Origin of the sequence: Aerococcus urinaeequi (assembly GCF_001543205.1) — a bacterium.
Lineage (GTDB): Bacteria > Bacillota > Bacilli > Lactobacillales > Aerococcaceae > Aerococcus > Aerococcus urinaeequi.
Genome location: NZ_CP014162.1, coordinates 1,730,138 through 1,845,480 on the forward strand (window position 1 = coordinate 1,730,138; position 115,343 = coordinate 1,845,480).

Annotated in this window: 92 protein-coding genes, 1 tRNA gene, 1 pseudogene and 1 other annotated feature (2 of these 95 running past the window's edge); of the genes and pseudogenes, 71 read left to right on the forward strand and 23 right to left on the reverse strand. The window is 39.4% G+C overall.

The window, feature by feature from the left end; translation table 11 throughout:
* From recD2 to AWM74_RS08115, 13 genes are all read left to right on the forward strand, one after another.
* On the forward strand, positions 1–728 hold the final stretch of the coding sequence (gene recD2, locus AWM74_RS08055; protein ID WP_026465882.1) for an SF1B family DNA helicase RecD2. It extends 1,831 nt beyond the left edge of the window; only the last 728 of its 2,559 coding nucleotides appear in the window; the start codon falls outside the window, past its left edge; the stop codon is at positions 726–728.
* A 301-nt stretch (positions 729–1,029) separates the two neighbouring features.
* Entirely contained in the window at positions 1,030–3,672 is a 2,643-nt protein-coding gene (gene alaS / locus AWM74_RS08060) for an alanine--tRNA ligase (RefSeq protein WP_026465883.1), read from the forward strand.
* Between the two features lie 64 nt (positions 3,673–3,736).
* Positions 3,737–4,000, forward strand: a complete 264-nt coding sequence (locus AWM74_RS08065; RefSeq protein WP_003140964.1) for an IreB family regulatory phosphoprotein — start codon at positions 3,737–3,739, stop codon at positions 3,998–4,000.
* Entirely contained in the window at positions 4,000–4,419 is a 420-nt protein-coding gene (gene ruvX, locus AWM74_RS08070) for a Holliday junction resolvase RuvX (protein ID WP_003140966.1), read from the forward strand. Before AWM74_RS08065 ends, ruvX begins: the two co-directional genes overlap by 1 nt.
* A 188-nt stretch (positions 4,420–4,607) precedes the next feature.
* Positions 4,608–4,907 (forward strand): DUF1292 domain-containing protein, encoded by a 300-nt coding sequence (locus AWM74_RS08075; RefSeq protein WP_016897544.1) that lies wholly within the window; start codon positions 4,608–4,610, stop codon positions 4,905–4,907.
* Positions 4,908–5,088: 181 nt separating this feature from the next.
* Positions 5,089–5,568: an RrF2 family transcriptional regulator gene (locus AWM74_RS08080; protein WP_026465884.1), complete on the forward strand. Its 480-nt coding sequence runs from the start codon at positions 5,089–5,091 to the stop codon at positions 5,566–5,568.
* Between the two features lie 60 nt (positions 5,569–5,628).
* The gene (locus AWM74_RS08085; RefSeq protein ID WP_236702863.1) at positions 5,629–8,202 is read left to right on the forward strand and encodes a YhgE/Pip domain-containing protein; all 2,574 of its coding nucleotides are present in this window, start codon (positions 5,629–5,631) and stop codon (positions 8,200–8,202) included.
* 225 nt (positions 8,203–8,427) lie between these two features.
* A complete protein-coding gene (gene mltG, locus AWM74_RS08090; RefSeq protein WP_026465886.1) occupies positions 8,428–9,549 on the forward strand; it encodes an endolytic transglycosylase MltG in 1,122 nt (373 codons plus the stop codon).
* Between the two features lie 128 nt (positions 9,550–9,677).
* Positions 9,678–10,313, forward strand: a complete 636-nt coding sequence (udk, locus tag AWM74_RS08095; protein WP_003140972.1) for a uridine kinase — start codon at positions 9,678–9,680, stop codon at positions 10,311–10,313.
* 118 nt (positions 10,314–10,431) lie between these two features.
* Complete coding sequence (gene greA / locus AWM74_RS08100) at positions 10,432–10,911, forward strand: transcription elongation factor GreA (RefSeq protein WP_003140974.1); 480 nt, start codon at positions 10,432–10,434, stop codon at positions 10,909–10,911.
* 183 nt (positions 10,912–11,094) lie between these two features.
* Positions 11,095–11,853 carry a cell wall-active antibiotics response protein LiaF gene (gene liaF / locus AWM74_RS08105; protein WP_026465887.1) on the forward strand — a complete coding sequence of 253 codons (759 nt, stop codon included), beginning with the start codon at positions 11,095–11,097 and terminating at the stop codon, positions 11,851–11,853.
* A complete protein-coding gene (locus AWM74_RS08110) occupies positions 11,850–12,911 on the forward strand; it encodes a sensor histidine kinase (RefSeq protein ID WP_051218218.1) in 1,062 nt (353 codons plus the stop codon). Before liaF ends, AWM74_RS08110 begins: the two co-directional genes overlap by 4 nt.
* Positions 12,904–13,536 (forward strand): response regulator, encoded by a 633-nt coding sequence (locus tag AWM74_RS08115; RefSeq protein WP_026465889.1) that lies wholly within the window; start codon positions 12,904–12,906, stop codon positions 13,534–13,536. Before AWM74_RS08110 ends, AWM74_RS08115 begins: the two co-directional genes overlap by 8 nt.
* An 88-nt stretch (positions 13,537–13,624) precedes the next feature.
* On the opposite strand, the gene rnjA is transcribed toward AWM74_RS08115, so the two are convergent.
* On the reverse strand, positions 13,625–15,298 hold the full coding sequence (rnjA, locus tag AWM74_RS08120) for a ribonuclease J1 (protein WP_026465890.1): 1,674 nt from the start codon (positions 15,296–15,298) through the stop codon (positions 13,625–13,627).
* Positions 15,298–15,516: a DNA-directed RNA polymerase subunit epsilon gene (locus AWM74_RS08125; RefSeq protein WP_003142522.1), complete on the reverse strand. Its 219-nt coding sequence runs from the start codon at positions 15,514–15,516 to the stop codon at positions 15,298–15,300. Before AWM74_RS08125 ends, rnjA begins: the two co-directional genes overlap by 1 nt.
* Positions 15,517–15,692: 176 nt before the next feature.
* On the opposite strand from AWM74_RS08125, the gene AWM74_RS08130 reads away from it, so the two are divergent.
* Complete coding sequence (locus AWM74_RS08130; protein ID WP_026465891.1) at positions 15,693–16,676, forward strand: aromatic acid exporter family protein; 984 nt, start codon at positions 15,693–15,695, stop codon at positions 16,674–16,676.
* 80 nt (positions 16,677–16,756) lie between these two features.
* Here the strand turns inward: AWM74_RS08130 and trhA are convergent, their stop codons facing one another.
* Positions 16,757–17,428 (reverse strand): PAQR family membrane homeostasis protein TrhA, encoded by a 672-nt coding sequence (gene trhA, locus AWM74_RS08135; protein ID WP_051218219.1) that lies wholly within the window; start codon positions 17,426–17,428, stop codon positions 16,757–16,759.
* Positions 17,429–17,577: 149 nt separating this feature from the next.
* Here trhA and AWM74_RS08140 point away from each other — a divergent pair, with 149 nt between their 5' ends.
* The 3 genes from AWM74_RS08140 (at position 17,578) to AWM74_RS08150 (ending at position 20,456) form a co-directional block, all read left to right on the forward strand.
* Positions 17,578–18,864 (forward strand): GTPase, encoded by a 1,287-nt coding sequence (locus tag AWM74_RS08140; protein WP_026465893.1) that lies wholly within the window; start codon positions 17,578–17,580, stop codon positions 18,862–18,864.
* A 117-nt stretch (positions 18,865–18,981) separates the two neighbouring features.
* Positions 18,982–19,557 (forward strand): DUF1836 domain-containing protein, encoded by a 576-nt coding sequence (locus tag AWM74_RS08145; RefSeq protein ID WP_026465894.1) that lies wholly within the window; start codon positions 18,982–18,984, stop codon positions 19,555–19,557.
* Between the two features lie 23 nt (positions 19,558–19,580).
* Positions 19,581–20,456, forward strand: coding sequence for a DegV family protein (locus tag AWM74_RS08150; RefSeq protein WP_026465895.1), 876 nt, complete (start codon positions 19,581–19,583; stop codon positions 20,454–20,456).
* Positions 20,457–20,585: 129 nt separating this feature from the next.
* On the opposite strand, the gene AWM74_RS08155 is transcribed toward AWM74_RS08150, so the two are convergent.
* The 3 genes from AWM74_RS08155 to AWM74_RS08165 all read right to left on the reverse strand — a co-directional run bounded on the left by AWM74_RS08155 (position 20,586) and on the right by AWM74_RS08165 (position 23,003).
* Positions 20,586–22,178: an ABC1 kinase family protein gene (locus AWM74_RS08155; protein WP_026465896.1), complete on the reverse strand. Its 1,593-nt coding sequence runs from the start codon at positions 22,176–22,178 to the stop codon at positions 20,586–20,588.
* A 106-nt stretch (positions 22,179–22,284) separates the two neighbouring features.
* The gene (locus AWM74_RS08160) at positions 22,285–22,608 is read right to left on the reverse strand and encodes a hypothetical protein (RefSeq protein ID WP_026465897.1); all 324 of its coding nucleotides are present in this window, start codon (positions 22,606–22,608) and stop codon (positions 22,285–22,287) included.
* Positions 22,609–22,706: 98 nt separating this feature from the next.
* Positions 22,707–23,003, reverse strand: a complete 297-nt coding sequence (locus tag AWM74_RS08165) for a HesB/YadR/YfhF family protein (RefSeq protein WP_026465898.1) — start codon at positions 23,001–23,003, stop codon at positions 22,707–22,709.
* A 197-nt stretch (positions 23,004–23,200) separates the two neighbouring features.
* Between AWM74_RS08165 and AWM74_RS08170 the strand changes: the two genes are divergently transcribed.
* From AWM74_RS08170 to AWM74_RS08190, 5 genes are all read left to right on the forward strand, one after another.
* The gene (locus tag AWM74_RS08170) at positions 23,201–23,866 is read left to right on the forward strand and encodes an ABC transporter ATP-binding protein (protein WP_034258152.1); all 666 of its coding nucleotides are present in this window, start codon (positions 23,201–23,203) and stop codon (positions 23,864–23,866) included.
* Positions 23,859–24,629, forward strand: a complete 771-nt coding sequence (locus tag AWM74_RS08175) for an ABC transporter permease (protein ID WP_026465900.1) — start codon at positions 23,859–23,861, stop codon at positions 24,627–24,629. The genes AWM74_RS08170 and AWM74_RS08175 overlap by 8 nt, the downstream gene beginning before the upstream one ends.
* Before the next feature lie 136 nt (positions 24,630–24,765).
* Positions 24,766–25,527 carry an acyl-[acyl-carrier-protein] thioesterase gene (locus tag AWM74_RS08180; protein ID WP_026465901.1) on the forward strand — a complete coding sequence of 254 codons (762 nt, stop codon included), beginning with the start codon at positions 24,766–24,768 and terminating at the stop codon, positions 25,525–25,527.
* A 20-nt stretch (positions 25,528–25,547) separates the two neighbouring features.
* Positions 25,548–26,483 carry a type I pantothenate kinase gene (coaA, locus tag AWM74_RS08185; protein ID WP_026465902.1) on the forward strand — a complete coding sequence of 312 codons (936 nt, stop codon included), beginning with the start codon at positions 25,548–25,550 and terminating at the stop codon, positions 26,481–26,483.
* Positions 26,484–26,497: 14 nt separating this feature from the next.
* Positions 26,498–27,652, forward strand: a complete 1,155-nt coding sequence (locus tag AWM74_RS08190) for an AI-2E family transporter (RefSeq protein ID WP_026465903.1) — start codon at positions 26,498–26,500, stop codon at positions 27,650–27,652.
* Positions 27,653–27,862: 210 nt separating this feature from the next.
* Here AWM74_RS08190 and AWM74_RS08195 read toward each other — a convergent pair whose 3' ends face one another.
* From AWM74_RS08195 to AWM74_RS08220, 6 genes and pseudogenes are all read right to left on the reverse strand, one after another.
* The gene (locus tag AWM74_RS08195; protein ID WP_081665646.1) at positions 27,863–29,692 is read right to left on the reverse strand and encodes an ABC transporter ATP-binding protein; all 1,830 of its coding nucleotides are present in this window, start codon (positions 29,690–29,692) and stop codon (positions 27,863–27,865) included.
* Positions 29,685–31,424, reverse strand: coding sequence for an ABC transporter ATP-binding protein (locus AWM74_RS08200; RefSeq protein WP_026465905.1), 1,740 nt, complete (start codon positions 31,422–31,424; stop codon positions 29,685–29,687). Before AWM74_RS08200 ends, AWM74_RS08195 begins: the two co-directional genes overlap by 8 nt.
* Positions 31,425–31,554: 130 nt before the next feature.
* The gene (locus AWM74_RS08205; RefSeq protein WP_016897522.1) at positions 31,555–33,186 is read right to left on the reverse strand and encodes an ABC-F family ATP-binding cassette domain-containing protein; all 1,632 of its coding nucleotides are present in this window, start codon (positions 33,184–33,186) and stop codon (positions 31,555–31,557) included.
* A gap of 137 nt (positions 33,187–33,323) precedes the next feature.
* Positions 33,324–35,480 (reverse strand): annotated as a pseudogene (locus AWM74_RS08210) (RNA degradosome polyphosphate kinase); the annotation flags it as partial.
* A 42-nt stretch (positions 35,481–35,522) separates the two neighbouring features.
* Positions 35,523–37,076 (reverse strand): Ppx/GppA family phosphatase, encoded by a 1,554-nt coding sequence (locus AWM74_RS08215; protein WP_026465907.1) that lies wholly within the window; start codon positions 37,074–37,076, stop codon positions 35,523–35,525.
* 389 nt (positions 37,077–37,465) lie between these two features.
* Positions 37,466–38,344 (reverse strand): Cof-type HAD-IIB family hydrolase, encoded by an 879-nt coding sequence (locus tag AWM74_RS08220; RefSeq protein ID WP_026465908.1) that lies wholly within the window; start codon positions 38,342–38,344, stop codon positions 37,466–37,468.
* Between the two features lie 190 nt (positions 38,345–38,534).
* Here AWM74_RS08220 and AWM74_RS08225 point away from each other — a divergent pair, with 190 nt between their 5' ends.
* Entirely contained in the window at positions 38,535–39,215 is a 681-nt protein-coding gene (locus tag AWM74_RS08225) for a uracil-DNA glycosylase (protein WP_026465909.1), read from the forward strand.
* A 4-nt stretch (positions 39,216–39,219) separates the two neighbouring features.
* Here the strand turns inward: AWM74_RS08225 and AWM74_RS08230 are convergent, their stop codons facing one another.
* Positions 39,220–39,681, reverse strand: a complete 462-nt coding sequence (locus tag AWM74_RS08230; RefSeq protein WP_034258154.1) for a CopY/TcrY family copper transport repressor — start codon at positions 39,679–39,681, stop codon at positions 39,220–39,222.
* A gap of 435 nt (positions 39,682–40,116) precedes the next feature.
* On the opposite strand from AWM74_RS08230, the gene nrdI reads away from it, so the two are divergent.
* Genes nrdI through nrdF form a run of 3 tightly spaced genes read left to right on the forward strand, consistent with a single transcriptional unit; the run spans position 40,117 to position 43,656 of the window.
* Complete coding sequence (nrdI, locus tag AWM74_RS08235) at positions 40,117–40,488, forward strand: class Ib ribonucleoside-diphosphate reductase assembly flavoprotein NrdI (RefSeq protein WP_003142546.1); 372 nt, start codon at positions 40,117–40,119, stop codon at positions 40,486–40,488.
* Complete coding sequence (gene nrdE, locus AWM74_RS08240; RefSeq protein WP_051218223.1) at positions 40,469–42,652, forward strand: class 1b ribonucleoside-diphosphate reductase subunit alpha; 2,184 nt, start codon at positions 40,469–40,471, stop codon at positions 42,650–42,652. Before nrdI ends, nrdE begins: the two co-directional genes overlap by 20 nt.
* Positions 42,653–42,684: 32 nt before the next feature.
* Complete coding sequence (gene nrdF / locus AWM74_RS08245) at positions 42,685–43,656, forward strand: class 1b ribonucleoside-diphosphate reductase subunit beta (RefSeq protein ID WP_003142549.1); 972 nt, start codon at positions 42,685–42,687, stop codon at positions 43,654–43,656.
* A gap of 78 nt (positions 43,657–43,734) precedes the next feature.
* Here nrdF and AWM74_RS08250 read toward each other — a convergent pair whose 3' ends face one another.
* From AWM74_RS08250 to recU, 3 genes are all read right to left on the reverse strand, one after another.
* Positions 43,735–44,682, reverse strand: a complete 948-nt coding sequence (locus AWM74_RS08250) for an alpha/beta fold hydrolase (protein ID WP_026465912.1) — start codon at positions 44,680–44,682, stop codon at positions 43,735–43,737.
* A 161-nt stretch (positions 44,683–44,843) separates the two neighbouring features.
* On the reverse strand, positions 44,844–47,300 hold the full coding sequence (locus AWM74_RS08255; protein ID WP_051218226.1) for a transglycosylase domain-containing protein: 2,457 nt from the start codon (positions 47,298–47,300) through the stop codon (positions 44,844–44,846).
* Between the two features lie 24 nt (positions 47,301–47,324).
* On the reverse strand, positions 47,325–47,939 hold the full coding sequence (gene recU, locus AWM74_RS08260; RefSeq protein WP_026465913.1) for a Holliday junction resolvase RecU: 615 nt from the start codon (positions 47,937–47,939) through the stop codon (positions 47,325–47,327).
* 259 nt (positions 47,940–48,198) lie between these two features.
* On the opposite strand from recU, the gene tig reads away from it, so the two are divergent.
* Entirely contained in the window at positions 48,199–49,479 is a 1,281-nt protein-coding gene (tig, locus tag AWM74_RS08265; RefSeq protein ID WP_026465914.1) for a trigger factor, read from the forward strand.
* Positions 49,480–49,581: 102 nt separating this feature from the next.
* Here the strand turns inward: tig and AWM74_RS08270 are convergent, their stop codons facing one another.
* Positions 49,582–50,520 carry a nucleoside hydrolase gene (locus tag AWM74_RS08270; RefSeq protein WP_026465915.1) on the reverse strand — a complete coding sequence of 313 codons (939 nt, stop codon included), beginning with the start codon at positions 50,518–50,520 and terminating at the stop codon, positions 49,582–49,584.
* 138 nt (positions 50,521–50,658) lie between these two features.
* Positions 50,659–51,858 carry a NupC/NupG family nucleoside CNT transporter gene (locus tag AWM74_RS08275; RefSeq protein WP_026465916.1) on the reverse strand — a complete coding sequence of 400 codons (1,200 nt, stop codon included), beginning with the start codon at positions 51,856–51,858 and terminating at the stop codon, positions 50,659–50,661.
* A gap of 242 nt (positions 51,859–52,100) precedes the next feature.
* Here AWM74_RS08275 and clpX point away from each other — a divergent pair, with 242 nt between their 5' ends.
* The 4 genes from clpX (at position 52,101) to rpoD (ending at position 57,170) form a co-directional block, all read left to right on the forward strand.
* Positions 52,101–53,357, forward strand: a complete 1,257-nt coding sequence (gene clpX / locus AWM74_RS08280; RefSeq protein WP_026465917.1) for an ATP-dependent Clp protease ATP-binding subunit ClpX — start codon at positions 52,101–52,103, stop codon at positions 53,355–53,357.
* Positions 53,358–53,442: 85 nt separating this feature from the next.
* Positions 53,443–54,048: a ribosome biogenesis GTP-binding protein YihA/YsxC gene (gene yihA, locus AWM74_RS08285; RefSeq protein ID WP_026465918.1), complete on the forward strand. Its 606-nt coding sequence runs from the start codon at positions 53,443–53,445 to the stop codon at positions 54,046–54,048.
* Positions 54,049–54,148: 100 nt separating this feature from the next.
* The gene (gene dnaG, locus AWM74_RS08290) at positions 54,149–56,044 is read left to right on the forward strand and encodes a DNA primase (RefSeq protein WP_034258157.1); all 1,896 of its coding nucleotides are present in this window, start codon (positions 54,149–54,151) and stop codon (positions 56,042–56,044) included.
* Between the two features lie 37 nt (positions 56,045–56,081).
* Complete coding sequence (rpoD, locus tag AWM74_RS08295) at positions 56,082–57,170, forward strand: RNA polymerase sigma factor RpoD (protein WP_026465920.1); 1,089 nt, start codon at positions 56,082–56,084, stop codon at positions 57,168–57,170.
* A 256-nt stretch (positions 57,171–57,426) separates the two neighbouring features.
* Here rpoD and AWM74_RS08300 read toward each other — a convergent pair whose 3' ends face one another.
* Positions 57,427–57,609 carry a hypothetical protein gene (locus AWM74_RS08300; protein WP_026465921.1) on the reverse strand — a complete coding sequence of 61 codons (183 nt, stop codon included), beginning with the start codon at positions 57,607–57,609 and terminating at the stop codon, positions 57,427–57,429.
* 601 nt (positions 57,610–58,210) lie between these two features.
* On the opposite strand from AWM74_RS08300, the gene carB reads away from it, so the two are divergent.
* From carB to AWM74_RS08345, 8 genes are all read left to right on the forward strand, one after another.
* Complete coding sequence (carB, locus tag AWM74_RS08310; RefSeq protein WP_026465923.1) at positions 58,211–61,390, forward strand: carbamoyl-phosphate synthase large subunit; 3,180 nt, start codon at positions 58,211–58,213, stop codon at positions 61,388–61,390.
* Positions 61,391–61,496: 106 nt separating this feature from the next.
* Positions 61,497–61,718, forward strand: a binding site (T-box leader).
* A 317-nt stretch (positions 61,719–62,035) separates the two neighbouring features.
* Positions 62,036–62,899 (forward strand): acetylglutamate kinase, encoded by an 864-nt coding sequence (gene argB, locus AWM74_RS08315; RefSeq protein WP_051218227.1) that lies wholly within the window; start codon positions 62,036–62,038, stop codon positions 62,897–62,899.
* Between the two features lie 15 nt (positions 62,900–62,914).
* Positions 62,915–63,940 carry an ornithine carbamoyltransferase gene (argF, locus tag AWM74_RS08320; protein WP_026465925.1) on the forward strand — a complete coding sequence of 342 codons (1,026 nt, stop codon included), beginning with the start codon at positions 62,915–62,917 and terminating at the stop codon, positions 63,938–63,940.
* Positions 63,941–64,981, forward strand: coding sequence for an N-acetyl-gamma-glutamyl-phosphate reductase (gene argC / locus AWM74_RS08325; RefSeq protein WP_026465926.1), 1,041 nt, complete (start codon positions 63,941–63,943; stop codon positions 64,979–64,981).
* A gap of 25 nt (positions 64,982–65,006) precedes the next feature.
* Entirely contained in the window at positions 65,007–66,278 is a 1,272-nt protein-coding gene (argJ, locus tag AWM74_RS08330; protein ID WP_051218229.1) for a bifunctional glutamate N-acetyltransferase/amino-acid acetyltransferase ArgJ, read from the forward strand.
* A gap of 9 nt (positions 66,279–66,287) precedes the next feature.
* Complete coding sequence (locus AWM74_RS08335; protein ID WP_026465928.1) at positions 66,288–67,487, forward strand: acetylornithine transaminase; 1,200 nt, start codon at positions 66,288–66,290, stop codon at positions 67,485–67,487.
* Positions 67,488–67,662: 175 nt separating this feature from the next.
* Entirely contained in the window at positions 67,663–68,235 is a 573-nt protein-coding gene (locus tag AWM74_RS08340; RefSeq protein WP_026465929.1) for an ATP-binding cassette domain-containing protein, read from the forward strand.
* Positions 68,236–68,336: 101 nt separating this feature from the next.
* Positions 68,337–69,437, forward strand: a complete 1,101-nt coding sequence (locus AWM74_RS08345; protein ID WP_034258159.1) for an FUSC family protein — start codon at positions 68,337–68,339, stop codon at positions 69,435–69,437.
* Between the two features lie 296 nt (positions 69,438–69,733).
* Here AWM74_RS08345 and AWM74_RS08350 read toward each other — a convergent pair whose 3' ends face one another.
* Together AWM74_RS08350 and AWM74_RS08355 are read right to left on the reverse strand one after the other, a co-directional pair.
* Entirely contained in the window at positions 69,734–70,498 is a 765-nt protein-coding gene (locus tag AWM74_RS08350) for a sugar phosphate isomerase/epimerase family protein (protein ID WP_026465930.1), read from the reverse strand.
* A gap of 42 nt (positions 70,499–70,540) precedes the next feature.
* Positions 70,541–71,092: a DUF924 family protein gene (locus AWM74_RS08355; RefSeq protein ID WP_026465931.1), complete on the reverse strand. Its 552-nt coding sequence runs from the start codon at positions 71,090–71,092 to the stop codon at positions 70,541–70,543.
* 446 nt (positions 71,093–71,538) lie between these two features.
* On the opposite strand from AWM74_RS08355, the gene AWM74_RS08360 reads away from it, so the two are divergent.
* The 19 genes from AWM74_RS08360 to frr all read left to right on the forward strand — a co-directional run bounded on the left by AWM74_RS08360 (position 71,539) and on the right by frr (position 97,062).
* Positions 71,539–72,243, forward strand: coding sequence for a tRNA (adenine(22)-N(1))-methyltransferase (locus tag AWM74_RS08360; RefSeq protein ID WP_026465932.1), 705 nt, complete (start codon positions 71,539–71,541; stop codon positions 72,241–72,243).
* A 12-nt stretch (positions 72,244–72,255) separates the two neighbouring features.
* Entirely contained in the window at positions 72,256–73,071 is an 816-nt protein-coding gene (locus tag AWM74_RS08365) for a Nif3-like dinuclear metal center hexameric protein (protein ID WP_026465933.1), read from the forward strand.
* Between the two features lie 13 nt (positions 73,072–73,084).
* Complete coding sequence (pepT, locus tag AWM74_RS08370; RefSeq protein ID WP_026465934.1) at positions 73,085–74,341, forward strand: peptidase T; 1,257 nt, start codon at positions 73,085–73,087, stop codon at positions 74,339–74,341.
* 130 nt (positions 74,342–74,471) lie between these two features.
* Positions 74,472–78,200 (forward strand): PD-(D/E)XK nuclease family protein, encoded by a 3,729-nt coding sequence (locus AWM74_RS08375; RefSeq protein WP_026465935.1) that lies wholly within the window; start codon positions 74,472–74,474, stop codon positions 78,198–78,200.
* Positions 78,190–82,053 carry a helicase-exonuclease AddAB subunit AddA gene (addA, locus tag AWM74_RS08380; RefSeq protein ID WP_026465936.1) on the forward strand — a complete coding sequence of 1,288 codons (3,864 nt, stop codon included), beginning with the start codon at positions 78,190–78,192 and terminating at the stop codon, positions 82,051–82,053. Before AWM74_RS08375 ends, addA begins: the two co-directional genes overlap by 11 nt.
* Positions 82,054–82,111: 58 nt before the next feature.
* Positions 82,112–82,182 (forward strand) — tRNA-Gly (locus tag AWM74_RS08385).
* Between the two features lie 190 nt (positions 82,183–82,372).
* Positions 82,373–83,035, forward strand: a complete 663-nt coding sequence (locus AWM74_RS08390) for a ribonuclease H1 domain-containing protein (RefSeq protein ID WP_026465937.1) — start codon at positions 82,373–82,375, stop codon at positions 83,033–83,035.
* A 58-nt stretch (positions 83,036–83,093) separates the two neighbouring features.
* Positions 83,094–83,567: a signal peptidase II gene (gene lspA / locus AWM74_RS08395; RefSeq protein ID WP_026465938.1), complete on the forward strand. Its 474-nt coding sequence runs from the start codon at positions 83,094–83,096 to the stop codon at positions 83,565–83,567.
* A gap of 11 nt (positions 83,568–83,578) precedes the next feature.
* A complete protein-coding gene (locus tag AWM74_RS08400; protein WP_026465939.1) occupies positions 83,579–84,532 on the forward strand; it encodes an RluA family pseudouridine synthase in 954 nt (317 codons plus the stop codon).
* A 78-nt stretch (positions 84,533–84,610) separates the two neighbouring features.
* On the forward strand, positions 84,611–84,841 hold the full coding sequence (locus AWM74_RS08405; protein ID WP_003141045.1) for a YneF family protein: 231 nt from the start codon (positions 84,611–84,613) through the stop codon (positions 84,839–84,841).
* 174 nt (positions 84,842–85,015) lie between these two features.
* Complete coding sequence (locus AWM74_RS08410) at positions 85,016–86,785, forward strand: ABC transporter ATP-binding protein (protein ID WP_026465940.1); 1,770 nt, start codon at positions 85,016–85,018, stop codon at positions 86,783–86,785.
* On the forward strand, positions 86,772–88,583 hold the full coding sequence (locus AWM74_RS08415) for an ABC transporter ATP-binding protein (RefSeq protein WP_026465941.1): 1,812 nt from the start codon (positions 86,772–86,774) through the stop codon (positions 88,581–88,583). Before AWM74_RS08410 ends, AWM74_RS08415 begins: the two co-directional genes overlap by 14 nt.
* Positions 88,573–89,247 (forward strand): lysophospholipid acyltransferase family protein, encoded by a 675-nt coding sequence (locus AWM74_RS08420; protein WP_034258161.1) that lies wholly within the window; start codon positions 88,573–88,575, stop codon positions 89,245–89,247. Before AWM74_RS08415 ends, AWM74_RS08420 begins: the two co-directional genes overlap by 11 nt.
* Positions 89,248–89,305: 58 nt before the next feature.
* A complete protein-coding gene (locus AWM74_RS08425; RefSeq protein ID WP_026465943.1) occupies positions 89,306–89,797 on the forward strand; it encodes an AI-2E family transporter in 492 nt (163 codons plus the stop codon).
* Between the two features lie 662 nt (positions 89,798–90,459).
* On the forward strand, positions 90,460–93,660 hold the full coding sequence (locus AWM74_RS08430; protein ID WP_026465944.1) for an SNF2-related protein: 3,201 nt from the start codon (positions 90,460–90,462) through the stop codon (positions 93,658–93,660).
* 198 nt (positions 93,661–93,858) lie between these two features.
* Entirely contained in the window at positions 93,859–94,617 is a 759-nt protein-coding gene (gene rpsB / locus AWM74_RS08435; protein WP_026465945.1) for a 30S ribosomal protein S2, read from the forward strand.
* 153 nt (positions 94,618–94,770) lie between these two features.
* Positions 94,771–95,649, forward strand: a complete 879-nt coding sequence (gene tsf, locus AWM74_RS08440) for a translation elongation factor Ts (RefSeq protein ID WP_026465946.1) — start codon at positions 94,771–94,773, stop codon at positions 95,647–95,649.
* Between the two features lie 119 nt (positions 95,650–95,768).
* Positions 95,769–96,488, forward strand: coding sequence for a UMP kinase (pyrH, locus tag AWM74_RS08445; protein ID WP_016897476.1), 720 nt, complete (start codon positions 95,769–95,771; stop codon positions 96,486–96,488).
* A gap of 13 nt (positions 96,489–96,501) precedes the next feature.
* Positions 96,502–97,062 (forward strand): ribosome recycling factor, encoded by a 561-nt coding sequence (frr, locus tag AWM74_RS08450; RefSeq protein ID WP_026465947.1) that lies wholly within the window; start codon positions 96,502–96,504, stop codon positions 97,060–97,062.
* A gap of 137 nt (positions 97,063–97,199) precedes the next feature.
* On the opposite strand, the gene AWM74_RS08455 is transcribed toward frr, so the two are convergent.
* Together AWM74_RS08455 and AWM74_RS08460 are read right to left on the reverse strand one after the other, a co-directional pair.
* The gene (locus AWM74_RS08455; protein ID WP_081665648.1) at positions 97,200–98,555 is read right to left on the reverse strand and encodes a sensor histidine kinase; all 1,356 of its coding nucleotides are present in this window, start codon (positions 98,553–98,555) and stop codon (positions 97,200–97,202) included.
* Between the two features lie 3 nt (positions 98,556–98,558).
* Complete coding sequence (locus AWM74_RS08460; RefSeq protein ID WP_026465948.1) at positions 98,559–99,248, reverse strand: response regulator transcription factor; 690 nt, start codon at positions 99,246–99,248, stop codon at positions 98,559–98,561.
* A gap of 205 nt (positions 99,249–99,453) precedes the next feature.
* Here AWM74_RS08460 and AWM74_RS08465 point away from each other — a divergent pair, with 205 nt between their 5' ends.
* From AWM74_RS08465 to AWM74_RS08525, 13 genes are all read left to right on the forward strand, one after another.
* The gene (locus AWM74_RS08465) at positions 99,454–100,194 is read left to right on the forward strand and encodes a polyphosphate polymerase domain-containing protein (RefSeq protein WP_026465949.1); all 741 of its coding nucleotides are present in this window, start codon (positions 99,454–99,456) and stop codon (positions 100,192–100,194) included.
* Entirely contained in the window at positions 100,184–100,861 is a 678-nt protein-coding gene (locus AWM74_RS08470; RefSeq protein ID WP_026465950.1) for a DUF4956 domain-containing protein, read from the forward strand. Before AWM74_RS08465 ends, AWM74_RS08470 begins: the two co-directional genes overlap by 11 nt.
* A 74-nt stretch (positions 100,862–100,935) precedes the next feature.
* Positions 100,936–102,837: a carbohydrate-binding domain-containing protein gene (locus AWM74_RS08475; protein WP_236702832.1), complete on the forward strand. Its 1,902-nt coding sequence runs from the start codon at positions 100,936–100,938 to the stop codon at positions 102,835–102,837.
* A gap of 309 nt (positions 102,838–103,146) precedes the next feature.
* Entirely contained in the window at positions 103,147–103,893 is a 747-nt protein-coding gene (locus tag AWM74_RS08480) for an isoprenyl transferase (protein ID WP_026465952.1), read from the forward strand.
* Between the two features lie 14 nt (positions 103,894–103,907).
* Positions 103,908–104,705, forward strand: coding sequence for a phosphatidate cytidylyltransferase (locus tag AWM74_RS08485; RefSeq protein WP_026465953.1), 798 nt, complete (start codon positions 103,908–103,910; stop codon positions 104,703–104,705).
* 47 nt (positions 104,706–104,752) lie between these two features.
* On the forward strand, positions 104,753–106,018 hold the full coding sequence (rseP, locus tag AWM74_RS08490) for an RIP metalloprotease RseP (protein ID WP_034258163.1): 1,266 nt from the start codon (positions 104,753–104,755) through the stop codon (positions 106,016–106,018).
* Positions 106,019–106,108: 90 nt separating this feature from the next.
* Positions 106,109–110,428, forward strand: coding sequence for a PolC-type DNA polymerase III (locus AWM74_RS08495; RefSeq protein WP_026465955.1), 4,320 nt, complete (start codon positions 106,109–106,111; stop codon positions 110,426–110,428).
* Positions 110,429–110,649: 221 nt separating this feature from the next.
* Positions 110,650–112,134 carry a DUF1538 domain-containing protein gene (locus AWM74_RS08500; RefSeq protein ID WP_026465956.1) on the forward strand — a complete coding sequence of 495 codons (1,485 nt, stop codon included), beginning with the start codon at positions 110,650–110,652 and terminating at the stop codon, positions 112,132–112,134.
* The gene (locus tag AWM74_RS08505) at positions 112,134–112,787 is read left to right on the forward strand and encodes a P-II family nitrogen regulator (protein ID WP_026465957.1); all 654 of its coding nucleotides are present in this window, start codon (positions 112,134–112,136) and stop codon (positions 112,785–112,787) included. Before AWM74_RS08500 ends, AWM74_RS08505 begins: the two co-directional genes overlap by 1 nt.
* Before the next feature lie 143 nt (positions 112,788–112,930).
* Positions 112,931–113,407, forward strand: a complete 477-nt coding sequence (rimP, locus tag AWM74_RS08510; protein ID WP_026465958.1) for a ribosome maturation factor RimP — start codon at positions 112,931–112,933, stop codon at positions 113,405–113,407.
* 30 nt (positions 113,408–113,437) lie between these two features.
* Positions 113,438–114,781, forward strand: coding sequence for a transcription termination factor NusA (gene nusA, locus AWM74_RS08515; RefSeq protein ID WP_026465959.1), 1,344 nt, complete (start codon positions 113,438–113,440; stop codon positions 114,779–114,781).
* An 18-nt stretch (positions 114,782–114,799) separates the two neighbouring features.
* Entirely contained in the window at positions 114,800–115,099 is a 300-nt protein-coding gene (gene rnpM, locus AWM74_RS08520; RefSeq protein ID WP_026465960.1) for an RNase P modulator RnpM, read from the forward strand.
* Positions 115,089–115,343 carry the 5' portion of a L7Ae/L30e/S12e/Gadd45 family ribosomal protein gene (locus tag AWM74_RS08525; protein WP_016897462.1) on the forward strand. It continues 33 nt past the right edge of the window, so the window shows 255 of its 288 coding nt (coding positions 1–255); its start codon is at positions 115,089–115,091; its stop codon lies beyond the right edge, outside the window. Before rnpM ends, AWM74_RS08525 begins: the two co-directional genes overlap by 11 nt.

Here is a 115,343-nt window from a genome sequence, read left to right on the forward strand (position 1 = left end):
TAGTCTATTTTGAACAAACCTTTAGGGTTGGGGATAAGGTCTTGCAGCTGAAAAACCAAGCCGAGAAGAACGTTTTCAATGGAGACTTAGGTGAGATAGTAGCAATCTTTTTTGCCAAGGAGACGACCAACAAGGTGGACCAGATTGTGGTCCAATTCGACGAGGTTGAAGTGACTTATGAACGTAATGACTTCAATGAAATTACCTTAGCTTACTGTACGTCAATTCATAAGTCGCAGGGGTCGGAATTTCCAATTGTGATAGTGCCTTTAGTTCCGCAACACCACCGGATGCTGAAGCGAAATTTATTATATACGGGGATCACGCGGGCCAAGCAGTCCTTGATTATGTGCGGTGAACCCCAGGCCTTTCAAACGGCCATTCAAAATGTGGATGCTAGTCGGCAAACCCAACTAAAGGACTTTCTGATGGAAGCTGTGGATGTTGATGAACGGATGGCAACGGCTGTTGCAGCAGAAATAGAAGAAAAAGATGCGACAACATCAAAAAATCAAGCTGAAAGTCGGGCAGAAACGACATCAGATGATGATTTAACGGAAAATTCCAGTCCAGAAACTGGGGACGCCACTGAAGAGCATGTAGATGAGAAAGTGGCAACTAACAGTGATTCAGCAGTTGAAGATTTTTATCTGACAGCTGATATAGTCCTGAGTCATTCAATTGACCCTATGATAGGGATGGATGGATTGAAGCCGGAAGATTTTTAATTAGTTTACTTGCTTGAAAACTTGACAAATTAGCCATTCTGTCAGTATAATTTGGAATGTGAAAAGACTATAAAGTCTACAAGTGGGAAGAACCATATTTTATGAACCTTAGCGAGGATGAACAGGTGCAAGCATCCAATCATAAAATGCTCTCTTTCTAAACATTTAGTCGAAAGGCTACGCGCTAGCGTTATCCAGCAACTAGAGAGGTAATGTAAACATAGCATTGCAAATGAGGTGGTACCGCGCAAAGTCGTCCTCAATTTGCAAAGCTATGTTTTTTATTTTGAGGAGGACAACTATGAAACAATTAACATCAGCAGAAATTCGCCAAATGTGGCTAGATTTTTGGCAATCTAAAGGCCATAGTGTGGAGCCAAGTGCTTCATTAGTGCCAGTTCAAGATCCGTCATTATTATGGATTAACTCAGGGGTTGCAACCTTGAAGAAATACTTTGATGGCTCTGTTGTACCTGAAAACCCACGTATCACCAACTCACAAAAATCAATTCGTACCAACGATATTGAAAATGTTGGTGTGACAGCGCGTCACCATACCTTATTTGAAATGTTAGGGAACTTCTCTATCGGGGACTACTTCAAAGTTGAAGTGATTCCTTGGGCTTGGGAATTCTTAACTGACGAGAAATGGTTGGGATTAGATCCTGAGAAACTATATATGACTTACTACCCAGAGGATACTGAAACAGTTGAATTATGGCGTAAGGCGACTGGTTTATCTGATGACCATTATGTGCCAGTGGAAGATAACTTCTGGGATTTAGGTGCTGGTCCATGTGGTCCGGACACAGAAATTTTCTATGACCGCGGGGTTAAATACCAAGATTTAGAAGATTCTGACCCAGAAATGTACCCAGGCGGGGAAAATGAGCGTTACTTGGAAATCTGGAATATCGTGTTTTCTCAGTTTAACCATATGCCAAACGGCGAATATGTGCCTTTAAAACATAAGAATATTGATACGGGTATGGGGCTAGAGCGTATGACTTCTGTCATCCAAGATGCGCCAACCAACTTTGAAACAGACCTATTCTTACCGATTATTAAAGAAATCGAAACGTTAGGGACAACTGTAAAATACGGTGAAAAACCTGAAACTGATGTTTCTTATAAGGTAATTGCTGACCACGTTCGTGCAGTAACTTTTGCCATTAGTGACCGTGCTTTACCTTCAAATGAAGGCCGTGGCTATATCTTACGTCGTTTAATCCGTCGTGCGATCATGCATGCACGACGTTTAGGTATCAAAGATAACTTCTTAACGAAATTGGTACCTGTTGTTGCGGACATTATGGCTGACTTCTATCCAGAAGTGAAAGCAGACCAAGACTTTATCCAGGATGTAATTAAAACAGAAGAAGATCGTTTTAACGAAACCATCAATGAAGGGGAAGCGATTATTCAAGAAGTGATTGCAACGCTTGAAGCGGAACATAATAAAGTGATGTCTGGTGCGCAAGCCTTTAAATTATATGATACTTACGGCTTCCCATTAGAATTAACGCAAGAATACTTAGAAGAAGTGGGTATTGATGTTGATTTATCTGGCTTTGAAGAAGCGATGAAAGCACAAAGAGAACGTGCGCGTGCTGCGCGTAAGGATTCAACAGGTATGGCTGTGCAGTCTGAAGTGTTGAGTGAAATTGACGTGACATCAACTTATGTTGGTTACGACCAATTAGTCGTAGAAACGCGCGTGAATACCATTGTGTCAGGAGACGCATTAGTGTCGTCAGCAGAAGATGGGGACGAGGTATACTTAGTTGCTGAGCAGACACCATTTTACGCTGAAATGGGTGGTCAAATTGCGGATACAGGTGACGTCCTAGATGAAGATGGCCAATTAATTGGACATGTGGTAAATGTTGTTCGTGCACCAAATGGTCAACACTTACATGAAGTGAAATTAGAAGTAGCTATAGTATTGGACCAAACTGTACAATTAGCGGTTGACCGCCGTCGTCACCACTCAATCGAGAAAAACCATACGGCAACCCATTTATTACATCAAGCATTGAAAGATGTTTTAGGGGACCATGCTAACCAAGCAGGGTCATTGGTAACTGCTGAACACTTACGTTTCGACTTCTCGCACTTTGGGCAAGTAACAGATGAAGAATTGGCTGAAATGGAAGCGAAAGTAAATGAAGCTATCGCGGAAGCTTTCCCAGTTGTGACAACAGTAACGTCTATTGATGAAGCTAGAGCTGCTGGCGCACAAGCCTTGTTTGGTGAAAAATATGGTAGCGAAGTGCGTATGGTAGATATTAACCACTGGTCAATTGAACTTTGTGGGGGTACACACGTTGGTAATACTGCTGAAATCGGTCTATTCAAGATCACTTCAGAATCTGGTATCGGTGCTGGTGTTCGTCGTATTGAAGCTGTAACTTCATTAGCTGCTATCCAAGAATACAAGGTGCAAGAAAACATCCTGAAACAAATTGCTTCAAACTTAAAAGTAAGCAAATTCTTAAATGTTGTGGCACGTTTACAACAATTTAGAGAAGAACATAAGGAAACTTTACAGCAATTAAGTGCTTTACGTGATAAAATGAATGCGCAAGCAGCAGGTCAAATCTTTGATCATGTAGAAACTGCTGGTGCTTATACTGTAATCGCTGAACACGTACCAAATCGTTCGATGGATGATTTACGTAAGATTGCGGACGAGTGGAAACAAAAAGGCTCTTCTGATATCCTTGTGCTAGCAACTTCAGTGGATGATAAAGCGAATTTATTAATCGCTGTTGGGCAAGATGCTGTTAAAGCGGGTGTTAAAGCAGGCGACCTAATCAAACAAGTCGCACCCAAAATTGGTGGTGGCGGTGGTGGTCGTCCAGATATGGCCCAAGCCGGCGGTAAAAACCCAGCTGGAATTGAAGAAGCACTTGCCTATGCGAAAGAAATTATTGGCAAATAATGACGATTTCTTGTTAAAATACGGATAATTAGGTAAACTATAGATAATATTTGGAGGTGTTCTGATGAGTAATAAAGATGAAACAGTCCTATTCAATTTCGGAGAAAACAACGAAAAGGATGTCAAAGAGACATTAGAAATCGTATATGATTCTCTTAAAGAAAAAGGTTACAACCCAGTAAATCAAATCGTTGGTTATTTATTATCTGGTGATCCAGCTTATATTCCACGTCATAACGAAGCGCGTAATATTATCCGTTATCATGACCGCGATGAAATTCTTGAAGAATTAATCGTGAATTACATGAAACAATCTGGTCGCGAGTAATGCGATACATGGGATTAGATGTTGGGTCTAAAACAGTCGGCGTGGCTGTTTCTGATCCATTTGGATGGACTGCCCAAGGGGTAGAAATCATTCCAATCGATGAAGAATTAGAAGAATTCGGTTTGGACCGACTTGGCGAGTTGATTGCTGAGTATAAGGTAGAAGCGTTAGTTCTCGGTTTACCCAAGAATATGAACAATTCTATCGGCCCACGCGCTGAAGCATCACAAAAATACGGACAACTTGTGATAGACCGGTTTGATTTACCAGTCTTTTATCAGGATGAGCGTTTAACAACTGTTCAAGCAGAACGGATGTTAATTGCCAACGATGTCAGTCGTAAGAAGCGTAAGAAAGTGATCGATAAATTGGCCGCAGTATTGATTCTGCAGAATTATTTAGATGCCCACCCATCATAGTAGGTGTGCGGAAAGTCGTTTAGAATTAACGCGCTGGACCAAAAGACGAACAATTACTGTTAAGTAATTGGAGCATCTTGGGAAGCGTCCGATAATTCTGACTTTTCAAGCCCAATATGATGGTTATTGAGAGATATTGATTGAGTACGTTATAGGCTCAACACACGAGAGAAAAAGGAGATTTTCAAATGACTGAACATCATGAACATGACCACGAAGGTCACGAGCACATTACAATTGTTGACGAGGAAGGTAACGAGCAATTATTCGAAATTCTATTTACATTCGATTCAGAAGATTTCGGTAAATCATATGTTATCGTCTACCCAGCAGGCGTATCTGACGAAGAGGGCGTAGAATTACAAGCTTTCTCTTACGTTGAAAGTGAAGACGGCTTTGAAGGTCAATTAAATCCTATTGAGACTGAAGAAGAATGGGATATGGTAGAAGAAGTATTAGCGACTTTTATCGAAGACGAAGATTTATAATCTGTCGCTTTAAGTAAATGTCAATAAAAGAGAAAAAGCATCCAATTGATTTTGGGTGCTTTTTTCATGGAAAAAACTAAATAAATAATTGATGAGAAGAGTGGAAAATACTTGTAAATGAAATCATCAAGAGATAGAATGTATCCATAGATAAATTTTATCCACGAATGGAGGGTATTCAATGAAGATGAAAAGTGGGGTTGAACAAGCCCTTTGTATAATGATTATGCTGGCAACCCAGGCCGATCACCGTCCCATAAAAAGCACAATTTTCAGTCGGCGTCTTGAGGTGTCTGATTCATACCTGAAAAAAATCATGCGTTCTTTGGTGGTTTCAGGTTTGGTGCATTCTATAGCTGGTAAGGATGGCGGTTTTGTATTAAAGAAATCACCTAAAGATATGACGATGTTACATATTTATGAAGCGATTGAGGGCAAAGAAAGTTTTGTTCGACCAACAAATCTAGCAGAAAAAGTATTTTTACATGCTGATAAAATTAAGAATAAAAAACGCGAAGTATTAGATGTATTTTCTGATGCTGAGCAATTATTTAAACAACGATTACAAAAATATACACTTGAATCATTATTAATGGCAGGCACTAATGAAGTGAATGTTGTAGATTGGGAATCAATTGTTACTTCTAACGAAAAAGAATAAGAATGGACGTGTGCTACTTTGATTAAGCAAGAATGGCAATCAATATTTACAAAGAAAAAAATGATCATTATTTTACTAGGGATAGCTTTTATTCCTTCGTTATACACAGTAATTTTTTTGAGTTCTATGTGGGATCCATATGGAAAACTTGCGAATTTACCAGTAGCCGTTGTGAATGAAGACAAGGCAGTTCAATATAATGATGAAAACTTAGCAATAGGGGATAATTTAGTGGGTGAGTTGGAAAATTCAGATGAAATGGATTTTGAATTTGTGTCAAAATCAGATGCTGAGGCTGGATTAAAAGATGGTGATTACTATATGGTCATCACCATTCCCGAAAATTTCTCAGAAAACGCCACGAGTTTACTTGAAGATGAACCCAAACAAATGACCTTAAATTATGAAACCAGCGCGGGACATTCTTATATTGCCTCCAAGCTAACCTCTTCTGCAGCTAATACGATTAAGGATTCGGTATCTAGCGAAGTGACTAAAATATACGCGGAAACAATTTTTGCACAATTACAAACTGTGGCAGATAAAATGCAAGATGCTGCGGATGGTGGTAGTCAAATTAAAGACGGTGTAGAAGAAGCTGCAGATGGAAATGCTACAATAACAGAAAATTTAAACACTTTAGCATCATCAAGTCTAATTTTTGCTGATGGGGCAGATAGCTTAGATGTTGGTTTAAACACATATATTGATGGTGTCAGTCAAGTAAACGAAGGTGCTACGGCTTTAAACGAAGGTACCAGTCAATTAACAGATAGTATGCCTGCCTTGACATCGGGCGTAAGTCAATTGACTAGCGGTGCAGGCGATTTAGCTGATGGTAGTGCTACTCTAAGTGCTGGGTTAACTACTTTGTCTGATAATACAGTGACATTAGCAGATGGCGCTAATAGTTTGAACGATGGCATGGTGCAATTAGCTGAAGGGAGTCAGGCTTTAACAGATGGCTTATCACAATTAAATGCGAGTCTAACAAGCGAAGACCAGGCTGCGAAAATAACAGCTTTACAAACCGGATTAGATCAAATGAAATCAGGTTTAGATAATTTAGATAGTAGTTTACAGAATTCAAGTTTAGCTGGAGACTTATCAGATGTTACTGCCCAATTAGAGACATTATCGACTGCAATGGCAGATGTGCAAACACAATTGACCAGTATTGTAGCAGTTAGCGACCCAACTAGTAATACAGAAGCTGTTTTAACAGCAATTGAAGCAAGCGGGGCTGCATTAACGCCTGAACAAGAGGCTGCAGTTAGTACGGCTGTTGCAAACCAATTTACGACAGTGGCCACTACTCAAGCGGGCTCAGTTCAAACGATTTCTACTGATTTATCGTCTCTATCTAGTTTGCAAGACGTTGATGTCACGGCAATTGGTAGCCAGATTGCTAATTTACAAGCAAGTGTTCATCAATTAACTGAAGGGTATGATGCTTTATATGATGGTACCAATACCTTAATTGATGGCGTTAACCAAGTGGCATCTAGTAGCGATACCTTATTAGCGGGCGCACAGACACTGGATGCTGGAATAGATCAAGCACAAAGTGGTGCTACTGCATTAGCTTCAGGTATGAGTCAACTGAATGACGGTACCCAAGAATTGAATGCGGGTGGTTTATCACTAACAGATGGTTCTAATCAATTGAGTGAAGGTCTAAATACATTGAATAGCCAAACAGGCACTTTGGCTGATGGCGCCATTCAATTGCAAGCAGGTACACAAGCCTTGGCTGATGGTACTGGCCAACTAGTTGCTAATAGTGGTCAATTAACTGATGGTACTAGCCAACTTGCAGATGGTGCAGGGCAAATTGCAGATGGGGCAGATCAATTGGCGAATGGTTCACAAACATTAGGTGACGGCCTAGGCACAATCGCTGATGGTACATCTGAATTAAGTACACAGTTAGCGAATGGTAGTCAAACGCTGAACGAAGTTGATGCAACTGACAATACGTATGACATGATGGCAGAACCAGTCGACACTAATCAAACTGAAACCGCACCAATTCCAAATAATGGTACAGGGATGGCGCCATATATGATGTCTGTTGCTTTATTCATCGGTGCAATTACCTTAAATCTAATGTTCGATAGTTATACACCTAAAGGTCGCCCTAAAAATGGCATCAGCTGGTGGGCAAGTAAATTCTCTGTGTTGGCAGTGGTTGGTATTTTACAATCCTTGATTATGGTATTTCTATTACATACAGTGAATGGTTTAGAAACATTTTCTATGAGTAAAACATTACTCGTAACGATAATAACGGCCTTAACTTCAATTTCGATTGTCATGTTATTTAATTTATTGTTTGATAAAATTGGCTCTTTCATAATGTTAATTTTCTTGATTTTACAACTGTCAGGTTCAGGTGGTACCTATCCAATTCAATTGTCAAATCCATTCTTTGAAGCGATCCATCCCTACCTACCAATTACTTATTCTGTAGATGCCTACAGACAATTATTCGGTATAGGTGGTAGCATACGCACTGATGTATTTGTTTTAACGTCAATTCTGATTGTGTTCACGCTTTTAATCATTCTCTTCTACACTATAAAGTACAAGAAATTGAAAGCAAATGACTTTAAGACGCAAGCAGCAGTGTAGTGCAATTTTGTTAAAAACACGGTTAGGGGAATGTTACCTTACCGTGTTTTTTGATGTGGATTCAATTGCAGTCGGATTTCGCATCCTGTCTGACCGCCCGCGCTCACATCCTGTGCAATATTACAGTTTTTTTACGTTTGTTTGTATTTATCTAACATTTATATTGAAAAATGGCCCTTTCATGTATAATGGGAGTAATGATTTTACTAGAAGAGGAGTCGCTATATGTCTAAGAAAGCACGCGAAGATTTTTACAAAAAGCAAAAAGATCTTGATCGTAAAGCAGAATCTACTGCTTCGAAAATAGCTAAATGGTTTTTAGTGGTTGCAGCAGCACTTATTGTGGTTGTTGGTTTATCCCTAACGTTTATGATTTTTACAGGAGGTATCGGTAGCTCGGACGAAACAGTCGAGGTTACCATACCAGAAGGGTCGACAACAGCCGATATTGCAAGCATCTTGGATGATGAAGGCATTATCTTTAACGATTTCCTTTTTACAACTTATTTAAGATTCTTTGGGAATGACGCGATTGAAGCGGGTACTTACACCTTACACAAGAATATAGGCTATACAGATGCTAATAACGAGCTACAACAAGGGGCTACAGCTCAAGTTGACTCAGTGGCTATTCCTGAAGGTTCATCGCTAGAGGCTATTTCGCAAATTATTGCAGACGCACTTGGCATTGAACAAGAAGATGCGTTAGCACAAATGACGGATGACGGTTTATTCGATGAATTATTGGCGACATACCCAGAATTATTGACTAACGTATCTGAAAATGACGACGTGCGCTACAAGTTGGAAGGCTACTTATACCCAGCAACTTATGAGTTGTCATCAACTGTAACGGTTGCAGACATCGTGACTATGATGGTTGGGGAAATGGAAAATGTTCGTCAAACCCACACTGCTGAAATTGAAGCGTCTGGTTTCACCTTCCATGAATTCTTAACCTTAGCTTCATTGGTTGAAGCAGAGGCATCTTCACTAGAAGACCGTGAATTGATCGCTGGTGTATTCATGAACCGTTTAGAAATCGATATGCCAATTCAATCAGATATTTCAGTTTTATATGCGAACAATACGCATTCAGCTTATGTAACTAACGAGGATGCAGCAGTTGATTCACCGTATAACTTGTACATCAATACTGGTTTTGGACCGGGACCATTTAACAACCCTGGTATCGAAGCTATCGAAGCTTCTATGAATCCAACAGAATCTGACTACCTATTCTTTGTGGCCGATTTAACAACCGGTGAAGTATATTATTCAGAAACATACGAAGAGCATGATGCTTTAGTTGAACAATATGTATCTGAAGAGAATGCCGACCTATAATCAGACGGGTCAAATACGATTAAAAAAATAAAAATAGCTTGAATTTACTTGCAATTGAGAACATTTTTCTCTATATTTAATAGCAGTGAATTCGAGCTTATTTTTAATATCAGGAAGGTGTGTTTTGAATGCGTAAGCCAATCATCATTGGTGTAACAGGGGGTACTGGTTCTGGTAAGACTACTGTAACCCGTAAAATTATTGAAGAATTTGGAGATGTAAGTTTAGCTTATATTCCACAAGATGCTTATTATAAAGATCAAAGTCATTTAACAATGGATGAACGTGTGTTAACTAACTACGACCACCCATTTGCATTTGACAATGACTTACTTAGCGAGCATATTAGACAATTATTGGATGGACAAGCTGTCCAAATGCCGGTTTATGATTTCACTCAACACAATCGTGCAGAAGAAACGATTCGTGTAGAACCAAAAGAAGTTATTATTATTGAAGGTATCTTAATCTTCTCTGATAAAGAGCTTCGTGATTTGATGGATATTAAAGTCTTTGTAGATACAGATGACGACATTCGTATCATCCGTCGTATTAAACGTGATATGGCTGAACGTGGCCGTTCTTTAGATTCAATTATCGACATGTACACATCGATTGTTAAACCGATGCATGAGCAATTTATTGAACCTACAAAAAAATTCGCGGATATTATCATCCCTGAAGGTGGATCAAATAATGTTGCAATCGATTTGATGACGACAAAAATCCGTTCAATCATTCCAAATGATTTAAAAATTGATTAATTAAAATTTTATTAGAAGATATCAGATAAAGTGTATTGCAAAAATTCTAGTTCCATGATATTGTGGGTCTATTCACTTTTGATAAGTTGAAATTACTATTGTTGTTAGGAGTAAAAGTATGGCAGAAGAAGTATACCCAATGACCCAAGAAGGTCTTGAGAAAATTCAACAAGATTTAGACGAGTTAAAAATTGTAAAACGCAAAGAAATTGTAGAACGAATCAAAATCGCACGTTCATACGGAGATTTATCAGAAAACTCTGAATATGAAGCGGCTAAGGATGAACAAGCTTTCGTTGAAGGGCAAATTCAAAAATTAGAAAAAATGGTTCGTTACGCTAAAATTATCGATCCAAATGAAATCGATGAAGGTATCGTTTCATTAGGTCGTAAAGTAACTTTTATTGAGTTACCAGATGGCGACGAAGAAGTTTACTCAATTGTTGGTCGTGCAGAAGCAGATCCATTAGATGGTAAAATTTCTAATGAATCACCGATTGCACAAGCATTAATTGGTAAAGGTGTGAATGATGAAGTAACGATCGAAACACCAGGCGGCGACATGGTTGTTAAAATCACAAGCGTTGACGCAATCTAATTCAAGCAAATTTCAAGACATATTCCTACCATTCGCGTGGTTGGGGTATGTCTTTTTTGCTATAAATGAAAAACTTTAAGGCTTAGGACCAATGTAAAAGGGATTCAGTTCTCATAAAATGGTCATATATAGTAAAATGTAGAAGTGGTATGATTAGAGTATAAAAATAGGATGGAGGGCAATATGAGAAATCTATGGATGATTTTAGCTTGTTTTGCCGGATTGATTGTTTTTACAGGTTTATTGGTTAGACCAGAAAATTTGATTTCCATTGTTGTCGGTTGCGGACTTTTAGCCGTATCTAACCGGGTAAAAATAAAAATGAATACAAAGAAACAGCAGCAAAGTTGGCTGAACTTGATACTAGTTGCCATTGGTTGTTTTCTAATTTTTATTGGGATTGTGACCTTGCCTTATGTTTCAAGTATTTTATTGGCGCTAATGATTGTTGGTTTGGTTTATTATGCGATTGTGAAAGATAAATCTGATAACGTAAAACATGACCTAACCTTGCGACAAACAAAAATTGTGGATGCAGAAGATGGTGTTTTTAAGGATCAAGAAAAGGAAGCCTTCTTAGAATTTGACCATTTATTTAATAATGGTCCTTACAAGGAAGAAGTATATGCCTGGGAAGATGTGGAGATGTACCATCTCTATGCCAATACCTTTATTGATTTCGGGTCAACGATTGTGCCTATAGGGACCAATGTGGTCGTGATTAATCAATTGGTTGGGCAAACTAAACTTGTGGTGCCTGAAGGGGTGGGTCTTGAACTACACGCCAATTGTTTTCGGACGGAAGTTAATTGGAACGGGGAAAAAGTGGCCCTAAACAATGAGCGTAAAACCTTTGAAAGTGCGTCTTATCAGCAAAGTAACCGGAAAATTTACCTACAAATTTCTCAAGGTTGGGGAACAGTTGAGGTGGTCTTCTTATGAGAGGACGTCGGTTTTTAACAATATTTATCGTTTTATGGTTGTCACTTTTGACGGTATCTCTTGGAACCTATATCTTTTTGATTTTGGCACCTAATACCATGAATGTCGACGGGTCATATCTTGAATTTGCCCGTTTAGTCCTACCATTTATGTATTTATTGGTCATTGATATAGTCATCTCATTGATTGCAACCTTAATCCTGTATTTCTTTTTATACAAGGACGAAAATAAATTAACGGCTAAGCTAACTGCCTTGGCTGCCAGAAAATATGATTCACCCATTTTTCAAGAGACAGAAATGGGCGTTTATGCTGGCCAGCAAATAGGTGAGAAAATTGAACGGTTGCGGGCCATGTTACAGAACATGGAAATGGCCTTGCAGGCAAAAACGGTGGCGGATGAAGCGAACTCAGAGATGAACAGAAACCAACTAGTCAAAGAGGAACGACAACGGATTGCGCGTGAATTGCATGATTCAGTCAGCCAGCAATTGTTTGCCATGACCATGATTTTGTCAGCTATCCAAGAGCAGGCGGACAATATGGACCCTGTCAACCGGCAATTGATCGATAAGGTGGCGGATATGGTGGACCAGGCTCAAGCTGAAATGCGGTCCTTATTACTCCATCTACGGCCAATTTCCTTGACCAATCAAAGTTTGGCAGAGGGAATTGAACAGCTCTTTAGGGAGTTAGAAACGAAGGTTAAGATTAATTTTGAAGCCACTGTGACGGACGTTCAATTGCTGCCCGAAGTGGAGAACCACCTATTCCGAATTGTGCAGGAATTATTATCCAATTCCCTGCGACATGCTAAGGCACAAATTATCGAATGCCATCTGTATGAGAAAGACCGAAATATTTATCTGCGATTTTCAGATGATGGCGTGGGCTTTGATACCGACAAGGAATTACTGCAGAACGGTGGGTACGGATTGAAAAATATCCAAGAGCGCGTGGCCCAGCTAGGTGGTTCGACCAACATTATTTCATTTGAAAACCAGGGCACATTGATCCAAATCGTAATACCAAGAAAAATGGAGGGCATATATGATTAAAGTATTGTTAGTAGATGACCATGAAATGGTCAGATTAGGCGTTTCTACCTACCTATCTACCCAATCAGACCTAGAGATAGTAGGGGAAGCTAAGGACGGATTAGAGGGTAAGAAAATGGCCTTATCACTGCAACCAGATATCATTTTAATGGATTTAGTCATGGATAATATGGACGGGATCCAAGCAACACAAGAAATCTTAGCTGAATGGCCAAAAGCCAATATTTTAATTGTCACTTCTTTTATCGATGATGAAAAGGTATATCCTGCCATGCAAGCTGGGGCTAAAGGCTACATTTTAAAAACATCTTCTGCAAGCGAAATTGCGTCAGCGATTCGCCGGACCTATGCGGGGGAATCAGTCATTGCACCAACAGTCAATGAAAAGCTGATTGCCCATGAAGTAGAAGCTAACCGACATCACCTACATGATGATTTAACTACTCGTGAACGGGAAGTCTTGCAGTTGATTGCTGCTGGTAAATCCAACCAGGAAATTGCCGATGACTTATTTATCACCTTAAAAACGGTAAAAACCCATGTATCGAATATATTATCTAAATTAGGGGTTGAAGACCGGACACAAGCAACGATTTATGCCTTCCAAAATCAATTAGTTAATTAGTCGTTTTATTGCAAAAGGAAAAACCTGCGATGCAAGCTAGTTCAGCTTTACATCGCAGGTTTATTTTGTTTATTAGTAATCGGTATGATTAGACAGGCATGACGACTGCCATAATCATTGGATTACGTTTTGTACGTTTATGCAAGAATGGTTGTAGGGCATTTTGCATAGCGTCACGTAAGATTTTTTCGTTTACTTTCTTACCTGAATTTAGATGACCGATAACAGTGGTACGGATTACTTTTTGTGCATCTTGGATTAAACCAACAGATTCACGCATGTAAATGAAACCACGAGAAACGATATCAGGACCAGCGAGTAATTCATTCTTAGTAAAGTCAACAGAAACAACTGCTAGGACTAAACCATCTTCAGAAAGGTTATGACGGTCACGTAAGACAATATTGCCGATATCCCCGATACCCTTACCATCTACGTAGACCGCTTCACCTGGGAAGCTACCTGCGCGACGCGCTGAGTCTTGCGTTAAGGCTAAGACTTCACCGTTTTGCATGATAAAGATGTTTTCGTGTGGAATACCAACTAATTCAGCTTGTTCAGCCTGAATAGATAGCATACGGTATTCACCGTGGACTGGCATAAAGTACTTCGGTTTCATTAATGACAGCATTAGTTTTTGCTCTTGCTGACCACCGTGCCCTGAAGTATGGACATTGTTGACCTTACCGTGGATAACTTCCGCACCTGCAGCAAGTAATTGGTTAATTACATGGTTTACAGATAGGGTGTTACCTGGAATTGGACTAGATGAGAAGATCACAGTATCATCAGGTTGGATTGAGATTTGACGGTGGGTACCGTTTGCAATCCGAGATAGGGCAGCCATTGGCTCACCTTGAGAACCTGTACACATGATTAAGATTTCGTTTGCTGGGTATTGGTTGATTTCGTTACTTTGGATGAAGGCATCTTCACCCACGTTGAAATAGCCGAGTTCGATAGCGTTTCGAATGGCTGCTTCCATAGATCGACCAAAGACAGCTATTTTTCTACCTTGGGCTACAGCCACATCGATGGCTTGTGATAAACGAGAAATATTTGAAGCGAAAGATGCGAAGATAATTCGACCTTCAATATTTGACATGATATCCGCTAATGATTCACCAACGACACGTTCTGATTGGGTAAAACCTGGAATCTCGGCGTTTGTTGAGTCACCAAGTAACAATAGAACGCCTTCTTCACCGATTTTTGCCATTTTATGGATATCAGCAGGTTTACCTACTGGGGTAAAGTCGAACTTGTAGTCACCGGTAAATACCACATTTCCTGGTGGGGTCTTTACAACAATCCCCATTGCGTCAGGAATAGAGTGGGTAGTACGGTAGAAAGAAACGGATGTCTTTCTAAACTTGATGACAGAATCTTCATCAATAATATGTAATTCTGCATCACGTAATAATCCGTGTTCTTCTAATTTATTCTTGATTAGAGCCATGGCCAATTTGCCAGCATAAATCGGAATGTTAATTTGTTTCAGTAAGAAAGGAATCCCCCCAATATGGTCTTCGTGACCGTGGGTGATGAATAAACCTTTCACTTTTTGTTCGTTTTGAATTAGGTATTGGTAGTTAGCGATAACGTAATCAATACCTAACAAATCGTCTTCTGGGAATTTAACCCCAGCGTCTAATAATAAAATTTCGTCTTGAAATTGGACTCCATAAGAGTTTTTACCGATTTCGTCTAATCCCCCGAAAGCGAAAACGCCAACTTCATTATTTTTTATATCAACTTTCATTAATTAGAAAGCTCCACAACTTTAAAGTCTGGATTTTGTTGTTCGTATTCTAAATGCGCACCTTCAAGTGGTTGTATAAACTCGACTAGATAGGGGGTTTCATTCTCTAGGTGGGCACGAACCTCACGTTTAGTTTCAGCTTGGACATACATAGTGTGTGTTGATTCACGACGTGGTACTTCAGTCAATGAATCTTGATAAGTTACTTTAAAAATCATTTTTTGCTCCTTTTATAAATTTATTAAAAATGTGATCTTACTCGCTAACACTATTCTACCATATTTCATTATCTTTGCGCACATTTTTAGAAATTTGTTGATTTGGTATGTTTTCATAAATTGGTTTTCAGATTATATGCTAAAATATCTTTGAATGAAGTTAAAGGAGCGATCAAATGCGAGTAGCGATTAAGAGTGCAAAATATGCAGTGGCCACATTTATTGCCATATTTTTGGCTCAGTGGTTAGGTCTAGATTATGCGGTATCAGCAGGGGTTATTGCCATCCTATCCCTAGCAGAAACCAGTAAGAAAACTGTGCAATACATCGGCAACTTGACCCTCACCATGATTTTGAGTTTGTTAATTGCCACCATATTATTCAATCTTTATGGTTATGAAATTTGGGTATTTTCACTTTATCTATTAATTACCTACCCTGTTTCTGTCTACCTGAAGAGCGATAACGCCATTGCCCCCTGTGCGGTATTTATTTCCCATTTGTTGCTTGAACAAGCGTCAGATTTTAATTGGTGGGTCAACGAAATGCTTCTACTTGTGATTGGTGTTGGGATTGCAGTAATTGTCAATTTGTATCAGACATCTGCCAGTGGCGAGATGGACAAGTTGAAAGGGGAAATTGAAGGGGAAATGCAGATCATTTTAAACCATTTAGCTGACAAAATGGATACCCCTGACCACCCGGGTCACCTCTTATATGAACATATCGACCAGGCTTACGAGTTGGCGAAACATGGAGAATTCCTGGCATTGAAGGAGGCTGAAAATAATATCACGGGTGATGTGCAAAATTACTATCTAAATTATTTTTCAATGCGGTCTTCCCAATTGATTATTCTCTATGATATCAACAATTCTTTGGATAATATTTATGAATCAACAAATCAGACTTATGACTTGAGTGGCTTTTTCCGTCACGTTAGTCAACAATTATCGGAATCAAATACAGCAGCTAAACTTCGTAATGAATTAAATCAATTAAAAACACGGTTTAGACAGCAACCCTTACCGCAAACTCGAAATGAATTTGAAACCCGGTCTATGCTCTTTGATATCTTATTAGACTGCGAGAAATTCTTGAATCTGAAATACGAGTTTTATAAATCTGGGCAGCGTTTAAAATATCTCCAAAGCAAATAAAAGATACCAAGCAAAGGCGAGTAGCAGGACTACTAAACTATGCTTGGTATCTTATTTTTCATATTAAAAGCATTTCATTCCTATACATATAATAAGACGGCGAAGTACATCGCGATTGAACCACCGAGTACAAATAAGTGCCAAATGACATGCCAGAATTTCAAGTTATCATGGGCGTAGAAGATAGTGCCGACTGTATAAGTTACCCCGCCGGCGATTAGCCAAGCGATACCACCAGAACCGATGGCTGTGGCCATTTGCGGGATAGCAATAACCCCGAACCAGCCCATCAAAATATATAAAAGGGTAGAAAATTTCTTCATCTTATTTAGGAAGAGGATTTTACCGATAATTCCAAATAGGGCGATGGCCCATTGTGCAATGAAGATAAACCAGCCAAAGACACCACCGATAGCGACTAGGGCAAAGGGTGTGTATGATCCAGCAATTAAAATAAAAATCGATGAATGGTCGATAATTTTTAGGATACCCGCAGCTTTGGTAAATGAAAAGCTGTGGTATAAGGTTGAAGCCAAGTATAGGGCACACATAGAGATGCCGTACACCACGTATGAAAAAATTTCGATACTATTTTGGTTTTCAACACCTTTAAGGATTAGGAAAACGGTGGCAACAATTGAAAGGACAAACCCAATGCCATGTGTCACTGAATTCAGGACCTCATTCGTGATATAATAAGCTTTCGTATAAGGTAATTTGATTTTTTCTTGACTACGTGAATTAGCAGACATTATTTTCCTCCTTTAGTAAGATGCGTTTTTTACACATGTAGTATAGCATATTCTATTAGGTAATTATGGGAATTCGATGCAATTAATACTAATTTAAATTTTATCTGATAAAATATATGTAAGCAGAAAAACAGTTGAGGTGAGCGGAAATGGCGAGAAATATGGATTGGTCTCTTGCTGAAGAATTAACCAAGAAAACGCAAGAAGAAATTGAAAAAATAGAAAAAGTACATATTCTAGTAGTAGGTAAAACGGGTGTTGGGAAATCGACTTTAATCAACAATATTTTCCGGGAGAGATTAGCGGAAACAGGGATTGGGCAACCCATCACCAAACATTTGCATAAAATCGAAAAAGAAGGCGTGCCAATGGTCCTTTATGATACAAGAGGGTTGGAGCTGGATGCAGAAACCCAAAACCAAGTGACGAGTGAAATCGACCAAACGCTAGAAGGCATAGCCAAAATGCAACAACATATGCACGTGGCATATTATTGTATCAATGCATCTTCATCGCGGATTGAAGATATGGAGATTCGTTTGATTGAATATTTAGCTACTAAGATGCCGGTTATCTTAGTACTGACTCAATCTATCGGGGATCAAGCCTTGAAATTTGAACAATACCTAGTCAATCAAAATCTATCCGTCCAAGCAATTATTCGGTTAATGGCCCAGGATTATAAGATTACTGACGAATTTACCATTCCTGCCTTCGGTCTAAAAGAGCTTGTTGAAAGAACAATTGGCTTATTGCCACATCAGGTCCACACAGCTTTTAACAATGCCCAACAGATTGATATTGAACGGAAGAGCCGAGCAGCGCGACGTTGGGCGCGTAGATATACTGTCACTACCTTTGGTGTTGGATTCACCCCCATCCCTTTTTCCGATGCAACCGTCCTAGTGCCCATGCAAATAGGTATGATGGCCCATATTACAGCTATATTTGGCATTTCCATGGACCGAGCGACTGCCTTAGGCATCTTAGGGGCTATTGGTGGAACAGGATCAGCAACCTATTTAGGACGACTAATCGTTTCGAACGTGGTGAAATTTATCCCAGGTATCGGGTCTGTGGCAGGTGGGATGATTTCAGGAACAACTGCCTCAATCATTACCACAGCCCTAGCCATGTCCTACATCGAAGTCCTGACTTTTATCGCCACAGCAGAAGCTAAAGGTGAAGAGGTCAGTCCACGAACAGTCCGTAAATTGATGAAAGATTTATACGGACAAAGACTGAAACGCGGGCAAAATGACCCCGATTTCCAAGCTGCTATGGCGGATATCGAAGCGAAAAAGGGTCAAGATGCTGAGGGGACCAAAGAAAAGGACACTAGCCAAGGCGTTTCTCTAGATGATGAAGTAGAAGAAGGTGGTCAAAAGACGCGGATTAACTGGCCAAAATGGTCATTTAGAAACCGAAAACGCTAGTGGTTTTCCTGTATTTTTCGAATTCAAAATAAAACATCTCGTTTTAAAAACTATTGTTCATAGTGATGATAACTTTGTGGTATAATATAATCATAATGAAATAGTGGGTGAGTATAAGTGGAAAAACAATTAGAATTTGAAAACTGGGTCAAAAGTTTAGACGACGTCAACATGCCAAGATGGGAAGATATTACAGATATTCCTTTATACATGGACCAACTGATTGCAGTTGTAACCCAGTATTTAGAACCATTCCAAATTTTTTCTTCAGATAAGAAACCTGTGACATCTTCAATGGTCAATAACTATGTTAAACTAGGATTAATTCCAAAGCCCATCAAGAGACATTACAATAAACGTCATATCGCGTATTTAATCGTCATTACCTTATTTAAAGAAGTAATTTCAATTCAAGACATCCGTCGTGTATTGATCTTTCTAGCGCAGTCACAAGGCAATTCAAACGCCTACAATCAATTCTGTGCCTTATTAGAAATTACCATCAAACGAAAAGGGCATGTATATTTAAATGTAGCCGTGGATGACGAAATTGAAACAGACTATTCAAATCCAGAGGATTTTGATAAGTATATTATCTATTTGGCTTGCGAAACAATCACTAATTTATTGTTTGCGAAAAAATTTATTTCCTTTGTAGATCAAGATACCACAGAGATAGAAACAGAAGCATAACCCTTATAGTAGGAGGTAGTCAATTGGAAAAAATAGGTTTTATTGTGGACTCTGGTTCAGATGTTCCAAAAGAGTTTGTCGACAAATTTGAAATCGAAGTATTACCTTTAAATGTAGCCTTTAAAGATGGCGATTACTTGGATGGGGTAACCATTCAACCACAAGAAGTATTTGAGCGTATGACATCGGAAATCCCGAAAACATCCCTACCAAGTGGTGAATTGATTTCTCAAGCCTTTGAAAACTTAATAGAAAAAGGCTGTACGCATATTATCGCCATTACCATTTCATCAAATCTTTCTGGTACTAACAACTCAGTTCGTTTAATTGCGGAAGAATTTCCTCAAGTGGAGTTTTTCCTTTTAGATACGAAAAACATTGGTATCGGTTCAGGACTATTCATGATCGCTGCAACAAAATACTTCGAAATGAAGAATGACTTTAAAATGATTACCAAGAAATTACAGGATTCAGTTGAAAAAGGTCATGTATTTTTCCATATCCCTAACTTAAAATATCTAATTGCTGGTGGACGAATTGGCCGGGTGACGGGTGCAGTAGGTACCTTGTTAAATATTCAACCAATTATCACTTGTGATGAAGAGGGAATTTATACAACAATCGCTAAAATCCGCGCCTCAAAAACCAATAATGAAGCCAAAACCATTAAGAAGATGGTTGATTTAGTGAAGGGCGTTGTTCCTGAAAGCCAAGAATTTTTATTGGCTTCTTGTGGCGGTAATCCGGCTGCTAGAGTGACATCAGCCAAGCTTTTGGAAGGACTTAAAGACGCTTTACCGGAATTTGAAGAAGCCTACGATGTCCAACTGGGATCAGCTTTAGCGGTACATACGGGACCTGAATTAACAGGTTGTGCGATCTTACCTTTGTATAAATAAAATATGAGGAGTGCCTATTTTATAAAATAAGCCAAGCTAAATAAAGAAACAGGCGGTGTTCCGGATGAAATCTCATCTGGCATACCGCCTGTTTTTGTGGCTATTTCAATCGTGGCAAATTCAGGGTCGCTATTTCCTTCGGGCCCGCAGCATGGATATTAGTAGGATTAACCCGATAAGCGCTGTGATGACGAAAAAGAAAATACCCAGCAATTCTGCATAATAGGTTTGTGCTGAGGTAATGATCAAAGTGGAGGCCAAGATAAGGGCGGATAGAATTACTCCAAAAATAATGCGGTTAATCATTGAGTTAATGTCCCGTATCCGGTCATCCACATTTTCAAAGGTTAGTCGTACATTCAAACGACCGTTATTGATGTTGTCCACTAAATTTTCTATCTTAGTTGGCATCCTTCTAGTGGTATTCAAGGTCCTAAAGGCTTCTCGTGCAACAGCATTCGGGTCCAAGAATTTCTCCCAGGGAATGGTGCCGCTAGACAAGAAGAAAGATTGAAAGATCGCCATAAAATCTAGATGTGGGTCTAAACTTTGGGCAACGCCTTGAACCATGGCAATGGTTTTCTCCAGTAAAATATATTCAGATGGGAAAATCAGCCCGTGTTTATGACCAAATTTTAGTAGGTCCTGGAAGATATCGTCAATTTCCAAGGCTTCCATCCCGGTGGTTAGGTAGCGGTTAAACAAGGTTTCAATGTCCCGGTATAAAACGACCTTGTCGACAGTTTTATTCTGTTTACAGATTTGCAGCAAGACATTGACTAAACCATCGATATCTTTACTGACTAAGGAAGTCAATATTTGAACCAGTAGCTGTTTTTGGCCGGGGGAAATTTTCCCCATTGCCCCAAAGTCAATAAAGACAATTTTCCCATCTTTAATCAGGATATTGCCGGCATGGGGGTCAGCGTGATAAAAGCCATCGTCAAATACCTGGTATAAATAGGACAAGACGAATTTGCTTGCTAAATCATTGAGGTCATAACCTTCTTCTTTTAAGGCAAAATGGCGTCCGATTGAAATACCATCAATATATTCTTGAATCAACACTTGTCTGGTCGACAGACTTAAATAAGGAATCGGGTTCAAAATGGTTGTCCGCTGTCTGTGATTTTCTGCAAACAGCAACATATTATGTGCTTCATTGAGGAAATCAATTTCTTCTAAAATCTGAATCTTAATGTCTTTTAAAATTTCTACCGGGTTGATAATGACATCAATAAAAATCGATGGGATGGCTTCAACAACCCGAATAAAAATATTTAAATCGCGAATCAATTGGTCTTCAATTTCAGGTCGCTGGACCTTTACTATTACCTGCTCACCAGATTTCATCTGGGCCCGGTGGACTTGGGCAATTGAAGCTGAAGCCATAGGTTTCTTGGTGATGGTGGCAAAATCATCCTCAATATGCCGGCCAACAGACTCAAAATACTCTTGTTGAATAATGTCATAGGGGATGGGCAGGGTATCTTCTTGCAACTTCTCTAATTCCACTAAATATTCTGTCGACAAGAGGTCACTTCTAGTCGATAAAATTTGCCCAATCTTAATAAAACTAGGGCCTAATTCTTCAAAAGCTTGTTTTAGGGCTCTAGGTCGATCGTCTTCTTCATTCTTTTTCAGTCGATATCGTATTTCACCAAATCCGTAACGTCCTAATATGGAGACGATTTCACGGAAACGACTACTATCTCTTTGCATGTTATCACCGTCAATTCAAAGCAATTCCTATTAAAAAACTGTATATGGCAGATGAGGCTGGGACAAAAATGCCTCAGCCTCAACTTATCGTTATATGATCTAAAAATTATTGAATGACGTCTTCTATGGCATCTTCATCCGCAGATTCGGTGTTCGTACCTTTTAATGATTGGACTTCTTGAGTTAAGTTTTCGACTTGTGTTTGTAGTGCTAAGATGCGTTCAGATAAAGTTTGGTCTAAAGGATCTGAAGCGTTTGAACCTTTTGCATGGCCCTTAGCTACCCGTTGAATATCTTCACTTAATGATTTTCCTTCAGCTACAGAAATTTGTCCTTTTTCAATGAGACTTTTTAACACTTCATCGGCTTTCTCATAAGTTAGTCGTGTACCACCTACTGCTGCTAGAAATAAATTTTTAATCGGATTCATGTAGAAACACTCCTTTTTCTGCTTTAGGGTCATGTGCTTAGATATGATAGGTGTATGAATATTTGTCATTTACCACTTATATAGTATAAGAAAATCGTTTATTGTTCAATAAAACGGTAAATAAAATTTTCTTCTTCGGGAGAAAAGTCGACTTCAAAGTCGTAGCCATTGAAGAACCAGTCATCATTTTCCGTAATATAGTATTGGATACCGTCAATTTTTTCATCAATTAAGAGGGCACCTTCTGGCGATTCTACGGATAAGCCAACTGAAAATCCTTCATGGACAGCTGTTTTACCGTAAACGCGGCTATGAAATCCGACTTGGCTTCCCGAGGACAATCCCATGTTATTTTTGAAGTATGCTTGTGCTGCTGGTGTTATCGTTAGTTTCATCTAAAGTCGCCTCCATTAAACTTGAAATCTGATATTGTCATTATAACGTATTGTTTCTTGAAAGCAATTTTTTGGTGTTTCTGAAGGAGGTACCAGCATTTTCTTTAAACGATTAAAAGATTAACCGTGGAATCGTAGCACACTACTTATGAAACTATGATAGAATGTTCATGCAAGCCAAAGGGAGGATTATCAACATGCAAGCTATCGTAAAATTTGATCAAGTGACCTTTCAACCAGGCGACACAGCCCTCTTAAAAGACATTTCTTTTTCTATATATGCAAATGAAATGATCCGTGTCGAAGGACCGTCTGGAAGCGGAAAAAGTACCTTGCTGCGTTTAATTGCAGCCCTTATTCCGAGAAATTCAGGTCAAATTAACTACTTAGACCAACCACTAGAAGAAGTAGCTTATCAAACATACCGGCAAAATATTTCATATGTGGCCCAAAATCCACTATTATTCGGCGAAACCATCCGTGATAATTTTGAATTGGTTTATGAAGCCCACGATAAAGACTTTGATGAAAATCTTGTATTGTCTTATATGAAGGCTTTCGGTTTAAGCCATATTGCACTCGACAAATCGATTCATAAAATTTCTGGCGGGGAAAAACAGCGGATTGGTTTAATCAGACACCTGCTTTTTCCACCTAAAGTCCTCTTATTAGATGAAATTACTTCATCATTAGATGAGGACAATCGTGAATTGGTATGGCAGATTTTACTGGACTATAAAGAAAAACACGGAGTCACCATCCTATGGATTAGCCATATTCAAGATGGGTCTCTCCAACCAAACCGGGTCTTCCATATTGCCAACCAAGAAATGATAATTGAGGAGCGTGGTCTAAATGACTAATGCATTAACAACAACCCCAACAACTTTAGCTTTTTCATTTATTCTAGTGATTATCGCGGTCTTGATTTCTTATAAAGAGAAATTGGGGCTTGAAAAGGATATTTTATGGTCAATGCTTCGAATGGTCGTTCAATTGGTCATCATCGGTTACGTGCTAACATACATTTTCCAGATCGATTCAATTATCGTAACGGCCATCATTATGATTTTTATGATTGTAAACGCGGCTTATAATGCAGCAAAACGAGCCAATAAGATTCCCAATGCCTTCAAAATTTCTTTAATTTCTATTATTGGTGGGGTAGTGACGTCAATCCTCGTTTTAGTGGCTTCAGGCTCTATTCAATTCGTACCAGCGCAAATCATCCCAATCACAGGGATGTTAGTGGGAAATGCCATGTCAGTTATCGGATTAGCTTTCAGAAATTTGAATAACGAATTCGCCAAATCACAACAAGAAGTCAATGAACAGTTGGCCCTAGGTGCGTCTATTAAATTAGCTTCTACAGGTATTGTCAGAGAAGCGATTAGAGGGGCACTGCAACCTACTATTGATACAGCGAGAACTGTCGGTTTGGTCTTGTTGCCAGGTATGATGACTGGGATGATGCTAGCAGGTGCGGTACCCTTGAGTGCAATTATGTATCAGATTTTGATTTATTTTATGATGATTGCGACTTCTGCAATCACATCCATGATCGCCGTATACTTAGCTTATAAGCATTTCTACAGTAGTTATGGGCAATTACAAATCCCTTCATAAGCGTGTGGGTCAAGGAAGCCTGGTGAAGGCTTTTTTGCTATCTAAAAGTGTCAAATATCCGTATAATGAGTGATATGTTATTAAGAAGATAGTCCATTGAATGATCAACATTCGACACTATCAAGGAGGTAAAAGAATGGGTTTATTATATCAAGAATCAGTCAAAGTGCGTCACTACCATTGTAATGCATTAGGGGAGATGACACTTCCTGCTATCTTGGATATCATGTTGATTGCATCCAATAATCAAGAAGCGACGATTCCAGAAGCGAAAGAAGGTTTCCGCCAAGAGGGTTGGGCTTGGATCATCACACAAAATCAAATAGACATCAATCGTTTACCACGTTACAACGAGGATATCATTGCAGAAACCGAGGCAACAACTTACAACAAGTTTTTCAGCAAGCGTCATTACGCCTTGAAAACAAGTGACGGTCTAGTTTTGGCCCAAGCAGAGACAACATTCGCCTTAATCGACTTGAATCAACGGTCAATCGTCCGAATTCCAGAAATCGTTGCTGAATGGTATCAAGTTGAAAAAGAAGAAAGACCGAGTCGCCGTAAACGATTAAGTAAAGAAGTAGCACATGAATCAAAAGTTGACCGCTTTGAAGTAAAGTTCTTAGATATCGATCTCAATAACCACGTAAATAACACTATCTACTTAAGGTGGATTACCAATTCACTAGGCATGGAATGGTTTGAAAAATATACACCAACCACCTTCACCATTGCCTATGAAAAGGAAATGTACTTGCATCAAGAAGGTGCCGTGCATTCTGACTTATCGACATTATCTAAAGACCTGAAATCGGATGGTACTTTCAACACGCAGCATGTCATCGATAGTGAAGATAACGCCCACTGTTTAGCAGAAATCACATGGCAGGTAAAATAACCGGCTAGTTTGGAGTAAGTATGCAAGTAAATAGAGACTATTATATTATTGAACGAATGGAATGGAATCAATACTTAAAAGACTTAAAGGAAGAATTTGAGATCAAGCTGACCAATGAACAATTGGACCGGCTAACATCTTTAAATGATTCCCTATCTTTGAAAGATGCAAACGAAGTATACAAACCTTTAACCCAGTTGATTGCCATTTACCGTGAAAACTATAAGAACCTTGAAAGAAAGAGGGCCAATTTCTTCGGCATCACTGGAGAAATACCGCCCTTTATTATTGGCATTGCCGGTGGGGTAGCAGTTGGTAAAAGTACAACAGCTCGATTGCTGAAACTCTTTTTAGCGCAAGCCTATCCTGATTTAAACGTCGAATTAGTGACTACAGACGGGTTCTTATACCCAAATGCAGTACTTGAAGAAAAAGGGTTAATGGACCGGAAAGGGTTCCCAGAATCTTATAATATGGAGGCCTTGGAAACTTTCTTAACAGATGTGAAAAGCAATAAAAGAGAAATCTATTATCCAAAGTATTCCCACTCCGTTTATGATATTGTAGAGGACGAGGAGAATGTATTGCGTAACCCTCAAATTCTAATAGTTGAAGGGATTAATGTCCTACAAACATCAGAGAATAATACGGTTTATATGAGTGACTTCTGGGATCTGTCCGTCTACGTCGATGCAGATGAAAAGCAAATCGAGGAATGGTTCTACCAACGATTCAACCTCTTAGTTGACCATGCCGTTGACCACCCGGATGACTTCTACTATCAATTTACCCAAGTGCCCCATGAAAAGGCCATGGAGAGAGCAGAGCATACTTGGAATAATATCAACCTGATTAACTTGCAGGAGTATATCTTACCAACACGCAATAGAGCCAATATTGTCATACATAAAGAAAAAGACCACTATATCAATGAGTTGTGGATCAAGAAATATTAGAAAGAAGGCGGATAGTGAAGAAGAAGTTTACTTGGCGAAGAATCGTCAGTTTGTTATTTGTAGTGATTGTCGGTTATTGGGCAATCAATAATTTCGGGTCAATCAAAGGGATATTTGATTCAATTATTGCTGTCACATTACCATTCATACTAGGTGCAGCTTTGGCCTTTATCCTGAATTTACCTTTGAAATTTTTTGAAAGGCATATGACTAAGCTAGTTGGGAAATATTACACTTGGTACAGGATCGTGGGGATTTTATTTGGTTACCTGATCGTCGCTGGGGTGATTGCCTTTATTATCTTCCTAGTAGTACCGGATTTACAGGAAACATTAGGATCATTTATTAGCCAAGTACCATCGGAAATCAATTTGCTCTATAACAAAATTAATCAGTATATTGTAGATAATCCGCAAATACTAGAAACTGTTAACCAATTGGATGTGGACACCAATCAATTGAGAGACCAATTATTCTCAATCGTTCAATCTTTTACATCAGGTATTTTGGATACCACATTTAGTCTTGTTGGTAACCTTGTGAACGGCGTCTTTAATGCATTTGTAGCCATTATCTTTGGTACGTCAATCCTATTTAAAAAGGAAACCTTAACCAGACAATTTAAAAAGATTATTTACGGCACTATGCCTAAGCACTGGGCCAACTTTACCGTCAACTTAGGCGCTGAAGCCAATCAAACCTTTGGCCATTATGTGTCTGGACAGGTAACTGAAGCCTTTATTTTACTGGTATTAGTCTTTACCGGAATGACCATTTTCAACTTCCCGTTCACCTTATCGATCTCGGTCCTAACTGGTGCAATGGCTTTGGTCCCTATCTACGGGGCCATCATGGGTGGGGTTGTCGGCTTCTTCCTAATCGCTGTTGTTGATGTTGTCCAAGCTATTTGGTTTATCATTTTCATTATTGTTGTCCAGCAAGTTGAAGGGAATATCATATACCCACGAGTTGTCGGTGGGTCAGTCGGTCTACCAGGCATTTGGGTTTTATTCTCAGTAACCGTTTCAGGTGCCTTCTTCGGCCTAGCCGGAATGTTACTATCAGTGCCGATTTTTGCCCTATGCTACAAACTGGCATCCGCAACCATCAATTACAATTTAGACCAAGACAATATCAAAGTAACCACAGAAACCAATAATCTTAAATAAAATCTATTGACTAGTAATTCTTGCAAAAGGGCGGTAACAGCACTGTTATCGCCCTTTTTTACTACCTGTAAGTAATTCTTTTCCCAAATTCGTCTTAGAAAGGTCATATCAAAATGGTTTTCTTGTACACAAAAAATAGTGCTGGTGGAAATGATTGTGCATTTTCCACCAACACTATTTTCTTTTGCACGATTGTATGCGTATCGTTTATTAAGAATATCCCATTGAAACGTCCATTGGTGTTTCTTCTGAGAATTGACTATTGTATAAATCAGCGTAGAAGCCGTCTGCTGCCATTAATTCATCATGGGTACCATGTTCAGTGATATTCCCTTGTTGCATAACTAGAATCAAGTCAGCGTCACGAATCGTTGATAAACGGTGGGCAATTACGAAGCTCGTTCTGCCTTCCATAATCTTATTCATAGCTTCTTGAATCAATTTTTCAAGACGGGTATCTACTGATGATGTCGCTTCATCCAAGATTAAGATATCTGGATCCGCAATCACGGCACGAGCGATAGTCATCAATTGTTTTTGTCCTAATGAAATATTGTTAGCTTCTTCATTGATTGCCATTTCATAACCGCCAGGTAGGGTGTTGATGAAATGGTCAACGTTGGCAACTTCTGCTGCTTCTTGGACTTCATAGTCATTAGCATCTAACTTACCGAAACGAATATTTTCTAAGACAGTATCAGTGTATAACCAAGCATCTTGTAATACCATACCAAAGTGCTTGCGTAATTCCCCGCGTGTCATTGATTTAGTAGGTACACCATCAATTTTAATCGCACCAGCATCCACGTCATAGAAACGCATCAACAAGTTGATTAAAGTCGTTTTACCTGCACCAGTTGGTCCTACAATGGCCACTGTTTGACCAGGCTCAACTTTGAATGAGATATCTTGCATCAAGGGTTTCTCTGGGTCATAACCGAAGCGAACGTGGTCGAATTCAACAGCACCAGTAACTTTCGCTGGTAGGTGGCCGGTAACTTCTTCTTGGATCTCATTTTCCTCGTCTAAGAAGTCGAAGACACGGTGGGCTGCAGCTAGGGCTGATTGTAAGACACCAGATAGTTGGGTCAACATTTGAATCGGTTGGGTAATTTGCATCACGTATTGGACCAAGGCTTGTAGATTACCAACTGTCAACTTCCCAGCAAGGGTATATAAACCACCGGCAATCGCAGTGGCCACGTAACCCAAGTTACTAACCGTATTCAGTAACGGCATCATTAGAGACGATAGGAAGCTGGCTCTAAAACCGTAATCCCGCAATTGTTGGTTTCGGCGTTCGAATTCTGCCACCGATTCCTCTTGACGACTGTATACCTTGATTTCAGTGAAACCTGACAACTGCTCTTGCGTATAACCAAATAAGTTCCCCAAGGCATTCGCTTGATTTTGGAAGGCTGATTGCGATTGGTTAATAATCAGCTTAGCAAAAAGGAATGACAATGGAATTGTGGTCACAATAATTAAGGCGAGGTGCCATTGGATAATGAACATGGAAATAACCGCAAAGGAAATCCCAAGAATCGCATTCACAAACTGAATAAAGGACTGTTGCAAAGCATTAGTAATTGAATCAATATCATTGGTCATTCGGGATAAGACATCACCCGTTGGATGGCTGTCAAAATAAGAAACAGGCATGTTGTTGGCTTTCTTAGCCACATCGTTACGAAGGTCGTAAATAGCATTTTGTACCACGTTTGTTAGCCAATACTGACCTAAGTATTGACCCGACCAGAAGAAGCAACCACGGATAAAGTAAAGTAGGGCAATATAACCAACGTAATCATAGTTGATACCTGCACCAGGTACTTGGTTCATCAAATCCACTACATTACTGGTTAATTCAGTGATAGCTAAACCAAGTACGATAGGTTCTAAAACACCGGCAATATTCATCCAAACAGTGGCAAACATGGCCAAGAAGAATTGGCCTTTATAGGGTTTGATATACCGCCATAGGTTACCTAAGATTTCCTTAGTTGGAATTTCTCGTTTTTCAATTTCTGTATTAGCCACGATTTAATTCCTCCTCACTTAATTGAGATGATGCAATTTCATAGTAAAGTTCAGACGTTTTAAGCAATTCTTTATGAGTACCGCGCGCTGCCACTTCACCCTCATCTAGGACGATGATTTGATCAGCATGGATAATGGAACTTACACGTTGGGCAACGATGATAGTTGTTGCATTCTGTGTTTCGTCTTTTAAGGCTTGGCGCACTGCAGCATCAGTCTTGTAGTCTAGTGCTGAAAACGAGTCATCAAAGATGTAAATTTCTCGGTCCGCGATAATGGAACGGGCAATAGACAAACGTTGTTTTTGTCCACCAGATAGGTTGGCCCCACCTTCATCTAAATGAGTCGCATATTTGGTTTCCAAACGGTTAATAAATTCAGAAGCCTGCGCCACGTTAGTCGCTCGGTCCAGGTCCATATCATCCGCATTGAATTTACCATAACGTAAGTTTTCCGCGATATCCCCAGTAAATAGTAGGGCTTTTTGCGGTGTATACCCAATTTTTGATCGTAAAGCATTCAATTCATAGTTTCGAACGTCAATCCCGTCAATTAAAATCTGACCCTTACTCACGTCGTAGAAACGTGGGATTAACTTAACAATCGTTGATTTACCAGATCCAGTTGACCCAATAAAAGCCACCGTTTCACCAGGATTTGTTTTAAAGGAAATGTTCCGTAGAACGGGCTTAGAAGCATCTGGATAAGCAAAGTCAACGTCACGGAATTCTAGGGTACCAAATTCATCAGATTCAGTAATAGCCACTTGTGGATCAGGTGAAGCAACTGTAATTGGCATATCCATCACCTCTCGTAATCGACCAGCTGAAACCGCCGCACGTGGGTACATCATAAAAATGTTGGCAAACATTAATAATGAGAATAATGCGTGGAAAACGTACTCGATAAAGGCAACCATGATACCGACTTGCATAGAACCAGTCTCAATCAAGCCAGCCCCAAACCAAAGGATCGCAATAATCACGGTATTCAATAATAGAGAGAATAGGGCCGGTGTAACCGCGATGGTTTTGAATAATTTACCAGATTGTTTCTTGTAAGATTGGTTAACGTCTTTAAACCGGCCTTCTTGGAAGTGCTCATTATTGAAGGCACGGATTACACGTAAACCAGTAATGTTTTCCCGTAGAATCCGGTTGATATTATCTAAACTTGCCTGTTGTTTTTCGGAAATCGGCAAAGTGTATTTGGCAATAAAAATCACAGATAAGATGATAATAATAGAAACGGGAATCACGTAGATTCCTAATGCTGGTGAAATGGAGAAGATCATAATGATCGAGAAAATTAGCATCATAGGCGATACTAGGCCTTGTTTTAAAGTCATCTCCATAAATTGTAAAATCACAAAGGCATCGGTTGAAATACGGGTCGTTAAAGATGCCACACCTAACTCTTGAAACTCATGGTGAGATAGGTTTTGCATTTTCTTGTAGGCGTCATTTCGGATGTTCATAACCATATCATTGACGATATTAGAAACCGTATAAGCGGTAATCGTCCGTGAAACGAGGGATAGTACCACCAATCCCATCATTATCCATGTATAGCGCCATAATAAAGGGATATTCTGGGTAATAATGGCATTATCAATCATTTGCGCTAATAGGGTAGGTAAGCCAATCATTACTGCTGCGGTCCCAAAGGTGGCAATGAATGTGATCAGCAATTTACCAGGGTATTTTTTAACGTATTTCCAGATAAAATTCAAATGTTCTCCTCCTTAAACTTATTTTGCCTAGTAGTCATTGAAAAATATAAAGAATAAATTATCGCCAAAGTGAATAAAAGGCAGACCGAAATCGGTCTGCTTTTATCAGTTTGTGTTTTAACAACACTATTTATTCAGCGTATAATTTTTGGATGCGGTCTTGCACATCTTTATTGTCTAAAAATTCTTCGTAAGTAGTATCCATACGGTCAACCACACCATTTGGTGTTACATGGATGATACGGTTAGCGATTGTTTGGATAAACTCACGGTCATGAGAAGTGAATAATTCGACTTCTTTAAATTTGATTAAGCCCTCATTAAGACTAGAAATAGATTCCAAGTCCAAGTGATTTGTTGGGTCATCCATTACCAATACATTGGCTTTAGATAACATCATCTTAGATAACATACAACGAACACGTTCCCCACCCGATAATACATCTAGGTTTTTGTTTACTTCGTCACCAGAGAATAACATACGACCTAAGAATGAACGTAAGAATGTGTTATCTTCTTCCTCTGGACCATTGGCGAATTGACGTAACCAATCAAGGATACTTTGTTGGCTGTTTTCAAATTCATCTGAGTTATCTCGTGCCAGGTAAGTTTGACTTGTAGTGACACCCCATTTGTATGAACCTGAGTCTGGTTCCATATTCCCTGTGATGATTTCCATTAAAGCAGTAGTTGAGATATCGTTACGAGATACAAAAGCTACTTTATCTTTTGGACGGATAATGAATGATACATTATCTAATACTTTCACGCCATCAATTGTTTTAGAAAGGTTTTCTACTGTTAGTACATCATTACCAATTTCACGTTCTGGCTCGAATCCAACAAATGGGTATTTACGGCTTGAAGGACGAATGTCATCCAATTCGATTTTCTCCAATGTTTTCTTACGAGAAGTCGCTTGTTTTGATTTAGATGCGTTGGCAGAGAAGCGGGCGATAAAGTCTTGTAACTCTTTCACTTTCTCTTCTTTTTTCGCATTTGCATCAGCTTGTAATTTAGCAGCTAATTCTGAAGATTGTTTCCAGAAGTCGTAGTTACCAACGTAAAGTTGAATTTTACCGTAGTCTACGTCACAGATGTGGGTACATACCTTGTTTAGGAAGTAACGGTCATGGGAAACAACTAATACAGTGTTCGGGAAGTTGATGATATATTCAGCTAACCATTCGATGGTGTCTGAATCCAAACCGTTTGTCGGCTCATCTAGTAGTAAGACGTCAGGTTCACCGAATAGTGCTTGTGCAAGTAAGACTTTTACTTTTTCTTGCTCAGCTAATTCGCTCATTGTTTGGTAGTGCATGCCTTCGCCAATACCTAAACCACGTAATAATTGTGATGCTTCATTTTCAGCATCCCAACCATTCATTTCAGCAAATTCAGCTTCTAATTCACCAGCGCGAATACCGTCTTCTTCAGAGAAGTCAGCTTTAGCGTATAGGGCATCTTTTTCTTCACGAACTGTGTAAAGACGTTTGTTACCCATGATAACAGTGTCTAAAACTGTGTATTCTTCAAAACCAAAGTGATTTTGGCTTAAAACTGATAGGCGTTCGTCGTCACCCATTGATACGTTACCAGTTGTTGGGCTTAATTCGCCAGATAATACTTTTAAGAAGGTAGATTTACCCGCTCCGTTGGCACCGATAATGCCGTAGCAGTTCTCAGGTGTGAATTTTAAGTTTACTTCATCATACAATTTACGACTTGCAAATTGTACACTTACATTATTTACAGTTAACATCTTGATCCTCTTTCTTCCATAAGATTCGTGGCGTAAAACGCCTGACCATACTCATGGTACATGATTAGCACCCTTGAATCAAATACATTTAATCCAAAGGTGCTATTTTTATTGCGACCGATTATTAAAATCCGTCACTATTTTTTATTTAGTCTATTTTGCAAACGTTCAAACCAAGTCATTTTACTGCGCGGGGCAGATGTTCTGGCTTGTTCGCCTTCGTTTAAAGCCTTCTGCATGAAGATTTGTTGTGAGTCTACTGGCGCTAAATCATTTTGTACATATTGGTAGGTACAGTCAGGTAATTTGTAACGCGCTTTGGTATTATCTTCTAAGTATACTTTCAAGATTTCCATGATTTCTTCATGGATATGTTCATCTAAAATAGGGAACTCGATTTCTACACGGCGGATCATGTTACGGGTCATCATATCAGCAGATGATAAGAATAATTTCTCATCACCGTTATTGTTGAACCAGTAGATACGGCTGTGTTCTAGGAATCGACCGACAACTGAAATGACATTGATATTTTCTGATACGCCAGGAATACCCGGTACCAGACAGCAAATACCACGGATAATCAGATCTACTTTTACCCCAGCTTGACTCGCTTCGTATAATTTTCTGATGACATCTTTTGACGTTAGTGAATTCATTTTGGCAATAATATGACCATTACCATTTGCTTTGTGGGCTTGAATTTCATCCTCGATATCTTCAATGTAGTTATCGCGAATCGCAAAAGGTGATACGTGTAGGTAGTGGTAGTCGGGTTGGTTAGAGTAACCACTTAGATAGTTGAAGAAGTCTGTTGCATCTTCCGCGATCCCTTCGTTAGTTGTTATGATCCCCATATCAGTATAGAAACGGGCAGTCTTATCATTGTAGTTACCAGTTCCAAGATGGACGTAACGGTGAACGCGACCATTCTTTTGTTTCACAACCATGGCAATTTTAGAGTGGGTTTTAAGGTGGGTTTTACCATAGATTACATGGCAACCAGCTTCTTCTAAGATTTTTGCCCATTGGACATTATTTTCTTCATCGAAACGTGCTTTCAATTCCACTAAAACTGTTACTTGTTTACCACGTTCAGCAGCTGTTTTTAAGGCTGAAATAATTGGTGAATTCGCCGATACTCGGTATAAAGTTTGCTTGATCGCAAGGGTATGTGGGTCATTGGCTGCATCTTGGATAAATTCGACCACTGGTTTGAATGAATCATAAGGGTGGTGTAGGAAGATATCACGTTTTTCAGCTAATTTGAATAAATTAGTGGTTTGTAATTCGCTAGGGTAAACCGGTTTAAATGGTTCATAGCGTAAGTTAGGGAAGTAGTTTTCCAAAACATCGATGGCATCCCCAAGGCCGGTTAAGTCTAGTGGACCGTTTACAAAGTAAAGGTCACGTTCTAATAGACCCAATTCTTCCAGCAGGTATTCAAGGTCTGCATGGATATATTCTTGATCATAATTTTCTTCTTGTTGAATTTCGATACGAACGGCCATACCGTTACGTCGTTCTACTAAGTAGTCTTCAATGACTGTTAATAAATCGTCCGCGCCATCTTCTTGAATGTCTAGATCGGCATTACGGGTCACACGGAACAAGAAGCTAGATTCGATAGTATAGCCAGTAAATAAGGTTTCAATAAAGTTTGTCACAATATCTTCTAGATTAATGAAGTAGTAGTGACCATTTTCTTCGTAATGGAAGTAACGGTTCACCAACTGTGGAATTGGGACAATTGCTACTTGCTGTTCGCCTTCACGACTTAAGTTCACAAAAATATGAATTAATTTGTTGTTTAAGCTTGGAAAAGGACGATAAGCATCAATACCAAGTGGTGTAAGCGTTGGGTAAATTTCATTGAAGAAGAATGTTTTCATTTTCTCTTGGCGACGAGTAGGCGCTTCGTTGAAACGGATAAAGTGGATATTGTGTTTTGCCACTTCTTTCTTCAATTCTTGGTATAGGGCATATTGATATTCGTTATTTTCATGGTTCTTATCCGCGATGGCGATTAATTGCTGTTCAGGTGTCCATTGCTTTTTACTATCCAGTTCATTCACATTTAAGTGGAATTGATCTTGTAAACCAGCAACCCGGACCATCATAAATTCATCTAGGTTAGACGTCCCAATACTTAGAAAGCTTAATCGTTCTAATAAAGGGTTTCTGTCATCAGCAGCTTCTTGTAATACACGGTAGTTAAAATTTAACCAAGAGACTTCTCGGTTTTCATAGTAATCAGGATTATCAAGATCGTATTTGATTTGTTCAGTCATTTTTGTATTCTCCTTTTCATTAAGCTACGGAGAGATTAGTAACTGTTATAAAATGGCCCGATATGAATTTGCATTTATAAACTCTAGGGTAATGTCTTTCCCGATTGCACGTTCTACATGTTTCTTTTGGTCCTCAGAACGGTAGACTTCGGATAATAATTCTCCTTGGTAGAAGATACGTAGAATCAGGTTATTACCTTTCATCACGGTATCCATACTTTTCACAATATTGTTATGAGAATCATTTAGACATTCAGCAAACTTGATCAGTCCTCCAATGTGTTGAAGGGTTTCCACTTGTTTATCGTCTAGCATTTCTCCATAGGTTGTTAAATATTGGTCAAATAAAGTTTTATTTTTATATGAAGCTAAAATAGAAAGGGCTAATCTTTCAGGATGCGAGAATCCATTTAAGTTAGAGTTAGAAAGTAAATAGAAGGTATGTTGTGATGCATTTCCTGGTTCAATCATTTCCCCAAGATTGTACAAATATGCCCCATAATTCATTAACTCTAATTCACGATCATTCAATTTCAAATAGCCATCTTCACTTAAGGCCGCGTGTAACTGGCGAGCAATCACCATTCGTTGCGCTGAATCAGGCATTGAAAATTGGTAAATACTAGATAATCGCTCAACTGTTTGTTGGGCCACTCGATGGATGTCGAAGGCAGACCGGTATTTTTCCTCTAAATATTCATACACAATACCCTCACGCAATCCTTGTTGTGAGAACTTAAATACTGGTGAATCAACGGTTTGAATTAATTCTTGGAAAACGATTGTCGCTGGCACAATAATATCTGCTCGGTTAGAAGACAAACCTTCTAATTTGAGCATCTCTTTCATTGACAAGTCGACAAAGGTATCAAAGACTTGGTCAATTTGCTTTGGCTTCATTGTATATCCATGTAAACCAGCCATACCGTAATTTGACTGCATTTGGTGGACACGGGCAACGTTACGCGCAGAACCACCAATAGCAAAGATTGGTAGGTTTAATTTTTCAAAGAAGGGTTGTTCAGAAAAGGCTTGGCGGACAAATTTACGTGTTTCCTTGATGCTTTTAGCATCATTGAAGTCTTTCCCGTTAAAGAATTTTTCTTGTAATGATACGGCCCCAAATGGGAAAGAGAAGGCTTCAACCAATTCCTTGTCCTTAAAGACTGTGATTTCTGTTGAGCCACCACCGATATCAATGGATACACCGTCAGAATCACTCATAGAGTGAACGACTGCAGAGAATCCGTAGTAAGCTTCCATTTCTTCTGGCACTAATTCAATGGTGACACCAGTTTTTTTCTTCACTTGATTGATGATGTCATCTTTATTTTTTGATTGTCGGATGGCTGCAGTTGCTTTTGGCAAGATGCGGTCAGCTTTTAATATAGCCGCTTCTTTTGCAAAGGCGCCAATTATCCGGGCTAGGGTGTCAATACCATCCTGCGACATTTCGTGATCATCATTAATATATTGAAAAATCCGTGCGGGAATTTTGATGTTTTGAATTTCTCGCATGGCTAAATTATCTTCGACTTGAAAGACAACAAGGCGAATAGAGTTTGAACCTATATCAATCAAACCAATTCGTTCTTTCATAACTATTGTGTCCTTTCGATTTTCATGTACTTCAGTAACAACTAAAATTAAATTTATCTTAGGCTTAGTATAACGCAATTTCAGCAAATCCGAAATAATATTTCCCGATAAGTAAAAGACTATTTCTGCAGGGAATTAGATAGGGGATTCTAGAAGAAGAGGGCCGTGACATCAAAGCCACAACCCCCCCTAATTGTTATTTAACGATAGCCGTAATATCGGGCTACGAAAGTCAAACTCTTCCGACCTTTCCCAAAATACTCCAATTACATGACAGTAATTGTTCGGCTCTTGGGTCGGTTAAATAGTTCTTGTTCATAAGCCAACTCCTATAAAGTCTAGTGTCTGAGTGAATGGTGACTATATAGTGATTTTACAGTCACTATATTTCAGTCGTTTTCAGCCATTTTCAGTGACTGGTAAATGGCATTCGCCACGCCACCGTCGTAATTACTAGTTGTTTCATATTTAGCGTATGATTTCACTTCCGGTTCTGCATTGGCCATTGCGAACGAATAACCAGCTGCTTTTAGCATAGACACGTCATTGAAATTATCCCCAACTGCCACGACATTATTGATGTTGTACCCATGGTCTTGGCAGTATTTTTCAATAGCCTTACCCTTAGTCCCATCAGCATGGTTGATTTCAATATTGTACTTAAATGATGAGGTGATATGGGTATCAGGATATTTATCGCCTAGTTCTGCCGCTAATGGTTTAATCGTATTTTCAGGGTCTGCATCGACAAATGTAATCTTTATAATGGCTTGACCTTCTTCAGTGATCAAAGTTCTTAAATCATCACGATAATCGATGGTTGTTACCTCATTTGATTGAGTTGCACGCGTTCTCGCTTCTTCTAATGACATTTCCGGATTCATCTCGTGAATCAGTTCCGTAATTGCAAGAATGCGTTGCTCTAATGAAGATGAGTAGACATTTTTACTGGTCATGGCCTCCATATAAAAGCCCGCTTCATAACCCTTATCTAGAATATCAAGGGCAGTTTGGTCATCTATATCTACTTCGTATTCTACTTTTCCATTTCTGTCAAAAAGGATTGAGCCGTTCAAGCCGATAATCGGGCAACGGATACCCGCTTCATCCAATTTGACTTTAGCTTCTGTAAAATTACGGCCAGTACATACAACAAATGGAATCCCTTTATTATACGTATGCATTATCGCATCAATATTTGCTTGTGGAATATCCATATTTTCGTCCAACAAGGTGCCATCCATATCTGAAACAATCAATTCAATCATTTGTAAGCTCCTATCTCAATTAAGTTAATTTCAGTTTACCACGGTCAATTTAAATTAACTAATCAAACGGTGCATGGAAAAACAGATACCAACCTAATCTAACCAGTAGTATGACTAATCAGTAAATCACAAAAGACGTAATGCATGTTATAATGAAAGTTGGACTATTTAGAAGAGGGGAGCGTAAAGCATGACAAGATTAGGGAAGATGCCAAGTGACTGGGCCAAAGAATTAGCGCCAGTATTAGAGTCTGAGAATTTTAAACGACTCGAAGATTTTATCATACAAGCATATGAAAAAGGCCCGGTTTACCCGGACCCAGACAATATTTATGAAGCTTTTGCGCGCACGCCATTTAATCAAGTGAAGGTAGTTATCTTAGGACAAGATCCTTACCATCAACCTGGTCAAGCGCAGGGCTTGAGTTTTTCGGTGAATAAGGGGGTAAAAATCCCACCATCATTACGTAATATCTATAAAGAACTTGAAGCAGATTTAGCCATTACACCAGCTAGTCATGGAGATTTAAGGGAATGGGCTGACCAGGGCGTTTTATTATTGAATGCAGTTTTGACTGTGCCAGAGTCTAGCGCTAATGCCCATAAAGGCAAAGGCTGGGAAGTTTTAACCGATGCGGCGATTAGTGCCTTAAATCAAGCGCCTGAACCCATTGTCTTTATTTTATGGGGCAATTCCGCAAAGGCCAAAGCTACTTTAATTGATGAAAATAAACATTATATTCTAAGTTCAGTGCACCCGAGTCCCTTATCTGCCTCACGTGGCTTTTTCGGGACTCAGCCATTTTCCAAGGCAAATGAATTGCTGGAAAAATCAGGGCGGACACCAATTGATTGGCGAGTGTCAGAATAGGTGATTAATGGGTTTCTGGATGGTGGATACATTGACCGGGCGTACAATTACAAGTAACATGGTCAACGTAAGTGGCTTGGTCTAGGGCATTGAGGATATTATCTTTCATCTTATCGTCTAATACAGAGGCTTGAATAAGTGCAGAAATCACCTTGTCAGCATCGGTATTACACCAACCATTTAATAGGGTCTGTGCTTGGTTTTCTAAGGCAGTGTCTTCATCGATTGCCGGGCGGTAAATAAATGATTTACCGTTTTTAGTCGTTTCTAGCCAGTTCTTTTTAGTTAGGCGGCCTATTAAGGTCTTAATCGTTGCGGCTTTCCAATCTTTTTTGTCCTCTAACGAGGCGATAATGGTGCGGGAATTCGTTTCTTTTTGCGCCCATACGACCCGCATGACTTCCCACTCAGCAGCGGAAACATCTTGGAAATCTTGTCTTTTTTCTTGGATAATATTGCTTGTCATCGCTGACTCCTTTCAGTAGTCGATATCAGATGATTGAATCAATTTTAGTTTACATTTGTAGATGGTTAAAAGCAAGTCAAATGGATTTTCTGTAGTTAATTTGTAATAATAGATTTGCAAAAAAATAGACTTAAAACATTTTTTGTATAAATCATCTCATAATTTAAAATAAAATTTTCAAGCAAAAGATTTATTTGTGGGCAAAAAAGGCCCGAATAATTATTTAAGCTTCAGATGAATTGCCTTAATTGTTGGCTTAGACTGATGATTGTATTTTATAATAGCGTCTGGATATCAGGATTGGTTTATTTTTTCCTGAAACAATACCGGTCTTAAATAGTTGAAATTACAGAATGAACCATATATAGTTATATGTAACAGAAATACACCACTACATGTAGTGGTGTCGTTTTTTTTGAATAGGAGGAATGTGATGTGAAAATTGTGTACATGTCTCTAACCGGACAGACACACAAGTTTGTAAATAAACTTGAAATGGATAGCCTGAGAATTACAATGGATAATGCTTTTCAAGAAATTAACGAACCCTATATCGTGATTGCTCCAACTTATGATATTGAAGTGACCGAAATACTAAATGATTTTATTGAAACTGGCCAAAATCTAACGTATTTAAAAGGCGTTTGTGGTTCAGGGAATTTAAATTTCAATGAACTCTATTGTTTTACTGCAAAAGATCTAGCAGAAGCGTATAATGTGCCTTTGCTGTTAACTTTTGAATTCCAGGGAAATGTGAACGACGTTACAATTATGAAAGAAAAGGTGAATGAAATTGGACCAACCTAAAGCAGTAGTACAAGAAAAAGAAATTACATATTTCAAACTGAATAACGAGGTTAACCGTCCACTAGACGGACAAATTCAAATCGAGAAAGATAAAGAAGCGGTACGGGCTTACTTTTTAGAGCACGTTAACCCAAATACCGTATTCTTCTATACTTTAGATGAAAAAATCGACTACTTAGTTGAACATGACTACTTAGAAGAAGGGTTCTTGAATTTATACGACCGTGAATTTGTGAAACGTTTAATGCAGGAAACGTATGACTTCAAATTCCGTTTCAAATCATTTATGAGTGCCTACAAATTCTATACACAATACGCACTAAAAACAAACGACGGTAAACGTTATTTAGAGCGTTACGAAGACCGTATCGTGTTCACTGCTTTATATTTAGCAAATGGTGACGAGCGAGTAGCGAGCGATTTACGTGATGAAATGATCAACCAACGATACCAACCAGCGACACCTACCTTCCTAAATGCTGGTCGTAAACGTCGTGGAGAATTGGTTTCTTGTTTCTTAATCCAAGCAACAGATGACATGAACTCAATTGGTCGTACAATCAACTCAGCACTTCAACTATCTCGTTTAGGTGGTGGGGTTGGGGTTAACCTAACAAACATTCGTGCAGCCGGAGACCCAATTAAGAAAATTGAGAATGCTTCTTCAGGTATCATTCCAGTCATGAAATTACTAGAAGATTCATTCTCATACTCTAACCAATTAGGGCAACGTAACGGTGCAGGTGCAGTTTACCTTAGCGTCTTCCATCCAGATGTTGTATCATTCTTATCTGCGAAAAAAGAAAACGCTGATGAAAAAATCCGTGTGAAGACTTTATCACTAGGTCTAGTTGTACCCGATAAATTCTATGAATTAGCAGAAAAAGACGAAATGATGTACTTATTCAGCCCTTATGATGTTGAACGTATTTATGGTAAACCTTATGCCTATGTCAACATTACAGAAGAGTATGATAACTTGGTAAACAACCCAGAAATCAAGAAGTCTAAGATTCGCGCGCGTGATTTAGAAGACGATATCTCTAAATTACAACAAGAATCTGGTTATCCTTACATCATCAATATCGATACTGTAAATGACCAAAACCCAATTGATGGGACAATTGTTATGAGTAACTTGTGTTCAGAAATTTTACAAGTACAACGTCCTTCAATTATCAACAACGACCAAACATTTGAAGAATTAGGTACAGATATTTCATGTAACTTAGGTTCGACAAATATCAACAACTTAATGCATTCGCCAGACTTTGGTAAATCTATTGATACAATGGTTCGTGGTTTGACCTATGTAACAGATGCATCAGCTATTGACGTAGTACCTTCAATTAAAAAAGGTAACGACTTAGCACATACTATCGGCTTAGGTGCAATGGGACTACATACTTATTTTGCCTTAAATGAAATGCACTATGGTTCACCAGAATCGATTGAATTTACAGACAAATACTTCTTACTATTAAACTACTATACTTTAGTAGCATCTAATAGAATCGCTAAAGAACGTGGTATCACTTTCGAAAACTTCGAAAACTCAACTTATGCGACAGGTGAATATTTTGACAAATACATCAATGAAGAAACAACGTTTGAATTTGAAAGAGTTGCAGCACAATTTGAAGGAATTCACATCCCAACTCAAGAAGACTGGAAAGCCTTACGCGCTGCCGTTCAAGAGCATGGTTTATACCACCAAAACCGTTTAGCAGTTGCGCCTACTGGTTCAATTTCTTACGTAAATGAAACAAGCTCAAGTTTACATCCAATCATCCAATTGATTGAAGAGCGTCAAGAAAAGAAAACTGGTAAGACTTACTATCCAGCACCATTCTTAAGCAATAAGACTCTACCTTATTACCAATCTGCTTACGATATCGACAACCGTCGTATTATCGATATTTATGCAGCTGCTCAACAACATATTGATCAAGGTATGAGTTTAACCTTATTCATGCGTTCAGATATTCCTGCAGGTTTATACCCTTGGAAAGAAGGGCGTACAAGCAAAATGACGACACGTGATTTAAACATCTTGCGTCGTTACGCATGGAAACGTGGCATCAAATCTATTTACTACGTACGTACATTCACAGATAACAACGAAGAAGTTGGCGCAAATTACTGTGAAAGCTGTACTGTTTAATCGATTGCACTTGGAATAAGGAAGGAACACACATGACGAATTTTAATGAAAATCCTTATATTGCTATTAACTGGAATGATATTGAGGATATGATTGACAAGTTGACTTGGGAAAAGTTAACAGAACAATTTTGGTTAGATACACGTATTCCATTATCAAATGATTTAGATACATGGCGTACATTATCAGCTAGAGAACAAGACATGATTGGAAAAGTATTTGGTGGTTTAACACTACTAGATACTTTGCAATCTGAAGATGGTATGGAATCACTTAAAGCATCTATCCGTACTCAACATGAAGAAGCGGTTTACAATAACATCCAATTCATGGAAAGTGTACATGCTAAATCGTATTCATCTATTTTCTCAACTTTAAACACACCTAAAGAAATTGATAAAATCTTTGCCTGGACACGGGAAAATGAATTTATTCAATACAAAGCGAACCGTATTAACGGCATTTACCAAAACGGTACTGACTTACAAAGAAAAGTGGCTTCAGTATTCCTAGAATCATTTTTATTCTACTCAGGATTCTATGCACCACTATGGTACTTAGGAAACGGTAAATTGCCAAACGTCGCTGAAATTATTAAATTGATTTTACGTGACGAAAGTGTCCACGGTACTTACATTGGTTATAAATTCCAAATTGCTTTCAATCAATTATCGAAAGAAGAGCAAGAAGACATGCAAAACTGGGCCTTCAGCTTATTGTTTGAATTATATGAAAACGAAGCGAAATACAGCGAGTACATCTATGATGACTTAGGTTGGACTGAAGATGTGAAAATCTTTCTACGTTACAATGCCAATAAAGCATTACAAAACTTAGGATTTGATCCATTGTTCCCAGATACAGCGGATGATGTAGACCCTATCGTTATGAACGGTATTTCTACCGGTACTTCAAACCATGACTTCTTCTCACAAGTAGGTAATGGTTACTTACTAGGGCAAGTTGAAGCCATGTCAGACGAAGACTACGAAAAATGGACTTAAAGTTAAAATATTGCTACATAAAAAATCGCGCCTGTCGAAAATGACAGGCGCGATTTTTGCATGTTTTTTTGTATATACTTAATCATGAATGGTTTTTAGTTGTTTCTTAAACCAATTATTGATTATTTGGTAAACGGGTCTAGTATTGCCGTACATTAAACATTCATGACCGCGATTTTCAAACATCATGATTGTGACATCATCAAAACCAGAACGGGTGAATTCTTTAACCAGTTTGTGGGTTTCTTTACCACCATTAATCAGTGGATCGTTACGACCAGCAATAATGGCAATTGGTAAGTCCTTCCGGATGTTTCGGGTCCAGCTGGGTAAAGTTGCCTTATGGGCAATTTTTACTAACTCTGCAAAACCGTTATTGGTGAAAACAAAGCCAACTAGCGGCCAATCCCTATCTTCACCATTTTTAGGCGGATACCAATATTCTGGAAAAGCATTGGCAACAGCAGGGTCATCAGTTATACCCGTACCGAATAGTTTTTGATGGATATAGTAATTGTAGGCATCTGGATGCAAGGTATTTAAAATAGGTGCTAAGGCTGCACCTGTCGCGAAAATAGGGCTATGGGCGTTCGTCCCACTCAATAATACGCCGTCTACTTCCTCACTATATTGACCAAGATATAAACGGGTTATATATGCCCCCATTGAATGACCTAACACATAATAGGGTAAATCGGGATAGCGTTTCTTAGTTGCTTGAACAACTCGATGTAAATCTTCAACCATGACTTTAGCAGCATCTGTCGTGCCAAAATAGCCTAAACGGTTGTGTTCTTTAGCTAGTCCTCCATGGCCAATATGGTCATGGGCGATGACTAAAAAGTTTTGGTCCACAAATGACTCAGCCACTTTTTTATAGCGACCACCAAATTCTGACATCCCATGGACAATATGGATAATGGCTTTTGGATGATCAGCGTTTTGCCAAGCGTAAACAGGGATATAAGGGCGGTCAGGTGAAGCTGATGGAATAGTTACAGTGTTATAGTAGTCTAATGCAAACATAATTTCCCCTCTTTTTTTCAGTTAAGTCTATTATAGTGTCTTCAATTCTAAAGCACAATAAATAGGGATATATAATTTATGGAATAGAAAAGGCCTGTGACAAAACGTCACAGGCCTTTTAAAATATCGTTATATCATTGATTCAATTGGTAATTCAGGTCCTAAGCAGCTTCGTCTACTTCCTCGTCCTCAACATCCTCGTCGTCGCCAGTGCCTGCTGGTCTAGATGATGATGAGGCGCTTGGTTGCGTAGTGGATGATGAAACACTTGAAGATTCCACTTCACTCGAAGGCGTTTCAACTTCAGAACTTTCACTCACACTAGACTCAGAAGACTCGCTCTCAGACGAGCTAGATTCTTCACTCGATTCTGCAGCTGATGAAGAACTTGAGCTTGACGATGAAGAACTTGAACTAGAAATAGAACTTGAGCTACTTGATGACGCACGGCTAGAAGATGATGACGATGATTGTACAATCGCATTTCCAGATGCTAACCAAGCTTGGTAATCTGAATACAAGTCATCGTTAGCCAAACCAGTTAAGATTTGTGATGATGGTGTCGCGTTTGTAGGGAATTCATCTGGTATTGCATCTTTGACTAATTTCACTTCATGTACTGAATCAGGCTGTACCCAATCTGCATTTTCTGAAGTCGTAGATAGGTACCCCATAATTGCTTGGTATAGGTAACTTACAATATATCTATCTGACCCATCAATATAGCCAACTTCATCGGTAGAGAATGGGTTATCATAACCAGTCCATACTGATAGGGCGTAATCAGTCGTATAACCTGACATCCAAGTGTCAGGTACCGCGCTTGAATCAACACCAAGTTCAGCAGCTTGATCTTCAGTATAGTTTGTTGTACCAGACTTACCTGCTTCAGCTAGACCAGCTGTATGATAGTTAGTAGATAATCCATATGAAGTATCCGTGAAGTTATCTTTAAGCATATCGGTTACCATATATGCAGTTGACTCATCCATCGCTTGGTTGCTTGTTGAATCAATAGTGACTTCTTCACCATCGAAAGTTGTAAAGTAATCAACCGCACGTGGTTGGTTGTATTCACCGTAATTACCTAGAGTAGCATAGGAGGCACTCAATTGTAATGGCGTAATCTCACCAGTGATAGAGTTAGCTTCATAAACACCATTTCCGTCATTTAACACAATGCCCATACCTTGTAGGAATTCATCTACTTGTTCAGTACCTACTTCTTGCAATAGTTTTAAGGCTGGAATATTACGTGAACCAATTAAGGCTTGACGGAGTGTAATTGTCCCTTGATATAAGTTATCCCAGTTGTTAATTTCATCACCACTTGAGAATTCGTGTTCTTCATCTTTAATAGAAGATTCGGTAGAGTAGTTTAGATATTCTATAGCAGGAGCATAGTCCGCAAATGGTTTTATAGAAGAACCAACACTTCGTTCTAACTGCGTTGCCCGGTTATAAGACAATTGTCCTTCTTGGTTACGTCCACCGTATAGGGCTAGGATATTACCCGTTTCTGTATCCACTAATGACGCTGCAGCTTGCATGTTGTCATTTGTGAAGTAATAACCATCTTCATCCTCGATTGTATTGTAGATTTCAGTCATGGCATCCATATCTAAATGCGTATAGATTTGTAAACCGTCTGAATACATGTCATATCCTGCTTCCTCAACTTCAGTGGCAACCTCTTGAATATAAGAGTCTAACATAATTGCAGTTTCAGATTGTTCAGTTGACTCAGTGTCAATATCTTGTAAACCATCTTCAATTGGTGTGGCTACTGCCTCGTCGTATTCCTCTTGAGTAATTTTTTCATTATCCAACATCTCTGCAAGTACTAAGTTTCTCCTTTCTTCAGCAGCTTCAGGATCTGAATATGGATCGTAAGCGTTAGGTGCTTGTGGCATACCAGCTAATAGGGCAGTTTGGGCTATTGACAGCTCACTTAAAGATTTACCATAGTAAACTTCAGCAGCAGTCCCCATACCGTAGACACCGTTGGCCATGTAGACTTTATTAATATAAAACTCAAAGATTTCTTGTTTTGAGTAGTCTTGTTCTAATTGAATCGCTAGCCAGATTTCTTGGACTTTACGTTTATAAGTTTGGTCTTCCTCATTAGTTGAAAAAGAGGTTAGCTTCACTAATTGCTGGGTTAGGGTTGAACCACCTTGTGCAATCCCGCCCGCCTTTAAGTTGGCCAAAAATGAACCTGCAATACGAATCGGGTCAAAACCGTTATGCTCCATAAAGCGTTGGTCCTCAATCGAAGTAACGGCATCAAATGTTGTTTGCGAAATATCACTTTCGTCAACGATTATTCGATCGTTTTGACTAGTTTCGTACACAACGTTTCCTTCATTGTCATATACACTAGATGCGATGGTACCGTACAAATCTTCTTCGGTGATTGCAGGGCTATCAGAAATCCAGGAATAGGCAATGATTGAAAGGGCTACCCCAACTACTACACCGGCGCCAACAACACCAAGTAGGATCTTTTTCCAAAGGGCCATACCAGAGCGGTTAGACTTACCTCGCTTACCTTGATTTCTTTTAGACGACTTGTGATTATTTTGGCTTCGTCGTCTTGAGTTTTGATCTTGACTCATACTTATCACTCCTAATACATTTATTTAAATATGATGATGGGATGCAATCATTTCATCCACAGCTGCTAAATAGTCAATTCGGGGTTGATACCCCATGTTTGCTTGGACACCTTCAGATTGAATTCTCTTTAATGGAATTGCAGTGATGTCATTGGCCACAAAAGCAGTCCAGTCTTCCAACAAGGCAGATATAGGGTAAACATAGGCTTCATTTCTTTCTTTAAATAGAAACAGGACAAAACAAATCCCACCATGATTGGCACAATTTGTCATGTGATCTATTTGATGTTGATGAATATTATGAAGGGGGAACTTGGTTTTAAGGTTTGTTTGTTTAGCCTCAAAATCTAGATAGTGCCCTTTGTAGATACCATTATAATCTGTTGTGGAAGCTGTACGATAGTAGGCTTCAGTTATCACAGCGCGACTTCTTTTTGGATAGTCGACTGAAACAACTTGGATTGGTGTTGGCTTTTTGTGAATAATAGCTTTGTCACGCAATAAATACCACTGGTTGGCTTGATTAATCATTTCCTCCAGCTTCATACCACGCTTGGCAAAGTTTGCTTTCCCTTTAGAAGAAGCGGATAGTGAACGATTCGTCTTAGATTGGTAGACTTTACCGTTGGGATACCTCATGATGACCTCCTTCAGAATATGGCACAAAAAAATTGACACCATATTTACTCTATTTTATCCTAATTAGGACATATACCATAGTTTTAACACGGATTTTAATATAAAAACAAGAAATATCCACCCTTATAGTATAACATTAATGGCATTTTGGCTCATTAACTAGACAATTCGCCAGTTTTAGTGTAGTATTTTATGATGTTAAGATTATGCATAAATGCGTAATCGATTAGTAAATATAACTAGAGTTAGGGGAATTTAAATGTCAGTAAATTATGAACAAACATCAACAAACGAAGGTATTTTACACTTTACCGTAGCAAAAGAGGATGCAGCACAAGCTAAGAAACAAGCTTTTAACCGAATCAAAAAGGATGTATCTATCCCAGGTTTCCGTAAAGGGAAAGTAAACTATCAAATGTTTGTAAAAATGTTTGGTGAGCAATCTTTAATTGAAGATGCTGTAAACATCGTTTTACCAGAAGCTTATACAAAAGCTGTTGAAGAATCAGGTTTAGAAGTTGTTACACAACCTCGCTTCGATATTAAATCTGCTGAGCCAAATGCTGACTGGGAATTAATTGCATATGTTGCGACTAAACCTGAAGTTAAATTGGGTCAATACAAAAACCTAACTGTTGCTAAACAAGAAGTTGAAGTTACTGAAGAAGAAATCAACGATCGTTTATCTGCAGCACAAGCTAACTTAAGCGAATTAGCTTTAAAAGAAGGCGCTGCTGAAACTGGTGACACTGTTGTTATCGACTACGAAGGTTTCCAAGATGGTGAAGCTTTCGCAGGTGGTAAAGGGGAAAACCATTCATTAGAATTAGGTTCTAACTCATTCATCCCTGGTTTTGAAGACCAATTAGTTGGTGTTAAAGAAGGCGATGAAGTAGAAGTAAATCTTACATTCCCTGAAGAATATCATGCTGATGAATTAGCTGGTAAAGATGCTACTTTCAAAGTTAAAGTACATGAAGTAAAAACTAAAGAAGTGCCAGAATTAGATGATGAATTTGCTAAAGACGTTGACGAAGAAGTTGAAACTTTAGACGAATTAAAAGAAAAATACCGTAAAGAATTAACTGAGCAAAAAGAAGCAGCAGCTAAAGAAGCTCGCGAAGAAGAAGCTTTACGTTTAGCGGTAGAGAACGCTGAAATTACTGATTTACCACACGAAATGGTACATGAAGAAGTTCACCGTCAAATGGACCACTACTTAAACGAAATGCAACGTTCAGGTATCTCTAAAGAAATGTACTTCCAATTAACAGGTACAACTGAAGCTGACTTGCATACTCAATTCGAGCAAGATGCTGATACACGTGTAAAAACTAACTTAATTCTTGAGCAAATCGTTGAAGATGAAAACATTACTGCAGAAGTTGAAGATGTAGAAAAAGAAATTGCTACATTAGCTGAAACTTACGGCATGACTGTTGAAGAAGTTAAAAACGTTGTAACTGAAGACATGTTAAAAAATGATATTGCATTGAAAAAAGCAATGGCATTAATCACTGACACTGTTGAAGAAGCATAATTTAAGATTATTCGGACATAAAAGCCAGGGAGTTAATCCTTGGCTTTTTCATATATAGAAGAAAAAAACCGAGCCTGAGCTCGGTTTTTTACTATCCAACTATTAGAATGCTTTTTTAATAGTATCTAAGAAATGTTTATTGTATTTTTCTGCGTCAACACCTAGAGCAACAAATACATTTGGTTTTTCGTTACGGTTTAATGCTGCTTGGTCTTGAACTAAGCGACCTTCTTGCTCACCGTATAAGCTCTTGATGCGGAATGTCTCACCAGTAACCCAGTCACTATTAAGTGCAACAGAGACAGCCAATGGGTCATGTAAAGCACAGCCAGTAAGGTCTTCATATGAATTAGCGTAAGCCTTAAAGTAGTAAGTCACAATCTCATGGAAGACTTGGGCAGCTTGAGACATTTCTAACCAAGGTGCAATATCGGTATCGGTGATTAGTGTACGTAAAGTAACATCTAAGCCAATCACTTTGATAGGTAAGCCAGAATCGAAGACAATATTATTTGCTTCAGAGTCTTTCCAGAAGTTTGCTTCAGCAAAGGGACTAACGTTTCCTGGTACTGTTAGGGCACCACCCATCGATACAATACCTTTAATTTTTTGCATAGAAGGTAAGTCTTTTTGAATCGCTAATGCAGCATTAGTTAAAGGTCCTGTTGTTACTAGGACTAACTCATCTTCATATTTGTTTGCAGACTCAATAATAAAATCGATAGCATCTTGATCAGAAATATTATTACCAGCAGGTAATTCAATATTCCCTAGGCCATTTAGCCCATGAAAGATACCAGATGCTTTTTCTTGGATATAATCTTCACTTGCGCCAATCTTGTGGGAAGCGCCACGGAAAACAGGGATGTCTTCGCGGTCTAATAATTTTAATACTGCTGAAGCATTGTGGACACACTTGTCGACTTCAGCATTTCCAAATACAGATGTAATACCGATTACTTCTGCGTCTTCTTCGCCCAAAGCAAGTGCAATAGCCATTGCATCATCAATACCAGTATCAAAATCTAAGATTAATTTCATATTTAAACCCCCTATAAAGTTGGATACTTCAATATCTTATCCTAAGTAAAGTATAAGGCATTGTCTTTCAAATTGATAGAAGAAAGACAATGCCTTATATAAGTTTATTTAAATTTACTATTGAGTCAGGTTTCTAAATTAGAAGAAGAAACCAACAATTGTCGCTGAAATCATAGATACTAAGACAGAAGCAATGATTAAACGCCATGTATTGTTTGCGACAACTTTTGCTTGTTTAGCTGACATAATTTTTACAGAAGCAATAATCATGCCGACAGTTGCGATATTTGAAAATGAGATAACATAAGTTGACATCATCGCCATTGTTTTCTCTGTTACTTGACCAGCAACTGCTTGAACTTCACCTAAGGCCACAAATTCATTGGTTAACAATTTAGAAGCCATGATTGAACCAGCACTTACGATATCTGTACTTGGAACACCCATAATATATGCAAGTGGAGAGAAAACGTAACCAAGGATAGTAACGAAATCTATGCCAAATACCAAACTAGCTAATGAATTAAGGAAGGTAATTAAAGCTGTAAAACCAATCAATGAACCAGCGATTGCTAGGGCAATTTGGAAACCACTAGAAATGTAGTCACTCAATACTGAGAAAAAGTTATCTTCTTCAATTCCTTCGTTTTCTTTAGCTTCTTCAATAGGGTTGAAATCTACTTGAAGTGCTTGTGGATTATATGGTGTCATCAATGAGACGATAACGAAAGCGGCAAAAACATTTAACAGAATAGCTACTACTACAAATTTACCATCAACCATTTGCATGTAAGAAGCAATAGTTGTAGCTGATACACAAGATAATCCCATTAGCGCAAACGTAAAGATTTGTTCAGGTGAGAATTTATCAATGTAACGTTTTATTGTAATAAAACCATTTGATTGGCCAAGCATAGCCATAATAATGGCAATATATGATTCATTTTCACCCATACCAGTCACCTTGTTAAGGCCTTTACCTAAGTATTTAGCGATAAATGGTAAAACGTTAATATATTGAAGGATACCAATCAATCCAGAAATAAATACAATTGGCATTAAAACGTTTAGGAAGAAGATACCATATCCTGTAGACCCCTCACCAAAAACAAATTCGGTACCACCATTTGCTTGTAAGATTAACCAGTTAAAGAATCCTGATACACCTTCCAAAATTGCAATCCCAAAGCTTGTTCTTAAACCAATGAAGGCTAAAACAAACATAATAACTAATAAAATTCCTACTTGTTTAATACGGGCGTTCTTACGGTCTTTACTAAGTAATAAAGCAATAAGTCCAATGACAATTAGACCGATGATTCCGCGAATAATACTCATAGTTATCTCCTTTTCTTATTCATATTCAAATTTTTGCACTGCTAATCATTATAAAATATTGGTTAGTAAAATACTAGTGATTTTAAGAGAATTTCCGAACGATAAACCGGTTACAATTTTAATCTATCATACATAATACAATAAAGCTGAATAAACCTACAAAATGAAGACTTTTAAATTGACTTAAAGTCAAGAATTTGGCACAATAAGGTGATGTAAAAAGGGAAAGGAGAACGGATAGCATGTATAATGATGATGAACAAACAACGATTCACTGTTCTTTTTGTGGAAAATCACAAGATGAGGTAGACAAAATCATCGCTGGACCGGGTGTTTATATCTGTAATGAATGTGTAGCCCTATGCCAAGAAATTATTGATGAAGAAGTTAACCAAGAACGACAAGAATCTTATACAATGGTTGAACCACCAAAGCCAACTGAAATTCGTTCCATCTTAGATGATTATGTTATTGGTCAAGATCAAGCTAAAAAAACTTTATCAGTAGCAGTATATAACCACTACAAACGTATTTCTTCTAATAACGAAACAAATGATGATGGGGTATCTCTACAAAAGAGTAATATCCTACTAATGGGCCCAACTGGTTCAGGTAAAACATACTTAGCTCAAACTTTAGCACGTATTCTTGATGTGCCATTTGCGATTGCAGATGCAACGACACTGACAGAAGCGGGTTATGTTGGGGAAGATGTTGAAAATATCCTAGTGAAATTAATGCAATCAGCTGATTTCGATGTTGAGCGCGCACAAAAAGGGATTATCTATGTCGATGAAATCGATAAGATTGCTCGTAAGTCAGAGAACGTCTCAATCACCCGTGACGTATCTGGTGAAGGTGTACAACAAGCCTTACTGAAGATTTTAGAGGGTACTGAAGCGAATATTCCGCCACAAGGTGGTCGTAAACATCCACACCAAGAATTAATTCAAGTGGATACAACAGACATTCTCTTTATTGTAGGTGGTGCCTTTGATGGTATCGAGCCAATTATTAAAGAACGTCTAGGTGAAAAGGTCATTGGTTTTGGCAATTCTTCAAATAACCATATTTTGAATGACAACGATGCAATTATGCAACAAGCCATTCCACAAGACTTACAAACTTTCGGGCTAATTCCTGAATCTATTGGACGTTTACCGATTATGGCGAACTTGAATAAATTAACAAAAGAAGATTTAGTCCACATTCTAACGCAACCTAAAAATGCCTTAGTGAAACAGTATCAACAATTATTGAAGATGGATAATGTGGAATTAACCTTTACAGATGAAGCTTTAGATGCCATCGCACAAAAAGCTCTAGACCGTAAGACAGGCGCGCGTGGGTTACGCTCAATTATTGAAGAAGCTATGTTAGAAATCATGTTTGAAATTCCTTCACGAGAAGACGTTTCAAAAGTAATGATTACTGAATCAGTGATTAATGACGACATCGAACCAGATTTATTTGACTTAGAAGGCGAAAAAATCGCTTAATTATTGTTAATAGTAGCAGTGTATTAAATACAATGGGAAAGACTAGAATGAGTCTTTCCTTTTTGCGTCAGAAAGGGGATTTTTCATGGACGTACATAACGTTGAGTTTCTGATATCTGCCGTGAGGCCAGAACAGTATCCAGCACCAATTATTCCGGAAATCGCGTTAGCAGGTCGGTCTAATGTTGGGAAAAGTTCTTTCATCAACACAATGATCAACCGTAAAAAACTGGCTAGAACCTCTAGTAAACCAGGTAAAACACAACAATTAAACTATTATCAAATTGAAGATTTATTCTACTTTGTGGATGTGCCAGGTTACGGTTATGCCAGAGTAAGCAAGACAGAAAAAGCTAAATGGGGCGAGATGTTAGAAACGTATTTTGCTAGCCGTGAAAATCTAGCATTGGCCCTATTGGTTGTTGACTTCCGTCATCAGCCAACAAAAGATGATATCCAAATGAAAGAGTTTATGGATTACCATGGCGTACCATATTTTGTCATAGCAACAAAAACAGACAAAATTAAGAAGAGTCAATGGAATAAACACTTAAGTGATATTTATAAAACATTAGAATTAGAATCAATCGATCAGATCTTACCATTCTCTGCTGAAACAAAGGATGGCCGCGATGAAGCGTGGGAAATTATTCAAGCTGTTTTAGATGGCGAATTTGAGTCTGAAGTATAGGTTACAAATATTCGTAAAGAATATAGCCATATCGATTGCATTTTGATTTGGTTTCCGCTATATTTATTGTGAGTTTTTGCCGGCAAAAGTAGGTGATCAATTGGCGAATTTTATTCCAGAGGAAATCATTAATGAAGTTAAGAATAATGTAAATATCCTTGATGTTACCAGTCAATTTGTTGACTTACAAAAAAGGGGACGTAACTATTTTGGTTATTGTCCATTTCATGAAGAACGTACGCCTTCGTTCACAGTAAATGAAGAAAAGCAGATTTTTCACTGCTTCTCATGTGGTCGAGGGGGTAATGTTTTTCGTTTTATGGAAGAAATTGAAGGCTATTCCTTCCCCCAAGCTGTCCAAAAGGTAGCTGAAACTGGGAATGTTTCGGTATCTTTCGATTGGTCAGCCTTAGATGATGGCAAACAAACAGCCAATTATTCAAGTGCGCAAAATCGACTCATCCAACTTCATGAAGAATTAAGGCAATTTTACCATTATTTATTGATGAATACGGAAAACGGTCACCAAGGACTAACGTATCTATATGATCGAGGTTTAAGCAAAGAAACGCTTGATGCCTACCAAATTGGTATCGCACCTGAAGATGGGCGCTTAGCTGCACAACATCTGTTAAACAAAGAATTTACCATTGAAGAGTTGCAACTTTCTGGTATATTTGTAGGCGACCAGGACCGGTTAAAAGATAGATTTGCTGGTCGTGTGATGTTCCCACTACGAAATCCCCAAGGGAAGACTGTTGGTTTTTCAGGGAGGATATTGCCTGGCTCTAACCATTATGAAAGTCATCCTGATGCAGCCAAGTACTTGAATAGTCCTGAGACAGAAATATTCGAGAAAAATACTTTCCTGTTTAACTTGGATTTAGCTCAAAATGAAGCCCGAAGAGCCAAAGAGCTCGTTTTATTTGAAGGTTTTATGGACGTCATAGCCTCACACAATGAAGGTGTAGGCAATGGTGTTGCATCTATGGGAACTAGTTTAACCAACAACCAAATTAAGGCTATTGAACGAACAAGTAAACAGGTCTTAATTGCCTATGATGGAGATAAACCCGGTCAAAAGGCGACCCTTCGAGCAATTAATTTGATACAAAATCAAAGTAGTCGTTTGAAGCTAAATGTGCTAGCCTTTGAGCAAAATTTAGACCCTGATGAATTTATTCAAAAGTATGGTGGCGAGCGGTATGTCAATTTTGTCTTGAACAAAAGGTTGAGTCCGATTCATTTCATGAGGAATTATTACCGGCAGGAATTTTCTCTTGAGACTGATAATGGCAAGATCCAATTCATTAATGTGATGTTGGAAGCCATTGCTAAAATTCAACAAGCCATCGATCGGGATATCTATGTTGGAGAAATTGCTGAAGATACAGGTGTATCTAAAGACACCTTATTACACCAGTTAGAGAGTCATAGTCCTAAAAAACAGTCACACCAACCCTATCAAGCTGATGATAACGGCAACCAGAAGTCTTTTCCAACAAATACCAATTTTCAACCAAGTATTCCTGCTACAACAAGCAAGAAAAAGTCCCAACTTGAAAAAAGTGAATTGCTATTACTATATCGTTTACTCTATAATAGTGAAACATGGTTACTAATAGCGAATAGGGATTTTCATTTCCATTCTAGTGGAGTTGAAACGGTCTTTATGTTATTGTCTGACTATCGAGAAAACAATCAAAATATTGACGGTGAGATTGATCCTGGAGATTTCTTACAGGCCTTGTCAGGTGCTGAAGAACAGCGTCTTGTAGCTGAAGTGATGAATATGGAAGTGGCACCAGATATAGGTGAGGGCGAAGTTGAAGATCTAATTTATAATATTCAAATCAAAGGTAATGTTGAACAAAAAATGCAATCTTTAGACGACGAAATTGCTTATGCAAGATCGGTAGACGACTTTGCACAAATTAGCATTTTGATCAAACAAAAAATAGATTTGTTAAAGCAAATAAAAAGTCGTGGTAAATAAACTATTACAATTATTATTTATGTAAGGAGCAAATTGAATGGTAAAGAAAAAAGTGGACGGCGTAACACTTAACCAAGCTACAAAACAATTAATTGCTGAGAAAAAAATTCTTGGTACAATTCAATATACTGATTTAAGCGATAAAATCGCACAACCTTTTGCCTTAGATGATAAAGGTATTGCCGTTGTTGATGAAAATGGCGAACCAACATTGCGTCAGATGGATAAAGAAGCCGACAAAGAAGCAGAAAAAGTGAAGAAAGAGGAAGTAGATCCTACTTCTGTAGCTTCTGACGTTAAAATTAACGACCCAGTTAGGATGTACTTGAAAGAGATTGGCCGCGTGGAATTATTAACTGCGGACGAAGAGGTTTCTTTAGCACAACGTATTGAACAAGGTGACCCAGTAGCTAAGCAAGAATTAGCTGAAGCCAACTTACGTTTGGTTGTATCTATTGCTAAACGTTATGTAGGACGTGGTATGTCATTCTTAGATTTAATTCAAGAAGGTAACATGGGGCTAATGAAGGCTGTTGAGAAATTTGACTACCATAAAGGGTTCAAATTCTCTACTTACGCTACTTGGTGGATTCGTCAAGCCATTACCCGTGCCATTGCTGACCAAGCGCGTACTATCCGTATTCCGGTACATATGGTTGAAACTATTAATAAATTAGTACGTATCCAACGTCAATTATTGCAAGATTTAGGACGCGAACCAACCCCAGAAGAAATTGGGGCTGAAATGGATTTACCAACTGAAAAAGTACGTGATATTCTAAAAATTGCTCAAGAGCCAGTATCATTGGAAACACCTATTGGAGAGGAAGATGACTCTCACTTAGGTGATTTCATTGAAGACCACGATGCAACTAGTCCTGCTGACTACACTTCTGCAGAATTATTAAAAGAACAATTAAACGAGGTCTTAGATACTCTAACAGACCGTGAAGAAAATGTTTTACGTTTACGTTTCGGTCTAGAAGATGGTCAATCGAAAACATTGGAACAAGTTGGTCAACAATTTGGCGTTACCCGGGAGCGTATCCGTCAAATCGAGGCAAAAGCATTGAGAAAATTACGCCACCCATCTCGTTCAAAACAATTAAAAGACTTTTTAGAATAAGATTCTCAACCAAAAAAGCAGCCGAAGGGCTGCTTTTTTTATTGCGAGTTTTTAAATTGTATTGACCATAAACCTCGTAATTCAAATGCCATTTGACACTGTACTTATCTCTCAGCATGCTATAACTAAGGAACCAATCCATCGCTTGAAATAAGACGATAACCTCCGTAGATTCCTTAACTAAGTTATAAAAACAGCCTTGTAACTGGTCAAAATCACTAGACATAATAGACACAGAGACATCATTGTAGTCGGGTTAACCTTCACTAGGAAATTCGTCTGAGAATAATAAACTCTTGCCGTCAATGTCTAGGGCACCGCGCAGCAAATGATGGTGCTGTGTTTTTGGTAATTGACCGGAATTTTCAGTATCTACCACAGCGCCATATTCAACTGCGGCTAATATTTTACCACCTAGTGTTTCTTTATAGTAGGGCATTGCATCTGTGGCTTATCCATAGAAAGATAAGTAAGGGATTATAGTCATGATTCCACGCCTTTATCGTGACTCCTTGTTTAATTCAGTTTAGCAAATTTTAGCAAAGTCCTAGAATTTCACCGATAAATCAGAAGTTAAAAAAACACAAATTTGAAATATTGATAGTAAATCAAGGGGGACAAAGACAAAGATTGTATCTATTTGTTTTTTTTATGTATTCATATCAAGTTCATTTTTTTCAGCCGCTTATATAGAGAGAAGTGAGTTTTCAATAGAAAATATGGCTAAAAAGTTAGAAAAAAATGATGCTGTTTTCATTTTTTGTTTGACCTTCATATCAACATGCCGTAAAGTACGACAAAGGAAAAAATACTTCGCAATCAAAAAGCAGATGACAATTTGTCTTCAAGAATCATTAAGGGTCATATCTGAGTCTGTGAAAAATGGAAGGGAAAGTATTTTAATTTTAATAAAGCCAATCGGCACCGATGTTTTTAATAAAATCCCACAGATTGCAGGTATATAGCTTGAATTAGGGGTGTTTAAAGAAATTGGTGGATTTGGTGTGCAATCGATAGGTCATTAGAAAAGGGGAAAAATTATGCCAAAGAGAACAGATATTCACAAAATTCTAGTTATCGGATCTGGTCCCATTGTTATCGGACAAGCAGCCGAATTTGACTATGCTGGTACTCAAGCTTGTTTCGCATTAAAAGAAGAAGGATACGAAGTTGTCCTAATTAATTCGAATCCAGCGACAATAATGACTGATCGCAAGATGGCCGATAAGATTTATATCGAGCCAATTACTGAAGAAATGGTTTCTAAAATTTTATACGAAGAAAAACCAGATGCAATTTTACCATCACTTGGTGGTCAAACAGGCTTAAACATGGCTTTAACTTTAGATGCTTCAGGTATTTTAGAAGAATTAGATATTGAGTTAATTGGTACCAACCTTAAAGCCATTGACCAAGCAGAAGACCGTGAGTTATTTAAAAACTTGATGACTTCAATCGGCCAACCTGTTCCGGATTCAACAATTGTTCACACTGTCGATGAAGCGGTTGATTTTGCCAATAAAATTGGTTACCCAATTATTGTAAGACCAGCCTTTACCATGGGTGGTTCTGGTGGTGGTATCTGTGAAGACCAAGCATCATTAGAAAAAATCGTTAAGAACGGTTTGATTTTATCGCCAGTAACCCAATGTTTAATTGAGAAATCAATTGCTGGTTACCAAGAAATAGAATACGAAGTAATGAGAGATGGCGCGGGTGTTGCAAAAGTCATCACTTCGATGGAAAACTTCGACCCAGTTGGTGTACATACAGGAGATTCAATTGTGTTTGCCCCTAATCAATCACTTGATCAAGCACAAAATGACATGCTAGCAGATGTAGCCATTAAAATTATTCAAGCATTAGAAATTGAAGGTGGCTGTAATGTACAACTTGCCTTAAAACCTGATACACAAGAATACTACATCATTGAGGTAAACCCTCGTGTATCTCGTTCATCAGCCCTAGCTTCAAAAGCGACAGGTTTCCCCATTGCCAGAGTGGCAGCTAAAATCGCAGTAGGGTATCGCTTTGACGAATTATACAACCCTTACACTGAAACGACTTTTTCCGAATATGATCCAAAAAATATTACTTATACTGTTGCAAAAGTGCCACGTTGGTCAAGCGACAAGTTCAAAAATGCAGATAGAAGCTTAACGACGCAAATGAAGGCAACTGGTGAGGTAATGTCACTAGGTCAATCGATTGAAGAAGCCTTGTTGAAATCAATCCAATCGCTTGATAACGGCCACCCACACTTATTCGATGTGGATGCTGCTAAAGCGTCAGACGAGAAAATTTTAAAAGAAATTGTCGAAGTGAAAGATGACCGTATCTTCTACTTGGCAGAAGCGATTCGTCGTGGAATGACTGTAGAAGAAGCTGAAGACCGTACGAAAATCCGCCCATTATTCCTAAAAGCTATTAAACATATCGTGGACATTGAAGCAGCGCTTAAAGATCAACCGCTAGATAAAGGTGTTGTGGCAGAAGCGAAATTAAGCGGCTTTGATGACCAAACAATTGCGCAACTTGCCAAAGTAACTGTGAATGAAGTGAAATCCTTTAGAGATGAACATGCCCTTGCACCTAATTTTGTCCCTGTAACCATCTGGGGTATGGGTGACTACGGTGAGGCAAGCTACTTCTTCACCTCTTATGCTGGTGAAAACAAAGTTAATACAGCTACTGATAAAGAATCTGTTTTAGTATTAGGTTCTGGTCCAATCAGAATCGGACAAGGAATTGAGTTTGACTACGCAACTGTTCACTGTGTTAAAGCCTTACAAAAAGCAGGGTATGAAGCCTTGATTATCAACTCTAACCCTGAAACAGTATCTACTGATTTCTCGATCTCTGACAAATTATTCTTTGAACCAGTTACTTTTGAAAATGTGATGGCTATTATTGAACGGGAGCAACCAATCGGTGTCATGATTCAATTCGGTGGACAAACTGCCATCAACTTGGCCAATGACTTGAATGAAGCTGGTATCCAAATTCTTGGGACATCGGTTGAAGACATGAACCGAGCTGAAGATAGAAAATTATTCGAACAAGCATTAACCCAATTAAATATTGCCCAACCAGAAGGTGCTACAGCCTTAACCTTAGAAGAAGCGCTAGCTATCCCAGAAAAAATTGGTGGCTACCCAGTACTTGTTAGACCATCATTTGTCCTAGGTGGTAGAGGGATGGAAGTGGTTTATGACGAAGAAAACTTAACCACTTACATGAATGACGCCTTGGTTGAAAGTCATAAATTAAAACAAGAAGCGCCAATCTTGATTGACCACTACGTTCAAGGGATTGAAGTTGAAGTGGACGCCATTTGCGACGGCACGGATGTCTTTATCCCAGGTATCATGGAACATATCGAAGCAGCGGGTGTCCACTCAGGTGACTCCATGGCTGTTTTCCCTACACAAAGATTATCACAAGCTGTCATCGACCAAATTATCGATGAAACCATCAAAATTGGAAATGGCTTAGGCACAATTGGGATGGTGAATATCCAGTTCATCGTGGAAAATGATAAAGTCTTTATTATCGAAGTGAACCCTAGAGCCAGCCGTACAGTGCCATTCTTATCAAAAGTAACAGATATTGAAATCGCGCAAATTGCTACAAACGTGATCATGGGGACTAGCTTACAAGCGCAAGGCTATACTAGCGGGGTATTCGACTATACTGATGACCAAGTCCATGTGAAAGCACCGGTCTTCTCATTCACTAAATTAAATGGTGTTGATCCAGCGGTTAGTCCAGAAATGAAATCAACTGGTGAAGTGATGGGGTCAGGTAAGACATACGCCATTGCCCTACAAAGAGCCTTTGAAGGAGCCAACATTCAAGCGACTGAAGATGGTGCGATTGTCTTCAACTTGTTTAAAGCAGATTTAGGAGAAATCGAAGCGGACTTGACCAAGTTGCATAAGGCAGGTTACCCATTAGCAATCTACATCAATGACGCAGACGAAAAGCTTGAATCAGATAACTTTACAGTCTTCTCAAATACAGATGAGTTAAACCAATATATCACTGAAAACGATGTGCAATTAGTGGTGGATACAACGGGTAATGTGCCAGGGTATGAAAAAGGGTTGGCGACTAGATTGACTGCCATCAGCCAATTAGCGTCATTGTTTACCCACCTAGATACCTTTAAAGCCTATACGAAAGTTTTGGACGAAAAAGCGGTTGGCGCTAAGGTTTAATGAATTCTATGCAAGACAGTGATGCAAAAAACATATCACTAACTTAAAAATACTCTGATAAAACATTTGACATTATCATTATTTCCTAATAAAATAATGGAAATATTAAAGATCAAGTATGAAGAGAGTAAATGATGATTGGATTCACAGCGAGTTAGGATAGAGTGGAAGCCTAATATGACGACATCACTGAACCGCACTTCATAGATAAATTGGTGAAAGCAAGTAGCTAATTTCGCTGATGCAGCGTTAACAAAATCGAGTGAATTCAATTGTTTGTCAATTTGAGTTAACTAGAGTGGTACCACGGCTAAGCCCCGTCTCTATGTTCTATTTGAACATGGAACGGGGCTTTTTTATATATAAATGAATCGTAGATAAAGAAAGTAAATTGGGGCGTATGCCAAGCGAAGTAGTGATGGTGTGAGACTACTGATATCAACCAATTGAACCGCGCTTTAAAGATTTCTTGTTAGGTTAAAAAACTGAACAAGGACGTAGTGTCCACGTTAGGATGAGAGATAGCCATTTTCCGGTGATTAAAATCAATGGAAAATGCCTAAGTAGAGTGGTACCGCGGTTTAACGCCTCTATATTTGCGAGATGCAGATGTAGGGGTGTTTTTTGATGAAATGGAGGAGAAAAGTGATAGAGATTAATAAGCAAGATATTGAGAAGGCAGATATTTTAATAAATTCCTTGGCATATATTAAGGATTTTCACCAAAAAATTGTGGTGATTAAATATGGCGGTCATGCCATGATTTCTGAAGAAATGCGGCAGCGGGTGATTTCAGATATCGCTTGGCTGTCGTACGTTGGAATGAAGCCAATTATCGTACATGGTGGTGGGCCAGAAATTAACCGGATGCTTGAAGTGCAAGGAGTTGAGCCACAGTTTATTAATGGTTTGCGGGTGACTTCAAGTGATGTGATGCGGACGGTTGAAATGGTCTTAACTGGTTTGATCTCACCCAATTTAACCACCATGTTGAATGAGGAGGGCGTTTCGTCAGTTTCAGTTTCTGGTAAGGACAATAAAGTTATGGAAGCTGTGAAGAAAGATGAATCCCTTGGGCTAGTTGGCCAGGTAACAAATGTCAACACGGACTATCTCAACCAAATGTTAGATGATAATATGCTTCCGGTGATTTCACCCATCGCTTATGGACCCAAAGGTGAGAGCTTGAACATCAATTCTGATGAAGCGGCCGCTGCGATTGCCTCAGCTTTAAAGGCTGAAAAAATGATTTACCTGACTGATATTAACGGCATCTATGAAGATCCGGCTGACCCATCAACTTTATATTCCGTTATGTCCGCTGACCAAATCCAAGAAGCCATTGAAAACAAGATCATTACTGGCGGCATGATTCCTAAAGTGGAAAATTGCCTAGGTGCCATCCAATCGGGTGTCCATTCTTGCCAGATTATCGACGGCACCATTCCCCATGCTATTATCTTAGAATTATTTACCAAAAATGGCATTGGCACCATGATTACAGCTTAAAAAGGTGGTATACACATGAACTTACAAAATAAAAACTTTTTAAAATTACTGGATTATACCAGTGAAGAAATTGAATTCCTAATAGACTTCGCCTTGCATCTAAAAAAATTAAAAAAAGCCAACATTCCACACGAATATTTAAAAGGTCAAAATATTGCCTTATTATTTGAAAAATCTTCCACTCGGACCCGTGCAGCCTTTACCGTAGCGGTCAACGATTTAGGCGGTCACCCTGAATACCTTGGGGCCAACGACATCCAACTCGGTAAGAAAGAATCTGTTATAGACACCGCAAAAGTTCTTGGCTCCATGTTTGATGGCATCGAGTATCGTGGTTTTGACCAGAACGCAGTCGAATTATTAGGCGCCCACGCTGGTGTACCAGTTTGGAACGGCTTGACCGATACCTGGCATCCAACCCAAATGATTGCGGACTTTATGACTATCAAAGAGATTTTCGGTTGTTTAAAAGGGCACCACTTAGTCTATCTAGGTGATGGTCGTAACAATATGGCCAACTCTTTAATGATTGCAGGTGCCAAGTTGGGCGTTGACATTACCATTGCGACTAGCTCACAATTACAACCTGAACAAGATATTCTTGAAACCGCTCAAGACATCGCTAAAGCAACAAATGCCAAAATCACCGTAACAAATAACCCAGTTCAAGCCGTGAAAACGGCCAACATTATATACACAGATGTCTGGGTGTCAATGGGTGAGGAAGCGACCTTTGAAGACCGGATCAAGCAATTAATGCCATTCCAAGTCAACAAATCATTGATAGACCAAGTTGAGACAGCGAATTGCATTTTCCTACATTGCCTACCTGCCTTCCATGACGCAGAAACCACTTACGGCCAGCAAGTCTTAGACCAATACGGCTACCAAGAAATGGAAGTGACAGATGAAGTCTTCCAGGCCGATTACGCCAAACAATTCTTACAAGCAGAAAATCGCTTGCACTCAATTAAAGCCATCATGGCAGCTACAAACGGCAACTTATTCTGGCCAAACAATAATGACAAAGGAGGCGATTAGGTGATTAAAGTAGGGATTATCGGGGCAACTGGCTATACAGGTGAAGAATTAATCCGCTTGTTGGTGACCCGACCAGATATTGAATTAACCACTTTAACTTCGAGAAATGAAGTGGGAACTAAGGTTCAGGACTATTATCCTCATTTCAAGGGCTTAATCGACCAATCCTTCGTGGCTTATGATCCAAACCAAATTTTCGACCAAGTGGATGTCTTATTCTTGTGCTTGCCGCACGGGGTATCCATGGAAATCGCGAAAGCAGCCCAAGCGCATGACGTCAAGGTGATTGATTTGGGGGCGGACTTTAGACTGAAGGATAGCCAAGTCTACCAAGAATATTATGGCATTCCACAAACAGAACCTGATTTACTTGAACAAGCGGTTTACGGTTTGCCTGAACTTTACGCTGCCGACATTCAAAAGGCAGATTTAATCGCCAATCCTGGCTGTTTTGTGACCTGCAGTTTGCTCGCCTTATTGCCAGTAATCGACCAAGATTTCATTCGAACCGATTCAGTAATTATTGACGCCAAAACAGGTGTCTCTGGGGCAGGCCGGTCTGCCAAGGTAGCCAACTTACTAACTGAGTTAGCTAACAACTTTTACGCTTACAACCCTATGGCTCACCGCCATATTCCTGAAATTGAGCAGACTTTAAATAATGTTGCAAACAATCAAGTCACTGTTCAATTCACCCCGCATTTGTTACCAACCGAACGGGGCATTCATGCCACAATCTATGTGGACTTAACTAAAGACATTAATGAAGACCAAGTCCGTCAAATCTATCAAAATTATTACCAAGACAAATACTTTATTCACATCCTAGGCCAAGACCAATTGCCACAAATTAAAGCGGTTCGGGCCAGCAATTTTGCCCAAATCCAAGTCAAAGTCGATCAAAGAACCAACCGGTTAGTGATTTTTGCCGTCATAGACAACCTAGTAAAAGGTGCAGCTGGGCAAGCCATCCAAAATATGAATCTAATGTTTGGCCTAGACCAAACGACTGGGCTTACCCAAGCCCCAATCTTCCCATAACCACTGATGAAAGGAGTTTGAATACATGTCACAAAGTCAATTACCGACCTCAATAAGTAGTGAAAATGCTGAAATACATTCTTTAACTAGTCAGGCCATTTCTGGAGGCCTTTGCGCCATTGAAAATGTCTGGGTGTCTGGTGTCCATTCTGGTTTCAAACACCGCAACAAAGATTTAGCCCTGATTTATTTTCCAAAAGGGGCCACTATGGCAGGGGTATTTACTAAAAATGCCATCCAATCCCATCATATCAAATATGATAAAAAACGCCTGAATGAACAGGCTACCTTTAAAGCCATTATGATTAATTCCGGAAATGCCAACACCTTTAACGGACCAAAAGGAGATACCGATGTTCAAATTATGGCCAACACACTTGCTAGCAAGCTAACAATTCAACCAGATGAAATCCTGATTTGTTCTACAGGTGTTATTGGTGTACCAATGGACCTGAGTAATTTCGACGACCAAGTGGTCACGTTAACGCATAATCTGACAGACGGTGATTCGATTCAAGCGGCTGAAGCCATTATGACTACGGACACCAAAATTAAGCAAGCAGCTATTGCCTTTGAAATTGAAGGGCAGCCCGTTCACCTAGCGGCCATTGCCAAGGGGTCAGGTATGATTCACCCGAATATGGGAACCATGTTGTCTTATATTGTGACTGATTTAGACCTTGGCCAAGAAACCTTACAGCAATTACTGAAAGAGTCTGTTAACCAATCTTTCAATAAGATTTCAGTTGACGGGGATACTAGTCCCAACGATACCGTCCTTCTGGCATCTACCAACAAGGTCTCTGTTAAGCCAACCAAGCAAAATATATTGATTTTCCAAGAGAAATTGACGGAAATCTGTCAAATGATGGCCCAAGAAATTGTGGCCGACGGGGAAGGGGCAACGAAATTTGTTACCGTTGCTGTGAAAGGCGCTGCTAGTCAAGCAGACGCTGAAGCGATTGCCAAGCAAGTAGCGACATCCTCCCTGGTGAAAACAGCTGTTTACGGGCAAGACGCTAACTGGGGCCGGGTATTATCAGCCATTGGCCAATCCCAGCCAGACTACCTCGACCCAGCCAAAATTCAGATCAGTTTCATTTCTGAAAAGGGAGAGATTTTAACCTGCAAGAATGGTCAGGGGCTAGTATTTGATGAAGATTTAGCCTATGAAATCCTATCTGAAACAGAAATCACCATCCATATCGATTTAGGCCTCGGCAATAGTAAGACCGCCGTTTGGACCTGCGATATGACTGAAGATTACATCAAAATTAACGCCGACTACCGGAGTTAGGAGGAGCATATGACAACACAAAATCTCAATACGCAAGAATTGATTGCATTAGGACAAGAAGTCACCATGCACACCTTTAACCGCCAAGAAACAGTTTTGGTCAAAGGCCAAGGTCCCTATGTTGAAGACCTTGATGGGAAAAAGTACATCGATTTCATTTCTGGCATCGCCTGTAACGTATTAGGGCACGCCGACCAAGGATTCGTCGATTTTATTACCAAGCAAGCGGGCAATCTGATCCATGTGTCCAACCTTTTCTGGAATGAAAATGGGGTAAAATTAGCCGAAAAATTAAGCCAAGTTTCAAATCTGGACAAGACTTTCTTCGCCAATTCGGGGACTGAAGCCAATGAAGCAGCTATTAAACTGGCCCGTAAATGGGGGACTGAGAACAAGGGGCCGGATGCCTTTGAAATTATTTCCATGACCCAATCTTTCCACGGTCGGACCTTGGCCAGCTTAACAGCAACCGGCCAAGAAGACATGCACACCGCCTTTAAACCCTTACCAGTCGGTTTTAAATATGTGGATTTTAACGACGTTGACGCTTTAAAAAAGGCAGTTAACAAGAATACTTGTGCCATTTTGCTTGAGGTCATCCAAGGAGAAGGTGGGGTCAATACCATTACGCCTGAATTCGTGTCTGCTATCAACACACTGCAAAAACAAGAGGATGTCCTAGTGATTGTAGATGAGATTCAAACAGGAATTGGCCGGACAGGAACCATGTTCGCCTTCCAACAAACGACTTTAAATCCAGATATCATCACCCTAGCAAAAGGGTTAGGTGGGGGCTTACCAATTGGGGCTGTAGTGGCAAAGGACCAAGTGGCCGACCACTTTAAACCAGGTGACCACGGCACTACATTTGGTGGCAATCCATTAGCTACAGCAGCGGGCAACTACATCTTGTCAGCCATTGAAGACCAACAACTTTTGAAAAATGTGAAAGTTATATCTGCTTATATCAAGGATCAATTACAATCTTGGCAATCCCCACTAGTAGAAGAAATTCGTGGTCAAGGGTTTTTGATTGGGTTGAAAGTCACTAAGCCAGTAGCCCAAGTGGTTGCGGCGGCGGCAGAACAAGGTTTGCTAGTGACTTCAGCTAAGGATAACGTCATCCGTTTACTACCCCCATTAAATGTCACAAAAGATGTGGTAGATCAAGCTTTAGCAAAGTTGAAAACAGCTCTCGAGCGCGAATAAGGCTAGTAGATACCTATAAGAATGTCCTTCTAAATGATATTTTATAGTTTGAAATCGTCATTTTTCAAGTATCCATGTTCAATATTTGTCCTACTACAGAACAATCTAGTAGGGCATTTTTTGTGCCCAAAATAATAAAGGAGGTAAATATATGTTACTAATTAAGCACTAAACCATGACGCAAGCTAGCACTCTATTCACAGTGATTGATGACTTATCAATTGTGGTAAAACCTGGTGTTAAGGTCGCAATTATTGGCCCTAATGGTATTGGCAAAACGCCTTTTCTTCGTCAACTTTGGCATGATTTAAAAGATGCTAAAGGCCTTCAAGTGGGCTACATGCCCCAACAATACAGCGAGGAAATTCCTGATGATCAAACCCCTATCGAATTTATGACTACCACCGGGGACAAGGAAGAAAGAACACAAATCATGACTTATTTGGGTAGTCTCCGCTTTTTACCTGAAGAAATGGACCAACCAATAGCTTACTTATCCGGTGGGCAAAAGGGAAAACTCATCTTAGCTAGTTTGGACCTCAAAGGCTATAATGTCTTACTCTTAGATGAACCGAATAGGAATTTCTCAGCTTCTTCTCAACAAGAAATCCGTACGGTTTTCAATGATTATCCCGGCGCTATCATCACCGTTTCCCACGACCGACAGTTTTTAAAATCAGTGTGTGACACAGTGTATGAATTAAGTTCTGACGGGTTTAAAACCGTTGACCATGTCAATCAATGGTAAAAAATGAAAATGTAGTGAAAACTTTCATGGTATAATGGAAGGGCAACCGGATGCTGGCTGATATAAAAAAGGCAGGTCCGGTATTTTTTGGAGGAGACTACATGCGTTCATTTATTAAACAAACATTATTATTAAAACCCTCGCCAAATGATCATTTAGAACGGGTACTAGTCGCTGGTATTTGTACCTTGATTGTCAATTTAACCGGCTATTTATTGGGTATGCCTGGGATTAATGCCACATCTAGCTTAGGCTTATTTACTTTTTTACATTTTCAATCTTTTGAAGGTAGCCGGACCATTAAACGGATGGTTTTTGTGGCCATGACCTTGATGGTGTCTTATACAGTCGGCTTAATCATCGGACAAATCCCTTTAATTGCCCCTATAGCTATTGGGTTGGTAGCCTTTTTTGCTAGATTGATCTACCGAATTTACCGGATTGATAAGCCAGGAGACATCTTCGTTATTCTAGTGATGGCAGCAGCAGCTACACGAGATATACCACTCAATCAAATGCCTGTGCAATTGCTTGAATTTGCCTATGGGATTGTGGTTTCCCTAATCATGGCCTTTCTATTAGTGAAATACTTGCATTTACCTAAACAAACCTTTACCTTCACCTTCCATTTCAAGGAGGCTATTCGACAAGATCCACGGATGGTGGTTGATTCTTTCTATTATGCAAGCGTCTTATTCTTCGCGTCTTATTTGAATATTGTGCTCGATCTGAGTCCTTATTCATGGATTATCGTGTCTTGTTCAGCCATCCTACAAGGAAACACTCTGGAAATTATTTTAAATAAAAGCTTCCAAAGGGTTTTCGGGACCATCGCCGGACTGGCAACAGCTGCTTTAATCATTATTATCCCAATCCCGCATATTTTACGGATCGGTGCAGTCGTTATTTTATACGTATTGGCAGAGTACTTTATCCCGCGCAATTATTCAATGGGGATTTTCTTCGTGACCAATATGGTCTTGATTCAATTAACCTTCCAGAATCCAAATCTTGGCTTTGACTATCTTAGCTACCGATTTGAAGGTATTGTCATTGGAACCCTGATTGGTTCATTGGCCGCTTACTTGCAATATCATCTATACAGATTTTACAGTCAGTCTATCATTCAATATAGGACCTATGATTATAAAGAGAAGATGGCCGAAGAGGTTAATCACCACGATCATCATCTATTTAAATAGTCTCCTACCCTGAGGATTGTCCTTTTTCCGGATAATATTCAGGGTATTTTTGTATCTAAAATTATATTTTTGTAATTTATTCAATTTAAATTAGGGAATAAAGTCATTACCATTGACGGGAATACCAAAACTTTCGAACTCACAGACTTTTCGAACTATATTAATTAAGTCTATCTGATAACATTTAATCAATAAGGTCAAAAATTTGAAGAAATGGCTATAGGATAAAGGCGCAAGAACTTGTTGGCTGGGAGGCTGACCAAGCTCTTATGTCTTAGTTTATTGTCGGCGATGAATTAGTATTCAATATTCAATTGGAATAACCAAGCTTTTAATGTTGCTACACTGTCTAAGAAACCTTGTTTTTGGTCTTCGCCAGGTACAAATTCAATGAGGTAATGATGTTTGTTTTGGGATTCTTTTTCAATGGTTCGGATGTACTGTAACCACTCATCTTGTCCGTCAGCTAATGGATAACGGTTGTAGAAGTCCTGCCAATGAAAGACGTGAACGTTAGTAATCCATGGTGCTAAATTCGGTAAGCTTTCGATCCATTCTTCAACCGTTAGTGACTCTGCCGGTTGCCAATATAAGTAGGCGTTAGGCGCAGTAATCTCTTGCATGAGTTGTTGGGCAGATGATGGTGTATCGGTTAGGGTGTCCATGTGGTATTCCAAGGCGATAGATAGGTTGGCTTCGGATGCCATTTTGCCGATACGGTTTGCATCTTCAATAATGTCTTCGCGGTATTCACCATCCACGTCCGCAGATCCTTCTTCCCCGGCCCAAACGCGAATGATTGACGCATCAACTATTTGCGCGATTTGGATGAAGGGTTCGAAATCGTCGAATGACCCAAGTTTGTAGTAGCTCCCGTAGGATGAAGTGTTTAAACCAGCTTCTTGCATTAATTGCGCGACTTTCTCGGCTTGTGCGATATCATTTTTGGGCAGGTGGTTATCGCTACCCCATTCAATAGCTTGAATGCCGGCTTCCTTGGCTAAATCGATGATGTATTCGACGGAATCGTCTCTAAAGGTGACTGAACATAATCCAATCATGTAAAAACCTCCTATGTAGTTTGCTTTTACTTAGATAAATGTTTAAAATGAAGAGTTTTCTTGGGTCAGGAATTCAGCTTCTTCAGCGGTAGTTTCGCGACCTAGCACCTCATTGCGGTGTGGATATCGGCCGAACTTGTCGATGATATTCTTGTGTAACTTTTCGTAGTATAAATTATTCTCGTTGCCAATTTCTTGAAAAATGGTTAGCGCCCATTTGTGGACGGTTTTAGATTCAGAATGCATAAAAGGCATAACTGCGAATATTTTTTCCTGCTCGTTAAATAAGTCATTAAAAGCTGGATGGTGATACAATTCTTGTGACAGGGCAAGCGCCATTTTATCTTGGGAAAATGACTTGGCAGATCCACGCCAGAGATTGCGGGAAAATTGGTCTAAGACAATAATTTCAGCCAAGCGTCCATAAGGATCATCGCGCCATTGCCAAAGTTCATTATTAGCAGCCGCTGTCCAAGTATCTAGAAACTGGTAGCGGATTGTGGCATCAAAATTATCATCTTTTGCGAACAACAAGTCTGCATTTTCAGCTGCAAACCAGAAATCTAGCACGTGTTGTAGGTTTTTAATAGCCATAAAATACCTCCGTTCATATTAACTACAGTCATTTGTGATTTTTGGAACCATCGCATAGCTGTTAAATATTCATTATTAGTATATAATAAAAAGTATAATTAATCACAGAAAACACATTAATATAGGAAGAATCAATTCAAATATATCTTGTGGCAGATTGGCTCAATATAAAAGAGTTATTGATAAAGCGCTTGGGTAACCGATTGATATCCGCGAGCAACTCTATTGTGCTAGAGGGTTCTGAATAAAATTAAAAACTTCCAAGTCCTTATTATTAAATGAAAAGTCGACATTGGAAGTTCTTTGGTGAAACGACCGTTTATCTGTCTCATAAAATTTCTGGTAAAGTAAAAATTATCTTGTTATTTTACGAGGCAAATCCCTAAAAAATACCTGAATCTTTGTTATAATTGTTCTGTATTGAAAACGAGTGGAGAAGATAAATTATGAATGTAAATCACTTATCAGACCGACTAGCATCGGTCGCATCTTTTGTGAAAGATGGCGCGCGGCTGGCAGATATTGGGTCAGACCACGCTTACTTACCGGTCAATTTGGCTAGTCAAGATAAAATCACTAGTGCAATTGCTGGTGAAGTTGTGGCAGGTCCTTTTCAGTCTGCCCAGCAAGAAATTGCTCGTCAGGAATTAGGGCATATGGTTGAAGCGCGACTTGGAGACGGTTTAGCGGTTATTGAACCTTCAGACCAAATTGACACTATTACCATTTGCGGTATGGGCGGTGCTTTGATCGTGGATATTCTAGACCAAGGGTTAATTGACGGTAAATTAGCGACTAATCCGCGTCTTATTCTGCAACCAAATGTGGCAGAAGACAAGGTGCGTCAATGGTTAAACACCCATTCTTATGAGATCGTTGATGAAGCGATGATTGCTGAAAATGGTAAATTTTATGAAGTGATTGTAGCGGATTACCGAGATAACTTACAACAGGAACTAACGAATGATGATATTTTATTTGGCTTATTTAACAAAGAGAAATATGCAGCTATTTTTCAGGAAAAATGGCAGTTAGAAATGAAACGGACAAACTATGTATTAGACCAACTTGAACAAGCCAGTAACCGCGATGAAATCAAGATCGCCCGTTATCAAGAATTGAAGACAGCGATACAAGCACAATTAGCTTAAGGAGGTATTGATTTGTCGCTCACAATTAAAGATTTTATCCAGCAATTCCAAACTTTTGCCCCAGAATACTATGCCGTTGAAGGAGATCCGACTGGCTTGCATTTCGGCCGTCTCGACCAAGAGGTTCGCAAGATTTTGGTGACCTTAGATATTCGCCCCGAAGTGGTTGAAGAAGCTAAGGCAATTGGCGCAGATTTCATTTTTGCCCATCATCCACCAATCTTTAAACCGGTGAAACGTTTAACAGAAGATGATCCGCAACAATCGATGTATGCGGAAATTATTCGCTCAGGCATTGGGGTATATGCAGCGCATACCAATTTGGATGCTGCGCCAGCTGGGATGAATGACTGGCTTTCTGATTTATACGAGGTTGAGAACGTAGAGGTTTTGCGAACCCATACGATAGATGAAACGACCGGGCAAGCGATTGGTATTGGACGCATCGGAGATTTAGCTGAACCGATGACTCTAGAAGCTTTCGGTGAATTTGTGAAAGCAAAAACGGGCGTCAATGGCTTAAGGATGGTGGTTGCTGATAAAGATAGACCTGTTAAACGGGTGGCTATTTTAGGAGGTGACGGCGGTTCTTACTTCGAGGATGCACTGGCTAAGGGTGCGGATACCTTTATCACTGGTGATGTTTACTACCATACCGGCCACGATATGATTGCGGCGGGCTTGAACGTGATCGACCCAGGTCACCATTTTGAATCAATCGTAAAATCTAAAATGACAGACATGTTTAAGCAATGGAACGATGAAAATAACTGGCAGGTTGATGTAGTTGCTAGCCAATTAAATACGGATCCATTTACATTTATATAGGAGGAAATACTGAATGACTTATCAAATTAAAGACCAAGAATTATTAAACCGCTTTGTGACTTATGCAAAAGAGAATACGCGCTCAAACGAGGCGAATGCGGACCAAGTGCCTTCATCACCTAACCAAGTAGCATTCGCTAAGAAATTAGCTAAAGAATTAACGACTTTAGGATTTTCAGATGTCTTCTACAATGAAAAAGACTCATTTGTCACAGCAACAATTCCTGCAACAGATGACAGCAAAGACTACCCAACAATCGGTTTCTTTGCCCACGTAGATACGGCAGATTTTAACGCTGAAAATGTTAGCCCGCAAATCATTGAAAAATATGATGGTGGCGTGATTCCTTTAGGTGATTCTGGGTATGAATTAAATCCTGCTGAGTTTGATTCATTAAACAAATATGTCGGTCAAACTTTGATTACAACGGATGGGACAACTTTACTTGGTGCAGATGACAAGGCGGGTATCGCTGAAATCGTTACCGCTGGTAAATACTTAATCGACAATCCATCCATTAAACATGGAGAAGTGAAAGTGGCTTTTGGTCCGGATGAAGAAATTGGTGTTGGGGCTGACCGCTTTGACGTTGAACGTTTTGCGGCTGACTTTGCCTACACTATGGACGGTGGCCCACTAGGTGAATTAGAATTTGAAACTTTCAATGCGGCTTCAGCAGTTGTTGAAGTAGCAGGTAAAAACATTCACCCAGGTTCAGCGAAGGATTTAATGATCAATGCCTTACAAGTGGCTATCGATATCCATAACCAGTTACCAGAAAATGAACGTCCTGAAAATACAGAAGGACGCGAAGGTTTCTTCCACTTAATGGGTATGGAAGGGAATGTAGAAGCTGCTAAAGCGACTTACATTATTCGTGACCATGACCGTCAACAATTTGAAAACCGCAAGGCATTAATCCAAGATGCTGCAGGTAAATTAAATGCATTTTATGGTAGTGACATTGCCACAGTTACTTTAAATGATCAATATTACAACATGGGTGCAATTATTGAAAAAGATATGCGCCCTGTGACGCTTGCTGAAAATGCATTTGCTGCTGTAGATATCCAACCAGATATTATTGCGGTTCGTGGTGGTACCGATGGGTCTAAATTGACATACATGGGACTACCAACACCAAACTTATTTGCTGGTGGGGAAAATATGCATGGTCGTTTTGAATATGTCAGCCTAGAAACGATGGTGAAGGCAACTGAAGTTATTCTAGCCATCATTGAAGGTGCTGGCGATTACAACAATCTATAAAATACTATTTTTAAATATATGAAGGTAAAAACATTTACCGCAAAGAAAGAAGTTGGCGTCTATCCGGTGCCAACTTCTCCTTTTATATATTTAGCAATTAGAAACATGTGCTTTTACAAAAGGAGGGCTTATGAATTTACAGTTTATTTTAAAGACCCCGACACAAAATAACCTGAAATCTGTATATGAAGACATTGATGCTTATCTAAGAGCAGATGTCGAAAATCAAGTCTTTATTATCACTGATGATAATATGAAATTTGATTTAGAGATGTCTGTTTTACGTCAAATGAAGGCAGTCCAGTTGAATGCTGGCCATACAACTGACAATAAACATGCTGGCATGATGCGACTACAAGTGCAGTCTTTCAAACGGTTAGCTTGGTATTTATTGCAGAAACAAGATAGTCAATCAGTTAGGGACGTTTCAGATATTGGTAATATCATGGTTATCGGTCGCGTTTTAGCGGATATGAAAGATGACTTATTGGTATACCGGGGTGAATACGATCAGATTGGATTTGTGGAAGCCTTGGCTGACTTGTTTAAAGAGTTAGTGAACGGTCAAATTACCAGTGACGTCTTTTTAAATTCGTTATCTAGCTATGAGTCTAGTGACCAGCCCTTGATTCAAAACCAAGTGAAGAAAATGAAAGAATTGGCTGCGATTTACGGAGAGTATGAAAAATATTTAGCGGGCTTAACTATGGTAGACCAAAATGTTTTTGCCCAATTAAGACAGGCAATTTCAGACCAAGATTTATCTAAAACAAGAATTATCATTACGGGCTTTGATTATTTTAATGCCCAAGAGTTGGAGACGATTGTTGCCTTCCTTGAAAATTGTCCACAAGTGCAAATTGTGCTGAATTTAGATCAACCTTATGACTTTAGGACGCCGGACTGGTATGAGTTATTTACGGTAACAGGGAAAACTTACAATCAATTGATGCAATTCGTTAGAAAGCAAGAGATTCCATTCGCTAATCCTATAGTTGCTGAATCGGATAATAGTTATGCCAATGGTTTTAAAGTTTTAGATCATTATCTAAGAACGGACAACCGTATTGAAAGTGGCCAAGTTGCGCAAACTGAACCTGCTAAAACGGCAGTCAATCAGGTCATGGAAATTTGGGAAGTACCGTCTACTCATATGGAAGCTGACCAAGTAGCCAATGAAATTTATCGATTAGTGGCAGATCCAAATACCGATTACCGCTACAAGGACATCCAAATCCTATCTAGAGATGAGGATGCCTATCAACACGCTTTACAGGCGGCTCTTGACGCCAATGAAATTCCTTATTTCACTAATTTCCAAGAGGATATGGCTCTCCATCCACTTTACAGGCTGATGATAAGTTTGTATCGGGTTTACCAAGGTAATTGGCGGTATCAAGATGTCTTTGATTTACTGCGTAGTGAATTATTAACGCCAGTTGATTTGGGTGACTTGACCAATTGGAATGATCCAACTTTTGATTCAGTAGAGGTAGTATCGGATGAATTGTCAGCTTCCAAAAAGGAGCAAATTCAATTCCGTGATGCGATCGATTTGACAGAAAATGTTGTTTTACGAAATGGTTATGAAGGACAATTTTGGTGGTCTAAAGACCGGATTTGGTCCTATATTTTAGTGGGGGAAGACGGCGAAAAAATAGGGACAAAGCGTGATATTGCGATCGAAGCAACCGCTAACCAGGTAAAGGCTTTTGTTGTTGGGGCCTTGTCGCCACTATTTGACAATTGGAAAAAGGATCAAACGACTGAAGCGGCTATTACATATTTCTATCAATTCCTAACCAATAATGGGATTCCAACCAATTTGATGAATTGGCGGGACAGCTATTTAGAGGCTGGGCAATTACAAGAGGCGAGACAACACGAACAGGCTTGGCAAACCTTTATCCATATGTTGGACGACTATGTCCTCTTATTTGGTGAGGAAGCATTTGACTTAGAATACTTCTTTAAGATTTTAGATTTGGCCTTTCAAAATGCAAGCTATGCCATGGTGCCACCAACAATGGACTCTGTTACAATTGGCTCTTTTGATGAAAATAAGGTAGAGGCAAAGAAAATCACTTTTCTTTTAGGTATGTCCAAATATGCCTTACCGGTGGTCTATGAAGAGAAATCTCTTTTAACCAACGAGGACCGGCAATTAGTGGTTAGTCAATTAGATGACTTACAAGCCTTAAAACAATCGGCAGATAGTAAGAATAACAATGAAGCCTATAAAGCTTATTTGGCATTCCTGTCTGCCACAGATCATTTATATATTTCCTATCCCTTGAATAATGGCGATGCGGATACTGAAGGCTTGTCGCCAATGATCGGCCGTATTGCAGAGGCTTTTGGTATTCAAACCAAATATCTACGGCAACCGTCTGACCATGCAGCTGAAGAAACCTTGTTGAAACTAGGTAATGGTCACACCCAAGTCCGTTATCTACTGAAAGCCGTGGCCCAAGATGCCCACGGTCAACAACGTTTAAGCCAGATATGGCGGCCTGTATATGACCAGGTAGTATCCAATCAATCTACTGCTGGTTTCTTTAAATGGTTGCAGTCTAGTTTGACCTACCATAATACGGTACTGCCACTTACACCAGAATTGTCCCGGTCTTTATACGGGGATATTTTGGCCGTATCTGTTTCCCAGCTTGAACTCTATAATCGAGATCCCTTCTCTTATTATTTGAAATATGGGTTGAAATTAAAAGAGCGACCTAGCTTTCAATTAGATTCCTTGCAAACAGGGAATTACTTCCATGAAATGCTGGATCATTTTTTCAAGGAAGTAAATCAAAAAGAGTTTGATTTGGCTAATCTTTCTGATGGCGAGGCCAAGGAAATTTTAGGGGAAGTGACGGATAAGTTAAATGATCCGGATGTCTATCCTGAGTACACGATTTTTAAGGTTAACCACCGCAATAGTTACTTGCAGGAATCAATGAAAGAGACCATTCAGTTGCTGGTTGAAAATATGATCAAGCAACGCCAAGCGGTTAATGTGAAAACTATCGAAACGGAACAACGGTTTGGCTATACCCAAAATGAGGACGAGGAAGAAGAGACCATTACCCATTTCACTTTAGCAAACGGGCAAGAAGTTCGTTTGCGCGGTAAAATCGACCGGATTGATGCGGTGTCGCAGGTTGAAAATGGCCTGGAACAAAACTTTATCCAAGTGGTGGATTATAAGTCATCGGCTCATGATGTGAAATTTGACCAGATTTATGTAGGGTCCCAATTGCAGCTTTATACTTATTTGAAGGTGGCTTTAGACCAGTTAAATCAAGATGGTCAAACTGCCTTGCCACTAGGTGCTTTCTACCAACGGATTTTCCAACCTCAAGTGAAAATTGAAAAGCAAACAGATTTAACTGACAAAAATATTTCGGATCAAATTTTGGCCGACTTGAAACTGTCGGGTTATGTACGGGCTGACTATGATCTATTAGAAGATATTCATAGCGAAGGACTTGAACCAGGTGGGAAGTCGAGCGTTTATGCGGTGAGCCGGAAGAAAGATGGCGATTTCGCTAAAGCTGCCAAAGTCTTAACCAAGGATGAGTTGAATAAGTTGTTAGCCTTTGTTGAAGAGAAGATTGTGGCTACAGCAGAACAAATTGTGTCTGGCCATATTGCTTTAAATCCGCTTGATGATGATCCGTACATTCCGTCCATGACTGAGCCTTACCGGTCTGTATCTATGTTTGATGCAACGGACTATACCAATAAATATCGACCAAATCCGTCTATGGATCAGGATGAATTTTTCCAAGCCTTAATGACAGATGCCCATGTAGATGAAAATGTAGCAGAGGAGGACCAGTCAGACGATGAAGAATAGACAGAAACAAACCACTATTCCATTACAAACAGAAGCTAATGCCCGTTATACAGCCGACCAATGGGCAGCGATTCATTTAGAAGGGGATAACCTGCTCGTTTCAGCCTCTGCTGGATCTGGTAAAACGAGTGTCCTTGTCCAACGTATCTTGCAGAAGGTACGACGTGGCTATGGGGTGGATGAGTTACTGGTTGTAACGTTTACCGAAAAAGCAGCTAGTGAAATGAAAGAGCGGTTGGAAGTAGCCTTACAAGAAATGATCAATGAAGAATCTGACGCCGACAGCCGTCAACATTATCTGCAACAAATCGCCAAATTGCCGCAAGCCAATATTTCAACCATTGACGCCTTTTGTAAGCAAGTCATCCAACGTTATTATTTCTTGATTGATCTAGACCCAGTTTACCGATTATTAACCGATGAAACTGAAAATATGATGCATTTTGAAAATGTTTGGGAGGCCTTGAAAGAGGACTTATTAGCAGAAGGCAATCCAGATTATTTACGTATGGCAAAACACTTTGCTTCCGACCGTAAAGATGACAAGATTGACCAGTTGATTTTTGACCTATACAACAAGTCTCGGGTCCATACCCATCCAAACGACTGGTTAGATGGATTAGTAGCCAAATATCCGGATGAGGATACCCCCTACGGTGAGTCTGATTTTTATCAAGAATATGTGGTCCCTGCTTTAATAGATGAAATTGAAGCTCTTGAAAATACTGCACGACTGTATATTGAAGACCTGCCGGTTGCTGAAGCGGTTGGTTTTGAAAAAATGGCCATTTCTGTGAAAGAAAAGTTAGCTTACTTAGACCAATTGAAGACGAATGTGAAGGCCTCTTATAAAGATGCCTACCAACAAATTATTGCAACATCTTTCCCTGCTTTAGTTCGAAAAAGTAAGAAAGACTTTGAAGATGGTAACGACGCACAAAATGATTTACGAACTCAGTTAAAAGACCGACACGACAAAACAATTAAGGACGTATTCGACAAGGATATCTTGCCTTACTTTACCTTTGACGAGCATTACCAAGGCCTCTTTATTCAAGATGCTAAAAAACTTGGGCAAGCCATTATAAATGTGGAGAAGGTCTTTACTGAACGAATGACAGCCCATAAATTTGACCAAAGAATCTTAGATTTCTCAGATATCGAACTTTTTACCTATCAAATTTTAAGTAAGCAGTTAGCGGACACAGAAACTGGCGACGGCGGAAGTGTGAGTGGAAACGTCAATACTATGAATGAGGCTAAGGCTTACTATCGGGACAAGTTTACTGAAGTCATGGTGGATGAGTATCAGGATGTCAATGCCTTACAGGAAGCCATTCTACAAGCTGTATCAGGGAATCCGGAACATCCAAATATGTTCATGGTGGGGGATGTGAAGCAGTCGATTTACCGTTTCCGCTTTGCTGAACCAGGTCTATTTATCCATAAATTCAACCAATTCGCGGATGGTAATGGAGGGCAGAGGATTGTCTTAGCGGAAAACTTCCGGTCAAGAGCAGATGTCCTTGATTTTACCAACTTTATCTTCCGCCAAGTCATGGATCCACAAGTGGGGCAGATTGCTTATGATGAGGATGCAGCCCTTAAATTGGGCTTTACCGCCTATCCAGAAACCGACCGGATGCAGACTGAAATTCTCCTTTACGAGGAGGAAGATGGCAGTGAAGCTAGCGATTACGACCAGGAAGGTTTAGACGGTTTAGATGGTGAGGTCTCAAATGGGACGAAAATGCAAGCAGAATTGATTGCCCAATCCATTTTGGACAAGGTCAACAACCAGCACATGATTTATGATAAAAAGCTGCAGGCAGATAGACCCATCACCTTTAATGATATAGTAATTCTTGTAGCAACTAGACGTAACCATTCGGAATTAGAGGATGTTTTTGCCCAATATAAAATTCCTTTGATGTTGGATGATTCGGCGAACTATTTCCAGCGTACAGAAATCCGTGTCATGTTGAATGTCTTAAAATTTATCGATAATCCTTACCAAGATATTCCACTGGCGGCTATTTTGCGGTCACCAATTATTGGTTTAAATGAGCAAGACCTAGCAAAAATCCGGATTGCCAACAAACAAGCAACTTATTATGACGCTATGAAAACTTATATGGCCATGGATGAAGGGCAAGATGAAAGAATAGCTGAGAAATTGCGGATTTTGAATGATTGGCACTTAGCGTGGCGGGATATCGCCCGCGACAAACCGTTGGCGACTTTAATCTGGCAAATTTATACAGATACGGGCTTCCTCGATTATGTTGGTGGGATGCCAAATGGCGAGATTCGGCAAAATAACTTGCATGGTTTTTATAAATTGGCGTCTACCTATGAAGCGTCAGCCTTTAAGGGGATTTTCCAATTCATCCGCTTTGTTGAGAAAATTCAAGAGAAAGACAACGACCTGCAAGCACCAAAACACGGGGACGAAGCTCGATCTGCGGTCCATGTCTATACTATTCATCATTCAAAAGGTTTAGAGTTTCCGCTCGTTTACGTCTATAACATTTCCAAGCGTTTTAACACTCAAGATCTAAGGAATCCGGTGATTTATAATGACGCTATCGGTATCGGGGTGAAATTGTCTGATAGAACACGTCACATCACCTATCCAAATATGTTTGAAATGATGGCTAAACGCTTTGAGAAGAAAGACATGTTGGCTGAAGAAATGCGAAAATTATACGTGGCCTTAACTCGAGCGGAACAGCAACTGGTATTAGTGGGTATGGTGAAAAACTTCGATACCACGATTGGCAAGTGGCAAGGGCTTTTGATGAAAGACGAGCAACTATCGCCATCAGGCCGGATTAAAGCCAACAGTCTACTTGATTGGATTGGCCCAGCGTTGATGCGCCACCACGATTTTGATCAGGTTAACCAATCAGTCCATATTCCAGACTACCTAGCCAACACTAAGACCAATTTCCGGGTTGCAGTCGTTTCTAGCCAAGACGCACTTGCGGGCCGTAGTAAGTGGGTACAGACGGTAGATGAATCCAACCAAGTTGACCAAGCAGAACTTTTAGCGGCCATTTTTACAGATGACAAAATGTCTACCAGTGACCAAGCTAATAAACAAGTCATTCAGCTACCAGCTACCGACTTAGATTATGCTTATCAATCGGCGACCAAGACAACATCCTTCCAATCAGTATCAGAATTGAAACGGATGCTTCAAGATCCAAGTGACCTCGACTTGCAACCTTGGTCAGTCAACAATCAAAATAAATTGACTAAAACCTTTCGTTATACTGAAGAGGACTATGACCAACCGAGTTTCTTGGCCAAAGAACAAGCTGTCACACCAACAGCCATTGGGTCAGCGGCCCATTTGTTAATGCAGAAGGTGAATTTAAGGGCTAAACCAAGTAAAGCGACCTTTAAAGCGCTCTTTGATGAACTATGCCAACTAGAAATTTTAAGCAATAAACTTTGGCCACATATTCAAGTGGATAAACTAGTAGCCTTCTTCGATACGGCAGCGGGACAATTGATTTTGAAACAAGTTGACCATGTATATAGAGAAGAAACATTCTCCCTAATGGTTGCTGGATCAGAAATCTTTACGGATATGGCAACAGATGATGACTTGTTGGTCCACGGGACAATTGATGGTTTTATTTTATTACAGGATGAAATCTTCCTGTATGACTTTAAAACTGACCGGATTGCTTATCTAAATGAAAGCCAGCAAGAACAAACCTTAATCGACCGTTACCAAGGGCAAATGGATCTTTATGCTCAAGCCCTTGAAACCATTTGGGAACGGGCAGTTACACAGAAAATGATTATATCATTAGATACATTAAAAACTTTTTTTGTCTAATAACACTTGCAAAACTAATACAGAAGGTGGTATACTATCTCTTGTATTAGTTTTGCATGCGGGTGTAGTTTAGTGGTAAAACCATAGCCTTCCAAGCTATCGTCGCGAGTTCGATTCTCGTCACCCGCTTATAATAAAACAATGAACGCTGGTGGTATTCCAAAAGCCAGTGAAGGGAAGTGGGGCTTAGGTCTCACTTTTTTTTGCTAAAATTAGTAGAGAAACTGAGAAAGTAAGTCTGAAAATCAGTATAATCAATTCAGATAGATATAGTAGTATCATCATTTTACAAGAATAGAAAGCGAGTGGTTGACCAACCATGGCAAAATTTTATGCAGTGAAAAAAGGAAAAACACCAGGAATCTACAAGACCTGGCCTGACTGTCAGAAACAAGTTAAGGGCTTTTCGGGTGCAGTCTATAAGTCATTTACCAGCCTAGAAGAAGCAGAAGCCTTTATGGGTAATGGGTCGCAGCCGGTGTCTAAAACGAGTCAAGGGGAAGAAATCCGCTGGCTAACTAAAGACGGTAAAAACGGCCAGGTTGATGCCGATACCATGTCCGTATATGTAGACGGCTCTTTCGATAAAAAATCTGGTTATTTTGGCTACGGGGGTGTAGTCTTATTTCAGGATACGATCAAAACTTACAAGGGTGGTCGTAACACGGAAGGATTAGCTAAAATGCGGAATGTAGCCGGTGAAATTATCGCGGCTATGCATGCGGTTAAAATTGCACAAAAATCAGGGGTTAAGAATCTTGTGATTTACCATGATTATATGGGGATCGCTGAGTGGGCCCTAAAATCTTGGCAGGCCAAAAATGATTATACTAAGGAATATCAGGACTATATGCAAGAGCAGGCCAAGAATCTAGCTATCGGATTTGTGAAAATCGCAGCCCACACAGGTAATCAATATAATGAGGAAGCTGACCAATTAGCTAAAGACGGGATTCGCCAAGCCAAATCAGCTAATAAATAAGCTAGAATAATGGTAAAATATATTTAAACAATATCGGCCGAGCGGCTCAGGAGGATTTATGTTACTGAATTATCTATTAATTGCAATTTTAGTTGGTATTGACCAATTCGTGAAGTATTGGACAGTGGCCAATTTTGCTGTCAATGAAGGGCAAGATTTCATACCAGGCATTCTTTCCTTCTTTTATATCCAAAATGATGGAGCTGCTTGGGGAATTTTCTCAGGGCAAATGTGGCTATTTTATATCATTACTGTTGCTGTTGTGGCAGTCCTCGTCTATATGCTCCACAAGGAAGCTAAAGGCGCGCCGCTACTGGCTATAGGTCTTTCCTTTATGATTGCAGGAGCCTTGGGTAACTTTATCGACCGCCTGCATTTAAACTACGTGATCGACATGTTTCGATTAGAATTTATGGATTTTCCAATATTTAATGTAGCGGATGTTTGTTTAACCATTGGTGTCATTATGATGATTGTCTACATGATTATTACACCTGAAGACCAATTGGAAAAAAGAACCGCTAACAAGTGAGGAGTGTCATTTTGACAGAAGAAAAGACAGTATTTAATTATACTTATACGGGTGAGGACGGCTTGCGTTTAGACCAATTCGTCACTAATCAATTTACAGACGAAAGCCGGACTACAATCAAAAAATGGATCAAAGACAAATTGGTCACAGTAAACGGCAAGGTGGCTAAAGCGTCACAATCCTTGGTTAATGGAGATTTAATCGGAGTTGAGAAACCGGCGCCTGCTGAAGCGGAAGAATTTAAACCAGTAGCCGAAAAGATGTCTTTAGATATCGTATTTGAAGATGATGACATTTTAGTGGTCAATAAACCAGTCAATTTGGTCGTGCATCCTTCCGTGAACCATCCAACCAATACCCTAGTGAATGGTTTGTTATACCATGTACAGGAAAATGGGTCGCAACTAGCGGTTGGTCGCGAGTCTTTTAGACCAGGTATCGTCCATCGATTAGACAAGGACACCACCGGATTATTAGTGGTCGCTAAATCACAAGCAGCCCTTGAAAATCTAACTGAACAAGTGGCCAACCACCAAATGACACGAATTTATTCAGGTTTAGTTTATGGCGAAATTTTTGAAGCGGGCGGGACCATTGATGCACCAATCCGCCGTCATGAAAAAGATCGGTTGAAATTTGAAACTAACGAAGCTGGTCGTCATGCAGTTACGCATTTTACGGTCAAACACCGGTACGTTGGCTATACCTTGGTCAACTTCCAACTGGAAACAGGTAGAACCCATCAAATCCGTGTTCACGCTGATTTTATCAACCACCCAATCGTGGATGATCCTTTGTACGCAAGACAATATAAGGAGCGGTTCTTCAGTGATAATGGCCAATTATTACATGCCCACCGCTTAGAATTAGACCACCCGGTAACTGGTGAACACATGGCTTTTGATGCGCCAATTCCTGATAATTTCCAGGCGGTATTGCATCAGTTGACATTTAAGGGTGTATAATTGATGAAAAGCTTTGCAAAAGGGGCAATACTTTAGTAAAATTTTATCTTGTAAACGTATGAGAGGAGTGTATAGACTATGCTAAGTACAGGAGCTTGGATTTTAATCGTAATTATCGCAGCTATTTTAGGTGCTGTTGGGGGATTCTTTATCGCCCGTAAATATATGGTGAACTATTTTGAAGAAAATCCACCAATTTCTGATGACATGATTCGTTCAATGATGATGTCAATGGGTCAAAAACCTTCAGAAAAACGTGTGCGTCAAATCACACAATCTATGAAGAAATCGAACAAAAAATCTAAATGATGAGATTAAAGCGCCACCAAGCGCTTAATATCAACAATAGCCTCCGTAGCTAATAAGGCATACGGAGGCTGTTTCGTTGTCTAATCAAATTTTTTATCTATATGCGGGTGTTAATTTTCGCAATTGGTCAATATTTGTTAGATAATAGGTGAGAATTTATTTAGGAGGGAAGAAATGTTTTCAATTTTTAAAAAATTGGGTTGGTTTTTTAAATTGCGGTGGAAGAGCTATGCCTTTGGGATAACGGCATTGGTTACCTGTGCGATTCTATCAGCTATGACCCCTAGAATTGTAGGGAATATGGTTGACCAGTTGTCAGCAGGCTCTTTAACTGGGCAATTATTAATCACTCAAACAGGCCTTATTTTAATATTGGCTATTATTATGTATGTACTTCGCTACGGTTGGCGGACAATTATTTTTGGAAATTCGACTTTACTAGAATCAATTATGCGTAATCGTTTGTTTAGTCATTTTACAAAAATGGACGCTACCTTTTACCATAAATATCGGACGGGTGACTTGATGGCCCATGCCACAAACGACTTAGCGGCCTTGCGTTTTGTTGCTGGTGGGGGGATTCTGACCTTAACGGATTCTATCTCCATTTCAGTCGTGACCTTGTTCTCTATGTTTGTCTTAATCGACTGGCAATTAACCCTAGTGACTATTCTGCCATTCCCAATTCTAATTGTGGTGGCCCGTGTTCTAGGTCGAATCATTAACAAGCGGTTCCGTAAATCGCTTGAAGCTTTTTCAAGTTTAAATGACGAAGTCCAAGAAAATGTTTCTGGGATGAAAGTCATCAAAACGTTCGGTGAAGAAGAAGACTACTACCAAGACTTCGTTGAAAAAACAGACCAGGTTGTCGAAATGAACCGTAAAGTTTACCAAGCAGATGCGGCTTACACGCCAATGATTGAGATTATCACTGGTTTAACTTATGTATTGACCATCTTCTTTGGGACTTACTTTATCCAAAACGGTCGGATAACAGTCGGTGACTTGATTGCCTACATTTCTTACTTGTCTATGATGGCTTGGCCTTTAATTGCGGTCGGTCACCTAGTCAATACGCTTGAGCGTGGTAACGCATCGTGGGACCGGGTGTCTGAATTATTGAACGAACAGCCGGCTATCGTTGAAGCTGATCAAGTTATTACAACGCCTATTCAAGGGGATATCCATTTTGACGTTCAGAAATTTGCCTACCCAGATGATGGCCGGACGAAATTATCGGATACGCGTTTTCACCTGAAAGAGGGCAATATGCTTGGTGTAGTTGGTCGTACTGGGTCTAGCAAAACGACAATCTTCAAGTTGTTAATGCGTGATTATGACCAATACGAAGGTCAAATTACCTATGACGGCAAAGATATCAAAGATTTCAGTCTAAATACACTATCTTCAGCAATCGGATATGTACCGCAAACGAATTTCCTATTTTCAAATACGATTTTAGAAAACATTCGTTTTGGGAATCCAAACCTATCTGAAGAAGAGGTCATTCACTATGCCAAAGTAGCGGATATCCACGAAGACATCATGAAATTCCCTGAAGGCTACCAAACGGAAGTCGGGGAACGTGGGGTGTCTTTATCAGGAGGGCAAAAACAACGGATTGCTATCGCTCGTGCCTTAGCGGTTGACCCAGAATACTTAATCATGGATGACTCGCTTTCAGCGGTAGACGCGCAAACAGAAGAAAATATCTTGACCAATTTACGGCAAGAACGTGCCAATAAAACAACGATTATTGCAGCTCAACGTCTGTCTTCAGTGATGCATGCAGAAGAAATCATTGTCATGGACAAAGGGACGATTATTGAACGCGGTAAACATAACGAATTAGTCCTTGAAGACGGTTGGTATGCCCATACTTATAACCAACAACAATTACAAAGAAAAATTAGCGAAGGTGGTGATTCTGATGGAGAAATCTAGTCAAACAAAATTTTCACTAGCTGACCAAGTGCGGATCTTCAAAGGAATTATCGGCTTTGGTAAACCGTATTGGCTACCCTTTGCCTTGTCCTTTGTGGCAACAGCAATCGTTGCAGCCATTTCAGCTTATCTACCCATTATTATCCAACGGTATTTGGATGAAGTGTTGGGGACCAATTCAGCAACCCTACAAGTGACGATACAGGTCGCAGCCTTTTATTTTGGCTTAACCCTATTAAAAGTAGCCGTTTATTATTTTAGAGACTTTACCTTCAAATTGACGGCAGAAAAAACAGTGGCCAATATGCGAAACACTGTCTACCAAAAAGTAGTGCACTTAGGTATGCGGTACTTTGACCAAACACCGAACGGGTCAGTGGTTTCACGGGTGACTAACGATACCGAAACAATCAAAGAATTTTGGCAGGTCTTTCTATCCTTCTTTGACGGTTTACTGAATATTGTGGCTATTACTTATGCCATGTTTACGCTAGATGCTGGCTTGGCCCTTGTTTTCATGGCCTTTGTACCAGTAATGTTTATTTTGATTTATATCTACCAACGTCAATCGACTTTTATTTATGGCCGGATGCGAGTAGCGCTATCTACTTTGAACGCGAAATTAAGCGAGTCTATTTCTGGGATGAATATTATTCAAAACTATGGTCAACAAAAACGTATAATGCAAGAATTCGATGACGTTAACCAAACTTATGTAAGAGCGCGTGTAGGTATGTTCAAAATGAATGCCTTGTTACTACAACCAGCCATCAACTTACTTGAAGCCATTGCCTTGGTCCTTGTCTTGTATATTTTTGGTTTCCAAGACTTGCAAGGGGTAGCCATTAATGTCGGGGTTGTATATGCCTTTACTTCTTACGCGAAATCCTTTTTCCAACCGATGGGTCAAATGATGGATTCCCTATCAATCTTCCAAGATGGTATGGTATCTGGATCGCGAGTATTGGCCTTACTGGACAATCCGGAAATGGCACCAGTTTCTAATCCAGGAGCAGCTGGTAAAGTGTCTGAAGGGCATATTCAAATCAAGGACTTGTCATTTTCATATGACGAGAAAAAACAAGTGCTACATGATATCAATATCGATATTAAACCGGGACAAACAGTGGCCTTTGTTGGCCAAACTGGTTCAGGTAAATCGTCGATTATCAATGTCTTGATGCGGTTCTATGAATTCAATCAAGGGGACATTTTAATTGACGGCCAATCTATTAAAGATATCCCGCTAAAGCAACTGAGAGAAGATATCGGCTTAGTCTTACAAGATTCTTTCATGTTCTACGGGGATATCGCTGAAAATATCCGTCTGCACGGAGACTATTCTGATGATATGGTCAGAGCTGCAGCCCAATTCGTCAAAGCTGATGACTTTATTGAATCATTAGATGACGGCTATCACGCCAAAGTAATTGAAGGCGGAGCAGCATTCTCTACAGGCCAAAAACAATTGTTATCATTTGCCCGGTCAATCTTACGAGAACCTAAAATTTTGGTATTAGACGAAGCGACAGCCAATATCGATACCGAAACAGAGCAGAAAATCCAATCTGGGTTAGCGAACATGCGACTAGGTCGGACAACCATTATCATTGCCCATCGTTTATCGACAATTAAAGATGCAGACCAAATTATTGTCCTTAAAAATGGCCACATCATCGAGCACGGCAACCATGACGACTTGATTGCACAAGGTGGCACATATTATAATATGTATCAGTTGCAGACCTATTCGGATGCACATCAAGATATAGATGAAGGGGAAACCGATGATTTATAATATTTTACTGACTTTAATATGCTGGTTTATCCAGTTAATTAATGGCCCAACCAAGATTGATATTGATGAGGCCTTCGATCCAGAAGCCAATTACCTAGTAGTTGGCCCTCACCGTTCAATCCTCGATCCAATCTTTATTGCTATGGCATTACGTCCTAGGCAAATGGCGTTTATGGCGAAGAAAGAATTATTAGCCAACAAGTTTTTAACCTGGTTCTTCACAACCATCAACATCATTCCAGTTGACCGTGAAAAACCAAGCGCCTCAACCATTAAACAAGCCGTTCGAACCATCAAAGAAGGCGAGAAATATGTAGGACTTTTCCCAACAGGCTCTCGCTACTCAGATGAAATCAAAGACGGCGCCGTTTCAATGGCCAAGATGGGTAAGGCAGAAATCTTGCCCGTTACCTACCAAGGACCCGTTGGTATCCGTGATTTATTCACTTGGAAAAAGGCCAACCGTGCCAAAGTGCGTGTTGGTAAACCTATTCAATTGCCGGATGTTAAACGATTAAGCGATGAAGACAATAAGGCGATCAATCAAGCCATAAAAGATGCTTTCATCGAAAATGACCGTATTTTAGATCCAAATTATACCTACGATTTAGCCGGTGCAGTCGCTAAGCGTGATGCTAAACACGCTAAAAAAGCCAAAAAATAAATCGGCAATATAAGCTTTAACAAAGGCAAAAAAAGATTTTTACAGAAAGGATGATAAGATGACAAGAGCCACATTTTGGAAACAAGTTTTCTTGCACACCATTCAAAACATTAAATTGTATGTCGGGGCAGAAGCCAAATTATTACTCTTAACCGTCATCATTTATGGTGTAGGTTTTTGGGTCTTAGACATTCACTTGGCCTGGTTAATGGCTATTGGGATTAGTCTAGTAGCCTTACTACCAGTTATTGGTGCAGGCGTTGTCTTCATTCCTTGGATATTGATTGAGTGGTTGCAGGGGGATACCCAAGTAGGTTGGTGGCTCTTTGCTATTTACTTAGGGGTTGAACTATTAACCGAAATCTTGCAACCACTCCTCATCGGTAAAGATTTAAAATTACCTTTTTGGTTGCCGATAGTCGTAACATTAATGTGTACCGTCGCCTTTAACTTATTTGGGGTTATGGTCGCGGGGATTGTCATTCCCTTGATATCAGCCTATTTTCAAGTAAAAGAAATCGAACGCGCTGAAATCTATGACGAGAAATAATCAAAGCGAGAGATCTGTATAAAAGCAGGTCTCTTTTTTATTTGTAAAGGGCGTTCAGAAACATATGAAAGCTTTGTTAGACTTTATAACTAGCAAAAGATTCAGTAATCATAATTTAAAATGATAATCAGTTCGTAATTCAAATTGATGAATACACCACTTTATTCAAGGGACATTACTATTCAATTGCATACGTGGTTTAAGGCTATTTTGAATAGTGCCTTAATTTAAGATTATCCGAGGTTGAAACTACCTAGCATGCCTTCGCGGTGAAAGAAGATGACTGACGTATATCATTCTGTGGGGCTTCAGCGCTTACAGAATGAATAGTTAGAAAAGGAGTTAGACCTCGGCTAATTCCGTTCCCACCGTATCTAAGGAAATGATAGGAAACAGCTAAGCTGAAGACTGATTAACTAATTAAAATTATACTGCTCACTCTAACCCTTGGCTCACATCCTGAAGTTGAGCTCGCTAGGGCAGACAGGTGTCCACTTCAAATAGTTGGCGCTACACTTTGTGTGCCCCGGCAATGTTTATCCGGTGTCTCCTGTCTGAACGCCCTGACTCCCATCCTGTGGCTTAGCATATGAATTTCTTAAGAAGTTTGATATAATGAATTAATTAATGAGCGACAGATTCAGAATTTTGGGGTGTATGATATGAAGTGGAGTATTCCAAGTAAGATAATCGAGCAAGGCCGTGCTTTGGTAAAGGAAAATCGGGTGCTTAAAGTAGTACCAGATGAAGAAAATACTGTTTGGCGTGCAGAAGTGCTTGATGATGACACGTATACCGTGATCTTAGATGGAACTGCTAAAGAAGAGGATGTTTGTCAGTGCCAAGTTTTTCAGAAAAAAGGCTACTGCGAACATACAGTTGCAGTAGAACTTTTCTTAAGAGAAATGGGCATGACGCGCGTCCACCAATTTAATGAAGAATTGAAACGTTATCCAGAAGTAGATGATGAAGCAGAACTACAAGTGAATGAAGTCCTTGAAGGTTATTTAAGTCATCGTCAAGTAACCAGTCCTGTGAAACGTTTGCCGCGAACTAGTCGAGTGAAAGTGACACTAGAAATTCAATTTGATGAAGTAAGACCTTATATTATTTCTTACGAAGATATTGCTTACTTACGAATTCGCGTAGGTGTCAACAACCTGTACTACGTGACAGATATGGATAATTTCTTCCAAGCTGTTGTCCAAGATACCTTATATATTTTGCCAAATCGTGACCGTGAAGAAATTTGGTTATCGCCTTCAACACTAGGCCAAGATACCTATGACTTGCTAGTTGAATTAGCCAATGCATACAGCTTACGAAATAAATGGCTTTTACTAGTCATGAACACACCAGAAAATAAAAAAAATACCCAACGCTTTTATTTAATGGGTGAGGAATTGAATCGCTTGAAAGATTTATATCTTGCAGATAACCGGATTTCTATCCGCTTTAAATTAGATGGTAATGCTATAAAACCGACCTTTTCAAATGATAAAGCCCTGGTATTTAGTCTGAAGAAAGACAATGACCTGTATCAATTAACTTGGGATCAATCAGTCAATTGGCTGGCGCAATATGGTTTACTGATTCAAGATGAAACCTTATATGAAACCACTCAAGACAGCAATTTCTATGATGATTTGCGCTTTTTACAAGGATTCTTTGCGGAGAATGACTATCAAATCACCTTGCCAGAAGAAGAAATGACCTACTTTATCAGTTTATTTGGCCGGACTCTGATGGCTTACAGTGAAATTGACCAATTAGACCAAGTCTTTGAATTATACCGGGAAGACTTGCAAGTGCATGTGACACTTGACGTTGAGGGGACAGATTTATATGTGACCCCTGAATATCAGTACGGTGAATTTTTAGTATCAGATGAGGCAGAAAATCAAGTATTACCAGATGATAACACAATTTTAGTCCGAGACTTTTCGGGCGAAGTATCGGTTGAAAACACCTTGAAAGCTTTAGGCTTTGTCTCGGAAAAAGGTGCCTTCGTCCAACGTTTCGACAACTTGACTGACGTCATGACCAATATTGAAAATTTCGGTCGTTTATTCATTGACCGATGGGACATTAAATATGGTAAATTCCTGCGCAATGTCTATGACAACAAAGTCAATGCAACTGTGAAAATGACACCAAGTGACGGGAGTCGATTCTTGTCAGTAGATTTTGAATTATCTGACGTTGAACCAGTTGAAGTGGACCGTATTTTAAACGCCATTATGGAAAATGAAGCATATATTCGTTTACGTGACGGCCGGATTATCGATGTCCAAAATACCATGGACGACGAGCAGAAGCGTATGCTTCAACAAATCTCTGCAGCTAATAACGAATGGCAAAACGGGGATGTGGTCCCCATTTTCCAAACGCTACGGTTCCAAACCTTGGTGGACGGGAATGAAGTATTTGAAGAATTCTACGACGATATCGTACGAGCTAAAGATAAAGACTACACGCCATCAGCTAGTCTAAAGGCTACCTTGTCTGACTACCAAGAGACGTCAGTGAAATGGTTTAGAGGACTTGCCAAATACCAATTGGGCGGCCTATTAGCAGATGAGATGGGGCTAGGAAAAACAGTTCAAACGATTTCCTTTATCCTAGACTATATCGAAAATAATCCGCATGAAAAATCATTGGTATTAGCGCCAGCGTCTGTTTTATATAACTGGGCACATGAATTTAAACGATTTACGCCATCCTTAAATGTAGCAGTAGTTGACGGGACCATTGATGAACGGGAGGCGATTCGCCGAGATGATACTATCGACGTATGGTTGACTTCTTACCAATCGTACCGAAATGACCAAGAGGCTTATCAAAAAGTGAATCTGGACATCTTAGTCTTAGATGAAGCGCAAGCCATCAAAAATGACAACACCATCTTATATAGATCGGTCAAGAAACAAGTGGCGGCGATGCGGATTGGTTTATCAGGGACACCAATGGAGAATAACTTGAATGAGTTCTGGGCCTTGATGCAGATTATCGTGCCCGGATTATTACCGAATAAGCATGAGTTCCAAAAATTATCAGTAGGAGAAATTGCCCGAATTGCTAGTCCATTCGTCCTACGTCGTACCAAGAATGATGTGGCCTTACAATTACCGACGAAAACTGTTACGGATAGATTTAGTATGCTGGACCCTGAACAAAAGAATATTTACCTGGCCTACCTGAAGAAAATTCAAGACCAGTTAAACAACGATTCGTCGGAAGCAGGACATATGCATATGGAATTATTGGCGGGGATTACACGATTGCGTCAAATTTGTTGCCATCCTCGTTTAGTGAAAAATGACTACACTGGTCAATCCGGTAAATTCGAATACTTCAAGGTCATGTTGAAACGTGCCATCGAATCAGGTCGTAAAGTATTGGTATTCTCTCAATTTACGAGCATGTTAGATGTGATGTCTGAGTACCTAGCTGAAGAGGGTATTGACTACTACATGATGACTGGTCAAACCAATAAAAAAGTCCGTCAAGAACAAGTAGACGAATTCAATACCGGCGATAAATCAGTCTTCTTGATTTCATTACGTGCTGGCGGGGTAGGGATCAACTTGACTGGCGCAGATACCATCTTCTTATATGATTTATGGTGGAACCCAGCAGTTGAAGAGCAAGCTATTGGCCGTGCCCACCGGATTGGTCAGAAGAAAGATGTTGAAGTTGTTCGCTTTATTACGGAAGGGACAATTGAGCAACGTATTGCTGAACTTCAAGAAGAGAAGCGCTACCTATTCGAACAATTATTTGATGACGGTGACCAAGCAGGTAGTCAAAGTCTAAGCTTGGATGACCTGAAATTTATCCTTGGTGTGAGCCAAGCCTTATAAGTATAAATACCAACCATGACTGTTTCGCCCTTTTTCAAATAATGGCTTGAAAAGGGTGGTGGGTTATGGTAATATATTCGAGTGTCAAATGACACATATTTCACACCTTATGGATGGAATCGCGTGGTGCTAGCATTTGCTAGTGGCGAGTCTTTGAAATAGGGGCGGAAAAATAAAAACCAAATGGAGGAATTTAACATGCCAGTTATTAGCATGAAACAATTATTAGAAGCTGGTGTTCACTTTGGACATCAAACACGTCGTTGGAACCCTAAAATGGATAAATACATCTTTACTGAACGTAATGGTATTTACATCATTGACTTACAAAAAACTGTTAAGTTAGTAGACCAAGCTTACAACGCTATGCGTGATTTAGTAGGTAACGATGGTATCGCGTTATTCGTAGGTACTAAAAAACAAGCACAAGATTCAATCGCTGACGAAGCGACTCGTGCAGGTCAATACTACGTAAATCACCGTTGGTTAGGTGGTACTTTAACTAACTGGGAAACTATCCAAAAACGTATCAAACACTTAAAAAATATTAAAGAAATGGAAGTAGACGGTACTTTTGACGTTCTTCCTAAAAAAGAAGTTGTTGGCTTATTGAAAGAAAAAGAACGTCTAGAAAAATTCTTAGGCGGTATCGAAGATATGCCACGTATTCCAGATGTTATGTTTGTTGTTGACCCTCGTAAAGAAAAAATTGCGATCCAAGAAGCACACAAATTAAACATCCCTGTTATCGCTATGGTTGATACTAACTGTGATCCGGATGACGTAGATTACGTAATCCCTTCAAACGATGACGCTATCCGCGCTATCAAATTGATCACTGGTGGTATGGCTGAAGCAATTCTTGAAGCTAAACAAGGCGCTCAAGAAGAAGCTGAACAAGATGTAACAGTTGAAGACTTCAAAGGTGACGAAGTTTTAGACGAGGTTGCTGAGTAAGCATTGCTTTAGTTGAAGATTACTTCAATTAGTAGTAAAATATAAACAGTAGATGGCTATCTGATTAAGTTTGTCTAAGCTATATTCGGCTTTCCTTCTTAGTTAAGATAGCCTTTTTTTAAAGAATGCATGCAATTAGGAGGAAAATTTTAAATGGCAATTACTGCAAAACAAGTTAAAGAATTACGCGACCGCACTGGTGTAGGTATGATGGATGCTAAGAAAGCCTTAGTTGAAGTTGACGGAGATATGGACAAAGCTATCGACTTCCTACGTGAAAAAGGTATCGCTAAAGCTGCTAAGAAAGCTGACCGTGTTGCTGCTGAAGGTTTAACTAAAGCTGTAGCTAAAGGGAACGACGCTGTAATTGTAGAAGTTAACTCTGAAACTGACTTCGTTGCACGTAACGATCAATTCGTTGAATTACTAGAAACTGTTGCATTAGCTATCTTAGAGCAAAAACCTGCTACTGTAGAAGCTGCTTTAACTGATGTAACTGTTGAAGGTAAAGACTTAGATACATACATTAAAGAAAAAGCTGCTGTAATCGGAGAAAAAATCTCATTACGTCGCTTTGAAACTTTAACAAAAACAGATGACCAAGAATTTGGTACATACTCTCACCAAGGTGGACGTATTTCTGTTCTTACATTAATTGACGGTAACAGCCCTGAATTTGCTAGCATGGTATCTATGCACATCGGTGGTATGAAACCTCAATTCTTAAACGAAGAATCTGTACCTGCTGAAGTTTACGAACATGAAAAAGCAGTTCTTACTGAACAATCATTAAACGAAGGTAAACCAAAAGAAATCGTTGAAAAAATGATTACTGGTCGTTTACGTAAATTCTTCGCAGAAATCTGCTTAGTTGATCAAAAATACTTATTAGATGACAGCAAAACTGTTGCAGAAGTTGCAAAAGAAAACAATGCTGAAATCAAAGGTTTCTTCCGTTTTGAAGTCGGCGAGGGTATCGAAAAACGCCAAGACGACTTCGCTAGTGAAGTTGCTGCTCAAATGGGTAAATAATTTAACAACATCCCGATATAGACTTTTTGAATTTGCTTAAAATAGAGAAGTAATGAAGAGGGAATTTAAAATAGGTTGGGAAAGGTTTCTTTCTCAACCTTTTTAGTAAGGAGAATAGAATGACAGAACCTAAATACAAACGCGTAGTTTTGAAACTTTCAGGTGAGGCTTTATCTGGTAACAACGGTTTCGGTATTGATCCAGAAACAATGAAGGGTATTGCTAAAGAAATCAAAGAAGTTCACCGTTTAGGCGTACAAATCTCAATCGTCGTAGGTGGCGGTAACATTTGGCGTGGTAAAACTGGGGAAGAAATGGGTATGGAACGTGCACAAGCAGACTACATGGGTATGCTAGCAACAATCATGAACGCCCTAGGTTTACAAGATGTTTTAGAAAATATTGGCGTGCCAACTCGCGTACAAACTTCAATCGACATGCGTCAAATCGCGGAACCATATATCCGCCGCCGTGCTGAGCGTCACTTAGAAAAAGGACGTGTCGTTATTTTTGCTGGGGGTACTGGTAATCCTTACTTCTCAACAGATACAACAGCCTCTCTACGTGCTGCTGAAATTGAAGCAGATGTTATTTTAATGGCGAAAAATGGCGTAGACGGTGTATATTCAGACGATCCTCGTAAGAACGACGCTGCTGTTAAATACGAAAAATTATCGCATTTAGAAGTCATCAGCAACAATCTACAAGTAATGGACACTACAGCTTCATCATTAAGCATGGACAACAATATTCCTTTAGTTGTATTCAACCTAAATGAAGAAGGCAATATCCGCCGTGTTATCCTTGGTGAAGAAATTGGTACTACAATAGAAGGGTAAGGGAGAATTTTCAATGGCTATTGATAATTTACTAAAAGAAACAAAAGACCGTATGTTGAAATCTGAAGAAGCATTTACACGTACGCTTGCACGTATCCGTGCTGGTGTGGCCAATGCTTCTTTACTAGACGGCATTACTGTTGAATACTACGGTGTACCAACTGACTTACGTCAATTGGCAACAATCACTATTCCAGAGCCTCGTATGTTACAAATCTCTCCATACGACAAAAGTTCTTTAAATGATATCGACCGTGCATTACAACAATCTGACTTAGGTATTCCACCTACAAATGATGGTTCTGTAATTCGTTTGATTATCCCAGCTTTAACACAAGAACGTCGTAAAGAGTTAAGTAAAACAGTTGGAAAAGACTTGGAAGACGCTAAAATAGCTATCCGTAACATCCGTCGTGACGCGATTGATGAAACGAAAAAAGCTGAAAAAGCAAAAGAAATCACTGAAGATGACGTACGTTCATACGAAAGTGACATTCAAGACTTAACAAACGCTGCAATTAAAAACGTTGAGAAAATCGCTTCTGATAAAGAAGACGAAATCATGAACGTTTAATCTAGCATCTGTTCAGACAATAATACAAAGAAAGCCAGCAGGCATCCTATTAGATGACCTGTTGGCTTTTTTCGTATATCTATATGGGATATTTTGCTGGTCGATTATGTAGACCGGGATGGCCATTGAACTTCTTGTTAATCGTAGTTTTTGCGCAAACGAATGGTAAATATGACGCCTTGAGGATGACCGTCTTCAACAGTGATACTCCCTTCATGGTCTTCGATAATTTGTTTGGCAATAGCTAAACCTAGTCCGTAACCAGATGTTTCGCTGGCTCTTGAGGCTGAATCCCGATAAAAACGTTCAAAAATTCGGTCCTTATCTTCTTCAGCAATGTTACTGCCTGTATTTTTGACATAAAGATACCAGTGCCGTTTACTAGTGTGCGAATCCACGGTGATGGTATCTCCTTCTTGGGTATATTTCAAAGCATTATCTAACAAGATGACCAAGACTTGGTGGATTTTCTTCTGGTCGACTTTTACAATCGCTTTGCCATTATTAAAGAGTTTAAATTCCTTGTCTGCTAAAGTAGCAAGATCTCTAAATGGATCGGTTGTATGCTTAATAAAGGGTTGAATATCCGTTAATGTTAAATCGAGTGTCTGTTCATTCGCATCCCCGCGGGCAATAGTCAAAAGGTCCGTGGTTAAACCCGTCAGCCGTCGTGTTTCATTTAAGGCTTGAGCGATGCTTTCAGATTCGTCGATGATTTTAGCATTTGGCTTGGTGAATAAATGGTCTAAATTGTTTTGAATAATGGTTAATGGCGTTCGTAATTCATGGGAGGCATTCTCGACGAACTCTTGTTGCTTTCTCCAAGATTTTAAAATAGGTTTCATATTCACTCTGGATAGGTGATAGGCGATGCCGATTGAAATCAACCAGAAAAAAATCAAGGAAACAATTAAAATCTGTTGGAAATTGGCAACCGCGTTGTCAATCTGGTCAGTATTAGAAAGGACCGTGATATAGGCAACATTGCCGGTATTTTCTGGTGCAGTGCTTGTAATCGTACGGAAATGGTATTCCTGACTTTCGTCAGTAATTGTCACTTCTTCAACCTCGTCCAAGGTTTCAGTAGACAGGTCTAGGCTAGTGATTTGGCTGTAAATGTCTCCCAAACCATCTTGGTTAAGGATTTCCCCTTCCGCACTCCAAAGCACCACTTGACTGTTAAATCGGTTTAAACCGGGCTCTTCAGGGTGGTCTGTCTTACTTTGACTAGGGACAAAGTCGTCAGTCGAACGTTTAATTGCATCTGAAATCATTTGGGTATTAGCAACCAGATTTCTTAAAGAAATGTCTGTTTCCGAATAGGCAGTAGCATGTAAAATTTGTATAGTAATCACGCCAAGTGCTAGAAATACAGCTGCAAAGGCACTGACATTCAAGATAAAATAATGCCACCTTTGTCGTACAGACCGGTTTTCATAGGTACTTTTCTTTTGATGATTGCGTGTTTTGTGATGATTATTTTGTTTCCACATAGGCTATTCCTCTTCAGTTTCCGTTAACATATAGCCTACATTTCGAATCGTTGTAATAGACTTGTCTAATTGGTGGGCCTTTAAATGCTTCCGTAAATTAGACATATAGACTTCTACCACTGTAATCGCCGTTTCTGAATTAAAACCCCAAATACGGTCGAAAATTTGTTCTTTTGTCAGGATAATCCCCTTATTTTGAATCAAATAAATCAGCAGGTCCAATTCTTTTCCAAGGATAGGAAGGGTTTCTTGTCCAACCCTGATCGCATTTTTCTCTAGATTTATCGTCAGATTTTTATAGACCAATTGATTATCATCAAATAAACCAAGTGACCGTCTTAGTAGGGCACGAATCCGTAGCAGTAATTCTTCCCTGTAAAAAGGCTTGGTTAAATAATCATCAGCACCCGATTGAAAGCCCTCGACTTTGTCTTCTAAACCGTCTTTTGCGGTCAGGATAAGGACGGGGGTTTTGATATGGTCAGCTCTCAGTTTCGATAAAATCTGATAACCGTTCATACCAGGAAGCATTAAGTCGAGAATAATCAGGTCATAAGTTTCCCCACTGGCTTCATATAGGGCATCATCCCCGTTATAGACTTGTGTAATTGCTACTTGGGCTAGGTCCGAGCAAATCTCTTTAATATTATCAGATAAAATTTTGTCGTCTTCTACAATCATTATTTGAATCATGCGGTCACGCTCATTTCTCTGCAAGTTTTTATTAGCTTATCATGTTTAGTCCGAAAAATAAAAAGACTTAAGAATTTTTAAAGTAAAAGCCATTTAAGTTAACTTTAAGCTTGAACGTGTAAATTAACATTATCGCAAGAGGCGGTAAGCAATAATCCAGTAAACAAGCTTATCTTAGGGCCTTAAGAAATGAGGAGGAAACATCATGAAACTTAAAAATGTTTTTCAACGTAAGGAAACTAAATACGTCCTGAGTCAAGAAGACTTCCATAAATTCTTCCATGACCTACAAAAAGAAATGTCAGTTGATGAGTATGGACAACATACCATCCTATCCCTCTATTTTGATACCGATGATTTTCGCTTAATCAAAAGATCAATAGATAAACCAGTCTATAAAGAAAAATTCCGTATCCGTGCATACGGGGTACCTGGAGAAGATTCATTAATCTTTTTAGAAATTAAGAAGAAGGTTAACGGAATTGTCTATAAACGTCGAATCCCTATGTCATATGATGAATATCTAAAATGGTTAGAATGCGGTGAATTCCCAGATGAAGCTGGGGAAAACAACCTACCAATTTCTAAACAGATTGAATCTGAAATCACTTGGCTATTCAAAAAGAATCGGACATTAGCACCAAAAGTCCTGATTGCATATGACCGTGTTTCCTTATTTGACCACGAAGATGGCGAATTCAGGGTGACGTTTGACCAAAATATTCGTTACCAAAATGACCAACTAGGCATCATCGAAAATGATAAAGGGGACCTGGTTGCACCAGAACTGGGTGTACTTATGGAAGTGAAAGCTTTAGGGGCCTATCCATTATGGTTTGTCAGCCTACTAGATAAGTATCAAATTAGAAAATCAAGTTTTTCTAAATATGCAGAAACTTACGAACGTCACTTATACAGAGAGGAAGAATTATTACATGTTAACTAGTATATTTTCAGCAGATGCCACAACTTTAGTATTTAGCGAAGTATTAATCTGTTTCCTGGTATCCATTGTCTTAGGGATGTTGGTTGCCGGTGTCCACATGATCAAAAATGCCTATTCTAAAAACTTCATTATCACTTTAGCCGTACTACCTGTTTTAGTTCAATCAGTTATTATGCTGGTTAACGGAAACTTAGGTACAGGGGTTGCCATCCTAGGGGCCTTCTCACTGATTCGTTTCCGTTCAGTACCTGGTGGTTCCCGTGATATTGCCTCAGTATTCTGGGCAATGGGTATCGGTTTAGCGACCGGTATGGGTTACGTCGGTTATGTCACTATTTTCTCAATTATCGTAGCTACTTTACTCGTTATCTTATACAAATTACCATTTGGTGAAGATGGCAATAATATCAAACGTGAATTAAAAATTACTATTCCAGAAGACTTAGATTACCCAGATTTATTTGAAGATATTTTTGAAAAATATACGGATATTGCCAGCTTAGAAAGCGTTCGTACAACTACAATGGGTAGCCTATATGAATTGCGGTACCACTTATTGATGAAAGATACAACTTTTGAAAAAACCTTAATCGATGAAGTTAGAGTACGAAATGGTAATCTGCCAGTCGTTTTAGGTAAAGTTGCCACAACGCCAGATGCACTATAGAAGTAAAATCAAAGAAATTTTGAGTCCAAAAATATTAATTCTGACAAGTCCACATCATAAAAGGAGAAATACACATGAAATTTAAAATGAAAAAACTAAATGGGAAAAAGGCCATTATGCCCATACTAGTAGCAGGTTTGCTACTAGGGGCTTGTGATCAAATTGTACAAGGGTCATCTACAAGTGACTCAACTACCACGTCTAGCGAACAAGCAAGTACAAGCTCTAGCGTTAGCGATGAGTCAAATGGTGCTGCTACGGACACCTATGGTACCTATGAGGATGAAGATTTAGAGACCTCATACGTCAGCGAAGAAGCACAAACAATTACCTTGTCTGATGACGGAACAGAAGCTGTTGATGGGGTAACTGTAGACGGATCAACAGTGACGATTACTCAAGCAGGTACTTACGTCATCGAAGGTAGTTTAAGTGACGGGCAATTACAAGTTTCAGTAGGGGCAGAGGATAAAGTAAACTTAATCTTCAACGGGGTAACCATCAATAATGAAGACGGTCCGGCCGTATATATTACTGAAGGGGAAAAAGTCGTCACAACCCTTGCTTCAGGTACAACCAATACCTTAACAGACGGAACTTCTTATATCTTAGCAACGGATGAAACTGAACCGGATGCTACTTTCTATTCAAAAGCGGACTTAGTCATCAATGGTGATGGTAAATTAGTGGTTGAAGGGAATTATTCAAATGGTATCCGTTCTAAAGACGACCTAATTTTGGTATCAGGTGAGTATGAAGTGACGGCAGTGAATAATTCCTTAAAAGGTAAAGATACAGTAGCTATTTTAGATGGTACTTACAACCTAACCACAGCACAAGGTGATGGTATCCAAGCCAATAATGAAGAAGATGCAGACTCTGGTAATGTCTATATTGATGGTGGTACCTTTAGCATCAATTCAGGACGTGATGGTATTCAAGCAGTCACAAAATTAGCTGTTCAAAACGCAGATATTACCATTCAAACGGCTGAGGGTTCAACATCCACAGATATTGATACTGCTGAATCTTATAAAGGATTAAAAGCCACTGGTACAGTAGAAATTTCATCAGGTATACTTAACCTAAATACTGCCGATGATGGTATACACGCAAATAGTGCTATTAGCATTCTTGGTGGTGAGATGACCATTGCCTCAGGTGATGACGGTATGCACGCCGATGAGACCTTAACCATTTCAGATGGTACGATTGATATCCAAGAGTCATACGAAGGGATTGAATCTTCAGTCATTCAAATCGAGGGTGGTAATATTTCTGTAGTCGCTTCAGATGACGGTTTAAATGCTGGTGGTGGTTCTGATACAGAAATAACAATTGGTACATTTGGTGAAGATAGCTTTGCCGGCGGTCAAATGGGTGGCGGCATGGACGTAGATGAATCGAAACAATTGATCATCACAGGAGGTACATTAGTTGTCGACTCTGAAGGTGACGGTCTTGATTCTAACGGTACAGTAGACATGTCTGGTGGTGTCGTGATTATAAACGGGACAACAACCGGTGGTAATGGTAGTTTAGACTATGGTAGCTCATTTAATATTACTGGTGGTAGTTTAATAGCCACAGGTACTTCGGACATGGCGCAAAATGCCTCTGAAGGTAGTCAAGTTTCCTTAGGTATTACTTATGATACAACACAAGAAGCAAATGAATTAATTAGCCTTTTAGATGAAGAGGGGAATGTAGTGGTTTCCTTCACACCGACAAAATCTTATAGTCATGTAGTGATTTCTAACCCAGACTTAACTACAGCTACATATACCTTAGTATCTGGTGGTGAAAATGATGGTGAAGAAAGCAATGGCTTATATGAAGGTGGTACTGTGACAAATGGTACGGAACTTGCAGACCTTTCTGTAACGGATACAATCACAAACCTCACATCATCAGGTGAAACTGCAAGTGCAACTGGCATGATGGGTGGTGGTCAACCAGGACAGCCAGCTCAATAAAACATAATTAAATTTGAAAAAACCACCGGAGAGGTTAGCTTAAGGGCTAGCCTCTTCGGTTATTTAGCAAATGTATACATTTGCTTGTTACGTTAAAATCATTTTAAAAATATGTGCTTTACTGCACCTGTTAGATAGATTACTTACCAGCGACTATCTACTTGTAATATTTTCTTTTTTTATATCAAGCCACACCTAAACTTTAAAGGCGCCTGTGCATAGTAAAAGAACTGCTGAGCTAAGGGATAAGTATAGGTTTTTCTCCAAATTTTTGATACAATTGTCTAGAATTACAAATGGAGGTTCAATATGGTGACAGAAGTAAACTATAATCCAGAATTACTAGTACCCAATCACATCGCGGTGATCATGGACGGAAACGGTAGGTGGGCACAAGCTCGCGGATTAAAACGAACAGACGGACATTCAGAGGGATTAAAAGCCCTAAAACGTGTGGTCATCGCAGCACATAAAATGGGCGTGAAGGTACTGACAGCATATGCCTTCTCAACTGAAAATTGGAAGCGACCAATTACCGAAGTAAATTATTTAATGGGCTTACCCAAAGTATTAAACGATGAAATCTTACCTGATTTAATCGACAATAATGTACAAGTTTGCATGAGTGGGAACTTCGATAAAGTACCACTAGGGACTAAGAAATATATTCAAAATGCCATGAATCGTACTAAAGACAACACTGGTTTAATTTTGAATATTGCCTTTAACTATGGCTCACGTGATGAAATCACCAAAGCCGTTCAAAATATTGCCACATCAGTAGCAAATGGCGACTTAAAAGTGAAAGATATTTCTGAACAAACCATTTCAGATAACTTATATACAGCTCAATTAGGTGAATATGCCGACCCAGATTTATTGATTCGTTCAAGTGGGGAAGTTCGTTTATCGAATTACTTATTGTGGCAGTTGGCCTATAGTGAAATGGTGTTTACTGACACGAAATGGCCAGACTTTGATGAAGCTGTCATGCAAGAATGTGTTGGCGAATTTCAACGTAGAAACCGTCGATTCGGAGCGATAGATAACAAATAGAAAGAGGGGATCTCATGACACAAAGAGTTATCAGCGCTGTTGTTGCTCTTGCCATTTTTATCCCACTTTTGTTTATGGGTGGTCGTCCTTTTGACTTGATGGTAGCGATTATTGCAATGGTTGCTTACTATGAAATTTTACAAATGGCAAAAATTCCATTCCCCTCATGGCGGGGGATTATCGGTTTAATCACCATGATGTTACAACTGCTGCCGTCTTATTATCTAGCACTACTGCCACAAGAAATCGACTATATGACGCTTTACTTCGCTGGTTTAGCCATGTTATTGATTATAATGGTCTTCAAACCAGAGGATATTAACTTTGAACAAGTAGGGGTCATTAGTTTAGCGGCTTTATACGTTGGCCGTGGTTTTCACTTATTAATTGAGACGAGATTAATGGGGCTCTTGCCGGTTATTTACGTTTTAATCATTATATGGGGGAACGATACCTTTGCCTATTTAGTTGGTCGCCAAATTGGCCGAACTCCCTTAGCACCAAAAGTATCACCTAATAAAACCATTGAAGGATCATTAGGCGGCATCATAGGAGCCTTTATCTGTTCAAGTATCGTCCTTTATTTTAACAACATCTTTGGCATATCAATTATGGATAATTTGATTTTAGCCGTGATTTTAGGCTTTTTAGGACAGATTGGTGACTTAGTAGAATCATCCATAAAACGGACTTACCAAGTCAAAGACTCAGGTAATATTATGCCAGGTCATGGCGGTTTCCTTGACCGATTTGATAGTCTCTTAATGGTATTACCCATGTTTTATTTCTTGATTCCATTCTTAGGATCTTAACCAGTCTCATCGCTTTAATAAAGCTTTATCATAGTAAGGAGCGCATTATGACGACCATTATTGCATTTATATTTATATTTTCAGTTATCGTGATTGTCCATGAATTTGGGCATTATTATTTTGCCAAGAAAGCGGGCATCTTAGTCCGCGAATTCTCTATCGGTATGGGACCGAAAATTTTCCATTTCGAAGCTGAAGAAACGACATACACGCTACGGATGTTGCCAATCGGCGGTTACGTCCGTATGGCTGGATTAGAAGAAATGTCAGACACCCTAACTAAGGGCATGCAAGTCGTCATCGAACAGGGTGAAGACGATATTGTAGACACCATTTCGTTGGAAAATGAGGGCCAAAATTTTGCAGGCTTACCTTTAGAAGTATGGGCAGCTGACTTAGAAGAAGAGATGTTCATTGAAGGTATTCCTTACGGTAGCGAAGAGAAGGTCCGTTACCAAGTGTCAAAAACAGCTAATATCGTTGAATCTGACGGAACGATCGTGAAAGTCGCGCCCATAGAACGTCAATTCCAATCTGCCAACATCTGGCAACGACTAATCGTTAATTTCGCTGGACCAATGAACAACTTTATCCTAGGTGTTTTAGCTTTCATCCTACTAGCCTTCATGCAAGGCGGTGTCTGGTCAAACGAAGCCGAAATTGGTGTCGTTCAAGCAGACTCTGCAGCTCAAGCAGCAGGACTAGAGGCCGGTGACCAAATCGTGTCAATCGACGATCAAGCGGTCGAATCATTTGACGATATGCAAGCCATTATACAATCAAACCCAGACCAATCACTTACTTTTACCATCAACCGTGATGGTCAAGACCAAGAAATTTCGGTGACACCACAAGCAACAGAGACAGAATCAGGTGAAACAGTTGGGGTAATTGGGGCCCAACGAGCGCAAGATACGTCATTTATGGCCAAAATCACCTTTGGTTTTACAAGCGCTTGGACCATGATTACAGGTATTTTCTCTATAATTGGGGGTATGTTTAAAACTGGCTTTGATATCAACAACTTTGGTGGGCCAGTTTACATGTACCAAACTACCTCGCAAGTCGTTTCCTTTGGGATGACAGGTATTATTTCTTGGCTAGCTTCTTTAAGTATTAACTTGGGAATTGTCAATTTACTACCCGTACCAGCTTTAGACGGTGGTAAAATAGTCTTGAACCTGGTCGAATTGGTCCGAGGTAAGCCACTACAAGCTAAAACAGAAGGTATGATCAATATCGTAGGTGCTGTTCTAGTCATTGTCCTAATGATTGCAGTTACTTGGAACGATATTATGCGCATGTTTGGCTAATTAATCTATTGCATCAATACAATTAAAAACAGTAAGTCAGAAGGCCATAGTGATGGCCTTTTGTTATTAAACAGGAAAGGAATTGAGTCTATGTCAGAATCTAAAGAAGCCTTATTTCAGGCCTTATTAGGACAAATTCATTGGAACGATGAAAACACGGCTATCCAAAATGGTTGGTTAGAAAATGTCGTGGTCCATACCAAATCACGGTTGTGGCAATTTAAAATTGGCTTACCAACACGTATAGATGCCGCGACTTTCTTAACCTTTGAAGAACACTTGAAAAAGGGTTTCGACCATGTTGGGGCAGTGGACTTTTCAATTGAGGTTGCTGACCAAAGCCAACCAGCAAATCAAGCTGTCCTAGACTACTGGCCAATCATAGTTAACCGGTCTGGTATTTCAAACGGGATTGCTAAAGCCACTTTCCAAGGGCAATTACCCTCATTTGAAAATAACCGCTACTATATTCGCGTGGACAATCAACCATTAAAACAACTCATTCAAGAAAACTACCTTGAAGTTATCAAACAAAATTATCAAATGGTCGGATTTCCTAAGGTGCCGTTTGAAATTATTATCGATGATGAAACGGCCAAAGACCGGCGTGATGTCTTTGTAGAGCGGGCTAATGAATTAGCTGAGCAACAACAGGAAATGGCCAAAAAAGCAGCTGAAAAACAAAAAGAAATGGCTGTTGCTGGCAATAATGGTCAAGCAATTAAAGTGGACAAAATTCAATTAGGCAAACATATCCCCGTTGACGACAAATTAAGAGCCATGAATACTTACGTTGAAGAACAACGGTTTGTATCCATGGAAGGTGTAGTCTTCGATGTTGAAGTTAAAATATTAAAAACCGGCCGTCGCATTTTAAATGCCAAAATTTCGGATTATAGCTCAGCATTCTTAATTCAAATGTTTTCTAGAACGGATGAAGATATCGCCATTTTTGACGCCATCCGCAAGGGTATGTGGTTGCGAGTTCGCGGTGATTTGCAAATGGATGACCGTTTTGCCCGTGACCTAGTCCTAAATGTTCGCGACTTGGAGCAAATTACCAAGGCTAAACGCCAAGATAATGCTGACAAGAAGCGGGTTGAATTACACGTTCACACCAATATGTCCATGTTGGATGCGACTAATTCAATTTCCGATTTCACCAACCAAGCTAAAGATTGGGGACATACAGCTATTGCGGTCACTGACCATGCAACCCTGCAAGCTTATCCAGAAGCATCAGGGGCGGCTAAATCCACTGGTTTGAAAATGATTTACGGTGTTGAAGCCAATATCGTGGATGATGGCGTCCCTATCGCCTACAATCCGGACCATATCGAATTAAAAGAAGCAACCTATGTCGTATTCGATGTGGAGACTACTGGATTATCAGCTATTTACGATAACATTATCGAATTAGCGGCCGTTAAAATGCAGAACGGTAATGTGATTGATACTTTTGAGGAGTTTATTAATCCAGGACGACCACTTTCGGCTACTATTATTGATTTAACCGGGATTACTGACGCCATGTTAGCCAATACCCGGACTGAAAAAGAAGTGATTACGGACTTTAGAGAATGGGTTGGGGACGCTATTTTAGTGGCCCACAATGCCAGCTTTGATATGGGCTTTATTGATACAGCTTACAACCGACATGGTTTTGACAAGTCCCATAACGCCGTAATCGATACCTTAGAAATGTCTCGGTTCTTGCATCCAAACCTGAAATCGCATCGTTTGAATACCTTGGCCAAACGCTATAATGTGGCCCTAGAGCAGCATCACCGGGCTGTATATGATGCGGAAACCACAGGTGCCTTAGCCTGGATTTTTATCAAAGAAGCAGCCACTGACCATGAGATTTTCTACCATGATGAGTTGAACAAAGATGTCGGTAAAGGGGACGCCTACAAGCAAGGTCGACCATTCCACGCCATTTTGCTGGCTAAAAACCAAACAGGGTTAAAAGACCTATTCAAATTGGTATCTGCGTCAAATATCGACTATTATTACCGAGTACCTCGAATTCCGCGGTCACTCTTATCTAGTCACCGAGAAAACTTGCTAGTCGGTTCAGCCTGTGCAGGCGGTGAAGTATTTGAAGCTTTAATGCAAAAAGGGAAGGTTGAAGCAGAGCAAAAAGCTGGCTTCTACGACTACTTGGAACTCCAACCAAAGGCAGTTTACAAACCTTTGATCTTAGATGAATTGATTCAAGATGAAGAAACGCTTGAAAAAATCATGAAAGATATGCTTGAAATTGGGGAATCGGTCAACAAACCTGTTGTTGCAACAGGAGATGTCCATTACCTAAATGAAGAGGATAAATTGTATCGGGAAATTTTAATTAATTCGATCAAATCTAACCGGACCAAAAACTTCCCAGAAGCTCATTTCCGTTCAACTGAAGAAATGTTGCGAGAGTTTGCTTTCCTAGGCGAGGAAACGGCATACCAAATTGTCGTTGAAAATTCCAATGCCATTGCAGACAGCATTGAGTTTGTGGAACCTTTGAAAGACAAATTGTATACACCAACAATTGAAGGGGCGGAACAAGAACTGACAGATATGTCATTTGAAAAAGCCCATGAAATCTACGGTAAAGAACTACCAGAAATCGTAGAGGCTCGCTTAGATAAAGAATTGAAATCTATTATCTCCAATGGATTCTCGGTTATTTACCTGATTTCACAAAAATTGGTGAAGAAATCGAATGACGACGGCTATATCGTTGGTTCCCGTGGGTCAGTAGGATCCTCATTTGTAGCGACTATGTCAGGGATTACGGAAGTAAATCCGCTGGCGCCGCATTATGTTTGCCCGAATTGCCACTATAGTCATTTCTTTACTGATGGATCGGTGGGGTCTGGGTTCGACTTGCCAGATAAACCTTGTCCTGAATGTGGGACTAACTTGGATAAAGACGGACAAGATATTCCATTTGAAACCTTCTTAGGATTTAAAGGGGACAAGGTACCTGATATCGATTTGAACTTCTCTGGAGAATACCAAGCCCGCGCCCATGCCTACACTAAAGTCCTTTTCGGTGACGACCACGTTTTCCGGGCGGGAACAATTGGTACAGTCGCGGATAAAACAGCCTTCGGGTATGTACTAGGTTACGACCAAGATAAGAATTTAAATCTTCGTAAGACTGAGAAAGAATTCTTAGCCAAGGGTGCAACAGGCGTTAAACGGACAACCGGTCAGCATCCAGGGGGAATCATTGTTATCCCTGAAAATATGGATGTATATGACTTTACCCCAATTCAATTCCCGGCTGACGACGTGGAATCTGAATGGAAGACGACCCACTTTGATTTCCATTCCATCCATGATAACGTCTTGAAATTAGATATCCTTGGGCACGATGACCCGACCATGATTCGTAAATTACAGGATTTATCCGGCATCAATCCAACCGAAATTCCAATCGATGATCCAGAAGTATATGAATTATTCAATGGGACAGAAGTCTTAGGTGTTACCAAAGAACAAATCTATTCCAACACTGGTACATTAGGCATTCCCGAGTTTGGGACCCGATTTACCCGACAAATGCTTGAAGCAACCAAACCTTCAACCTTCGCCGAACTACTGCAAATCTCCGGATTATCGCATGGTACAGACGTTTGGCTAGGTAATGCCGAAGTACTTGTCCGTGAAAAAGGGCTACCGCTAAGTGAAGTGATCGGTTGTCGTGATGATATCATGGTTTACTTAATCCATCGTGGTCTACCTGAATCAGACGCCTTCCAAATAATGGAGAAAGTTCGTAAAGGCAAGGGGTTATCTGACGAACACAAGGCCATCATGCGTGAATACGACGTGCCGGAATGGTATATGGATTCATGTGAAAAAATCAAATACATGTTCCCGAAAGCCCATGCCGCTGCCTATGTATTGAATGCCATGCGGGTAGCTTGGTTTAAAGTGAAACATCCAATTTGGTACTACTGTGCTTACTTATCAGTACGGGCGAGTGACTTTGACCTTGTATCCATGTCGAACGGGAAAGAATCGACTAAGGCCAAAATTAACGAAATCAATGCCAAAGGAATGGAAGCTTCGACTAAAGAAAAACAATTGTTAACAGTCCTTGAGATTGTAAACGAGATGTGGGAACGTGGCTTTACCTTAAAAATGGTTGATATCAATAAATCTCATGCAACTGAATTTATTATTGAAGAGGACAATACTTTGATTGCACCTTTTAGAGCCATTGACGGTTTGGGTACAAACGTGGCCAAATCTATTGTTGCAGCACGTGAGGAATCACCGTTCTTATCCAAAGAAGACTTACAAACTCGTGGTAAAGTGTCTAAATCATTGATTGAATACATGACCGAGAATCATGTATTAGATGGTTTACCAGACCAAAACCAATTATCACTATTTGATTTTTAAAAGCGCAAAACAGGATTACCTATCATCTTGAAAGGTAATCCTATTTTTTTGAGCATTATTTTTTGTTGTATCTATCAGGTTATGTTAACATAATATTGTATGCATCATTTTTAAGTGAATCCGTTCGCTTAACCGCAATACTCGCAACAAATCACACGCCAGTGTTATGTTTATTTGTTGCTTTTTTCAATTTATATTGATTATTTAAAAGGAGGAATTCTATGCAGTTATTGCTAGATAAGTTTAAAGAAGTGATATCTTCTGTCTTACCTATCGTCGTCTTTGTATTCGCGCTAGCATTTACCCTGGTTGATGTGCCAGGAGATATGATGGCGAGATTTGCAATTGGTTCAATCCTATTAACACTAGGACTGACCATTTTCCTATTCGGGGTAGATATTGGTATGACGCCAATTGGGAATTATTTAGGTGATTCGATTATTCGATCAAGTTCCCATTTAATCGTACTATTATTATCATTCTTTATAGGGTTTTCGATTACCGTAGCCGAACCAGACCTATTAATTTTGGGCCAGCAAATTTCTGATGCAACGGGTGGCGTTTTAGGGTCACAAACCATTGTTGTCGTTGTATCAATAGGTGTGGGGGTTATGATCGCCCTTGCTGTTTACCGGGTAATGAAAGATGTCGCCTTGAAGTGGTTCTTCCTAGCCGTTTATGCGGTCATCACCTTATTATCAATTTTCGCAGACTCTACCTTCCTAGCGATGTCATTTGACGCCTCTGGTGCAACAACAGGTGCCTTAACTACACCATTTGTATTGGCCTTAGGTACCAGTGTTTCCTCCAAAAAAGGTGGTAAAGGGGCTGAAGATGATTCCTTTGGTTTAGTAGGTGCCATGTCAACAGGACCAATCTTAGCCGTGATGATTATGTCACTAGTTCAAAGTTCATCTTTCCAAAATTCTGATGAAGCTTACCAATATACTGAAGGGATTATCCGTCCGTTCATCGCAAATATTGGTCATACTGTTCAAGAATCAGTAGTTTCACTTATTCCAATTTTAATCCTATTCGCGATTGTGATTTATTTTTATAGAAGAATCAATAAAGGTGAATTACGCCGTATTGCTATTGGGGTTGTCTATGTCTTGATTGGTTTAACTTTCTTCTTAATCGGGGTTAACCAAGGATTTATGGATATGGGTCGTTACTTAGCGACTGAATTAGCCACTAACCACGAAGCCTTACTACCATGGATTGGTCTTGTGATGGGGCTAGTTGTTGTATTAGCTGAACCAGCTGTACACGTACTTGGGGACCAGGTTGAAGACGTAACAGGTGGACATATCCCTAATAAGTTGTTATTATTCTCCTTGTCGATTGGTGTAGGGTTAGCCGTAATGATGTCAATGCTTCGTATTATGGTACCAGGCGTTGAATTGTGGCACTTCCTATTGCCAGGATTTGGCTTATCAATATTATTAAGCTTTTACGTACCCAACCTGTTTACAGGTATCGCCTTCGATGCTGGTGGGGTAGCATCTGGTCCAATGACGGCAACTTTCATTTTGGCCTTTGCACAAGGTGTAGCGGCTACATTGCCACAAGCAGATGTCTTAATAGATGGATTTGGTATCATCGCAATGGTGGCAATGACACCGGTGTTAATGGTTCAAATTCTAGGCTTAATTTATAAACTACGTGTTAAAGATAAGAAAACAGCGAACAAGGGGGTTAATTGATGACTGTAGAATCAGTGGCGTTTTTCGCTATTGTAAACCATGGTTTTGGGCAGAAAGTACTTAAAACTGCCAAAGAGCATGGAACCGGTGGTGGCACCTTAGTCCTTTGTGAAGGCACTATTCCAAATAAATTCCTTAACTTAATGGGACTTGATGAATCTAAGAAAGAATTGATGATTACATTAGCACCTAAGGAATTCGAAAGTGACATTCACGAAAAAATTACTGAGAAAATGAAATTAGACAAGAAAGGCTTGGGTATCCTGTTCTCAGCAGATACATCAAGCGTTTGTGGTAGTCGTTTATTTAATCGGGCATTTGAAGAAAAAGGTGAAAATATGAGTGAGTATCAACTATTAGTATCAATTGTCGACCGCGATTCAGGTGATGATGTTGTTGCAGCTGCCCGTAAAGAAGGCGCTAAAGGTGCAACCATTCTTCACGGTCGTGGAACAGGGACAACTGAAATCTCTAAACTATTCAATATTGAAATTCAACCTGAAAAAGAAATCGTTCTTTTAGTTGTTGAGTCTGAAAAGGTAAAATCGGTTTCTGAAAACATACATACTGCCATGGGATTAGATAAACCTGGTAGTGGGGTCGTTTTTTCAATTCCAGTAAACCAAGTAACAGGTTTAGTACAAAATCTGTAAAAATCGCTTAGTAGCAACAATTATTGCTTAACAAACTCGTATATGTTATACTGTCTAAGTAGAAAGAAGACAGTGGTGGAGTGAGCGGTGACGCTCACTTTTTTCATGGTAATAAGGTGAAAGTAAGAAAAGCGAGGGGAAATATGGCTAAAGTAACAGACCAAATGCAAGAAATCGTTCAACCAATAATTGAAGACTTAGGTTTTATATTGTTTGATATCGAATTCGTTAAAGAAGGGAAATCTTGGTTCCTAAGAATTTACGTGGATAAACCAGGTGGTGGCATCGCAATAGAGGATTGTGTCACAGTTAGTGAACATATTTCTGAAGCTGTTGATCAATTAGAAACAGACCCAATTCCACAAGCTTATTACCTTGAAGTATCTTCTCCAGGTGCAGAACGTCCATTGAAAAATGATGACGATGTGCAAGCTGCGATCGGTGAATGGGTATTCTTGTCATTCTATCAAGCCATTGATGGTCAAAAAAATATTCAAGGCCGTCTACTTTCTGTATCAGATGATGCATATGAAGTTGAAACAAAAGACAAAACACGTAAAGTGGCAGTCACTGTAGAAAAATCAAATGTATCGTTAATCAGATTGGCCATTGAATTTTAAAATTTATCATTTTTGAAAGAGGGAATTTAGATGAGTAAAGAAATGTTAAGAGCCTTCGAAGCGCTTGAAGATGAAAAGGGCATTTCACAAGAAGTTATTTTGGAAGCTTTAGAAGCTGCTTTAGTTTCAGCTTACAAACGTAACTACCAGCAAGCGCAAAATGTCGAAGTAAACTTTGACGTAAAAAAAGGTAGTATAAAAGTATTCGCAGTGAAAGAAGTTGTTGATCTGGTGATGGACTCACAACTTGAAGTATCGCTTGAAGATGCTCATCACTTAAACAGTGCATATGAAATTGGCGACAAGATTAAATTTGAAGTTACGCCTAAAGATTTCGGTCGAATTGCTGCACAAACTGCAAAACAAGTGATCATGCAACGAGTTCGTGAAGCTGAACGTTCAATTATCTACAACGAATACATTGATTATGAGGATGATATTTTAACTGGTATAGTCGAACGCCAAGACCGTCGTTATGTTTACGTTAGCTTAGGTAAAATCGAAGCCGTTATCCCACCAGAAGGTCAAATTCCTAATGAAACCTTCCAACCACACGAGCGTGTACAAGTTTACGTAGAACGTGTTGAAAATACGACTAAAGGGCCACAAGTCTATGTCTCTCGTAGCCACCCAAGTCTATTGAAACGTCTATTTGAACAAGAAGTACCTGAGATTTTCGACGGTACTGTTGAAATTAAAGCCATCGCCCGTGAAGCTGGTGATCGTTCTAAAGTAGCGGTTGTATCAAACGACGCGAATATTGATGCAGTAGGTACTTGTGTTGGACCTCGTGGTTCGCGTGTACAACGTATTGTAGACGAATTAAAAGGTGAAAATATGGATATCGTTCAATGGTCAGACGATATGGCAACATTTATTTCAAATGCCTTGAATCCAGCGGATGTACTATCTGTACACTTTGTACCAGGTGAAACATCTTGTGTGGTAGTAGTACCAGAAAACCACTTATCACTAGCGATTGGTAAACGTGGTCAAAATGCACGTTTAGCGGCTAAATTAACAAACCACAAGATTGATATCAAATCTGAAGCTGACTTTGAAGCCTATGTACAAACAGATGAGTACGCAGAACGTTTTGCTGAGAAAGAATTAGTCGACGAAGACGTTGATCCAATTTTAGCTGAAGATATTGAAACTGTTGAAGATTACGAAGCAGTGACAGAAGGATCATCTTCAATTGATGAAGAAGATTTATTAGCTATTGATGACCTTGAAGAAGGTAATGTTGGTCCAGAAGCAATTGAAGATCAGATTGATGATATTGAAGGCGAAGACAACGACATTATTGGTGATGAACCTTTAATTGGCGAAGAAGATTTAGACCAACAAGAGCGTTTAAACGAAGAAGGCTAAGATTAGGTGGGATCAAACATGAAACAACGAAAAATTCCTATGCGAAAATGTGTTGTGACAAATGAAATGTTTCCTAAAAAAGAATTAATTAGAATTGTTCGTAATCCTGAAGGGGTTGTTGAAATTGACCCGACAGGTAAGAAAAATGGGCGCGGCGCATATGTATCCCTCGATCCTGAAGTTGTACAGAAGGCTTGGGATAAACACATGCTAGATAGACACTTAAATGTATCCATTTCGGATGATTTTTATAGTGAATTGAAAGCTTATGTTGCCCATCAAAAAGCCAGAAAAGAGCTTTTTGAAAATGAACAATAATAAGTTGAATTTGTTAGGTTTGGCGCAAGCAGCGAGTAAACTCGTTTCAGGTACTGAAACTGTCATGAAAACTATTCAGCAAGAGACGGCTGTTTTAGTGGTCATGGCTACTGATGTCAGCGAACAAACAAAAAAGAACATAGAGAATAAATGTGCTTTTTATGAAGTGGAATATGTTCAGATGTTTACAACTGAAGAAATTTCAATTGCTTTAGGTAAAAAGAGGTCGATAGTCGCCCTCTTA

Excerpts from the sequence above, each read along its gene's own strand:
- tig (WP_026465914.1), top strand. The coding sequence starts at position 48,199 with ATGTCAGTAAATTATGAACAAACATCAACAAACGAAGGTATTTTACAC.
- AWM74_RS08215 (WP_026465907.1), bottom strand. The coding sequence starts at position 37,076 with ATGAAAGAACGAATTGGTTTGATTGATATAGGTTCAAACTCTATTCGC.
- AWM74_RS08250 (WP_026465912.1), bottom strand. The coding sequence starts at position 44,682 with ATGTTTGCATTAGACTACTATAACACTGTAACTATTCCATCAGCTTCA.
- AWM74_RS08465 (WP_026465949.1), top strand. The coding sequence starts at position 99,454 with ATGAAACTTAAAAATGTTTTTCAACGTAAGGAAACTAAATACGTCCTG.
- AWM74_RS08085 (WP_236702863.1), top strand. The coding sequence starts at position 5,629 with ATGATCATTATTTTACTAGGGATAGCTTTTATTCCTTCGTTATACACA.
- AWM74_RS08160 (WP_026465897.1), bottom strand. The coding sequence starts at position 22,608 with ATGAATCCGATTAAAAATTTATTTCTAGCAGCAGTAGGTGGTACACGA.
- AWM74_RS08230 (WP_034258154.1), bottom strand. The coding sequence starts at position 39,681 with ATGACAAGCAATATTATCCAAGAAAAAAGACAAGATTTCCAAGATGTT.
- rimP (WP_026465958.1), top strand. The coding sequence starts at position 112,931 with ATGGCTAAAGTAACAGACCAAATGCAAGAAATCGTTCAACCAATAATT.
- lspA (WP_026465938.1), top strand. The coding sequence starts at position 83,094 with ATGTTACTGAATTATCTATTAATTGCAATTTTAGTTGGTATTGACCAA.
- greA (WP_003140974.1), top strand. The coding sequence starts at position 10,432 with ATGGCAGAAGAAGTATACCCAATGACCCAAGAAGGTCTTGAGAAAATT.
- carB (WP_026465923.1), top strand. The coding sequence starts at position 58,211 with ATGCCAAAGAGAACAGATATTCACAAAATTCTAGTTATCGGATCTGGT.
- AWM74_RS08255 (WP_051218226.1), bottom strand. The coding sequence starts at position 47,300 with ATGAGTCAAGATCAAAACTCAAGACGACGAAGCCAAAATAATCACAAG.
- AWM74_RS08075 (WP_016897544.1), top strand. The coding sequence starts at position 4,608 with ATGACTGAACATCATGAACATGACCACGAAGGTCACGAGCACATTACA.
- AWM74_RS08475 (WP_236702832.1), top strand. The coding sequence starts at position 100,936 with ATGAAATTTAAAATGAAAAAACTAAATGGGAAAAAGGCCATTATGCCC.
- rpoD (WP_026465920.1), top strand. The coding sequence starts at position 56,082 with ATGGTAAAGAAAAAAGTGGACGGCGTAACACTTAACCAAGCTACAAAA.
- AWM74_RS08455 (WP_081665648.1), bottom strand. The coding sequence starts at position 98,555 with ATGTGGAAACAAAATAATCATCACAAAACACGCAATCATCAAAAGAAA.
- AWM74_RS08460 (WP_026465948.1), bottom strand. The coding sequence starts at position 99,248 with ATGATTCAAATAATGATTGTAGAAGACGACAAAATTTTATCTGATAAT.
- AWM74_RS08225 (WP_026465909.1), top strand. The coding sequence starts at position 38,535 with ATGACAAGATTAGGGAAGATGCCAAGTGACTGGGCCAAAGAATTAGCG.
- AWM74_RS08165 (WP_026465898.1), bottom strand. The coding sequence starts at position 23,003 with ATGAAACTAACGATAACACCAGCAGCACAAGCATACTTCAAAAATAAC.
- udk (WP_003140972.1), top strand. The coding sequence starts at position 9,678 with ATGCGTAAGCCAATCATCATTGGTGTAACAGGGGGTACTGGTTCTGGT.
- AWM74_RS08480 (WP_026465952.1), top strand. The coding sequence starts at position 103,147 with ATGGTGACAGAAGTAAACTATAATCCAGAATTACTAGTACCCAATCAC.
- AWM74_RS08375 (WP_026465935.1), top strand. The coding sequence starts at position 74,472 with ATGAATTTACAGTTTATTTTAAAGACCCCGACACAAAATAACCTGAAA.
- AWM74_RS08110 (WP_051218218.1), top strand. The coding sequence starts at position 11,850 with ATGAGAGGACGTCGGTTTTTAACAATATTTATCGTTTTATGGTTGTCA.
- rseP (WP_034258163.1), top strand. The coding sequence starts at position 104,753 with ATGACGACCATTATTGCATTTATATTTATATTTTCAGTTATCGTGATT.
- rnpM (WP_026465960.1), top strand. The coding sequence starts at position 114,800 with ATGAAACAACGAAAAATTCCTATGCGAAAATGTGTTGTGACAAATGAA.
- AWM74_RS08115 (WP_026465889.1), top strand. The coding sequence starts at position 12,904 with ATGATTAAAGTATTGTTAGTAGATGACCATGAAATGGTCAGATTAGGC.
- AWM74_RS08205 (WP_016897522.1), bottom strand. The coding sequence starts at position 33,186 with ATGTTAACTGTAAATAATGTAAGTGTACAATTTGCAAGTCGTAAATTG.
- AWM74_RS08170 (WP_034258152.1), top strand. The coding sequence starts at position 23,201 with ATGCAAGCTATCGTAAAATTTGATCAAGTGACCTTTCAACCAGGCGAC.
- addA (WP_026465936.1), top strand. The coding sequence starts at position 78,190 with ATGAAGAATAGACAGAAACAAACCACTATTCCATTACAAACAGAAGCT.
- AWM74_RS08275 (WP_026465916.1), bottom strand. The coding sequence starts at position 51,858 with ATGAGTATTATTCGCGGAATCATCGGTCTAATTGTCATTGGACTTATT.
- AWM74_RS08335 (WP_026465928.1), top strand. The coding sequence starts at position 66,288 with ATGACAACACAAAATCTCAATACGCAAGAATTGATTGCATTAGGACAA.
- AWM74_RS08080 (WP_026465884.1), top strand. The coding sequence starts at position 5,089 with ATGAAGATGAAAAGTGGGGTTGAACAAGCCCTTTGTATAATGATTATG.
- AWM74_RS08355 (WP_026465931.1), bottom strand. The coding sequence starts at position 71,092 with ATGGCTATTAAAAACCTACAACACGTGCTAGATTTCTGGTTTGCAGCT.
- alaS (WP_026465883.1), top strand. The coding sequence starts at position 1,030 with ATGAAACAATTAACATCAGCAGAAATTCGCCAAATGTGGCTAGATTTT.
- AWM74_RS08405 (WP_003141045.1), top strand. The coding sequence starts at position 84,611 with ATGCTAAGTACAGGAGCTTGGATTTTAATCGTAATTATCGCAGCTATT.
- AWM74_RS08420 (WP_034258161.1), top strand. The coding sequence starts at position 88,573 with ATGATTTATAATATTTTACTGACTTTAATATGCTGGTTTATCCAGTTA.
- trhA (WP_051218219.1), bottom strand. The coding sequence starts at position 17,428 with ATGTCTGCTAATTCACGTAGTCAAGAAAAAATCAAATTACCTTATACG.
- rnjA (WP_026465890.1), bottom strand. The coding sequence starts at position 15,298 with ATGAAAGTTGATATAAAAAATAATGAAGTTGGCGTTTTCGCTTTCGGG.
- mltG (WP_026465886.1), top strand. The coding sequence starts at position 8,428 with ATGTCTAAGAAAGCACGCGAAGATTTTTACAAAAAGCAAAAAGATCTT.
- AWM74_RS08390 (WP_026465937.1), top strand. The coding sequence starts at position 82,373 with ATGGCAAAATTTTATGCAGTGAAAAAAGGAAAAACACCAGGAATCTAC.
- argF (WP_026465925.1), top strand. The coding sequence starts at position 62,915 with ATGAACTTACAAAATAAAAACTTTTTAAAATTACTGGATTATACCAGT.
- AWM74_RS08300 (WP_026465921.1), bottom strand. The coding sequence starts at position 57,609 with ATGCCCTACTATAAAGAAACACTAGGTGGTAAAATATTAGCCGCAGTT.
- AWM74_RS08360 (WP_026465932.1), top strand. The coding sequence starts at position 71,539 with ATGAATGTAAATCACTTATCAGACCGACTAGCATCGGTCGCATCTTTT.
- AWM74_RS08505 (WP_026465957.1), top strand. The coding sequence starts at position 112,134 with ATGACTGTAGAATCAGTGGCGTTTTTCGCTATTGTAAACCATGGTTTT.
- AWM74_RS08270 (WP_026465915.1), bottom strand. The coding sequence starts at position 50,520 with ATGAAATTAATCTTAGATTTTGATACTGGTATTGATGATGCAATGGCT.
- AWM74_RS08415 (WP_026465941.1), top strand. The coding sequence starts at position 86,772 with ATGGAGAAATCTAGTCAAACAAAATTTTCACTAGCTGACCAAGTGCGG.
- nrdE (WP_051218223.1), top strand. The coding sequence starts at position 40,469 with ATGAAATTGGACCAACCTAAAGCAGTAGTACAAGAAAAAGAAATTACA.
- AWM74_RS08410 (WP_026465940.1), top strand. The coding sequence starts at position 85,016 with ATGTTTTCAATTTTTAAAAAATTGGGTTGGTTTTTTAAATTGCGGTGG.
- liaF (WP_026465887.1), top strand. The coding sequence starts at position 11,095 with ATGAGAAATCTATGGATGATTTTAGCTTGTTTTGCCGGATTGATTGTT.
- AWM74_RS08470 (WP_026465950.1), top strand. The coding sequence starts at position 100,184 with ATGTTAACTAGTATATTTTCAGCAGATGCCACAACTTTAGTATTTAGC.
- argJ (WP_051218229.1), top strand. The coding sequence starts at position 65,007 with ATGTCACAAAGTCAATTACCGACCTCAATAAGTAGTGAAAATGCTGAA.
- nusA (WP_026465959.1), top strand. The coding sequence starts at position 113,438 with ATGAGTAAAGAAATGTTAAGAGCCTTCGAAGCGCTTGAAGATGAAAAG.
- AWM74_RS08125 (WP_003142522.1), bottom strand. The coding sequence starts at position 15,516 with ATGATTTTTAAAGTAACTTATCAAGATTCATTGACTGAAGTACCACGT.
- nrdF (WP_003142549.1), top strand. The coding sequence starts at position 42,685 with ATGACGAATTTTAATGAAAATCCTTATATTGCTATTAACTGGAATGAT.
- AWM74_RS08495 (WP_026465955.1), top strand. The coding sequence starts at position 106,109 with ATGTCAGAATCTAAAGAAGCCTTATTTCAGGCCTTATTAGGACAAATT.
- pyrH (WP_016897476.1), top strand. The coding sequence starts at position 95,769 with ATGACAGAACCTAAATACAAACGCGTAGTTTTGAAACTTTCAGGTGAG.
- AWM74_RS08350 (WP_026465930.1), bottom strand. The coding sequence starts at position 70,498 with ATGATTGGATTATGTTCAGTCACCTTTAGAGACGATTCCGTCGAATAC.
- AWM74_RS08485 (WP_026465953.1), top strand. The coding sequence starts at position 103,908 with ATGACACAAAGAGTTATCAGCGCTGTTGTTGCTCTTGCCATTTTTATC.
- AWM74_RS08130 (WP_026465891.1), top strand. The coding sequence starts at position 15,693 with ATGCGAGTAGCGATTAAGAGTGCAAAATATGCAGTGGCCACATTTATT.
- AWM74_RS08340 (WP_026465929.1), top strand. The coding sequence starts at position 67,663 with ATGACGCAAGCTAGCACTCTATTCACAGTGATTGATGACTTATCAATT.
- AWM74_RS08345 (WP_034258159.1), top strand. The coding sequence starts at position 68,337 with ATGCGTTCATTTATTAAACAAACATTATTATTAAAACCCTCGCCAAAT.
- AWM74_RS08220 (WP_026465908.1), bottom strand. The coding sequence starts at position 38,344 with ATGATTGAATTGATTGTTTCAGATATGGATGGCACCTTGTTGGACGAA.
- AWM74_RS08180 (WP_026465901.1), top strand. The coding sequence starts at position 24,766 with ATGGGTTTATTATATCAAGAATCAGTCAAAGTGCGTCACTACCATTGT.
- AWM74_RS08500 (WP_026465956.1), top strand. The coding sequence starts at position 110,650 with ATGCAGTTATTGCTAGATAAGTTTAAAGAAGTGATATCTTCTGTCTTA.
- yihA (WP_026465918.1), top strand. The coding sequence starts at position 53,443 with ATGGACGTACATAACGTTGAGTTTCTGATATCTGCCGTGAGGCCAGAA.
- coaA (WP_026465902.1), top strand. The coding sequence starts at position 25,548 with ATGCAAGTAAATAGAGACTATTATATTATTGAACGAATGGAATGGAAT.
- recU (WP_026465913.1), bottom strand. The coding sequence starts at position 47,939 with ATGAGGTATCCCAACGGTAAAGTCTACCAATCTAAGACGAATCGTTCA.
- AWM74_RS08430 (WP_026465944.1), top strand. The coding sequence starts at position 90,460 with ATGAAGTGGAGTATTCCAAGTAAGATAATCGAGCAAGGCCGTGCTTTG.
- rpsB (WP_026465945.1), top strand. The coding sequence starts at position 93,859 with ATGCCAGTTATTAGCATGAAACAATTATTAGAAGCTGGTGTTCACTTT.
- tsf (WP_026465946.1), top strand. The coding sequence starts at position 94,771 with ATGGCAATTACTGCAAAACAAGTTAAAGAATTACGCGACCGCACTGGT.
- AWM74_RS08065 (WP_003140964.1), top strand. The coding sequence starts at position 3,737 with ATGAGTAATAAAGATGAAACAGTCCTATTCAATTTCGGAGAAAACAAC.
- AWM74_RS08425 (WP_026465943.1), top strand. The coding sequence starts at position 89,306 with ATGACAAGAGCCACATTTTGGAAACAAGTTTTCTTGCACACCATTCAA.
- AWM74_RS08140 (WP_026465893.1), top strand. The coding sequence starts at position 17,578 with ATGGCGAGAAATATGGATTGGTCTCTTGCTGAAGAATTAACCAAGAAA.
- ruvX (WP_003140966.1), top strand. The coding sequence starts at position 4,000 with ATGCGATACATGGGATTAGATGTTGGGTCTAAAACAGTCGGCGTGGCT.
- frr (WP_026465947.1), top strand. The coding sequence starts at position 96,502 with ATGGCTATTGATAATTTACTAAAAGAAACAAAAGACCGTATGTTGAAA.
- AWM74_RS08155 (WP_026465896.1), bottom strand. The coding sequence starts at position 22,178 with ATGCAAAGAGATAGTAGTCGTTTCCGTGAAATCGTCTCCATATTAGGA.
- clpX (WP_026465917.1), top strand. The coding sequence starts at position 52,101 with ATGTATAATGATGATGAACAAACAACGATTCACTGTTCTTTTTGTGGA.
- AWM74_RS08175 (WP_026465900.1), top strand. The coding sequence starts at position 23,859 with ATGACTAATGCATTAACAACAACCCCAACAACTTTAGCTTTTTCATTT.
- pepT (WP_026465934.1), top strand. The coding sequence starts at position 73,085 with ATGACTTATCAAATTAAAGACCAAGAATTATTAAACCGCTTTGTGACT.